Annotated in this window: 111 protein-coding genes, 1 tRNA gene and 1 pseudogene (1 of these 113 running past the window's edge); 55 read left to right on the top strand and 58 right to left on the bottom strand. The window is 63.7% G+C overall.

Annotated features, from left to right (window positions below; genetic code table 11):
• Positions 1-609 carry the 3' portion of a dipeptide ABC transporter ATP-binding protein gene (locus tag IVB05_RS11975; RefSeq protein WP_247784451.1) on the top strand. It extends 360 nt beyond the left edge of the window, so only the last 609 of its 969 coding nucleotides appear in the window; its start codon lies beyond the left edge, outside the window; the stop codon is at positions 607-609.
• 364 nt (positions 610-973) lie between these two features.
• On the opposite strand, the gene IVB05_RS11970 is transcribed toward IVB05_RS11975, so the two are convergent.
• Entirely contained in the window at positions 974-1,219 is a 246-nt protein-coding gene (locus IVB05_RS11970; RefSeq protein ID WP_247784449.1) for a hypothetical protein, read from the bottom strand.
• 936 nt (positions 1,220-2,155) lie between these two features.
• Entirely contained in the window at positions 2,156-2,356 is a 201-nt protein-coding gene (locus IVB05_RS11965; RefSeq protein ID WP_247784447.1) for a hypothetical protein, read from the bottom strand.
• A gap of 112 nt (positions 2,357-2,468) precedes the next feature.
• Here IVB05_RS11965 and IVB05_RS11960 point away from each other — a divergent pair, with 112 nt between their 5' ends.
• Positions 2,469-2,900: a hypothetical protein gene (locus tag IVB05_RS11960; RefSeq protein WP_247784445.1), complete on the top strand. Its 432-nt coding sequence runs from the start codon at positions 2,469-2,471 to the stop codon at positions 2,898-2,900.
• 64 nt (positions 2,901-2,964) lie between these two features.
• Here IVB05_RS11960 and IVB05_RS11955 read toward each other — a convergent pair whose 3' ends face one another.
• Together IVB05_RS11955 and IVB05_RS11950 are read right to left on the bottom strand one after the other, a co-directional pair.
• Positions 2,965-3,129, bottom strand: coding sequence for a hypothetical protein (locus tag IVB05_RS11955; protein ID WP_247787444.1), 165 nt, complete (start codon positions 3,127-3,129; stop codon positions 2,965-2,967).
• Positions 3,109-3,354: pseudogene (locus IVB05_RS11950) on the bottom strand (hypothetical protein); the annotation flags it as partial. The pseudogene IVB05_RS11950 and the gene IVB05_RS11955, both read right to left, overlap by 21 nt.
• Before the next feature lie 486 nt (positions 3,355-3,840).
• Between IVB05_RS11950 and IVB05_RS11945 the strand changes: the two are divergent.
• Together IVB05_RS11945 and IVB05_RS11940 are read left to right on the top strand one after the other, a co-directional pair.
• A complete protein-coding gene (locus IVB05_RS11945) occupies positions 3,841-4,929 on the top strand; it encodes a mandelate racemase/muconate lactonizing enzyme family protein (protein WP_247784443.1) in 1,089 nt (362 codons plus the stop codon).
• Between the two features lie 174 nt (positions 4,930-5,103).
• Positions 5,104-5,406 carry a hypothetical protein gene (locus IVB05_RS11940; RefSeq protein WP_247784441.1) on the top strand — a complete coding sequence of 101 codons (303 nt, stop codon included), beginning with the start codon at positions 5,104-5,106 and terminating at the stop codon, positions 5,404-5,406.
• Positions 5,407-5,496: 90 nt separating this feature from the next.
• Here the strand turns inward: IVB05_RS11940 and IVB05_RS11935 are convergent, their stop codons facing one another.
• Entirely contained in the window at positions 5,497-6,177 is a 681-nt protein-coding gene (locus IVB05_RS11935) for an ankyrin repeat domain-containing protein (RefSeq protein ID WP_247784439.1), read from the bottom strand.
• 781 nt (positions 6,178-6,958) lie between these two features.
• Positions 6,959-7,035, bottom strand: a tRNA-Pro gene (locus tag IVB05_RS11930).
• A 69-nt stretch (positions 7,036-7,104) separates the two neighbouring features.
• Here IVB05_RS11930 and IVB05_RS11925 point away from each other — a divergent pair.
• The 4 genes from IVB05_RS11925 to IVB05_RS11910 are packed head-to-tail and all read left to right on the top strand — an operon-like array spanning position 7,105 to position 10,620.
• On the top strand, positions 7,105-8,097 hold the full coding sequence (locus IVB05_RS11925; protein ID WP_247784437.1) for an L-threonylcarbamoyladenylate synthase: 993 nt from the start codon (positions 7,105-7,107) through the stop codon (positions 8,095-8,097).
• Between the two features lie 34 nt (positions 8,098-8,131).
• A complete protein-coding gene (locus IVB05_RS11920) occupies positions 8,132-9,559 on the top strand; it encodes an FAD-binding oxidoreductase (protein ID WP_247784427.1) in 1,428 nt (475 codons plus the stop codon).
• Between the two features lie 2 nt (positions 9,560-9,561).
• Positions 9,562-10,017, top strand: a complete 456-nt coding sequence (locus tag IVB05_RS11915; RefSeq protein ID WP_247786666.1) for a GNAT family acetyltransferase — start codon at positions 9,562-9,564, stop codon at positions 10,015-10,017.
• Between the two features lie 21 nt (positions 10,018-10,038).
• Positions 10,039-10,620, top strand: coding sequence for a GDP-mannose pyrophosphatase (locus IVB05_RS11910; RefSeq protein WP_247784425.1), 582 nt, complete (start codon positions 10,039-10,041; stop codon positions 10,618-10,620).
• Positions 10,621-10,720: 100 nt separating this feature from the next.
• On the opposite strand, the gene IVB05_RS11905 is transcribed toward IVB05_RS11910, so the two are convergent.
• Entirely contained in the window at positions 10,721-11,485 is a 765-nt protein-coding gene (locus IVB05_RS11905; RefSeq protein ID WP_247784423.1) for an SOS response-associated peptidase, read from the bottom strand.
• A 119-nt stretch (positions 11,486-11,604) separates the two neighbouring features.
• Between IVB05_RS11905 and IVB05_RS11900 the strand changes: the two genes are divergently transcribed.
• The 5 genes from IVB05_RS11900 to IVB05_RS11880 all read left to right on the top strand — a co-directional run bounded on the left by IVB05_RS11900 (position 11,605) and on the right by IVB05_RS11880 (position 14,080).
• On the top strand, positions 11,605-12,063 hold the full coding sequence (locus IVB05_RS11900; RefSeq protein ID WP_247786665.1) for a hypothetical protein: 459 nt from the start codon (positions 11,605-11,607) through the stop codon (positions 12,061-12,063).
• A 92-nt stretch (positions 12,064-12,155) separates the two neighbouring features.
• Positions 12,156-12,575: an NUDIX hydrolase gene (locus tag IVB05_RS11895; protein ID WP_247784421.1), complete on the top strand. Its 420-nt coding sequence runs from the start codon at positions 12,156-12,158 to the stop codon at positions 12,573-12,575.
• Between the two features lie 63 nt (positions 12,576-12,638).
• Positions 12,639-13,016 (top strand): TIGR02301 family protein, encoded by a 378-nt coding sequence (locus tag IVB05_RS11890; protein ID WP_247784420.1) that lies wholly within the window; start codon positions 12,639-12,641, stop codon positions 13,014-13,016.
• A gap of 6 nt (positions 13,017-13,022) precedes the next feature.
• Positions 13,023-13,661 (top strand): HAD family hydrolase, encoded by a 639-nt coding sequence (locus tag IVB05_RS11885; protein ID WP_247784418.1) that lies wholly within the window; start codon positions 13,023-13,025, stop codon positions 13,659-13,661.
• Positions 13,662-13,813: 152 nt separating this feature from the next.
• Positions 13,814-14,080 (top strand): hypothetical protein, encoded by a 267-nt coding sequence (locus tag IVB05_RS11880; RefSeq protein ID WP_247784416.1) that lies wholly within the window; start codon positions 13,814-13,816, stop codon positions 14,078-14,080.
• 176 nt (positions 14,081-14,256) lie between these two features.
• Here the strand turns inward: IVB05_RS11880 and IVB05_RS11875 are convergent, their stop codons facing one another.
• Entirely contained in the window at positions 14,257-15,591 is a 1,335-nt protein-coding gene (locus tag IVB05_RS11875) for a dihydroorotase (RefSeq protein ID WP_247784414.1), read from the bottom strand.
• A 123-nt stretch (positions 15,592-15,714) separates the two neighbouring features.
• On the opposite strand from IVB05_RS11875, the gene IVB05_RS11870 reads away from it, so the two are divergent.
• From IVB05_RS11870 to IVB05_RS11850, 5 genes are all read left to right on the top strand, one after another.
• On the top strand, positions 15,715-16,596 hold the full coding sequence (locus IVB05_RS11870) for a folate-binding protein (RefSeq protein WP_247784412.1): 882 nt from the start codon (positions 15,715-15,717) through the stop codon (positions 16,594-16,596).
• A gap of 10 nt (positions 16,597-16,606) precedes the next feature.
• Positions 16,607-17,233: a DNA-3-methyladenine glycosylase I gene (locus tag IVB05_RS11865; RefSeq protein WP_247784410.1), complete on the top strand. Its 627-nt coding sequence runs from the start codon at positions 16,607-16,609 to the stop codon at positions 17,231-17,233.
• Positions 17,230-17,841, top strand: a complete 612-nt coding sequence (locus tag IVB05_RS11860) for an HD family hydrolase (RefSeq protein WP_247784408.1) — start codon at positions 17,230-17,232, stop codon at positions 17,839-17,841. Before IVB05_RS11865 ends, IVB05_RS11860 begins: the two co-directional genes overlap by 4 nt.
• Before the next feature lie 91 nt (positions 17,842-17,932).
• Positions 17,933-18,439 (top strand): protein-tyrosine phosphatase family protein, encoded by a 507-nt coding sequence (locus IVB05_RS11855; protein WP_247786664.1) that lies wholly within the window; start codon positions 17,933-17,935, stop codon positions 18,437-18,439.
• A gap of 100 nt (positions 18,440-18,539) precedes the next feature.
• On the top strand, positions 18,540-21,260 hold the full coding sequence (locus IVB05_RS11850; protein ID WP_247784406.1) for a DUF2339 domain-containing protein: 2,721 nt from the start codon (positions 18,540-18,542) through the stop codon (positions 21,258-21,260).
• Here the strand turns inward: IVB05_RS11850 and IVB05_RS11845 are convergent, their stop codons facing one another.
• The 8 genes from IVB05_RS11845 to IVB05_RS11810 form a co-directional block, all read right to left on the bottom strand.
• A complete protein-coding gene (locus IVB05_RS11845; protein WP_247784398.1) occupies positions 21,261-22,949 on the bottom strand; it encodes a methyl-accepting chemotaxis protein in 1,689 nt (562 codons plus the stop codon). It abuts the gene before it with no gap.
• 169 nt (positions 22,950-23,118) lie between these two features.
• Positions 23,119-23,352, bottom strand: coding sequence for a hypothetical protein (locus IVB05_RS11840; protein ID WP_247784396.1), 234 nt, complete (start codon positions 23,350-23,352; stop codon positions 23,119-23,121).
• Between the two features lie 190 nt (positions 23,353-23,542).
• Positions 23,543-24,175: a hypothetical protein gene (locus IVB05_RS11835; RefSeq protein WP_247784394.1), complete on the bottom strand. Its 633-nt coding sequence runs from the start codon at positions 24,173-24,175 to the stop codon at positions 23,543-23,545.
• Between the two features lie 107 nt (positions 24,176-24,282).
• Complete coding sequence (locus IVB05_RS11830; protein ID WP_247784393.1) at positions 24,283-25,269, bottom strand: MDR family oxidoreductase; 987 nt, start codon at positions 25,267-25,269, stop codon at positions 24,283-24,285.
• Between the two features lie 43 nt (positions 25,270-25,312).
• Entirely contained in the window at positions 25,313-26,563 is a 1,251-nt protein-coding gene (locus IVB05_RS11825; protein WP_247784392.1) for an MFS transporter, read from the bottom strand.
• A gap of 315 nt (positions 26,564-26,878) precedes the next feature.
• A complete protein-coding gene (locus tag IVB05_RS11820) occupies positions 26,879-28,330 on the bottom strand; it encodes a cell wall hydrolase (protein ID WP_247784391.1) in 1,452 nt (483 codons plus the stop codon).
• Positions 28,331-28,842: 512 nt separating this feature from the next.
• On the bottom strand, positions 28,843-31,713 hold the full coding sequence (gene ppdK, locus IVB05_RS11815) for a pyruvate, phosphate dikinase (protein ID WP_247784387.1): 2,871 nt from the start codon (positions 31,711-31,713) through the stop codon (positions 28,843-28,845).
• 91 nt (positions 31,714-31,804) lie between these two features.
• Positions 31,805-31,960, bottom strand: a complete 156-nt coding sequence (locus tag IVB05_RS11810; protein ID WP_083519361.1) for a DUF3096 domain-containing protein — start codon at positions 31,958-31,960, stop codon at positions 31,805-31,807.
• 232 nt (positions 31,961-32,192) lie between these two features.
• Between IVB05_RS11810 and IVB05_RS11805 the strand changes: the two genes are divergently transcribed.
• Positions 32,193-32,555, top strand: a complete 363-nt coding sequence (locus IVB05_RS11805) for a DUF1236 domain-containing protein (RefSeq protein WP_247784386.1) — start codon at positions 32,193-32,195, stop codon at positions 32,553-32,555.
• Positions 32,556-32,784: 229 nt separating this feature from the next.
• Here the strand turns inward: IVB05_RS11805 and IVB05_RS11800 are convergent, their stop codons facing one another.
• The 7 genes from IVB05_RS11800 to IVB05_RS11770 all read right to left on the bottom strand — a co-directional run bounded on the left by IVB05_RS11800 (position 32,785) and on the right by IVB05_RS11770 (position 39,015).
• A complete protein-coding gene (locus IVB05_RS11800) occupies positions 32,785-33,387 on the bottom strand; it encodes a class I SAM-dependent methyltransferase (RefSeq protein ID WP_247784384.1) in 603 nt (200 codons plus the stop codon).
• 3 nt (positions 33,388-33,390) lie between these two features.
• Positions 33,391-35,490: a glycine--tRNA ligase subunit beta gene (gene glyS / locus IVB05_RS11795; RefSeq protein WP_247784383.1), complete on the bottom strand. Its 2,100-nt coding sequence runs from the start codon at positions 35,488-35,490 to the stop codon at positions 33,391-33,393.
• Positions 35,490-36,425 (bottom strand): glycine--tRNA ligase subunit alpha, encoded by a 936-nt coding sequence (locus IVB05_RS11790; protein WP_247520048.1) that lies wholly within the window; start codon positions 36,423-36,425, stop codon positions 35,490-35,492. Before IVB05_RS11790 ends, glyS begins: the two co-directional genes overlap by 1 nt.
• 118 nt (positions 36,426-36,543) lie before the next feature.
• Positions 36,544-36,735 carry a hypothetical protein gene (locus IVB05_RS11785; RefSeq protein WP_057849531.1) on the bottom strand — a complete coding sequence of 64 codons (192 nt, stop codon included), beginning with the start codon at positions 36,733-36,735 and terminating at the stop codon, positions 36,544-36,546.
• A 120-nt stretch (positions 36,736-36,855) separates the two neighbouring features.
• A complete protein-coding gene (locus IVB05_RS11780) occupies positions 36,856-37,767 on the bottom strand; it encodes a S49 family peptidase (protein WP_247784379.1) in 912 nt (303 codons plus the stop codon).
• A 260-nt stretch (positions 37,768-38,027) separates the two neighbouring features.
• The gene (locus IVB05_RS11775) at positions 38,028-38,795 is read right to left on the bottom strand and encodes a methyltransferase (protein WP_247784377.1); all 768 of its coding nucleotides are present in this window, start codon (positions 38,793-38,795) and stop codon (positions 38,028-38,030) included.
• On the bottom strand, positions 38,788-39,015 hold the full coding sequence (locus IVB05_RS11770; RefSeq protein WP_247784375.1) for a DUF2007 domain-containing protein: 228 nt from the start codon (positions 39,013-39,015) through the stop codon (positions 38,788-38,790). The genes IVB05_RS11775 and IVB05_RS11770 overlap by 8 nt, the downstream gene beginning before the upstream one ends.
• A 133-nt stretch (positions 39,016-39,148) precedes the next feature.
• On the opposite strand from IVB05_RS11770, the gene IVB05_RS11765 reads away from it, so the two are divergent.
• Both IVB05_RS11765 and IVB05_RS11760 read left to right on the top strand, forming a co-directional pair.
• A complete protein-coding gene (locus IVB05_RS11765; RefSeq protein WP_108518510.1) occupies positions 39,149-40,156 on the top strand; it encodes a polyprenyl synthetase family protein in 1,008 nt (335 codons plus the stop codon).
• A 112-nt stretch (positions 40,157-40,268) separates the two neighbouring features.
• Complete coding sequence (locus IVB05_RS11760) at positions 40,269-40,898, top strand: LysE family translocator (protein WP_247784373.1); 630 nt, start codon at positions 40,269-40,271, stop codon at positions 40,896-40,898.
• A 99-nt stretch (positions 40,899-40,997) separates the two neighbouring features.
• On the opposite strand, the gene IVB05_RS11755 is transcribed toward IVB05_RS11760, so the two are convergent.
• From IVB05_RS11755 to IVB05_RS11745, 3 genes are all read right to left on the bottom strand, one after another.
• Positions 40,998-41,882, bottom strand: coding sequence for a 4-(cytidine 5'-diphospho)-2-C-methyl-D-erythritol kinase (locus IVB05_RS11755; protein ID WP_247784372.1), 885 nt, complete (start codon positions 41,880-41,882; stop codon positions 40,998-41,000).
• 27 nt (positions 41,883-41,909) lie between these two features.
• A complete protein-coding gene (locus IVB05_RS11750) occupies positions 41,910-43,691 on the bottom strand; it encodes a tetratricopeptide repeat protein (RefSeq protein WP_247784370.1) in 1,782 nt (593 codons plus the stop codon).
• 262 nt (positions 43,692-43,953) lie between these two features.
• Complete coding sequence (locus IVB05_RS11745) at positions 43,954-45,612, bottom strand: electron transfer flavoprotein-ubiquinone oxidoreductase (RefSeq protein WP_247784368.1); 1,659 nt, start codon at positions 45,610-45,612, stop codon at positions 43,954-43,956.
• A 133-nt stretch (positions 45,613-45,745) separates the two neighbouring features.
• On the opposite strand from IVB05_RS11745, the gene IVB05_RS11740 reads away from it, so the two are divergent.
• Entirely contained in the window at positions 45,746-46,582 is an 837-nt protein-coding gene (locus IVB05_RS11740; RefSeq protein ID WP_247786663.1) for a uracil-DNA glycosylase, read from the top strand.
• A 48-nt stretch (positions 46,583-46,630) separates the two neighbouring features.
• Here the strand turns inward: IVB05_RS11740 and IVB05_RS11735 are convergent, their stop codons facing one another.
• From IVB05_RS11735 to IVB05_RS11715, 5 genes are all read right to left on the bottom strand, one after another.
• Positions 46,631-48,139, bottom strand: a complete 1,509-nt coding sequence (locus tag IVB05_RS11735; RefSeq protein ID WP_247784367.1) for a glycosyltransferase family 39 protein — start codon at positions 48,137-48,139, stop codon at positions 46,631-46,633.
• 80 nt (positions 48,140-48,219) lie between these two features.
• On the bottom strand, positions 48,220-48,954 hold the full coding sequence (locus IVB05_RS11730) for a ribonuclease HII (RefSeq protein ID WP_247786662.1): 735 nt from the start codon (positions 48,952-48,954) through the stop codon (positions 48,220-48,222).
• A gap of 115 nt (positions 48,955-49,069) precedes the next feature.
• Positions 49,070-49,741: a GNAT family N-acetyltransferase gene (locus IVB05_RS11725; RefSeq protein ID WP_247784365.1), complete on the bottom strand. Its 672-nt coding sequence runs from the start codon at positions 49,739-49,741 to the stop codon at positions 49,070-49,072.
• The gene (locus IVB05_RS11720; protein WP_247784364.1) at positions 49,707-50,162 is read right to left on the bottom strand and encodes a VOC family protein; all 456 of its coding nucleotides are present in this window, start codon (positions 50,160-50,162) and stop codon (positions 49,707-49,709) included. The genes IVB05_RS11725 and IVB05_RS11720 overlap by 35 nt, the downstream gene beginning before the upstream one ends.
• Before the next feature lie 99 nt (positions 50,163-50,261).
• The gene (locus tag IVB05_RS11715; protein WP_247784363.1) at positions 50,262-51,422 is read right to left on the bottom strand and encodes a PA0069 family radical SAM protein; all 1,161 of its coding nucleotides are present in this window, start codon (positions 51,420-51,422) and stop codon (positions 50,262-50,264) included.
• A 190-nt stretch (positions 51,423-51,612) separates the two neighbouring features.
• On the opposite strand from IVB05_RS11715, the gene IVB05_RS11710 reads away from it, so the two are divergent.
• Together IVB05_RS11710 and IVB05_RS11705 are read left to right on the top strand one after the other, a co-directional pair.
• Positions 51,613-52,185, top strand: coding sequence for a glycosyl transferase (locus IVB05_RS11710; protein WP_247784361.1), 573 nt, complete (start codon positions 51,613-51,615; stop codon positions 52,183-52,185).
• Between the two features lie 152 nt (positions 52,186-52,337).
• Positions 52,338-53,267 (top strand): helix-turn-helix domain-containing GNAT family N-acetyltransferase, encoded by a 930-nt coding sequence (locus IVB05_RS11705; protein ID WP_247784360.1) that lies wholly within the window; start codon positions 52,338-52,340, stop codon positions 53,265-53,267.
• A 147-nt stretch (positions 53,268-53,414) separates the two neighbouring features.
• On the opposite strand, the gene moaB is transcribed toward IVB05_RS11705, so the two are convergent.
• Together moaB and IVB05_RS11695 are read right to left on the bottom strand one after the other, a co-directional pair.
• Positions 53,415-53,978 (bottom strand): molybdenum cofactor biosynthesis protein B, encoded by a 564-nt coding sequence (gene moaB, locus IVB05_RS11700; protein WP_247784358.1) that lies wholly within the window; start codon positions 53,976-53,978, stop codon positions 53,415-53,417.
• A gap of 185 nt (positions 53,979-54,163) precedes the next feature.
• Positions 54,164-55,102 carry a neutral zinc metallopeptidase gene (locus tag IVB05_RS11695; protein ID WP_247784352.1) on the bottom strand — a complete coding sequence of 313 codons (939 nt, stop codon included), beginning with the start codon at positions 55,100-55,102 and terminating at the stop codon, positions 54,164-54,166.
• Between the two features lie 278 nt (positions 55,103-55,380).
• Between IVB05_RS11695 and IVB05_RS11690 the strand changes: the two genes are divergently transcribed.
• The 3 genes from IVB05_RS11690 to IVB05_RS11680 all read left to right on the top strand — a co-directional run bounded on the left by IVB05_RS11690 (position 55,381) and on the right by IVB05_RS11680 (position 57,880).
• A complete protein-coding gene (locus tag IVB05_RS11690; protein WP_247784350.1) occupies positions 55,381-56,514 on the top strand; it encodes a site-specific DNA-methyltransferase in 1,134 nt (377 codons plus the stop codon).
• Between the two features lie 225 nt (positions 56,515-56,739).
• Entirely contained in the window at positions 56,740-57,066 is a 327-nt protein-coding gene (locus IVB05_RS11685; RefSeq protein WP_247784348.1) for a hypothetical protein, read from the top strand.
• Between the two features lie 127 nt (positions 57,067-57,193).
• A complete protein-coding gene (locus IVB05_RS11680; protein WP_247784346.1) occupies positions 57,194-57,880 on the top strand; it encodes a glutathione S-transferase N-terminal domain-containing protein in 687 nt (228 codons plus the stop codon).
• A 146-nt stretch (positions 57,881-58,026) separates the two neighbouring features.
• Here the strand turns inward: IVB05_RS11680 and IVB05_RS11675 are convergent, their stop codons facing one another.
• The gene (locus IVB05_RS11675; RefSeq protein WP_247784344.1) at positions 58,027-58,458 is read right to left on the bottom strand and encodes a nuclear transport factor 2 family protein; all 432 of its coding nucleotides are present in this window, start codon (positions 58,456-58,458) and stop codon (positions 58,027-58,029) included.
• An 89-nt stretch (positions 58,459-58,547) separates the two neighbouring features.
• On the opposite strand from IVB05_RS11675, the gene IVB05_RS11670 reads away from it, so the two are divergent.
• The gene (locus tag IVB05_RS11670) at positions 58,548-59,471 is read left to right on the top strand and encodes a LysR family transcriptional regulator (protein ID WP_247784342.1); all 924 of its coding nucleotides are present in this window, start codon (positions 58,548-58,550) and stop codon (positions 59,469-59,471) included.
• Positions 59,472-59,554: 83 nt separating this feature from the next.
• On the opposite strand, the gene IVB05_RS11665 is transcribed toward IVB05_RS11670, so the two are convergent.
• The 3 genes from IVB05_RS11665 to IVB05_RS11655 form a co-directional block, all read right to left on the bottom strand.
• Positions 59,555-60,172 carry a glutathione S-transferase N-terminal domain-containing protein gene (locus IVB05_RS11665; RefSeq protein ID WP_247784341.1) on the bottom strand — a complete coding sequence of 206 codons (618 nt, stop codon included), beginning with the start codon at positions 60,170-60,172 and terminating at the stop codon, positions 59,555-59,557.
• Between the two features lie 126 nt (positions 60,173-60,298).
• Positions 60,299-60,775: a nuclear transport factor 2 family protein gene (locus IVB05_RS11660; protein ID WP_247784340.1), complete on the bottom strand. Its 477-nt coding sequence runs from the start codon at positions 60,773-60,775 to the stop codon at positions 60,299-60,301.
• A 20-nt stretch (positions 60,776-60,795) separates the two neighbouring features.
• Positions 60,796-61,620, bottom strand: a complete 825-nt coding sequence (locus IVB05_RS11655; RefSeq protein ID WP_247784338.1) for a helix-turn-helix transcriptional regulator — start codon at positions 61,618-61,620, stop codon at positions 60,796-60,798.
• A gap of 143 nt (positions 61,621-61,763) precedes the next feature.
• Here IVB05_RS11655 and IVB05_RS11650 point away from each other — a divergent pair, with 143 nt between their 5' ends.
• Positions 61,764-62,156 (top strand): nuclear transport factor 2 family protein, encoded by a 393-nt coding sequence (locus IVB05_RS11650; RefSeq protein ID WP_247784336.1) that lies wholly within the window; start codon positions 61,764-61,766, stop codon positions 62,154-62,156.
• Between the two features lie 77 nt (positions 62,157-62,233).
• On the top strand, positions 62,234-63,520 hold the full coding sequence (locus IVB05_RS11645) for a flavin-dependent oxidoreductase (RefSeq protein ID WP_247784334.1): 1,287 nt from the start codon (positions 62,234-62,236) through the stop codon (positions 63,518-63,520).
• Here the strand turns inward: IVB05_RS11645 and IVB05_RS11640 are convergent.
• A complete protein-coding gene (locus IVB05_RS11640; protein ID WP_247784332.1) occupies positions 63,489-63,944 on the bottom strand; it encodes a PaaI family thioesterase in 456 nt (151 codons plus the stop codon). The genes IVB05_RS11645 and IVB05_RS11640 overlap by 32 nt on opposite strands.
• 76 nt (positions 63,945-64,020) lie before the next feature.
• Entirely contained in the window at positions 64,021-65,145 is a 1,125-nt protein-coding gene (locus IVB05_RS11635; RefSeq protein WP_247784330.1) for an A/G-specific adenine glycosylase, read from the bottom strand.
• A 204-nt stretch (positions 65,146-65,349) separates the two neighbouring features.
• On the opposite strand from IVB05_RS11635, the gene IVB05_RS11630 reads away from it, so the two are divergent.
• From IVB05_RS11630 to IVB05_RS11590, 9 genes are all read left to right on the top strand, one after another.
• Positions 65,350-65,829, top strand: coding sequence for a DciA family protein (locus IVB05_RS11630; RefSeq protein ID WP_247784329.1), 480 nt, complete (start codon positions 65,350-65,352; stop codon positions 65,827-65,829).
• A gap of 116 nt (positions 65,830-65,945) precedes the next feature.
• Positions 65,946-66,599 carry a DsbA family protein gene (locus IVB05_RS11625; RefSeq protein ID WP_247784328.1) on the top strand — a complete coding sequence of 218 codons (654 nt, stop codon included), beginning with the start codon at positions 65,946-65,948 and terminating at the stop codon, positions 66,597-66,599.
• A 226-nt stretch (positions 66,600-66,825) separates the two neighbouring features.
• Positions 66,826-70,290, top strand: coding sequence for a chromosome segregation protein SMC (gene smc / locus IVB05_RS11620; protein ID WP_247784327.1), 3,465 nt, complete (start codon positions 66,826-66,828; stop codon positions 70,288-70,290).
• Positions 70,291-70,422: 132 nt separating this feature from the next.
• The gene (locus tag IVB05_RS11615) at positions 70,423-71,400 is read left to right on the top strand and encodes a small ribosomal subunit Rsm22 family protein (RefSeq protein ID WP_247784325.1); all 978 of its coding nucleotides are present in this window, start codon (positions 70,423-70,425) and stop codon (positions 71,398-71,400) included.
• 289 nt (positions 71,401-71,689) lie between these two features.
• A complete protein-coding gene (locus IVB05_RS11610) occupies positions 71,690-72,250 on the top strand; it encodes a LemA family protein (RefSeq protein WP_247784324.1) in 561 nt (186 codons plus the stop codon).
• A 30-nt stretch (positions 72,251-72,280) separates the two neighbouring features.
• Positions 72,281-73,465 carry a M48 family metalloprotease gene (locus IVB05_RS11605; RefSeq protein WP_247784323.1) on the top strand — a complete coding sequence of 395 codons (1,185 nt, stop codon included), beginning with the start codon at positions 72,281-72,283 and terminating at the stop codon, positions 73,463-73,465.
• A 166-nt stretch (positions 73,466-73,631) separates the two neighbouring features.
• A complete protein-coding gene (locus IVB05_RS11600) occupies positions 73,632-74,384 on the top strand; it encodes a hypothetical protein (protein WP_212420282.1) in 753 nt (250 codons plus the stop codon).
• Positions 74,385-74,444: 60 nt separating this feature from the next.
• Entirely contained in the window at positions 74,445-75,113 is a 669-nt protein-coding gene (locus IVB05_RS11595) for a hypothetical protein (RefSeq protein ID WP_247784322.1), read from the top strand.
• Positions 75,114-75,216: 103 nt separating this feature from the next.
• Positions 75,217-75,549, top strand: coding sequence for a GIY-YIG nuclease family protein (locus tag IVB05_RS11590; protein WP_247784321.1), 333 nt, complete (start codon positions 75,217-75,219; stop codon positions 75,547-75,549).
• 154 nt (positions 75,550-75,703) lie between these two features.
• On the opposite strand, the gene IVB05_RS11585 is transcribed toward IVB05_RS11590, so the two are convergent.
• Positions 75,704-76,243, bottom strand: a complete 540-nt coding sequence (locus tag IVB05_RS11585) for an adenine phosphoribosyltransferase (protein WP_247784319.1) — start codon at positions 76,241-76,243, stop codon at positions 75,704-75,706.
• Between the two features lie 16 nt (positions 76,244-76,259).
• On the bottom strand, positions 76,260-78,422 hold the full coding sequence (locus IVB05_RS11580; RefSeq protein ID WP_247784317.1) for an anthranilate synthase component I: 2,163 nt from the start codon (positions 78,420-78,422) through the stop codon (positions 76,260-76,262).
• Between the two features lie 329 nt (positions 78,423-78,751).
• Between IVB05_RS11580 and IVB05_RS11575 the strand changes: the two genes are divergently transcribed.
• Entirely contained in the window at positions 78,752-79,759 is a 1,008-nt protein-coding gene (locus IVB05_RS11575; RefSeq protein ID WP_247784310.1) for a VOC family protein, read from the top strand.
• Positions 79,760-80,051: 292 nt separating this feature from the next.
• Here IVB05_RS11575 and IVB05_RS11570 read toward each other — a convergent pair whose 3' ends face one another.
• The 5 genes from IVB05_RS11570 to petA all read right to left on the bottom strand — a co-directional run bounded on the left by IVB05_RS11570 (position 80,052) and on the right by petA (position 84,843).
• Entirely contained in the window at positions 80,052-80,279 is a 228-nt protein-coding gene (locus tag IVB05_RS11570; RefSeq protein ID WP_108522509.1) for a hypothetical protein, read from the bottom strand.
• A 69-nt stretch (positions 80,280-80,348) separates the two neighbouring features.
• On the bottom strand, positions 80,349-81,263 hold the full coding sequence (locus IVB05_RS11565) for an NAD-dependent epimerase/dehydratase family protein (protein WP_247784305.1): 915 nt from the start codon (positions 81,261-81,263) through the stop codon (positions 80,349-80,351).
• Positions 81,264-81,328: 65 nt separating this feature from the next.
• A complete protein-coding gene (locus tag IVB05_RS11560) occupies positions 81,329-82,003 on the bottom strand; it encodes a dienelactone hydrolase family protein (protein ID WP_247784303.1) in 675 nt (224 codons plus the stop codon).
• A 170-nt stretch (positions 82,004-82,173) separates the two neighbouring features.
• Positions 82,174-84,246, bottom strand: coding sequence for a cytochrome c1 (locus tag IVB05_RS11555; RefSeq protein ID WP_247784302.1), 2,073 nt, complete (start codon positions 84,244-84,246; stop codon positions 82,174-82,176).
• Positions 84,247-84,312: 66 nt separating this feature from the next.
• A complete protein-coding gene (petA, locus tag IVB05_RS11550; protein WP_247784300.1) occupies positions 84,313-84,843 on the bottom strand; it encodes a ubiquinol-cytochrome c reductase iron-sulfur subunit in 531 nt (176 codons plus the stop codon).
• 277 nt (positions 84,844-85,120) lie between these two features.
• Between petA and IVB05_RS11545 the strand changes: the two genes are divergently transcribed.
• From IVB05_RS11545 to IVB05_RS11520, 6 genes are all read left to right on the top strand, one after another.
• Complete coding sequence (locus tag IVB05_RS11545; protein ID WP_247784299.1) at positions 85,121-85,606, top strand: tRNA (cytidine(34)-2'-O)-methyltransferase; 486 nt, start codon at positions 85,121-85,123, stop codon at positions 85,604-85,606.
• Entirely contained in the window at positions 85,603-86,235 is a 633-nt protein-coding gene (gene queE / locus IVB05_RS11540; protein ID WP_247784297.1) for a 7-carboxy-7-deazaguanine synthase, read from the top strand. Before IVB05_RS11545 ends, queE begins: the two co-directional genes overlap by 4 nt.
• A gap of 16 nt (positions 86,236-86,251) precedes the next feature.
• Positions 86,252-86,617, top strand: coding sequence for a 6-carboxytetrahydropterin synthase (locus IVB05_RS11535; protein WP_247784296.1), 366 nt, complete (start codon positions 86,252-86,254; stop codon positions 86,615-86,617).
• A 5-nt stretch (positions 86,618-86,622) separates the two neighbouring features.
• Positions 86,623-87,510, top strand: a complete 888-nt coding sequence (gene hemF, locus IVB05_RS11530) for an oxygen-dependent coproporphyrinogen oxidase (protein ID WP_247784295.1) — start codon at positions 86,623-86,625, stop codon at positions 87,508-87,510.
• A 75-nt stretch (positions 87,511-87,585) separates the two neighbouring features.
• A complete protein-coding gene (locus tag IVB05_RS11525) occupies positions 87,586-87,834 on the top strand; it encodes a DUF2158 domain-containing protein (RefSeq protein ID WP_247784293.1) in 249 nt (82 codons plus the stop codon).
• A 144-nt stretch (positions 87,835-87,978) separates the two neighbouring features.
• Positions 87,979-88,707: an HAD family hydrolase gene (locus IVB05_RS11520; RefSeq protein ID WP_247784292.1), complete on the top strand. Its 729-nt coding sequence runs from the start codon at positions 87,979-87,981 to the stop codon at positions 88,705-88,707.
• Between the two features lie 102 nt (positions 88,708-88,809).
• On the opposite strand, the gene IVB05_RS11515 is transcribed toward IVB05_RS11520, so the two are convergent.
• Genes IVB05_RS11515 through IVB05_RS11495 form a run of 5 tightly spaced genes read right to left on the bottom strand, consistent with a single transcriptional unit; the run spans position 88,810 to position 92,366 of the window.
• Positions 88,810-89,571, bottom strand: a complete 762-nt coding sequence (locus IVB05_RS11515; RefSeq protein WP_247784291.1) for a TSUP family transporter — start codon at positions 89,569-89,571, stop codon at positions 88,810-88,812.
• Positions 89,568-90,827 (bottom strand): CCA tRNA nucleotidyltransferase, encoded by a 1,260-nt coding sequence (locus tag IVB05_RS11510; RefSeq protein ID WP_247784290.1) that lies wholly within the window; start codon positions 90,825-90,827, stop codon positions 89,568-89,570. Before IVB05_RS11510 ends, IVB05_RS11515 begins: the two co-directional genes overlap by 4 nt.
• Complete coding sequence (locus tag IVB05_RS11505) at positions 90,824-91,087, bottom strand: DUF6111 family protein (RefSeq protein ID WP_247784289.1); 264 nt, start codon at positions 91,085-91,087, stop codon at positions 90,824-90,826. Before IVB05_RS11505 ends, IVB05_RS11510 begins: the two co-directional genes overlap by 4 nt.
• On the bottom strand, positions 91,084-91,758 hold the full coding sequence (locus IVB05_RS11500) for a CoA pyrophosphatase (RefSeq protein WP_247784287.1): 675 nt from the start codon (positions 91,756-91,758) through the stop codon (positions 91,084-91,086). Before IVB05_RS11500 ends, IVB05_RS11505 begins: the two co-directional genes overlap by 4 nt.
• Positions 91,755-92,366 carry a DUF1285 domain-containing protein gene (locus IVB05_RS11495; RefSeq protein ID WP_247784286.1) on the bottom strand — a complete coding sequence of 204 codons (612 nt, stop codon included), beginning with the start codon at positions 92,364-92,366 and terminating at the stop codon, positions 91,755-91,757. Before IVB05_RS11495 ends, IVB05_RS11500 begins: the two co-directional genes overlap by 4 nt.
• Positions 92,367-92,625: 259 nt before the next feature.
• Between IVB05_RS11495 and IVB05_RS11490 the strand changes: the two genes are divergently transcribed.
• From IVB05_RS11490 to IVB05_RS11470, 5 genes are all read left to right on the top strand, one after another.
• The gene (locus IVB05_RS11490; protein WP_108522523.1) at positions 92,626-93,627 is read left to right on the top strand and encodes a MoxR family ATPase; all 1,002 of its coding nucleotides are present in this window, start codon (positions 92,626-92,628) and stop codon (positions 93,625-93,627) included.
• Positions 93,627-94,571: a DUF58 domain-containing protein gene (locus IVB05_RS11485; protein ID WP_247784284.1), complete on the top strand. Its 945-nt coding sequence runs from the start codon at positions 93,627-93,629 to the stop codon at positions 94,569-94,571. Before IVB05_RS11490 ends, IVB05_RS11485 begins: the two co-directional genes overlap by 1 nt.
• Entirely contained in the window at positions 94,571-97,381 is a 2,811-nt protein-coding gene (locus IVB05_RS11480; RefSeq protein ID WP_247786661.1) for a DUF4159 domain-containing protein, read from the top strand. Before IVB05_RS11485 ends, IVB05_RS11480 begins: the two co-directional genes overlap by 1 nt.
• A gap of 3 nt (positions 97,382-97,384) precedes the next feature.
• The gene (locus IVB05_RS11475; protein ID WP_247784282.1) at positions 97,385-99,448 is read left to right on the top strand and encodes a hypothetical protein; all 2,064 of its coding nucleotides are present in this window, start codon (positions 97,385-97,387) and stop codon (positions 99,446-99,448) included.
• Positions 99,449-99,536: 88 nt separating this feature from the next.
• Positions 99,537-100,187, top strand: a complete 651-nt coding sequence (locus IVB05_RS11470) for a hypothetical protein (protein ID WP_247784281.1) — start codon at positions 99,537-99,539, stop codon at positions 100,185-100,187.
• Positions 100,188-100,336: 149 nt separating this feature from the next.
• Here IVB05_RS11470 and zigA read toward each other — a convergent pair whose 3' ends face one another.
• On the bottom strand, positions 100,337-101,542 hold the full coding sequence (zigA, locus tag IVB05_RS11465) for a zinc metallochaperone GTPase ZigA (RefSeq protein WP_247784280.1): 1,206 nt from the start codon (positions 101,540-101,542) through the stop codon (positions 100,337-100,339).
• Between the two features lie 477 nt (positions 101,543-102,019).
• Here zigA and IVB05_RS11460 point away from each other — a divergent pair, with 477 nt between their 5' ends.
• The 3 genes from IVB05_RS11460 to IVB05_RS11450 all read left to right on the top strand — a co-directional run bounded on the left by IVB05_RS11460 (position 102,020) and on the right by IVB05_RS11450 (position 106,836).
• Positions 102,020-102,424 (top strand): DUF2946 family protein, encoded by a 405-nt coding sequence (locus IVB05_RS11460; RefSeq protein ID WP_247784279.1) that lies wholly within the window; start codon positions 102,020-102,022, stop codon positions 102,422-102,424.
• Positions 102,425-102,523: 99 nt separating this feature from the next.
• Positions 102,524-104,914, top strand: a complete 2,391-nt coding sequence (locus IVB05_RS11455; RefSeq protein WP_247784278.1) for a TonB-dependent receptor — start codon at positions 102,524-102,526, stop codon at positions 104,912-104,914.
• Positions 104,915-105,045: 131 nt separating this feature from the next.
• Entirely contained in the window at positions 105,046-106,836 is a 1,791-nt protein-coding gene (locus IVB05_RS11450) for a cation:proton antiporter (protein WP_247784277.1), read from the top strand.
• A gap of 43 nt (positions 106,837-106,879) precedes the next feature.
• Here IVB05_RS11450 and IVB05_RS11445 read toward each other — a convergent pair whose 3' ends face one another.
• The 4 genes from IVB05_RS11445 to IVB05_RS11430 all read right to left on the bottom strand — a co-directional run bounded on the left by IVB05_RS11445 (position 106,880) and on the right by IVB05_RS11430 (position 110,244).
• Positions 106,880-107,392: an N-acetyltransferase gene (locus tag IVB05_RS11445; RefSeq protein WP_247784276.1), complete on the bottom strand. Its 513-nt coding sequence runs from the start codon at positions 107,390-107,392 to the stop codon at positions 106,880-106,882.
• Between the two features lie 67 nt (positions 107,393-107,459).
• Positions 107,460-108,395, bottom strand: coding sequence for a glycosyltransferase family 2 protein (locus tag IVB05_RS11440; RefSeq protein WP_247784274.1), 936 nt, complete (start codon positions 108,393-108,395; stop codon positions 107,460-107,462).
• A 46-nt stretch (positions 108,396-108,441) separates the two neighbouring features.
• A complete protein-coding gene (locus IVB05_RS11435; RefSeq protein ID WP_247784273.1) occupies positions 108,442-109,584 on the bottom strand; it encodes a hypothetical protein in 1,143 nt (380 codons plus the stop codon).
• A gap of 171 nt (positions 109,585-109,755) precedes the next feature.
• Positions 109,756-110,244, bottom strand: coding sequence for an NUDIX domain-containing protein (locus IVB05_RS11430; protein ID WP_247784272.1), 489 nt, complete (start codon positions 110,242-110,244; stop codon positions 109,756-109,758).
• Between the two features lie 95 nt (positions 110,245-110,339).
• Here IVB05_RS11430 and IVB05_RS11425 point away from each other — a divergent pair, with 95 nt between their 5' ends.
• A complete protein-coding gene (locus tag IVB05_RS11425; RefSeq protein WP_247784271.1) occupies positions 110,340-111,230 on the top strand; it encodes a metallophosphoesterase in 891 nt (296 codons plus the stop codon).
• Between the two features lie 23 nt (positions 111,231-111,253).
• On the opposite strand, the gene IVB05_RS11420 is transcribed toward IVB05_RS11425, so the two are convergent.
• Together IVB05_RS11420 and IVB05_RS11415 are read right to left on the bottom strand one after the other, a co-directional pair.
• Positions 111,254-111,961 carry a hypothetical protein gene (locus tag IVB05_RS11420; RefSeq protein WP_247784270.1) on the bottom strand — a complete coding sequence of 236 codons (708 nt, stop codon included), beginning with the start codon at positions 111,959-111,961 and terminating at the stop codon, positions 111,254-111,256.
• Between the two features lie 26 nt (positions 111,962-111,987).
• Positions 111,988-112,542, bottom strand: coding sequence for a hypothetical protein (locus tag IVB05_RS11415; RefSeq protein WP_247784269.1), 555 nt, complete (start codon positions 112,540-112,542; stop codon positions 111,988-111,990).
• Positions 112,543-112,594: the final 52 nt, after the last annotated feature.

Raw genomic sequence — 112,594 nt, 5'->3', positions numbered from 1 at the left:
ACCATCCACGAGCTCGCCTCCTCGGCCAGCGAGCGGGACGACCGCGTGGCGAGCCTGCTCGTCAAGGTGGGACTGAAGGCCGAGCACATGCGCCGCTACCCGCACGAATTCTCCGGCGGCCAGCGCCAGCGCATCGGGATTGCGCGCGCGCTCGCGGTGGAGCCGAAGTTCATCGTGTGCGACGAGCCGGTTTCCGCGCTCGACGTCTCCATTCAGGCGCAGGTGATCAACCTGCTGGAGGACCTGCAGGCCGAACTCAACCTGACCTATCTGTTCGTCGCCCACGATCTCTCGGTGGTGGAGCATATTTCCGACCGCGTGGCGGTGATGTATCTCGGGCGCATCGTCGAACTGGCTGACGCGCGCGACCTCTACCGCCATCCCCGGCATCCCTATACCCAGGCGCTGCTCTCCGCCGTGCCGGTGCCGGACCCGAAGGTGAAGCGCAAGCGGATCCGCCTGCAGGGCGACGTGCCGAGCCCGATGAACCCGCCGCGCGGCTGTCATTTTCACACCCGCTGCCCGATCGCCGAGCCGCGCTGCCGGGAAAGCGCGCCCGAACTGAAGCAAGGCAGCGACGGGCATTTCGTGGCCTGCCATCTGGCCTGACGGTACGGGTCGAAAATAGACATACCGTTTTTTGAGATCACGTCACTGTCGGGTTCCCTACAGACAGCGGCTGCGGTCCGATTTTAGTTTGCGCACATGCCGGGACGGCATGGGGATCGGCGCGCCCCGGCATAGAACGACCCCAGTGGACCTCAGCCCCCGAAGCTGGGGTCGTTCTTTTGACCGGCGGCTTTTTGAAACAGGCCACTGTTAGCTGCTGACGGCGGCGCGTGTTCTGTCCGACTATTCGTCGCTTTCCGTGCGGGCGGCGTTGGCGTGAAATCAATCGTCGAAAATGAAGCGGCCCCGCCCCGGCGTGGTTGAACCACTCTTGCCGGGGCGGGGCCGAGATCTGGTTGTCGCGTTACCTCGGGTGAACGCCGTTCTTGCGAATGATGTCCGACAGCTGAGCCAAAAGCTCTCGAAGCCGGGCGTTCTCCTCGATCAGCGAGTGAGCTTCGTCGGCCTGTTCGTCGCGACGACGGGCGGACTCGTCCCCGCGCAGGGCATTCTCAAGCAATGAAAGAGCGTCGTCGGTCGGTTCCTCAACCCAAAATGAGGGTTCTGCGCGTCGGTCTCGCTTATTAAGCTGCGGATGGTCTACTCGCATGATTGATACTCCAATTTTAAAATGCGGAACGAGCCCCCAGTCTCTTTGTCGCGCGCGGAGAATGAGGTGAGTCGGCGGGCAATTTTGCGACTAAAATTGGAATCGCGCGGAGGCGACCCCGGCGCTAAAGCGGCGTGATTGCGGCGAATCTTTCAAGCGCGCGCGGCCCGGCACTGCAGCCTGCGCGTGCGATGTGTGGCGCCTTCGAGCAGAGCATGTCCTCGGAGGAGAACCCGGCTCGCGTCAGGAAAACGCGTCAAAACAACAATCTAGAACGGGTTCTGATTCAATCAGAATCGAAAAGTTCTCTCAAAGAAACGTGGCCAACTGATAGAGCGCATAAAGAACTTCCAGCCCCATGAGAACGAGCGCTGCGATCATCAGATAATAATTAAAATGCATGCGAAATTTGAAACCAATGCCTTTCGCGGCCCGTGCGGATCTCGCGCCAGGCCGTAAACCAAACTCGATACGCGTCGGAAGGGACAAGCCTCCAACGAACTATGCGTCGGCAACTAAAAAAGAAAGGCCTCCGCCGCCGCGGAAGTGACGCCTTTGACGCCTTTGTCGCGAGCCTCTTCTTGACCGGAGGTCTCTAGTTCGACGCCAGCTCGCCCTGCTCATACACCGTGGAAAATCTTGATTCCCCACAGCACGATGACGATGGCCAGTACCAGCGTAGCCGCCGTCAGTACACTTTCTAAGGAAGCGACTCTCATACTCACTCTCCGCTTCCCAGCCCCGCTACCGGTCTAGGTGATTCGTTGATTCGACTGCAATCGCATGATCACAATGCTTTGAACGTTGCCCCGCGGTTGTGTTTTACGGGTCACACATCTGGGTAATGGCGGCACGCCTCTCCGCCGCGACCGCATCGCAATGCGCCAACTGAAGCGGAAATGCCGCCTCTCCCGACGTTTCTCGATTGAAGAGGATTTACTCGGGCTGGCTTGCCGGAGCGTAGGAGCCGGCCGGGACCGGAGCGCTTCGCCGCCGTTCGGCGTGAGCCGCCAACCGGTCGTACTCCTCCGCCACCTTGAGCAGGCGACCCTGGTCCTTGACCGCATTCGCGGCTAACGCCCGTGTCAGTTCCGCGCGCCTGCGCCAGTGATCCGCATTGGTCAGGAAATCCGTCATCGATACGTTCCTAAATAAGATGCTTTGCTCCCCAGCCACGCAGATGTCAGAATGGTTCGCGATACGTCAAAAATTTGGCCTAATTCGATCTGCCGTGTGAATCAAAGGACGTGTGACCGATCTGCCGAGCCACTTCGCCGTTGCCTTTCCGACGCAAATTTGCCTCCGACTCAATGGAAAGCTCATCGCGGAACCGACGACTGGGCCACCTTGTGATCAGGAATGTGTCATGAGTATCGAACATCCGCCGCACGACAGACAGGCCCGCCGCAATGCATTTCGAAATGTCGGACAAGCCGACAATGTCGTGCCGCTGCGTGAAGACAATGGCGTGCGCCAGGCAAGTGAAGCGCCGCCTCAGGACGACGAACTTCTGACCGCCTTGTCGCCGCTGCTCGAGGAAGTCGACGGACTTCGGGGAGATGAAGCGCGGCATCAGGACACCGATAACCTTCCGGTGCTGCTCGAAGAGAATGCCCGGCTTCGAAAGCTTGCGGTCAAGCTGTCAAACCTTCTTGGCGATCTTCCCGAACCGGGCAAGTGAGATCGAGGTTGCCGCGATCAGCACGGCGCGGCCAAAGCAAAGGTAAGCGCGTCGTTTCGGCTGTTTACGCGTAGGTCGCGGTAACGCTCCCGAACGGACCGAAATCCGCGACATAGGTCTCGCCGGGCTTCGGCCGCAGCATGCCCGTCAGCGTCCCCGTGCTGACCGTCTGTCCCGCCTTCATTCCGATACCGGTGCGCGAGAGACCGGCGCGGCGGCTGTTGCGCAAAATGGCCGCGATCCGTTTGTTCGTCAGCTCGCGATATAATCGTGTGCCGACGTAAGGAGGGAAATGCGCTGGCAGCGCCGCGCCACCCAATAGCCGAACAACATTTCGCGTTTCGGCCGGAAGCTCTTTGAGTTTCGATCGTCTGGAAACGCTCTTCTCCCAACAAACGAAAGCCACGGAGCCAAGTCGACCGTACTCTGCCCCGAGCGAATCCAGCTTCGTATGGAGCCAATTCACGGGCTCGTCCCAAGACCCGTCGGAGTCGTCGCGGATTATTCTGCTGGATTCCTCCGCATCCGCCTCCGCGTTTAATGCCGGACTTCGCTGCACGAACGCGGCGCCTGATCTATCGCGCGCAAGAGCCCGTCATCTGCTTCCGACCAGCAGGCAGTTCGAAATAGAGGGGTAGACGTCATCGTCGCCTCTGAGGCCAATGAGGCAGGACTGACGTTACATCCAAAAGGACCCAGCTCGCCTTTCTGAGCACGGCTGCTGGGTGTCAGTTGAAGGGCAGGTTTTAACGCTCCCGCCTATCATTTAGATGGTTCCGACGTTCCTAGCTGCAATGAGATTACGCAAACTTAAGGTCCGCAGTGCCGGACGTGGTGCGTTAAACGGGACCTCGGTAAAGTGGACAAAAGAGGAAGGGGTCAAACCAACCTATCGGCGCGCCCAATTGAATATGCACGAAGAAAACTCGGGTGGAAATCAATGACAACAATCAAAACGGTCGAGACTGGACTCTATCGGATCCCGCTGACGGTTACCCTCTCCGACAGCACGCACGGCGAAATCGCAGCCTTTGAATTGGTGACATGCCGTGTTCGCGATTCGGATGGGGCTGAAGGCGTCGGTTATACCTACACCGTTGGCCGCAATGGCGGCGCGATCGCCGATATCCTCAAGCGAGAGATCCCTGAGCTGATCGAGGGCCGGCAAGCCGACGACACCGAAGCCATCTGGCATCACGTCTGGTGGGGCCTGCATTATGACGGGCGCGGCGGACCGCCCGTGCTTGCGCTCTCGGCGCTCGATATCGCCCTGTGGGACCTGAAGGCGCGCCGCGCCGATCTGCCGCTGTTCCGTCTGCTCGGTGGCTTCGACGCCCGCGTGCCCTGTTACGCGGGCGGCATCGACCTCGATCTTTCCGTCGAAGCGCTTCTCAAGCAAACCGACGATAATCTTGCCAAGGGCTTTCGCGCCATCAAGATGAAGGTCGGCCGCCCGGATCTCGCGTCCGACGTCGCTCGCGTGCAGGCGATGCGCCAACATCTCGGTAACGGCTTCCCCCTGATGGCGGATGCCAACATGAAATGGACGGTCGAGGAAGCCATCCGTGCCGCGCGCGCCCTGCAGCCCTGCGACCTCACCTGGCTCGAGGAGCCGATCATTCCCGATGACATTGCCGGTCATGCCCGCATCATGGCTACTGGCGGCGTGCCGATCGCGGCCGGCGAGAACCTGCGCTCGCTTTGGGAGTTCAAGAACTATATCGCGGCCGGCGCTGTGTCCTATCCCGAGCCCGACGTCACCAATTGCGGCGGCGTCACGGCCTTCATGAAGATCGCGCGGCTCGCAGAAGCGTTCAATCTTCCGGTCACCAGCCACGGCGCGCACGATGTCACGGTCCACCTTCTCGCGGCCTGCCCAAATCGTTCCTATCTCGAAGCACACGGATTTGGGCTCGATCGGTATATCGAGCACCCGCTCCTCCTCGACCAGGGCATGGCATTGGCGCCAACCCGGCCCGGCCACGGAATCAGCTTCGACTGGAACGGATTGGCGCAACTCGCACAATGATCGCAGAAGCTGCGTGGGCGCTCAGAAGGACAGCCAAGAGCAATAAAAGGGTCGGCGAACTTCGTTGGCGGCAAGGCGGGATCGCTGTTCCTGCCCTCTCCTTCTTCAAAACTCTCTTGGGAAACGATCGCTGCCTCGCGCGTTGTGGGAGAGGAAAAAATAGGAGGATAGCTCATGCGAACCTCGATTCTCGCCACGACGGCCGCTTTTGGCATTGCCATCGCCGCGCCAGCACAGGCTCAGCAGTCGACGGCGCCTGGCCAGCAACAGATGCAATCCGACAAGCAGATGCAGGAGGAAGCGGATAAAGGCATCAAGACCCGCGACTCCGGAGAATCCGGATTTGTGGGGCAACAGGAAAAGCCGGGTGCTTCCGCGCATCCGCCTGGGCGTCCCGAGCCGAGCAGCAGCCAGATGACGACAGGTTCGGGCGCTGGTACGGGTAGCGGTTCCGAGACCAGCCGCACGCCACGCTAGCGGTAAATTCAGCACGGTGCCCTGCGCAAAGCGGTCCTAAGCAAATATTGCGGGCTTGGTGGATAGCCGGCGCGCTCTCGCCGCTACGCGTCACTTCGCGCCGGATTTTTCCAGGATCGCAACCATGTCGCGATAGCCGCGGCTCCGCGCGAGCGTGAGCGGCGTCGATCCGCTGCCGTCGGGAATATTGACGTTGGCGCCGGCGTCTACCAGAGCGCGCAAGGTCTCGGTGTGGTTCTTGCCGCCATCGCCGAGCACGATCGATTCGATCAGCGCGGTCCATTGCAGATTGTTGACGTGATCGAGCGGCGCCTTTGCGGCAATCAGTGTCCGCACGACCTCGGCGTGACCGAGATGAGCGGCCGCAATCAGGGCTGTGCCATCATAGCGGCTGGTAACCGCCTTCGCGTTGCCGCCGCCTTCAAGCGCGATCCTGAGCATCGGCACGTCGTTGGCGACCGCTGCAATGGTGATGATGTCATAGCGGTCGATGTCCAGCTTGTTCGGATCGGCGCCGAGCCGGATCAGGGCGCGCGCGGCATCGTGCTGCTTTTGATAGACCGCGACGTGCAGCGGCGTGCGATGCCGCGCGTCGAGCGCTTCCTTGTTTTCGGCAGAAGCGACGCGCGCTTCGATATCGGCGACGTCGCCACGAGCGGCGGCGGCGTGCAGTCCGCTATAGGCGCGTAATTCAATTTCGGTTGGGGCGACCTGCGCCGACGCCGGCAGCACGGCCAGCAGCGCGACGAGAAGGGCGACGAGGAATTGCATCAGAAAGCTCCGGCCAACGGCCATCAGAAAACATAGCAGCGGTGGTACGGCGCACAATCGAGTTTGCTGTCGGGTATCGGCCCGCCCCATCGCGCCGGAAAAGCGATGCGCGAAAAATCTAATTTGCTGAATGGATTCAATCTGATTTGGGTCGTCCAGCTTCCTCGGCAAAAATAATTCGCTTCCCCCTCACCCCAAATCAGTGGCTATTTCCGCGCGTCCCGCCTCGACAAGAGGGGCGTATCGCGATCGTCACGAACGCGAGGCGGGATGTGGTGGACGCAGCAGCGTCGGCGCGAGAAGGTTCGCAGGGCGGTTATCCGTGAGCGAGCACGGCGCGCACGACGTACGGCGCTGATGCGTACGGCAAAACCGTGTGGTCCCGACACCCGTGGCTGGTGCCAAGCTGTCGGTGGCGACTTCGATCCGACCGGATCGATTTAGCCATCAAGCCGGCAGCGATGGAGGCAAGACGAATTCGTCTCCAGGGAGAGCGCGGCATAAGCCGTCAAACCATTGCGCAGGGAATGCCGGAGTGCTCCGGCTGTACCTGTATGCTCGTGTGCGCCTCTATCTCCACATTGCACACGAGACCGCGGGTGCAGCAAGCACCCGGCATTCCCTGCTCCCTCTCAGGAGGGACAAGGTCCATGCAAGCCTCGGACGCCGATTGCGCCGCGAGAACGCATGTTTATGTTTCGTTTCAGGCAGGGAATCCGCGGTTGACTCGGGAACCGCCAGCAATCAGAAAAAGCCCTGAAAAATGAATGGCAAAGATAAATGGTCGGAGTGGCAGGATTCGAACCTGCGACCCCTGCGTCCCGAACGCAGTGCTCTACCGGGCTGAGCCACACTCCGACTTGGAACGCGGCTTATAGCCTTGGGTTTCGGCGACCGCAAGCAGCCGGATTAAGGAAATTAATCACAGTGAATGTTGGCCTGAAAACCCAGATTTTGCCCGCCGGCGAGGCTGCCGTGGCAGCGGCTGCGCGTATCCTGGCCGAAGGCGGGCTGGTCGCGTTCCCGACCGAGACCGTCTATGGCCTCGGCGCCGATGCCACCAATCCGGCCGCGATCGCCCACCTCTACCAGGCCAAAGGCCGGCCGGCGTTCAACCCGCTGATTGCCCATGTCGGCGATATCGCCGCTGCGCGGCAGATCGCGCGGTTTGATGCCCCGGCAATAGCGCTCGCCGAAGCGTTCTGGCCCGGCCCGCTGACGCTGGTGCTGCCGAAAACGGAAAACTGCGCGGTGGCCGACCTCGCCACCGCCGGCCTCGATACAGTCGCGATCCGGATACCGGCCCACCCTGTGGCGCGCGACATCCTGCGAGCCTTCGGCGGTCCCGTGGTGGCGCCATCGGCCAATCTCTCGGGTCACGTCTCCCCGACCATGGCCGCGCATGTGCAGAGCGACCTTGCGGGGCGGATCGACCTGATCGTCGACGGCGGTGCGGTCGAGGTTGGCGTGGAATCGACCATCGTCGGCTGCTTCGATGCGCCGATGCTGTTGCGGCCCGGCGGCCTGCCGCGCGCGGAGATCGAGCGCGTGCTGGGCCGCCCGCTGAGGCAAGCGCTCGCTGATGCCGAGAGCGACAGCGGGCAACCGCTGGCGCCGGGCATGCTGGCGTCCCATTACGCGCCGCGCGCGCGCGTGCGCCTCAACGCGCAAGTGCTGGAGCCCGACGAGGCATTGCTGGCGTTCGGCCTCGGAGCAATTTCGGGAATTGACGCCGCCTCCACAGTGATGAATCTGTCGGAGCGCGGCGACCTCGACGAGGCTGCCACCAATCTGTTCGGCCATCTTCGCGCGCTCGACGGCAAGGGCGTGCGCACCATTGCGGTGATGCCCATCCCGAACGAGGGATTGGGCGAAGCCATCAACGACCGGCTGCGCCGCGCAGCCGTGGGGCGAGAATGAACGGGCGGGCATGAAAGAAAAAGAGAAGACGACAATGAATATCGTTCAAGGCGCCGTGCCACCCCTTCCCGCCGAGTTGATCGCGAAATTTCGTGCTGTTGTCGGCGACAAATATGCGGTGACCGATGCCGCCGATATCGCGCCCTACGTCACCGAGGAACGCGACCTGTTTCATGGCCGCTCGCCATTGGTGTTGCGGCCCGGCTCGACGGCGGAAGTGTCCGCGATCTGCAAGCTCGCCAGCGAGCACAAAATCGCGCTGGTGCCGCAGGGCGGCAATACCGGCCTGGTCGGCGGACAGACCCCGCACAATGGCGAAGTCGTCGTCTCGATGCGGCGGCTGGACAAGATCCGCGAGATCGATCCCGCTTCCAACACCATGACGTGCGAGGCCGGCGTGGTGCTGCAGATCGCGCAGCAGCGCGCGGCCGAAGTCGACCGTCTGTTCCCGCTGTCGCTCGGCGCGGAAGGAAGCTGCACCATCGGCGGCAATCTCTCCACCAATGCCGGCGGCACCGCTGCATTGGCGTACGGCGTGGCGCGCGAGATGGCGCTCGGGCTGGAGGTGGTGCTGGCCGACGGACGGATCCTGAACGGATTGTCAAAACTGAAGAAGGACAACACCGGCTACGACCTGCGCAACCTCTTCATCGGCGCCGAGGGCACGCTCGGCATCATCACCGCGGCGACGTTAAAACTGTTTCCGAAGCCGCACGCGGTGGAAACCGCCTATGTCGGCCTCAAGTCGCCGGCGCAGGCACTGAAACTGTTGTCGATCTCGCAGAACGAGGCGGCTGGCAGCCTCACCAGCTTCGAACTGCTGGCCGACATCGCGGTCGATTTCAGCTTGCGTCACGGCATCGACATCCGCGATCCCCTGACGACCAAGCATCCCTGGTACGTGCTGATGGAATTGTCGTCCTCGCGCGACGACGCCAGCGCGGCGCTGGAATCCATCCTCGCCAAGGGCATGGAAGAAGGCATCGTCGACGACGCCGTGATCGCGGCCAATCTCTCCCAGCGCGCCGGGTTCTGGAAACTCCGCGACGAAATGTCGGCCGCGCAGAAGCCGGAAGGCGGCTCGATCAAGCACGACATCTCGGTGCCGGTAGCCGCCGTTCCTGATTTCATCGAAGAGGCCAATGCCGCGGTGGTAAAACTCATTCCGGGCTCGCGGCCGGTGCCGTTCGGCCATCTCGGCGACGGCAACATCCACTACAATGTCAGCCAGCCGGTCGGCGGCAACACCGCCGACTTCATGTCGCGCTGGCACGAGGTGAACGAGGTGGTGTTCGCGATCGTGCTGCGGATGGGCGGATCGATTTCCGCCGAGCACGGCATCGGCGTGCTCAAGCGCGACGAACTGCCCGACGTCAAGGACAAGGTCGCGATCGAGTTGATGCGCGGCATCAAGGCGATGCTCGACCCGCTCGGCATCATGAATCCCGGGAAAGTGCTGTGACCGTGACTGCTGCGAAGACAATTCCCGCGCTCGCTATCGCCGACATTGCGGACGCCGATGTCGCCACCGTTATCGCGCTGTGGCAGGCCTGCGGCCTGACGCGGCCGTGGAACGATCCCGCCGCCGACATAGCGCTCGCCCGCCGCGAGCCGAATTCAACGATCCTGATCGGCCGCGACGGTGACGCGATCGTGGCGACCGCGATGGTCGGCTATGACGGCCATCGCGGCTGGGTCTATTACGTCGCCTCCGATCCACAGCGCCGCGCCAAGGGCTATGGCCGCGCCATCATGAACGCGGCCGAGGACTGGCTGCGCGCGGCCGGTATCCTGAAACTTCAACTTATGGTTCGCAAAGACAATGCGCAGGTCCACGCGTTCTACCAGTCGCTCGGCTATTACAACCAGCAGACCGTGACCTTCGCCAAATGGCTCGACGGCCGCGAGCCGACGCCGTAGTTTCCAAACGAACAGGCAGCCATGACCATCTCCGATCGCGTCCGCGTTAAGAACGTCGAGATCCTCTCCGACGATTACTACCTGCTGAACAAAACCACGTTCGAATATCGCCGCGCCAGTGGCGAGTGGCAGACGCAATTCCGAGAGACCTATGACCGCGGCAACTGCGCCACGGTGTTGCCGTACAATCTTGCGCAGCGCACCGTGATACTGGTGCGCCAGTTTCGCTATCCGGTCTATGTCAACGGCTACGACGACCTCCTGATCGAGGCTGCGGCCGGCGTGTTGGACGGCGAAGCGCCCGAGGTGCGGATCCGCGCTGAAGCGGAGGAGGAGACCGGGTATCGGTTAGGGGCGATCAGAAAGATCTTCGAAGCCTTCTCGAGCCCGGGCTCGGTGACCGAGAAGCTGCACTTCTTCGTCGCCGAGTACGATCCCTCGATGCGGGTCGGCAGCGGCGGCGGCCTCACCGACGAAGGCGAGGACATCGAGGTGCTGGAACTGCCGATCAATTCTGCGCTCGCGATGATATCAGATGGCCGCATCGTCGATGCGAAAACCATCATGCTGCTGCAGTACGCCGCGCTGCATATTTTCAAGTGAGAACCGTAGGGTGGGCAAAGCGCAGCGTGCCCACCATGCGTCCCAAAATCGTAAGAATGGTGGGCACGCTTCGCTTTGCCCACCCTACAAATGCTACGCCTCAAAACAACGAGCCCTGCCCGTCATCCTCCGGCGCCGCCGCGGCCTTGCGCGGCGCGGCCTTCTTCGCGGGCTTCGGCTCCTCCGCCGCCCGCTCCTCGTCGGTGATCGGCAGCAGCAATTGCGCGTCGTCATTGACGACGCGGTTGACGCGGGTGGAAATCTCATGCCAGGCGAACTCGCCCTCAGTCGGCCCGCGCAGCAGCGGCATGACATCCTCGGCGTCGTACGCGCGGCCGTCGAGCCACCGTTCGAATTCCTCGGGCGCGATCGTGACGGGCACGCGGTGATGCAGCGCGGCGAGGTCGCGGCTGGCCGGCGCGGTGACGATGGCGACGCTGTCGGTCTCCTCGCCGTTCGGCCCCATCCAGGTTTCCGCAAGCGCGGCAAAGCCAACGGGACGGCCGTCGCGGCGATGGATGAAGAACGGCCGCTTGCGGCCGCTCGCATCCTGCCATTCGTAATAGCCGTCGGCCGGAATCAGGCACCGCCGCCGCTTGATGGCGTTCTTGAAAGCAGGCTTATCGAGAACCGTCTCGGAGCGCGCATTGATCAGCAGCGCAAATTTACGGGGATCCTTCACCCACGACGGAATCAGTCCCCAGCGCATCAGCCGGAAGTGGCGGCCGCCATTTTCCAGGATGACAACCGGAACTGGCTGCGTAGGCGCGATATTATACCGCGGCGGGAAATTGGGCTGCTCGAGATAGCCGAAAATCTGCCGGAGTGCCTCGGGCGGTGATGTAATGACGAAACGTCCGCACATTATCTGACCAAGATAAGCCCCTGTTTAACGAGTGTTAACCCCAGATGTTAACAGTGGAACAGATGACCTCCATGGCTGCCACAGAAGTGCGATCCGATCGCCCGATACCGCCACCGACGATGGCTCGTATAGACGAGGCGCGCGCGGAGCAATTGCGGGCGGCCAACATCAATCCCCGCACCGGGCTCGCCACCGACTACCTGAATCATTTCAACGAAGCCATCATGCTGCTCGAAATGGTCCCGGACATGCCGGAATGCGCGGAGGATTTCCTCACCTGGACCCCGCTGTCCTACGCCGAGCACTTCTGGGCCTCCAACTTCAAGGCCCGCGACCTCGCGATCGAGGCCTATGAATGCGCCGACCCCAAGGTCCGTGCCAATTTCGACAATCTCACCGCTACCATGACCTCGATCCTGACCGCGGTGGGCCAGGCGATGCGCGAGGCCCAGCAGGACAAGACCCGCTCCACGCTGGCCGAGCAGGCCACCGCCTGGGTCAAGCCGCTGGTGGCGCTGGCCGGCGGCGTCATCAACGGCAACGCCGACAACGACGTCGAAGCGGTCATGTCGAACTAGCCTCCCCACCCTTCGCTGCTATCAGCCGCATTAGACCTTCGCGGACCGATCGGGCATGATCACAGCAAGTTCCCTGCGTACCGGATCACCCCTTGGCTTCCCCTGACCAGCCGACCCGCCCCCAGCTCGCCGTCAGCGGCGCGATCTTCCGTGACGGCAAGGTCCTGCTGGTCCGCCGCGCCCGCTCGCCCGGCAAGGGTTTTTACTCGTTCCCCGGCGGCCGGGTCGAATTCGGCGAATCCCTGCACACCGCGCTCCACCGCGAGGTGGACGAGGAAACCGGCTTAAGAATCGAGATCCTGGGCCTAGCTGGCTGGCGCGAGGTGCTGCCCGGGGCCGGCGGCGGCGGGCACTACCTGGTCATGTCGTTCGCGGCGCGCTGGACGGCCAGGGAGCCGGTCCTGAACGACGAGCACGACGATTTCAAATGGTTGGCGCCGGATGGGCTCGGCGACCTCAAGGTGACCGGCGGCCTCCGGGAGGTGATCGAGGCCGCCCGGAAGCTGGTCTAGGCGGTCATTCCAGGGGCCTCACACCTTGCCTCGGGCGTATTGAGGGGGCATATCGGCCCTCAAATGCTCAAGCACGCCCTCGCCGCCCTCATCCTTATTTCGGCCTGCCATCTGGCCCCCGCACGGGCCCAGGATGCCGCCGCGCCGTTTGACGGCGACCTGCAGCGGCTGGCCGAGATTCTCGGCACCCTGCATTATCTGCGGGGCATTTGCGGCTCCAATGAAGGGGCGAAATGGCGCAATGAAATGCAGGCGCTGATCGACGCCGAAACCCCCTCCGGCGACCGCCGCGCCCGCATGATCGCGGGCTTCAACCGCGGCTATAATGGCTTCCAGCAGACCTACCGGACCTGCACGCCCGCGGCCTCGGTCGCGATCCGCAGGTATATCGAGGAAGGCTCAAAGATCTCGCGCGATCTGACCGCGCGCTACGCGAACTAGGCAACCATGGACGCGATATTCTTCGACCTCGACGGAACGCTGACCGACCCCAAGCCGGGCATCACCCGTTCGATCCAGTACGCGCTGCAAAGGCTCGATCATCCCACGATCCCGACCGAAGACGAGCTGACCTGGTGCATCGGTCCGCCGCTGCGCACAAGCATGGTGAGATTGCTCGGCGGCGATCACCGGGCCGACCACGCCGTGTCGCTCTATCGCGAGCGATTTTCCGACATCGGCCTCTATGAGAACCGCGTTTACGACGGCATCGACGAGGTGCTGACGTCGCTATGCGCATCGGGCCACCGGCTGTTCGTCGCCACCAGCAAGGCGCACGTATTCGCCGACCGCATCATCGACCATTTCGGCCTGCGCGGCCATTTCGAGTGCGTGTTCGGCGCCGAGCTCGACGGCACGCGCGCGGACAAGTCGCACCTGCTGGAGTATGCGCTGAAGGAAACGTCGGTCGATCCGTCGAAAACGCTGATGATCGGCGACCGCAGCCACGATATGGTCGGCGCGAAAAACAACGGCATGAAAGGCATCGGCGTGTTGTACGGCTACGGCAGCCGGGACGAGTTGCTGAAAGCCGGCGCGCATCGTGTTTGCGCGACCCCGGGAGCGATCCTCGGCTGCATTGCGTGAAACGCGCGGGAACTTTTGTTGCCGCCTGAAATTCGAGGAGCGCCGTTAACCTTTCCTAAAGATGTGGCCTAGGCGAGCCTGCCGCGCGTGCTACAGCTTGTCGCGTTAGGATGCGTTCCGCCCTGGTTCGCGCGCAGATTTCGTTGAGCTTCATGAGCCGCCCAGCCTCTTTCCCGATCGCCCACGACCCGCTTCCCGACCTCGAGCAGAAGCAGACTGCCCTGAGCTACCTGAACGAAGCCTGGGCGGAAGCGCGGCACGAGGGCGTCGATGGCGACTGCCTTGCACAGGCAAGCCTGTTCACGGCACTGGCCGAACTGGTCTCGACCTACGGCGAAGATGCGGTGGCAAAGTTCGTGGAGGGCGTTCCTGCCCGCGTCCGCAATGGCGAGTTTTCGCTGAAGCTTGCGAAGCAGTAAATCCGCTACACCGTCATCGCCCGCGAAGGCGGGCGATCCAGTACGCCGCGGCCCATCGATTCAATCACTGCCGTCTCTGGAATACTGGATCACCCGCCCCAGTGCGCAATTGCGCACAAGGCGGGTGACGACGACTGTGATTGGCGCGGCGTCTTGCCCTTGCTCGACAAAGAAATCTACGCCTTCAGCGTCTCCAGAAACTGCACCGGCTCGCCGGTGGAAGGCGTCGTCACCTCACCCTGCCACATCACGCGTCTGCCGCGCACGAATGTGCCGACCGGCCAGCCGGTGACGCGCACGCCGTCATAAGGCGTCCAGCCGGCGCGCGAGGCCACCCATTTGTTGGTGATGGTCTCGCTTCGCTTCAGATCGACGATGGTGAAGTCGGCGTCATAGCCCGCCGCGATGCGGCCCTTGCAGGCGATGTTGTAGAGCCGCGCGGGACCTGCGCTCGTCAGATCGACGAAACGCGCCAGTGACAGCCGCCCGGCATTGACGTGATCGAGCATCAGCGGCACCAGCGTCTGCACGCCGGTCATGCCAGAGGGCGAAGCCGGATAGGTCTTCGCCTTTTCCTCCAGCGTGTGCGGCGCGTGGTCGGAGCCGAGCACGTCGATGATGCCCTGCTCGATGCCGCGCCAGATCCCCTCGCGGTGATCGGCCGAGCGCACCGGCGGGTTCATCTGCGCGCGGGTGCCGAGCCGCTCGTAGCATTCGGGCGCGGCCATGGTGAGGTGATGCGGCGTCGCCTCGCAGGATGCGACGTCCTTGTGATCCCTCAAATATTCGATTTCCTGCTTGGTCGAGATGTGCAGCACATGGATGCGTTTTCCCGTTTCGCGCGCGAGATTGACCAGCCGCTGCGTCGCCATCAGCGCCGCAGTCTCGTCGCGCCATACCGGATGCGAGCGCGGGTCGCCCTCGATGCGAAGCGGCTTGCGCTCGTTGAGGCGATATTCGTCCTCGGCGTGGAAGGCAGCGCGGCGGCGGATCACCTGGAAGATGCGCCGCAGGCTTTCGTCGTCCTCGACCAATAGCGCGCCGGTGGAGGAACCGATGAACACCTTCACGCCGGCGCAGCCCGGCGCGCGCTCCATTTCCGGCAGATCCTGTACGTTCTCGCGGGTGCCGCCGATGAAGAAAGCGAAGTCGCAATGCATGCGGTGATGGCCGCGCTTCACCTTATCGGTGAAGTTGGCTTCCGTGACGGTCAGAGGATCGGTGTTCGGCATTTCGAATACCGCCGTCACCCCGCCCAGCACGGCGCTGCGCGATCCCGTCTCCAGGTCTTCCTTGTGGGTCTGGCCCGGCTCGCGGAAATGGACCTGCGTGTCCATCACACCGGGCAGGATGTGCAGGCCCCTGCAGTCGATCGTCTCGCCGGCGGAAGCCTGTCCCAGCCCGCCGATCGCGGCGATCCGGCCATTGGAAATGCCGATGTCGCGGATGCCCTCGCCGTCCTGATTGACCACGGTGCCGGATTTTAGAATGGTGTCAAATCGTTGATTCATCGGAGCTTCAATCGCGCGGGCCTTGTTGGCGGCACCTTAGCGCCTTAACTTCGCATGGGATATCCGCCACCTGCGTTTCCCCAGGAACTTCAAAAAGCACGTCAAAAGAGGCTGATTTAGCTTATGAAAGCAGCGTTTCTTCCGGACCGGGGCGTGGTCAAGGTCAGCGGCGAGGATGCCCGCAACTTCCTCAACGGCCTCGTCACCACAGACGTCACGCTGCTGCAGCCCGGCCTTGGCCGGTTCGGCGCGCTGCTGACGCCGCAGGGCAAGATCACGGCCGATTTCCTGATCACCGAAGCCCCGGCCGGCCATGGCGGCGGCTTCCTGATCGATGCACCCCGCGCGCTGGCGCAGAACCTCGCCGACAAGCTCGGCTTCTACAAGCTGCGCGCCAAGGTCGCGGTCGAGAACATCTCCGACAGCCTGGGCGTGCTGGCGGTGTGGGACGGCGAGCCGGCCGTGAAGCCCGATCTGGCTTTCGCCGATCCGCGGCATGAAGCGCTGGGCTGGCGCGTTCTCGTGCCCCAAGATCTCAAGCAGAAGGTGGCCGATCTGATCGGCGCCGATCTCGTCGACAGCGACGCCTATGAGGCCCATCGCATCGCTTCGGGCGTGCCGCGCGGCGGGCTCGATTTCATGTACAGCGACGCGTTTCCGCACGAGACCAACATGGATCGCCTGCACGGCGTCGACTTCGACAAGGGCTGCTATGTCGGCCAGGAAGTGGTGTCGCGGATGCAGCATCGCGGCACCGCGCGCACGCGGATCGTGCGGGTCACGCTCGAAGACTTTTCGCCGGAGACCGGCGTCGCCGTTCTCGGCGGCGACAAGCAGGTCGGCACCATGGGATCGACCGCCGGCGGCCACGGCCTCGCGCTGGTCCGGATCGACCGCGTTGCGGACGCGCTCGATGCGGGACTGACGTTGACGGCCGGCGGCCTTGCGATCCGGCTGACCGACCCGAACGACGTCCGCACCCCGCCGAAGCAGACCGTCGCATGAGCAAATTCCCATGAGCCGGTCCGCACGCCTGCACGCCGACGGCAAAACACGGTGCCCGTGGCCCGGCGAAGACCCGTTCTACATGGCCTATCACGACACCGAATGGGGCGTGCCTGAGTATGACGACCGGGCGCTCTATGAAAAGCTGATCCTCGACGGCTTCCAGGCCGGACTGTCGTGGATCACGATTTTGCGCAAGCGCGAAAACTTCCGCAAAGCGTTCGACGATTTCCAGCCAGAAAAGATCGCGCGCTACAGCGACAAGAAGATCCACGCGCTGATGAACGATGCCGGCATCGTGCGCAACCGCGCCAAGATCGAAGGCGCCGTCAACAGCGCCAAAGCCTATCTGAAAATCATGGAGGAAGGCGCGGGCTTCTCCAAGTTTCTGTGGGACTTCGTCGACGGTAAGCCCGTCGTCAACCAGTTCAAGACCACCGCCAGCGTGCCGGCCTCGACGCCGGTCTCGGTCAAGGTTTCAAAGGAGCTCGGCGCACGCGGCTTCAAATTCGTCGGCCCGACCATCGTCTACGCCTTCATGCAGGCCACCGGCATGGTCAACGACCATCTGGTCACCTGCTTCTGCCACGAGAACTGCAGCGGTAAACTTCGCAAGCCCCGCCTCAAGGCCAAATGACGACGCGCAAATCGTACCATGTCGCCAACCGCGCCTGGCAGCGGATGCTGTCGGGGCGTCGGCTCGACCTGCTCGACCCCTCCCCGCTCGATATCGAGATCGCCGACATTGCTCATGGCCTGGCGCGCGTCGCGCGCTGGAACGGGCAGACCAGCGGCGCGCATATTTTCTCGGTGGCGCAGCACACCCTGTTGGTCGAAACCGTGATGCGCGAGCAGATGCCGCGCGTCGACGTCCGCTTCCGGATTGCAGCGCTGCTGCACGACGCGCCGGAATATGTCATCGGCGACATGATCTCGCCGTTCAAGGCAGTGCTGGGCGGCGACTACAAGGTGGTGGAGAAGCGCCTGCTCGCGGCGATCCATATCCGCTTCGGCCTGCCGCCGGTTCTCGCGGACGAAATCACCAAGGCCATCAAGGCGGCCGATCGCGGTGCGGCCTATCTCGAAGCCACCCATCTGGCCGGATTTTCGGAAGGAGAGGCCAAGCGCCTGTTCGGCAGGGATCCCGGCCTGCCCGAGACCACGGTGCGCGATTATCTGACGCCGTGGACCGCAGCCCGGGCCGAGAAGCAGTTTTTGGCTCGATTCAAGCTGCTGCTTGGTTGATCGCCCCGCCAATCCTGCTTTCACCGCCCAGCCTGCGGGCCTATAATTGCGACAAAACAGGACCTTCCAGGGAATGCTTCGCAGGATCGCCATGCTTCACATCTGTTCGCTTGCCGCCCTTCCCGAGACCGTCAGAGCCACCGGCGCCAGCCACATCCTCACCGTGATGGCCAATGTCGATCAGGTGCTGCGGCCGGCTTCAGTGCTCGAGGCCAATCATCTGAAAGTGTCGATGGACGACATCACCGAGCAGATGGACGGTTTTGTCGCGCCATCGGACCAGCATATCGAGAGGGTGCTGAACTTCGTCCGCAATTGGGACCGCAGCGCGCCGATGGTGGTGCATTGCTATGCCGGCATCAGCCGCTCGACCGCGAGCGCCTTTGCCGCCGCCTGCGCGCTCAATCCGCACCGCAACGAGATCGAGATTGCCCGGCAAATTCGCGCTCGCTCTCCGATCGCTTCCCCGAACCGGCTGATCGTCAGCCTCGCCGACAGAGCGCTCGGGCGAGAGGGCCGGATGCTGCGCGCCCTCGATGAAATGGGCCCCGGCAGCATGACGGTCGAAGGCCGGCCGTTCCGCCTCGATCTGGATTAGCGGCCGATTTGAACTTTTAACGGACAACGGCACACACAGGATTGCAACCAGGCTGCGGACGTGGCCGGTTAACGCTCTCACGCGCCCGCCTGGAGGCCCGATGTTCGACGAACCCTTCGTTTTCTTCTTCGCGCCGCTCGTAATCGCGATCGTCGCTTTGATTTTCGCGCGGAAGGCCATGAACCAGGTGGCGGAGTTGCGCCAGCGCCTGGATGCAATCCAGGCGACGCCGGCGGCCGCCGCTGCGCCCGTGCCTCCGCCGCTCACGCCATGGGAAGCGTTCGAGCAGAGCCTGCCGTCGGCTTCAGCCGGCGCTACGCCGACACCACCGCCCATCGTTCCCGACACAGAATCCGTCGCTCCCGTTGCGCCTTCCGAGACATCAGAGCAGGCCGCAGGCGGCGCGGCGCCACCGCCACCCCCGCTGCCGCAATCCGATCGTGGCTTCGAGGAAACCGTCGGCACTCGCTGGGTCGTGTGGATCGGCGGGCTGACGCTGGCGCTCGGCGGGTTCTTCATGGTCCGCTATTCGATCGAGGCCGGCCTGCTCGGCCCGGGCGTCCGCACGATGCTGGGCGGCCTGTTTGCGCTGGCCCTGCTGCTGGCCGGCGAATGGACGCGCCGCAAGGAGAGCGTGTCTTCGATAGTAGCACTGCCGATCGCCAATATCCCGGCCATCCTGACGGCCGCCGGAACGGCGGTCGCGTTCGCCACGGTGTATGCGGCCTATGCGCTTTACGGCTTCCTGGTGCCGGCCACCGCCTTCATCCTGCTCGGGCTGGTCGCGATGGGCACGCTGGCCGCGGCGCTGCTGCATGGGCCGGCGCTTGCCGGTCTCGGCGTCGTCGGCGCTTTCGTGACGCCGGTCCTGGTCTCGTCCGGCAAGCCGGACTTCTGGGCGCTCTACATCTATCTCGCGATCGTCACCGCAGCCGCTTTCGGCCTTGCACGCGTGAGGTTGTGGCGCTGGCTCGCGGTCACCACGATCGCGTTCGCGCTGTTGTGGACGTTCCCCTGCCTGCAATGCGGTCCGTCGATGGTCGGCCCGCATGCGTTCCACGTGCTCGCCGGTTTCATTCTCGCCGCATTGCTCGTGGTGTGCGGTTTCATGTTCGGTCCGCCCGCCGACGAGGGCCAGGTCGAGCCGATCTCATCCGGCTCGCTCGCGGCCTATTTGCTGGGCGCAACCTTGATCGTGCTGAACGGCTTCCATGCTGACGCTGCGATGATCGTGTTCGGCCTGCTGGTGGCCGGCAGTCTCCTGGTCGCCTGGCGCAGCGACGCCGCCGCCGGCGCCGTCGGGGCCGCGGCCGCGTTGGTCTTTGTCGTATTCGCCGAGTGGGCCGTTCGCGCCAATCCCGACATGCTGGTGCTGCCCGGCGGCCCGTTGTCGGGCATCGGGCCGAACGCCACGGACGGATCGGTGTCGCTGCACCTGATCTCGGCCGCGATCTTCGCGGCAGGTTTTGGCGTGGCGGGATTCCTCGCGCAGGGGCGTTCAACAGGACCGATCATACCGGTGATCTGGTCGGCGGCGGCGGTCTTCACGCCGCTGGCGCTGCTGGTCGCGCTCTACGCCCGCATCGCGCATCTCGACCGCTCGATCCCGTTTGCCATACTCGCGGTGCTGCTGGCTGTGGCCAATGCCGCCGCGACCGAGATCCTCAGCAAGCGCGATGACCGTCCGGGACTGCAGGCTTCGATCGCGCTGTTTGCGACCGGCACGCTTGCAGCGCTGGCGCTCGCGCTGACCTTTGCGCTGGAAAAAGGCTGGCTGACGATCGCGCTGGCGCTGATGTCGGCAGGCACCGCCTGGATTTCGACGCAACGGCCGATCGCGTTCCTGCGCACGCTTGCGGCCATCCTCGCCGGCATCGTGGTGCTGCGGATCGGTTACGAGCCGCGCATCGTAGGTGAGGCCGTCGGCACCACGCCGATTTTCAACTGGCTGTTGTGGGGCTATGGCATTCCCGCCGCATCATTCTGGGCCGGCAGCATCTTGCTGCGCCGCGGCGGCGATGACGCGCCGTTGCGGACGGTAGAGGCGGCGGCGATCCTGTTCACGGTGCTGCTGGCATTCATGGAAATCCGCCATGCCGTCAACAATGGCGACGTCTATCGCCAGAGCGCCGGACTCACCGAGGTCGCGCTGCAGGTCTGCGTTGCGCTCGCAATGGCGATCGGGCTGGAACGCCTCCGCATCCGTACCGGCAGCGTCATTCACAATGCCGGTGCTATCCTGCTCACTGCGTTTGCCGGCCTTGCCGCGCTGTTCGGGCTGATGTTGCTGGAGAACCCGATTCTCTGGTCGATCGATGTCGGCGGCATCGTGATCAACCTTTTGCTGCTCGGCTACGCCCTGCCTGCGGTGCTCGCGCTGCTGTTGTCCTATGCCGTGGCGGGCAGACGCCCGACCGGCTACGCCAACACGATCGCGGCAGGAGCGCTCATTCTCGCACTCGCCTATGTGACATTTGAGATCCGGCGGATCTACCACGGCCCGGTCACAGCGCATGGTCCGACCACCGGCGCCGAGCAATACACCTACTCGATTGCCTACCTCGCGTTCGGCGTCGTCCTGCTCGGCATCGGTATTCTCGTCAACTCGCAGCGCGCGCGGCTGGCGTCAGCGGTTGTCATCGCGCTGACGATCCTGAAAGCCTTCCTGATCGACATGTCGACACTGACGGGCGTCTATCGCGCGCTGTCCTTCATGTGTCTGGGCCTGGTGCTGGTGGCGATCGGCTGGCTGTACCAGCGGATCCTGTTCCGCAGGCAGGCGGCGGCACCGGTTGCCCCGGCAACGCCGACAGGGAGTTGATCAGGCAGCGCGCACCGAATCGAGGAATTTGGCGACCTCGAGCTTGAGACGGTTGCTGTCTCCCGACAGCGACTGCGCCGCGGAGAGAACGTGCGACGAGGCGGTCTCCGTCTCGGTCGCGCCGCGCTGCACGTCGGTGATGTTGGCGGAGACCATCTGCGTCCCCTGCGCGGCCTGCTGCACGTTGCGGGAGATTTCCTGCGTCGCCGCGCCCTGCTCTTCCACGGCGGCTGCGATCGCGGAGGAAATTTCGGAAAGCTTTCCGATGGTGCCCGAGATCTCCTGGATGGCGCCGACCGAATCCTGGGTTGCAGCCTGAATACCGGTGATCTGTTGCCCAATCTCGCCGGTGGCCTTGGCGGTCTGTTCGGCCAGCGCCTTCACTTCGGACGCAACGACCGCGAAGCCACGGCCGGCTTCACCGGCGCGTGCCGCCTCGATGGTGGCGTTGAGCGCAAGCAGGTTGGTCTGGCCCGCGATGTTGTTGATCAATTCGATCACGTCGCCGATGCGGGCGGCGGCCTTCGACAATTCGCCGACCCGATCGTTGGTCCTTGAGGCCTGATCCACGGCTTCGCTGGCCATCCGCGCCGATTCCTGCACCTGCCGGCTGATCTCATTGACCGAGGACGCCATTTCCTCGGTGGCGGATGCGACCGACTGCACGTTGGTGGAAGCCTCTTCCGAGGCTGCCGAGACGGTGGTGGCGAGTTCCTGCGCGCGCTCCGCGGTCGAGCTCAGCGTGCCTGCGGATGCCTCGAGTTCGGTGGAGGCCGACGACACGGTTTCGACGATCTCGCCAATCATGGCCTCGAAGTTGCGGGTGATGCCGTCGACACGGCGGCCGCGCTCGATCTTGGCTTCAGCATCGCGGGCGGCGGCTTCATCGGCAACCTTCTTGGCGATCAGCGCATCCTTGAACACCTGCAAGGCGTCCGCCATGACGCCGATTTCGGTCTTCTCACCGCGGCGCGTCACTGCGGCGGTCAGGTCGCCGCTTCCCAGCGCCTGCATCGGCTTCACGATGGAGGCGATCCCGCGCGAGAGGTCGCGGACCAGATAGACCCCCACGCCGACGCCGCAGATGACGACGGCAGCGACTATGCTCAACACGAGCCAGAATGCAAAATTGTAACCTTCGGCGGCCTGCCGGGTTGCGGTGTCCGCACCCGTATTGTTGAGATTGATGCCCTTCTCGAGAAACGCATCGGATTCGGCGGCGATGACCGCAACCTTCTTGGAGATGGCTTCGCCCGCCTCATGGGGAATCCGGCCGATGCTCTGGCGCGACAGGTCGATCACCTCCTGGACGCCTGTGATGTACTTGTCCCAGGCGCGCGCCCAGTTCTCGTAGATCGAGCGCTCTTCGGGAGAGGTAATCATCGGCTCGTAAGCCTTGCGATCTTTCGCGATCCTTTCGAGGATGCCGGCCAGTCGCTTGTCGTTGGCGGCCTTCGCCTCCAGCGTTTCCGCCATGACATGGGCACGGAGCGCAACGCGGAACAGGTTGATATCCGCGCGCAGTTCACCGAGCACCCGAACGCTCGGAAGCCAGCTCGAGGCGATTTCCACCGTATGGGCGTTGATCACCTGCATGCTGCGGATTGCCAAGAGGCCCGTGCCGGACATCGCAATCAGCATTAATGCGATCACGGCGATGACTTTGGCGCGGATGGAAAGTGCGGACATGGCTGGCTCTCTCAAGCGTTGGAGATGGGCGACGCGGAATTATGAGGAACTGCCGTCAAATTTCGATGCGCCGGGAATATTCGGCAACCGTACGCATCAGGTCGCAAGCGATGGTTAATTCGGGGGTCCGTAAAATTACCCGGGTGTGGGATGGACGCTGGATCGAGCGCTAACCAACGGATTCGGCGACAAGGCGAATCCTGAACACGGGCTTCTTGGCTTCGTCCAGAAGCTCCATCTGCCACTCGGCGTCCTGTTTCAGGCTGCGCGAAAGGCTGCCGAGGAGATTACCGCAGACGTTCGTCATCTCGGTCCAGGCCGCCTCGCGGCTTTCGAATTCGGAGCCCTGATCGGATGCGCCCGCGTAGCGGCCGTGGCTGATCCGGAAAAAATACAGCGGCATGATTGATCTCATGTGTTGGGCCGCCTCCCGGCCTTCTCTGCCGGTCACCAGTTGGGATGAGATTCGCTACCAGGACATGAATCCGCCAGCCCGTATGACTACGGGTTGGCGTGCGCCGGATGAGGCTGGATGCCGGATGTTCACCGTCGCGCGACCGCTCTCGGACCGGCTGCAGGCGGTGTTTCCGCGATCAGTCGGTCGAGCGGCGCAGCTCCGAGGCGCCCTCGGCCTTGGCTGCTTCGGCCTTGGCCGGCTCAGACTTGACCTGCTCCACCTTCGGCTCGGATTTCACCGGCTCGAGCTTGGCGCTCTCGACCGCCGGCGTCTCGACCCGTCCCGTTACCTCGGCACGTGCATCAGCCGCCGCGCGCGACGGCTCCTCCCGACGATGCAGCGAACGCGGTCGCGCCACGGAGCGCGCCATGAGCATCTGCGAGGCGCCCTGATGGCGGAAATCGCAATAGGCGAAGCCCATGCCCGAGACGGAGCCGCGGAACGAGCGATCGTCGCGCTTGTCGAGATTGAAGCACGGCTCGAACGGAAGCCCCTTGATCGAAGCGCAGACAGCCTGGCCGCGAATCTGCAGCGTGTTGCCGGGCAGGCGTACATGGCGGATCGGGCCCGAGCCCGCGAATTGGACCGAGCCGGCAGCGCCGAGATCTTCGAGAATGCGGCCGGCGCCGCGGGTGCCGTCGAAACAGGTAAAGGCGAAAACCTTGCCGCTCACAAACCTGCGCGCCTCGTCGGCATTCATGCTCCCGGCCAGCGCAGGAACAATCATCGCACTGGCCGTGACGGCCCCCAGAACCAAACGCGCAAGCATGCAGCTACTCCAACTTAACAATAGCGCGGGCGCCCGCCTTTACCCCGTGCTTACCATACCAACCGTGGCAACATTGGAGCAGGTTGGTTGGTAAAGTCTGAACGCCGTTAGAGAATTTTTACCACGATTCGACCGCGGACCTGGCCAGCGAGGATTTGCGCGCCGGTTCCGACGACTTGGTCGAGGGTGATTTCCTGAGTAATTTCAGCCAGTTTACCCTTGTCCAAATCGCTGGCAAGACGGTTCCAGGCGAGCCTGCGCTGGGGCAACGGACACATCACGGAATCGATGCCGAGAAGGCACACCCCGCGTAAAATGAAAGGCGCGACCGATGACGGCAGGTCCATGCCGGCGGCAAGCCCGCAAGCGGCGATGGCGCCGCCATATTTCGTCATCGAAAGCAGGTTGGCGAGCGTCGTCGAGCCAACGCTGTCGACGCCGCCAGCCCAGCGCTCCTTCGCCAGCGGCTTGGCGGGCCCTGCGAGTTCGGCACGGTCGATCACCTCGGCGGCGCCGAGCTTCTTGAGATAGTCGGCTTCCGACATCCGCCCGGTGGACGCGATGACGTGGTAGCCGAGCCTGGAGAGCACGGCGGTGGCGACCGAACCGACGCCGCCGGCGGCGCCGGTCACCACGACAGGGCCGCTCGCAGGCGTCAGGCCATGCTTCTCCAGCGCCAGCACCGACAGCATCGCGGTATAGCCGGCGGTCCCGATCGCCATCGCTTCGCGCGTCGAGATGTTTTCCGGCAGCCTTACCAGCCAGTCACCCTTGACGCGGGCCTTTTCGGCATAGGCGCCGAGATGGGTCTCGCCCATGCCCCAGCCGTTGCAGACGACCTTGTCGCCGGCCTTCCACGCTGGATGTGAGGATTGTTCGACAGTGCCGGCGAAGTCGATGCCGGCGATCATCGGGAAACGCCGCACCACAGGGGCCTTGCCGGTGACGGCGAGACCATCCTTGTAGTTCAGCGTCGACCATTCGACGGCGACCGTGACGTCGCCTTCCATCAATTCGGCTTCGTCGAACTGCGTCAGCGCGACGGTGGTGCCCTTTTCCGCCTTGTCGATCCTGATGGCCTTGAACGTTCCCATGGCAAACTCCCCGGACTGTTCTGTGTCGGGAGTGTTTACCGCATCAGGCGGGTTGTGCAACCGGGCGCGCGACCGGCTGTTCGACGATCGGCAGGTTGATCAGCGCCGACAGCACGCCGAACACGATCGAGAGCCACCAGATCGCCGTGTAGGAGCCGAACTGCTCGAACACCACGCCACCGAGCCAGACACCGAGGAAGCCGCCGACCTGATGGCTGACGAAGGCGAATCCATACAACGTGGCGAACCAGCGGGTGCCGAACATCAGCGCCACCAGCGCCGAGGTCGGCGGCACCGTCGAGAGCCAGGTCAGGCCGGTAGTGGCGCCGAATACGATCGCCGAGAAGGTGGTGATCGGAAACGAGATGAACGCCATGATCGACAGCGCGCGGGCAAAGTAGATGAGCGAGAGGATATAACGCTTGGGATATTTGTTCTGCAGCCAGCCGACGCTGAGCGAGCCGATGATGTTGAAGAGACCGATGGCCGCGACCACCCAGCCGCCGGTCTGCGCCGAGACTCCACGATCGGCGAGATAGGCCGGTAGATGCACGGTGATGAACGCGAGCTGGAAGCCGCAAGTGAAGAAGCCGAGCACCAATAGAACATAGGAGCGATGGCCGAACGCCTCCGCCAGCGCGGTCTTGAACGATTGCTGGTCGGCGACAGGGACGTTCGACGACGCCGCAGGCGGCGTCGCGATCGCGAGCGACAGCGGGACGATCAGCAGCATCAGCAACGCGAACACCGTCAGCGCCGCCTCCCAGCCGAAATTGTCGATCATCGCCACGCCGAACGGCGCGAACAAAAATTGTCCGAACGAGCCGGCCGCGGTGCCGGCGCCGAGTGCCATGCCGCGCTTCTCGGGCGGCAAGAGCTTGCTGAACGCCGACAACACGAGATTGAACGAACAGCCGGAAAGACCGAAGCCGATCAGGACGCCGGCGCCAAGATCGAGCGACATGGGCGTCGTGGAATAGCGCATCAAGAGCAGGCCGCCGGCATAGAGCAGCGCGCCTATAATCATCACGCGCAAGATGCCGAACCGGTCGGCGATGGCGCCCGCGATCGGCTGGCCCAGTCCCCACAACAGGTTCTGCAGCGCCAGCGCGAGGCCGAAGACATCGCGGCCCCAGGTGAATTCCCGGCTCATCGGCTGGACGAAAAAGCCGAGGCTCGAGCGCGGGCCGAAGCTCAACAGTGCGATCGCGCAGCCGCAGATGATGATGACGAGCGGCGTCCGCCAGGCGCCAAGGCCGGAAGTTGGACGAAGGTCGCCGGTCGTTGCAGCCATTTATTTCCCCTGATCGATCGGCGCCCGGAACCGCCAGGCGAAATGTTACGATGAGTTAATGCATCTGCATGAAAAGCCCAAGGGGTCCGCAGTAAAAATTCTCACTGCAGGGCAGCCCTGCAAAATCGGCGAGTGCAATGAGACTGTCAGGGAGAACAATTTTGGCCCGGGATTTCTCCCCACGTCGTCCCTGCGAACGCAGGGATCCATACGCCGCGGCCGCGCAGTTTAAGGAAGTGCCCGTCGTTCGATTTCGTTTCGACAACCACCGCCAGTGGTTATGGGTCCCTGCGTTCGCAGGGACGACGTCGAGCGCTATCGTTTCGCGCTCGTCTGCTCGGCGGAGCTCTGTGCGGCTTCGGCGAGCCTGGCGGAGATCGCCGCGGTTTCGGCCTGGCTTCCCCAGCTCGGCGCGTCGCTGCCGTTGCCCCAGGCGCGCGGCCGGTAGAAGGTGTGTACGCCGGTCTTGTACATCTTCTTCATTTCATTGACCCAGGACGGCCGCACCCAATAGGCGTGGTAGTGCGTCGACTTGTCGACTTCCGGCAACCAGAGCTGACCATCGAGCATCGCTTTTGCGATTTTCTGCGCGCGCTCCCACATGTCGGGTTCGCGAATGACGTCCTTGTTGTTGTCGCAGGCGAAGGTGAACTGGCAGGCCAAATGGCGGTGCTTGTTCTGGTAGACCACGCCGCACACGGTTTCCGGATATTTGCCGGAAAACGCGCGGTTCAGCACCACCTGCGCCACCGCGATCTGGCCCCGCACCGCTTCGCCGCGGGCTTCGAAATAGACGGCTTCCGCCAGGCATTTCTCCGACTTGGCGCGCGACTTTTCGTCGAACAGGCCGAGACGTTCGGCGGGCATCTTGGCGCGCTGGTTGTCGGAATTGACCTCGCCCTTTGGCGCAACGCTCTCGCCCATCTCGCCGGCCCGCACCGGACCGTCGGCATCGACCGGCAGCGAGGCCATCACCTTCATGTCGGGATCGGGGATCGCGCCCGGCATCACGATGACAGGCTCTTCGCCGGGCCGCCAGCGCTCGATGCTTTCCGGCGATCCGAGCGACGAACCAAAAAACAGGCTCGAGGTCTTGAAGGAGAAACCATCGCGCGGCGGCGAAGGGGTGCGCGCGGCCTCGCGCGTTTCCGGAATAATCTTGAGTTCGTCCTGAGGTTTGGTTTCGAGCGACAGCGACATGTCGTATTGCGCCAGCGGCGGCGCGCTCAGTGCGGCCTGCAGCTCCGGATCGAGCGGCGCGCGCTCGACGGACGGCGCCGTCTCGGCGGTCTTGGCGCCCTTGACCGATGTATTCGAGGTCGCGGGATCCTCGGCCGCCGGCGCGCGCTCAGCGGGGCTTGCGGTTTCCGCGGGCGGCGGCGTCACGACGAGGCGATCGCCTTTCAGCGTGCGATCGACCTTGGGAAAATCAGCGGCGTGATAGCGCGGCGGCGGAGCGACGAGCGGATTGCGCGTCACGGATCCCGTGATGTCGATGCCTTGATTGTCGAGGCTCGCCAGCCGGTAGGTCGCGGTTTGCGGCGAGGAGGTTCCGATCGGACGGCCGAAAGAGAATGTTGCGACCTGGATGGTGCCGGCGGAGGAGAACACCCGCTTCTGCCAACGCTCGGCGACGCCGGGCTGGCGCGCCAGCAGCGAAGCAATATCCTGATATCCGATCTCGGTCGGCATCAAAGCGAAGACGCAGAGACCGAGGCCGAAGGACGCGAACCGCGCGCCCTTCGGCTGGCTACGCAACACAAACATTGTACGCTCACGCAACGCTTACACGATCGAACGTCAGTACATCCGTGCAATTCGACCTTTTTTGTTGGTATCGAATTTAGGTTGCCGGGGAGTTAATCGGCGTGGCCCGCGTGCTACACGCAAGACATCACGGGATTTCGCGGATCGCATGAGAAGTGTTGGTAAACAGGCGCGCGATGAAAGTGGTAAATATCCCGTCAACGAAGATGATGAAGAAATTGATGCGTCGTGCGAATACGGGAACCCGTGATTGCGCCGAGTGAATGTTGTTAGGAGCTTGCGCACCGAACTCCCCGCGTCATTGCGAGCGAAGCGAAGCAATCCATGGCGCAGCATAACGGATAGATGGATTGCTTCGCTTCGCTCGCAATGCGGCCTTATGCATCTTAGCGGGCGCAAGCACATCATCGTGCTCGATCACGTGACCATCCGCATCACGTACGCAAAAACGCAAATGCCCGGGACAAGCCCGGGCATGACGTCACCTTCGTGATTGTCGGTATAAAGAAAGCTTACGCCTGGCTTGCGACCGTCTTGCCGAGCGCGGCCTGCGCGGCGGCGAGGCGGGCGATCGGCACGCGATAGGGCGAGCACGACACGTAGTCGAGCCCGATCTCGTGGCAGAACGCGACCGATGCGGGGTCGCCACCATGCTCGCCGCAAATGCCGACCTTCAGATTCGGGCGGACCTTGCGGCCGCGGGTGACGCCGATCTTCACCAGTTCGCCGACGCCATCGCGATCGACCGAGATGAACGGATCGATTTCCAGAATCCCCTTGCTGACATAGGTGCCGAGGAAGCTCGCGGCATCGTCGCGGCTGATGCCGTAGGTGGTCTGGGTCAGGTCGTTGGTGCCGAACGAGAAGAACTCCGCGGTCTGCGCGATGTCGCCGGCCATCAGGCACGCGCGCGGCAACTCGATCATGGTGCCGACCTGATAGGCCAGCTTCTTGCCGGTCTCCTTCATCACCGACTGCGCGGTGGCATCGATCCGCCCCTTGATCAGATCGAACTCGGCCTTGGTCGCGATCAGCGGCACCATCACCTCGAGGCCGACCGCCTTGCTGGTGCGCTTTTCGGCTTCGACCGCCGCTTCGAAGATCGCGCGCGCCTGCATCTCGGCGATCTCAGGATAGGCAATGGCGAGGCGGCAGCCGCGGAAACCCAGCATCGGGTTGAACTCGGCAAGATCGCGGGCGCGATCGGCGAGCCGGCGCGGGTCGGTGTTCATCGCGCGCGCGACTTCCTCGATCTCGGCCTGGGTGTGCGGCAGGAACTCGTGCAGCGGCGGATCGAGCAGGCGGATCGTGACCGGCAGTCCCTTCATGATCTCGAACAGCTCGACGAAGTCCGCGCGCTGCATCGGCAACAGCTTCGACAGCGCGGCACGGCGCGACTGCTCGTCCTCGGAAAGGATCATCTCGCGCACGGTGCGGATGCGGGTTTCCTCGAAGAACATGTGCTCGGTGCGGCACAGCCCGATGCCCTCGCCGCCAAACTTGATGGCGGTGCGCGCATCTTCCGGCGTGTCGGCGTTGACGCGAACGCCGAGCTTGCGAACCTGATCGGCCCAGCCCATCAGCGTGCCGAATTCGCCCGACAGTTTCGGCTCGATCATCGGCATCCGGCCGGCCAGCACCTGGCCCAGCGAACCGTCGATGGTGATGACGTCGCCGGTCTTGAAGGTGCGCGAGCCGATGCTCATGGTGCCGCGGCCGTAGTCGACGCGAATGGCGCCGCAGCCGGAGACGCAGGGCTTGCCCATGCCGCGCGCGACCACGGCAGCGTGCGAGGTCATGCCGCCGCGGGTGGTCAGGATGCCTTCAGCCGCGTGCATGCCGTGAATGTCTTCCGGGCTGGTCTCGACCCGCACCAGAATGACGTTGCGACCGTCGGCCTGCAGCTTGGCGGCTTCGTCGGACGAGAACACGATCTCGCCCGATGCGGCGCCCGGCGAGGCCGGCAGGCCGGTCGCGATCACGTCGCGCTTGGCGGAGGGATCGATGGTCGGATGCAGCAATTGATCCAGCGAAGCCGGATCGATCCGCATCACCGCATCCTTTTTCGAGATCAGGCCTTCATTGGCGAGTTCGACCGCGATCCGCAGCGCGGCTTTCGCCGTGCGCTTGCCGCCGCGGGTCTGCAGCATCCACAACTTGCCCTGCTCGACCGTGAACTCCATGTCCTGCATGTCGCGGTAGTGCTTTTCGAGCAGCGTGTAGAACCGCGTCAGTTCCTTGAACGCCTCCGGCATCGCGCTTTCCATCGACGGCTTGTCGGAACCGGATTCCTGGCGCGCTTCCTCGGTGATGTCCTGCGGCGTGCGAATGCCCGCCACCACGTCCTCACCCTGTGCGTTGATCAGGAATTCGCCGTAGAGCTTGCTCTCGCCGGTGGAGGGATTGCGCGTGAACGCAACACCGGTCGCGGACGTCTCGCCCATGTTGCCGAACACCATGGCCTGCACGTTGACGGCGGTGCCCCAGGATTCCGGGATGTCGTGCAGGCGGCGGTAGGTCACCGCACGCGCATTCATCCAGGATGAGAACACCGCGCCGATCGCGCCCCACAATTGCTGGTGCGGATCCTGCGGAAAATCCTTGCCGGTCTCGCGCGCCACGGCTTCCTTGTACTTGCCGACCAGTTCGACCCAGTCGTCGCCGGAGAGATCGGTGTCGAGCGTATAGCCCTGGCCGTCCTTGAAGGTGTCGAGGATGTCCTCGAAGTGATGATGCTCGAAGCCGAGCACCACGTCCGAATACATCGTGATGAAGCGGCGATAGCTGTCATAGGCGAAGCGGCGATCGCCGGAGAGCTCGGCGAGCGCTTCGACCGTCTTGTCGTTGAGGCCGAGATTGAGCACGGTGTCCATCATGCCCGGCATCGAGGCGCGGCCGCCGGAGCGGACCGACACCAGAAGCGGATTCTTCGAATCGCCGAACGCCTTGCCGGTCAGCTTGCCGACATGATCGAGCGCCTTCTCGACCTGCGCCTTCAGTGCGGCGGGATAGGATTTGTCGTGGGCATAGAAATAGGTGCAGACCGAAGTCGGGATGGTGAAGCCCGGAGGCACCGGCAGGCCGAGATTGGCCATTTCGGCCAGGTTGGCGCCCTTGCCGCCCAGGAGGTCGCGCAGGCCCGCTTTGCCCTCCGCCTTGCCGTCCCCGAAGGTATAGACCCACTTGCCGGATTTTACCGCCTCGGCGGCCGGCTTGCGAACCGCAGCCTTCTTGGCCGCGGTCTTGGCGACCGGCTTGGCCGGGCCCTTCAGCGCCTTGCGGGCGGAAGGGGCCGCGGCGGCGGCCTTGGGCCGGGCCGATGGCTTTGATTTCGCTACAGATTTCACTGCAGCCTTCTTGGACTTCGCGACGGCTTTGGCCATGGATTCCAACTATCCGAAAAGATGAGAAGATTGCGCGCCTTACAACATTTTGAGGGGTTCCGCGCAAGCCGCGAAACCCTGCTTTCCCGGGCTAGAACCGAAACATCTTGAGCACGCCGAGACCGACCAGGCCTACGAAGATCAGGTATATGGCGACGATGTAGTTGAGCAGCCGCGGCATGATCAGGATAAAAATCCCCGCGAGAAGAGCGACGATCGCGGGAACGTGCGCAGCGGTGATGGTCATTGAAATCTCCGGCTGATGAGGGGGATCGAATCGAGGGTGGCAACTTAGCCGCTGGCGCGGTTTCGGAATAGCAAGACGCCCACCACTTCAATGGGTTCCAGCCTCCGCAACAATTCCCCAGAAATGCCGCGTATGAGGCCGCTTTTTTGCCGGAACAATGCCGTACGGGATGAATTGGCCCGCATCGTATGCGCTGGGGAAAGCCGGCGCTCTTCTCGCAAAGGAGTTGACCATGCGGAACAGACTATTTGCCATTGCGGCGATCGCCGGCGCGATGGCGGCCCCGATCGCGGCACAGGCGCAGACCACGATCACCACCGGCACCGCCGGCGGCAGCACGGTCGTCATCGGTGAACACGAAGGCATCGCGGCCGATCAGCGGCCGGCCTTCCGCGAATACATCGTGCGTGAACGCGTGCCGAACTACACGATTCCCGAGCGGGTGATCGTCGGCGGGGTGCTGCCGGAAGCCGGCGTCACCTACTACGACGTGCCGCAATCGTTCGGCATGACGCCCTATCGCTACACCGTGGTGAACGGCCAGACGATATTGGTCGAACCGCGTTCGCGTCGCATCGTTCAGGTGGTCGATTGACCTCAAGCCTGAACGATTGGTCCGGGCGCCGCGCAAGCGGATGTGCGCGAGACACGACCGGACACGAAGCCCCGCCCGGCGTCCCCTCCGGGCGGGGTTTTCTTTGTGTGATGCTTATCGCGAACGCGGTGCCGTAGGGTGGGCAAAGGCGCACTTGCGCCGTGCCCACCATCTTCATGCGTGGACGTAGTTGGAAGGTGGGCACGCTTCGCTTTGCCCACCCTACAATTTATTCCCTGATCTCTAATCCCGGCTTCTTCACCACGAGCCGGTGAATCTTCTTGCCCGATGAGGCGCTGACCGCCTCTTCATCGAGCAACACCGTCGTCGCCTTCAGTTCCGCAAGCACCAGGGCGGCGTCGAAGGCTACGTAGAGCCGCCCCTGCGCGTCGCGTTGATCGGCGCCCTCGGTGACGCGCCAGCTCAGATAGAGAATGCCGCTGGGCTTGACGATATCGAGCAGACGGCGAACCGCTGCCGCAATCTGCTTGCGGTCGAGATGCATGATCACGGTTTCGCACAGCACGTTATCGAACGTCCCGACGCCGCGCAGATCGGGCAATTCGGCCTGCGCGAACTTGAACGAGGGATATCGCCGGCGCGCCTCGTTGAGCAGGCCTTCGGAAGGATCGAAGCCCACGGCCGAAAAACCGTTCGCGTGGAGCCAAGCGACCTCGCGGCCGCAGCCGCAACCGATATCGGCCGAATTGCCGCCGCGCACGAAAAACCGCTCGACGACTTCCTGCAGGTCGACGGGGGACGGCTGATCGTGCCAGTCCTTCGCGAACGCCGCCGCATCCAGTTCGTAAGCGGCGAGCGTCTGACGATCCATGATCTAGCCTTCGATCTTCGAAAAATCCGCAACCGCGCGGGTCGCCGCGCGGATCTCGTTCAGAAGCTTTAGTCGGTTCTCGCGCACCTTGGGTTCATCGTCATTGACCTTGACCTTGTCGAAGAACGCATCGACTGCCGGACGCAGCTTGGCCATCGCGCTCATTGCGGTGGCGAAATCTTCCTTCTGTACCGCGGCTCTGGCCTCGCTCTTGACCTGATCGATCGCGCTGGCGAGAGCCTTTTCCTCAGGCAAGTTGTAAAGCCCGGCATCCGGGGCGCCGTCAAACGTGCGCTTGTCCTTTTTCTCCTCGATCGCAAGGATGTTACTCGCCCGCTTGGTCCCTGCAAGCAGGTTCTTGCCGTCGTCGGTGTCAAGGAACTTTCCGAGCGCCTCGACGCGGCGCACCACCAGCAGCAGATCGTCCTGGCCGCCGAGCGAGAACACGGCATCGACGAGGTCGTGACGCGCGCCCTGGTCGCGAAGCTGGACTTTCAGGCGGTCGGCGAAGAAGGAGAGGAGATCGCCCGGAAGTTTCTGAGCGTCGCCCGTTGCCGGCAAACCAACCATGGACGACTTCGCCACGTTCAAGATCGGCAGCCGAAGCGTATTCTCGACGATCAGCCTGATGACGCCCAGCGCCGCTCGCCGCAGCGCATAGGGATCCTTGCTTCCGGTCGGCTTCTCGTCGATCGCCCAGAATCCGGCCAGCGTATCGATCTTGTCGGCCAGCGCGACCGCCACGCTCACGGGATCAGTGGGAACACGATCAGCGGGCCCTTGCGGCTTGTAATGCTCCTCGCTTGCGGCGGCGACGGAGGCATCTTCGCCCTGGGCTTGCGCGTAGTACTTCCCCATCAAGCCTTGCAGCTCTGGGAACTCGCCGACGACTTCGGTGAGCAAATCAGCTTTCGCCAGATGCGCGGCGCGCTTGGCCTTTTCGACGTCAGCGCCGACCAGCGGCGCGATCTCGGCGGCCAGCCGTTCGATGCGCTTGATCCGTTCGGCCTGCGTGCCCAGCTGTTCGTGAAACACGATCTGCTCGAACTTCGGCAGGCGGGCTTCGAGCTTCGTCTTCAGGTCGGTTTCGTAGAAGAATTTCGCGTCCGACAGCCGCGCGCGGATCACGCGTTCGTTGCCGCCGATGATGGTCTTGCCGCCGTCCGTGGCTTCGATGTTGGCGGTGAGGATGAACTTGTTGATCAGTTTGCCCGTCTTGGGATCGCTGACGACAAAGCATTTCTGGTTGTTTCGGATGGTGGCGCGGATCACCTCGCCCGGGATCGTGAGATACTCCTCGTCGAACGATCCCATCAGCGCGACCGGCCACTCGACGAGACCGGCGACCTCGTCCAGCAGCACCTGGTCCTCGACCAGCTCAAAGCCTTGCGCGAATGCCAATTGCTTGGCGTCCGCGAGGATGATGTCCTTGCGCGCCTGCGGATCGAGCACGACTTTTGCGGCCTTCAGCTTGGCTTCGTAATCCTCGAAGCGGCGCACGGAGATCGCAGCCGGCGCCATGAATCTGTGGCCGAACGTGGTCTGCCCGGCCTCGATGCCATCGACGGAAAACTTCACCACGTCGGGCTCTTCGGTCTCCGGCCCAAAAGTCGCGATGATCGAATGCAGCGGCCGCACCCAGGAGAGCGAGCCTGATTTGGCCGAACGTTCGCCCCAGCGCATCGATTTCGGCCATGGGAAAGTCCTGATGATGACCGGCAGAATCTCGGCGAGCACGTCGAGGGTGGCACGTCCCGGCTTTTCGATCAGCGCGATGTAGAAGTCGCCCTTCTTCGGGTCGGTCTGGATCTTGGCGTCTTCGATCCGGGCGAGACCCGTAGCCTTCAAGAATCCCTGGATCGCCGCATCGGCGCCGCCGACGCGCGGGCCGCGGCGTTCTTCCTTCAGGTCGGATTGCCGCGCCGGGATGCCGTGCACGGTCAGCGCCAGCCGCCGCGGCGTCGCGAACGCTTTTGCGCCTTCGTAAACCAGGCCCTCGGCGACGAGCTTGTCGGTGACCATGCGGCGCAAATCGTCCGCCGCCTTCGCCTGCATGCGCGCGGGGATTTCTTCGGAAAACAGCTCCAGCAGAAGATCAGGCATCAGACCGCCCTGCCCGCTTCGGTGTGAACCCAGGCGTCGCCGCAGGCCTTTGCCAGTTCGCGCACGCGCATGATGTAGCTCTGCCGCTCGGTCACCGAGATCACGCCGCGGGCGTCGAGCAGGTTGAAGACGTGGCTCGCCTTGATGCACTGGTCATAGGCCGGCAGCGCCATCAGATGTTCTTTCTGGTTGCCGCCCTCGCGCCACCCGGCGGCGAGATACTTTTTGCACGCGTCCTCGGCCATTTTGAATTGCTCGAACAGCATCGTGGTGTCGGCATATTCGAAATTGTGCCGCGAATATTCCTGCTCGGCCTGCAGGAAGACGTCGCCATAGGTGACCTTGTCGGCACCGTCGCGGCCGTTGAAGTTGAGATCGTAGACGCGATCGACACCCTGCACATACATCGCAAGACGCTCGAGCCCATAGGTGAGTTCGCCGGCAACGGGCGCGCATTCGACGCCCGCGACCTGCTGAAAATAAGTGAACTGGCTGACTTCCATGCCGTCGCACCAGCACTCCCAGCCCAGCCCCCATGCGCCGAGCGTCGGGCTCTCCCAATCGTCCTCGACAAAGCGGATGTCGTGCAGGCTGGAATCGATGCCGATGGCCGCGAGCGACTTCAGGTACAGGTCCTGAAGGTTCGGCGGCGACGGCTTCATGATCACCTGAAACTGATAATAGTGCTGCATCCGGTTGGGATTTTCGCCGTAACGACCGTCCTTGGGCCGCCGCGAGGGCTGCACATAGGCCGCGTTCCAGCGCTTCGGACCGAGCGCGCGCAGCGTCGTCGCGGGATGGAAGGTGCCCGCGCCCATTTCCATGTCGTAGGGCTGCAGGATCACGCAGCCCTGCTCCGCCCAAAACCGTTGCAGGGCGAGGATGAAGCCCTGGAACGAACGTTCCGGGCGCATATGGGCAGGAAGTGCGTCCATCGGCAGAATCGGTCTCGCGAAGGGGGATTAAGAAGCGCGGGACCGTATCGACGCGGCGGCAGGGAATCAAGGCGGTGCCGGTGGTATGGCACCGCCCAGTGGGCGCTAAGCGCCTGTTCTAGCCCGGCCGATAAGCTCCGGTGACGGGGTCGCGGCGCAGGGTCGGAATATCGGCCGTCTGGGCGGCCTCGGTGACGCGCGCCAGGCGCGCCTCTTCCAGCTCCCTGTTGATGCGGACGGCGGTCTTGTAGGCCCATCGGACCACGGCGAGCCCACCCAGGGCACCCGCGAATGCGATCAGCGGCGGCATCGGTCGATCCTTGTCGTTCACGTGTCAGCCCCCAATGGGTGCATTGTCGCCCAAGCCGGCCTGCGCCGCAATTCCGCTTTTGGGACTAAATGGCGCGGCTCGATGACCTGCAGTTGATTTCTAGAACCCGAATTTGGCCCAAATCGCCCGAGTTTCGAGCGCCGAAATCAGGTCATCCGGCAGCCCTCCGATACCGTCGAAGGCGGCCAGCGAACCCGCCCCCGGCGACTTCCGGCCCAACAGCCCGGCCAGCATCCCGCTTGCGGGCGCGATGACGGGCGTCAGCACTTTCTCGCCAAAGCGCTCGCGCAGCGTCGACCTGATATCGCCGATCTTGTCCGCAAGGCCCAGCGACACGGCCTTCTCGCCCGCCCAGTACTCGCCGGTGAACAGGACATCCTCGGCTCCCTTGAGCCGCGCACCGCGGCTGCCTTTGACCAGCGCGATGAAGATGGCGTGGATCTCGCGCTGAAGCGCCTTCAGGCGCGCCACGTCATCGGGGTCTTCCGGCAGGAACGGGTCGAGCATCGCCTTGTGCTCGCCCGCCGTATAAAGCCGCCGCTCGACGCCAATTTTCTTGATCAAGTTCTGAAAACCGAAACTGCCGCCGACCACGCCGATTGAGCCGAGGATCGAGGACGGATCGCAGAATATCTCGTCGCCCGCGCAGGCGATCATGTAGCCGCCGGATGCCGCGACGTCCTCGACGAACACCAGCACCGGCAGCTTCTTTTCCGCGGCAAGCTGCCTGATCCGCAAATAGATCTGGCGCGATTGCACCGGCGAGCCGCCGGGCGAATTGATCACCAGCGCCACCGCCTTGGCGTGCTTGGTGGCGAAGGCGCGTTCGAGCGTCTTGGCGATGCCCGCCAGCGTCAGGCCCGGCCGTAACGGCGTCACCGCACCGATGACGCCCGACAGTCGCACCACCGGAACGACAGCGGCATCGCGCCGGAATTTTGCCGGAATGAGTTGCTTCACCCTGTCAATGAGGTTCGGCAATCCCGCGCGATCACTTATTTGTTCACTCATGCCGTTACCTCGAATTAACCATTTTTTATCGCGCCACTGTCATTGCAAAGGCCGAAACGCCTTTTTGGGCCGGAACGCCTTTTGCATTGCAGACGTTAAAGCTGCAATGGCGCAGCGGAGACTGACATGAAAATCTACCTGCTGATAATGCTCATCGGCAGCCTTCTGGCCGCGATCCACTTTACATCGGCGCCCAAACAACAGTCAGAGACGCTTCCGCAATAGCGTCCTGTTCCGGGAATTCGGCGTACGAGCCACCTTTACGGGTTGGCGAGCGGCAAGCTCCCCTTCCCGGCCAGAATCTCCTGCACCCTTTTATTGGGTACGCCTGGCTCTTCACTGAGCATCAGGGCGGGAAGGATTTGCGTCGGCGCCCGCCCACCCTTGGTGGCGCGAACCAGGATGCGATTGGCAGGCGCCTGCGGCTCGCCATGAATCGGCTGGACCTGCAAGCTCCCGAAACCGTGATCGAGCGCCGAGAGCACCTCGGCAATTCCATCAGCGCGCCAGATCAGCGTCAGCGCTCCCCTCGACTTGAGAATGCGCCGCGCCGCGTGAACCCATTTCGAGAGCGTCGTTGCGGTCGCCATATGCGCGATCCCGCGCGCCGTGTCCGGCGAGACGCGATGCCGCGCGGGATCGTTGAAGGGCGGGTTCATCAGCACCGCATCGATGCTGTCCGGAACGAGTCCGGCAGCGGCAAAGGTTGTGGCATCGGCTTCCACGTCGAGCACGATCACGTCAGCGTGAATCGCATTCGCATCCGCATTGGCGCGCGCAAGCCCCGCCAGCGCCGCATCGATCTCGACCAGGACCAGATCGATGCCGGTCACGCGCCTGGCAACCGCCAGGCCCGCGACCCCGACGCCGGCGCCGAGATCGGCCACGCGGTCGCCCGAACGGGCTGGCGTTGCTGCCGCCAGCAGCACGGCGTCGTGACCGGCGCGATGTCCCGATTTCAGTTGCTTCAGACGCAATTGCCCGCCGAGAAACGCGTCCTCGGTAAATTCGAGGACGGGGTCAGTCATCGGGGCGCAATTCGTGAGCCAGGCCCGCCTCGGCCAGCAACTCGCGGGCCGCGCGATTGTCGTCCTCGTGAACCAGGATGCGGCGGGGCAGGATGCCGAGCGATCCCTCGATGACGCTCATGTTCTGGTCCAGCACCAGATGATGGATATTGGCGCCGTCGAGCAGCGCGCCGACTGCGGAAACCAGCACGATATCGTTGGTCCTGACCAATTCCCGCACGTGACGCACTCCTTTTCGCCCGGGTGCGGCGATGGCATCGGGCCTGTCAACCGCTTCGTGCCCTTGCCGCCTTAGCCGGCACTTTCTATTGTAGAACAAGGATAGTGCGAATTGGCCAAAATTGGAGACCCGCGTGGCGGTTATTGTACCCTTCGAAAGCCCGAACGCTTCGATCGACGCGCTGGTCGGGCTCGTCGCCGCCGACATGGAGCGGGTCAACGCCACGATCCTGTCGCGGACGGGGTCGGAAGTCACCATGATTCCGGAAGTCGCCAACCACCTGATCTCGTCGGGCGGCAAACGTCTCCGCCCGATGCTGACGCTGGCGATGGCAAACCTCACCGGCTATTCCGGCGACGGCCATATCAAGCTCGCGGCTTCTGTCGAATTCATGCACACCGCGACGCTGCTGCATGACGACGTGGTCGACGAGAGCGAACTGCGCCGCGGCAAGCTGTCGGCGCGGATGCTGTGGGGCAATGAAGCCAGCGTGCTGGTCGGCGACTTCCTGCTCGGCCAGGCTTTTCGCATGATGGTCGAGGTCGGCTCGCTGCGCGCGCTCGACATCCTCTCCTCCGCCGCGGCCACCATCGCCGAAGGCGAAGTGATGCAGCTTGCGGCGGCCAAGAACACCGCGACCACCGAGGACGAATACCTCGCGGTCATCCGGGGCAAGACGGCCGAACTGTTCGCCGCAGCCTGCGAAGTCGGGCCCGTGATCGCCAACCGGCCGAAGGCCGAGCAGACCGCCTGTCGCTCGGTCGGCATGAATCTCGGCATCGCGTTCCAGCTCGTCGACGACGTGCTGGACTATGGCGGCAAGGCCGCGAAACTCGGCAAGAATATCGGCGACGATTTCCGCGAGGGCAAAATCACGCTGCCGGTGGTGCTGGCGTTCCGCCGCGGCAATGACAGCGAACGCAAGTTCTGGGTCAAGGCGCTGGAGCGCGGCGAGATCGGCGACAGCGACCTCGATCACGCCATCGGGTTGATGACCAAACATCGCGCGCTGGAAGACACGATCAGCCGCGCCCAGCATTACGGCGCGATGGCCGTCGACGCGCTGGCGCTGTTTCCGGCCTCGCCGATGAAGACCGCGCTCGAGCAGGTCGTGGCGTTTTGTCTGGCGCGGTCGCATTGAGCGGAAGTCAGTGCGTAGGATGGGGTGGAGCGAAGCGATACCCATCATTCATGCCGTTGACGACAATTGATGGGTTTCGCTTCGCTCTACCCATCCTACGAAAGACGTCGCATTGAACGGCACCAATTTCACATTGTTTCTCCTGGCCGCGCTTGTCATTGCTGCGGTCCCCGGTCCGGGAATCTTTTACGTTGCCGCGAGGACGCTGTCGGGCGGCAAGCGAGCCGGCATCGCGTCGACATTTGGGACTGCACTCGGCGGGCTCGTGCATGTGATCGCGGGCGGGCTTGGCGTCTCGGCGATCATCCTCGCCAGCGCCGAGCTGTTCACCGTGCTCAAATTCGCCGGCGCGCTCTATCTGGTCTGGCTTGGCCTCAAGACGTTTCGCGAGGCGCGCGATCTCTTGCCGCCACAGGCTATCGCTGTCGGTACGCAACGGGTGTTCCGGGAAGGCGTGCTCGTCGAAGCGCTGAATCCAAAGACCGCGGCGTTCTTTCTTGCCTTCATTCCGCAATTCCTCGACCCGGCCGGCGGCTACATCGCACTCCAGTTCATGGCGCTCGGCCTGATCTCGGTGGCGCTAAACACACTGGTCGATGTCGTCGTGGTGATGATGGCCGCCACGGCGCGCGCCGGCCTCACGCGCAATCCGAATTTGCTTCAACGATTGCGGCAGGGCTCGGGGCTGTTCATCGCAGGCCTCGGTATTTCGCTTGCGCTGGCGCGGCGGCCGGCGAGCTAGGCCGTAGGGTGGGCAAAGGCGCGCTTGCGCCGTGCCCACCATCAACACTCCGCCAGGAATGGTGGGCACGCTTCGCTTTGCCCACCCTACGAAATCGGCCTAGCTCAGCGTTCCCGAATGCACCCACCATCCGGGGTGATCGCGCCGGATTTGCTCCGCCGCGCGGCCGGCTTCGGCGGTGTTCTCGTAGATCGCAAAGCAGGTGGCGCCAGATCCGGACATCCGCGCCAGCCAGGCGCCGTTGGTCGCATTGAGCGCCGAGATCACTTGTCCGATCACGGGCTGGACGCGCATGGCCGGCGCTTCCAGATCGTTGGAACTGGCGGCGAGCGCTTCAACCCAGTCTTCGAGCGATGCCGCCCCGTCGGGCCAGCGGTCCTGCAGCAGCACGTCGGTGGCGCCGACCAGCAATTCGCCATTGCGCAAGCCGAGTGCGTTGAAGACGTCTTTGGTCGCGACGGGAACGCCCGGATTGACCATCACGCAGGGCATTTTCGGCAAGTTCAGCGGCTGCAGGGTTTCACCGACGCCGGTCATGACACAGCCGCGTGAGTTGACGCAGACCGGCACGTCGGCGCCGGTCAGTTCCGCGACCTCGATGATGCGGGGATCGTCGAGCGCGAGCCCGTTCAATTGCGAAAGCAGCCGCAACGCCGCCGCGGCATCGGCCGAACCACCACCGATTCCGGCCGCCACCGGCAAGACCTTGTCGAGCGAGAAGCTGCCGGTCTTCATATTTGTTACGCGCTCGGCCAGCAGGCGCGCGGCCTTGAGCACCAGATTGTCCGACGTCTCGCCGCAAGCCTGCGCCAACGGTCCTGACATCTTCAAATCCATATCCGGGCCCGGCGTCAGCGTCAGCCGGTCGGCGCAATCGGCAAACGCCACCACGCTTTCGAGATCGTGAAACCCGTCTGCACGGCGGCCATTCACCCGCAAGGTCAGGTTGACCTTGGCGCGAGCCTCGTCACTCAATACCGGCATTGCCGAACAGCCCCCAAAGTCCTTGCCTCAACCGCCCTTGCCGTCTTCTTTCTTCTTGTCGGCGGAAGCCGCAGAAGAAGTGTCGTCGGGCAGACCGTTGGCAATCTTGGCCTCGATCTTCGGCAATTCTTCCGCCTCGGGCTTGAGGTCGCGGGCATGGGCCCACTGGAATTTGGCTTCCAGCGTCCGCCCGACGCGCCAATAGGCATCGCCGAGATGGTCGTTGATGGTCGGATCCTCGGGCTTGAGATCGATCGCGCGCTCGAGATTCTTCACCGCGTCTTCAAAATTACCGATCCGGTAAAACGCCCAGCCCAGCGAATCCACGATGTAGCCGTCGTCGGGGCGCTGATCGACGGCGCGCCTGATCATCTTCATGCCTTCGTCGAGGTTGATGCCCTGATCGATCCAGGAATAGCCGAGATAGTTCAGCACATGCGGCTGCTCGGGCTGCAGCTCCAGCGCCTTGCGCATGTCGACCTCGGCCTTGTTCCACTGCTTGGAACGTTCCTCGCAAATGCCACGATAATAATAGGTGACCCAGGTGTTCTTATCGGTCACCCCGGGCATCGCATCGATCGCCAGCGAATAGGTGTTGGCGCAATCGTTGAATTTCTTTCGGCCGCGCTCGATGTTGCCGAGCGCCATGATGGCCTCGATATCTTTCGGCGCTTCCCCAGTGACGCCTTTCAGGATCTTGATCGCCTCTTCGCTGCGGTCGGCGGCGTCGAGATTGGTGGCAAGCTGGATCTGCGCATTGCGCTTGAGCGGCGAACTGGCCGGCATGCGCTCGTAGACCTTGATCGCCATCTGAGGCTTCTTCACGGACTCATAGAGATCGGCGAGCGACAGCAGCGCCAGCGGATGATTGGGCTGCAGGTAGAGCGCAAGCTGCAGATAGACCAGCGCCAGATCCTCGCCGCCGCGGCGGGTCAGCGTGGCGCCGATGCCGTACAGCGCCTCGGCTGCGCCGGCCTGCGCCGAATCGACCAGCGGCGACATCTTTTTGCCGGCCCGGGTGTCACGCAGCCCTTCCTGCACCAGCGGATGCCGCGGCAGCTTCTTGTCGAACGCCTCGTAAATGCCGGCCGCCGCCGCGCCGTCCTTGTTGCGCGACAACCAGCGCGCATAGGCGTCGGACACGCGCAGCATCGAATCGTCGAGCTTGTAGGCGCGCTCGAACCGCGTGCCGGCATCCTTGTCCTTGCCCGATATTTCCAGGATCATCCCGGTGTGGAGATCCTTGAAGATCGGATACCATTCGGGGCCGGTCAGCTTGTCGATACCTGCAACCGCCGCCTTGGCATCGCCCGCGCCGTAGCTCGCCCATCCCGACAGCAGCGTCGCCACCAGGTCGGTAATCGGTCCGCGGATCGACTGGTTGATGTTGAGCTGCGCGGCGGGATATTTCTTCTGCTTGAGGTCGCGGACGCCGACCACCAGCCGCGCGACGCGGTTCGCCTTGTCCATCGTCAGGATGCGATCAGCGAGCTTGACCGCTTCGTCGATGTCGCCATCGGCCAGCGAGGAGATGAAGGCGCGGTCCAAAAGTTCGTTGTTCTTCGGATCGGTGCGCAGCGCGGAGCGATAGAACGCCGCGGCTGAAGCCGCGTCGCGCTCGACGCTGGCGTGGCGCGCGGCCAGATAGCTGCCGGACGTCGTCAGCGATTTCAGATCGGCCTTGCTCGGGAATTGCGCGGCGTTATCGCCCGTGTGTTCGGGCGTCTGGGCCAAAACCGCAGCCGGTGCGGCCAGTGCGGCGAGAGTAATTGCGGCGAAGGTCCAACGATTCATACGAGTGGAAAGCATCACGTTCGCCTTGCTCCAGGATGTATGGCGGGATCGTTACGATCGGTCTCGAATGCAAACCCAAGCGGCGGCATCTCGGGCAGCGACAATGCCGCTTTTGGCCCTCAACCGCAAGGATACGGGTTGGCGAATCGATTGGCAGATTAGGCCCTTGAGGCTTCGATTTAGCCAGCCCAACCCGGAAACGCTTTTACTATGGCGGTATCGTGGCCGGAGGCGGTATCACCCTCCTCCAGCTCACGCAATCGTGGTCTACGCCTCGCTACATACCCTGGTAGTTGGGCCCGCCGCCGCCCTCGGGCGGAACCCAGGTGATATTGCCGTTCGGGTCCTTCACGTCGCAGGTTTTGCAGTGGACGCAGTTCTGGGCGTTGATCTGGAAGCGCGGACCCGAGGTTTCCTCGACCCATTCATAGACGCCGGCCGGGCAATAGCGGTTCGACGGACCGGCATAGACATCGTGCTCGGACGCCTTCTGCAGGTTCATGTCGGCGACCTTGAGGTGAACCGGCTGGTCCTCTTCATGGTTGGTGTTGGAGAGGAACACCGACGACAACTTGTCGAAAGTCAACTTGCCGTCCGGCTTGGGATAGGCGATCGGGGTGTGCGCCTTCGCCGCATCCAGCGTCGAGCGGTCGAGCTTGGCATGCGACTGGGTTCCGAACAGCGAGAAGCCCAGCGTGTTGCACCACATGTCGAAGCCGCCTAGCGCGACGCCGATGATGGTGCCGAACTTCGACCACAGCGGCTTGACGTTGCGGACCCGGTGCAGATCCTTGCCGACGGCGGAATCACGCCAGGCGTTCTCGTATTCGACCAGTTCGTCATTGGCGCGGCCGGCGCCGAGCGCCGCGGCGACATGTTCGGCGGCGAGCATGCCGCTGCCCATTGCATTGTGCACGCCCTTGATGCGCGGCACGTTGACGAAGCCAGCCGCGCAGCCGATCAGCGCGCCGCCCGGGAAACTCAGGCGTGGCACCGACTGATAGCCGCCCTCGGTTATGGCGCGCGCGCCATAGGAAATCCGCTTGCCGCCTTCGAACACGGTACGAATCGAAGGATGCGTCTTGAAGCGCTGGAATTCGTCGAACGGCGACAGATATGGGTCGTCGTAGTTGAGATGCACGACGAAGCCGACCGCCACCTTGTTGTCGTCGTAGTGGTAGAGGAACGAGCCGCCGCCGGTCGAATTGTTGAGCGGCCAACCGAACGAATGCTGGATCAGGCCTTTCTGGTGCTTGGCGGGATCGATCTCCCAGACTTCCTTTAACCCGATGCCGAATTTCGACGGCTCACTCTTGGCGTCGAGCGAGTATTTCGCGATCAACTGCTTGCTCAGGCTGCCCCGCGCACCTTCGGCGAACAGCGTGTATTTGCCGAGCAGCTCCATGCCGCGCGTGAAAGAATCCTTCAGGCTGCCATCCCTGGCGATGCCCATGTCGCCGGTCGCGATACCCCGAACCGCTCCGTTGTCGTCATAAAGTACCTCGGCGGCGGCAAAGCCCGGATAGATTTCGACGCCGAGCGCCTCCGCCTTCGGCCCCAGCCAGCGGCATACATCGCCGAGCGAGCCGATATAGCAGTGATGGTTGTTCATCAGCGGCGGCATGGCGAAGTTCGGCAGCCGGATCGCGCTGGTTGCGGTGGTCCAGTAGAAACGATCGTCCTTGACCTGCGTCTTCAGCGGACAATCCGCGTCCTCACGCCAGTCCGGGATCAGTTTGTCGAGGGACACCGGATCGATCACGGCGCCTGAGAGGATATGCGCGCCGACTTCGGAACCCTTCTCCACCACGACGATGCTGAGATCGGCATTGAGCTGCTTCAGCCGGATCGCCGCGGCAAGGCCCGACGGCCCGGCGCCGACGATCACGACGTCGAATTCCATGGATTCGCGGGGAGGAAGTTCTTCTGCACTCATGATCTGATCTCAGCCCGATTGAGAACGGCTCTAAAGGCTCGTTGTTTCCGATTTTTGCGGGGAGGACAACCATGGAAATGCAATGCGAGGCGTTTCACGCCGGCTCGATCCATATTAGATTGGCATAATGGATTTGATCCCCGAACCCGCGCCTAATCTTCGGCAATTGCTGGCCTTTTATCTGGAGGCCGGGGTCGATTGCGCGTTGACGGAAGAGCCGGTCGATCGGCTGAGCGAGCCCGACACCCCGATAGCCCCCGTCCCGGTCCGCGAGACGGCGCCACCGCGCCCGTTGCGGGAAATGCCCGCCGCGACGCCGGCAGTTCCGCGCAGCGAAATAGCGCCCCCGCCGGAAGCGGCCATCGTGATGGCGCGCGAGGCGGCGCGCACGGCGCCGACGCTGGAAGCGCTGCGGGCGCTCCTGGAAAATTTCGAGGGCTGCGCGCTCCGAAACACCGCGACGCGGCTGGTGTTCGCCGACGGCAACCCGCAAGCCCGCATCATGTTCGTCGGCGAGGCGCCCGGGCGCGATGAAGACATCGAGGGCCTGCCCTTTGTCGGACGCTCCGGCAAGTTGCTCGATCGGATGATCGCCGCGATCGGGCTCGACCGCAGCAAGGCCTACATCGCCAACGTGATCCCCTGGCGGCCGCCCGGCAACCGGACGCCCACGCCGCAGGAGACGCAAATCTGCCTGCCCTTCATCCAGCGGCAGATCGAGTTGGTCAATCCGGACGTGCTGGTAACGCTCGGCAATCCCTCGACACAAACGCTGCTGTCGACCCGCGAGGGCATCATGAGGACCCGCGGCAAATGGTTCGACTACGACACCGGCACCCGCACCATCCGCGCCATGGCGACGTTCCATCCGGCCTATCTGTTGCGCTCGCCATCCTACAAGCGGATGTCGTGGCAGGATCTGCGCGCCATTGCGAAGGCACTTGAGCAGACTGCGTCTCCCTCATCCTGAGGAGCCCGCAAAAGCGGGCGCGTCTCGAAGGATGGGCCGAGGGACCGACTACGGCGCTTTCGGCCGCACGATGGCCCAGCCGACGCGCAACAGCGGCTGGCGGCCGTTCACCATCCATTCGAAGGCGCGCGGCACTTCCGGCACCAGGCCCGGAAAGCGTTGCGCGATCTCGGGAGGCGGCGTGCCTGACGTGTCGGAGGCGCGCCAGACCACGACGCCGCCGGTCTGGCTGAATTTCGCGGCCGACAGCCATGGCGTTCGTTCCGGCGTGGCGTCGAGCAACAGATGCGGGCGCCCGGCGCTCATCGCGATGAAACTCGCCAGTTGCGGATCGCCGGCTACCGCACGCAGCCGCTGATTGGTTCGCCGTTCGAAATTGTCGCCGAAGAACGCGGCAATCGCTTTCGCCGGCAGCGCGGTCGGCACTTCGGCAGCGCCGGTCCACGGCAGAACGAACGTGGTCGCGATCACCGCGACGGCGGGAGCGGCGAGCGCCGCGGCCCAGACCGTGCGCAACACGCGCTGACGCCGCAGGTGAATCAGATCGCCGGTCGCCACGATCACGGCAAGGCCCGACATCAGCAAGGCAACGCCCGCGCCGCCCACGACGTGGTCGAAATTGAACAGCCCGGCCAGGAAACTTCCGAGCAGCGCTGGGGCGATGGCGAAGAAATAGACGAAGTCACGCGCCAGCGGATCGACCGGTGGCCGGTAGATAATCGGCGCTTCCCCGGCATTGCGGGCGAACCAGCCGGAATTGAGGATTGCCAGCACCACGATGGCGGACATCGCCAGCGCCAGGCCGATGAGCAGCCCACCCCATTGCAGGACGCGCGCGCCGAAATCGGAGATCGCGGGCCATGGCGGCATGGCGAGTGCGTCGGCGCGGAGCAGCCAGATCAGATAGGGCAACACCAGGACGGCGATCACGAGCAGCGCATAGAGCGGATCGAGCGACATCAGCACGCGCCGCCCCCGCGCCGTGGCAACGGCAAATCCGGCGAGCAGCAGCAATATTCCGGGCGCGGCTGACGTCGTCAGCAGCAAAAGCCCGGCCTCGATCGACCAGGCGAACCACGCATTGCGCCGGTTCTGGCCGATCAATTGCCAGGAATGCAGCAACAGCAGCGCCCATAGCGGGCGCGCCAGCACCAGCGGGCCGAACTCGACACCGGGCGAGCTGAACGCCACCACCGTCAGCGAGAGCAGTACCGCGAGCACCGCCTGCTGCCCGCCGACGATCGCGCGGGCCAGTTGATAATAGATCCAGAAGGTGACGACGGCGCAGGCCTGCGCCAGCAGATAGACGCCGAACATGTTGTTGCCGGCAGCTCGGAAAGCAATGTCAGCGAGCCAGAACGCCAGCGGCGGACCGAGCCAGGTTCCGACCTGGTATTCCCGTCCGAAGGCCAGCGCGGTCGCAAGGTCGCCGGGCGGGCTGCGGTAGAGCAGCGTCGGCAGGATCAGCCAAAGCCCGGCCTGGGCCAGCACCACGATCCAGACCACCAGGCGCGGCCGGGCGCGGATCAGTTCGACAACGAGCGAGGTGAAGCGCATGAAACGTCCGAATGCCGGGCCGGGCAGCCCTGTCCCCAGGGACGTTTGATAGAGCGCAGGAGCCGCCGAGGCAACCGGCCTCAGATCGTGACTGAAATCTCGGAAGTAATCTCTCCGTCCACGGTAAAGAGATCGGGTTCGACCGTCTCTTGGGCCGTCTCGGGGTAATGTTTCAGCCGCGCGGCGATCACCGGCGCGAAAAACCGGCGGTGGTGGATGCTCGGGCCTAACCGGTCCAGCGCCTCGCGATGTTCCGGCACGGCGTAGCCCTTGTGGTTTTCGAAGCCGTAGCCCGGGCAATCCAGCGCCAATGCGCTCATCAGGCGGTCGCGCGTCACCTTGGCGATGATCGAGGCGGCTGCAATCGACATGACAATGCCGTCGCCGCCGATTACTGCATCGCAGTCGCAGGGCACGTCGATCTTGTCGCGGCCGTCGACAAACGCATGTTGCGGCATCTCCGGCAGCGCACGCACGGCCCGCGCCAGCGCCCAGAGCGAGGCGCGCAGGATATTGTCGCGATCGATCCGCGCCGGCGAGGCAAAGGCGACCGCAAACGACGACGTCGCGCAGATCTCCTCGAACAATTCCTCGCGGCGCTCGGCCGTCAGCCGCTTGGAATCGTCGATACCCTTGGGGATTCGCTTGGGATCGAGCACGACGGCGGCCGCCACCACCGGACCCGCCAGCGGACCGCGCCCGGCCTCGTCGCAGCCGGCCACCGGCCAGACGCCGCGCTTGATCAGCGCCCGCTCGCGGCGAAAGCTCGGCGGCGCGACCGCGATGACGCCCTTGAGCGGCTCGGCTTGTTCCATGCCGGCCTTCTTATCGGTTTTTTTGGCGTTTTTCTTGGCGGACTTGTCCCGAATCATGCCGGGATCGTGCGGAAGTGCGCGCCCGGGCGCAACCGGGAATCCGGCGCAATTCCCGTTATTCAGCGCGCCGCCGTCGCCACTCCCCAGCCTCAATCACATAAACGCTCCGGCTTCCGCGCTTGGGGTCCGCAATCGCCTCCAGATAGCGCATTCCGAGCTTCTCGAGCGCGTGAATGGACGGCCCATTTCGCGGATCGACCAGCCCGAGCAACCTGCCGCATTTGAGTTGCTCGAACCCGAAGACGAGCTGCGCCTCGCCGATTTCGGTTGCGACCCCCTTGCCCCATACCCGGCGTGCCAGGACAAATCCGATCTCAAAATCGTCGGCCTCCAGCGCTTGGCATGGAGACAAGCCTGCGAAGCCGATGACTTCGCCCGTGGGCTTTTCAGTCAGGACCGCCATCCCCGTGAGGCTTTCGCCGAAGGTGAATGATCTCCGGATGAAATCTTCGGCAGCGTCCCTTGCCATCGGCGCTCCGGAAAATGCAAAGCGCATCACATCGCTGTCGCCAAGGATCAGGTTCTGCAGAGTAGATATATCCTCTTCGACCGCAGCGCGCAGAATCAGGCGCGGCGTCGTCAAGATGACGAGCGGCTGCTTTTCCGATACCGGCGCGGGCTTCTGGTCCATCACGCCTGAATACGGCAATTCACCAGCAGATAGAAGTGGCACCGCCCCACTATCAAGGGTTCTATTCCGGCAGATGAACCCGCCGGTCGTTGCCAACCTCGATGCCGGGCGCGACCACGACTTCCCAGGGATGGTTGTCGGGATCGCCGAAATAGCCGGAGTAACCGCCGTAGTCGGTCTGGTGCGCGGGCTTCAATAGCGACGCGCCGCAGGCAATTGCGAAATCCAGCACGGTGTCGACCTCCTCGACGGAGCTGCAATTCCAGGCGAGTGTCGTTCCGCGAAAGGTTTTCGGCCGCGGCTCATCCGGCAGCGTGACGTCGCGGGCGAGTTGATCCCACGGGAATAGCGCGATCAGCGTGCCGCCAGTGTCGAAGAAAGCGACCGCCTCGCCGGTTGCCTGCATTTTTCGGGCAAAGCCGAGCGCTTCGTAAAACGCGATACTGGCGCGCATGTCGGTTACGCCGAGCGTGATGACCGTGAACCGGGGGGTTGGCGGTGATGATTTTCCACTCATGCGACTTACTCCTTCGTCATAGCGAAGCGAAGCAATCCATTGTCACCTCGTGCACGGAAAGATGGATTGCTTCGCTTCGCTCGCAATGACATCAACGGCCTAAAACAAACTCAGTTGCTGTCCGCTTCCCTTCGGCTTGACGAAATGATCGGTCGTCAATTTCAAGCGGCGCTTGTTGAGGCCGAGCTTTTCGCAGGCGATCTCGAACCGCCGCCCGATCATCCACGCCATCGGGCCGGTGCCCTTCATCCGCGTTCCCCACTGCGAGTCGTAATCGCGGCCGCCGCGCATGTCGCGGATCAGGGTGAAGACGTGACGGTAACGGTCGGGATAGTTCGCCATCAGCCATTCGCGAAACAGGTCGCGCACTTCCAGCGGCAGCCGCAGCAGCACGTAGCTTGCTTCCTTGACGCCGGCATGGGCTGCGGCATCGAGAATACGTTCGATCTCGGAATCGTTCAGCGCGGGAATCACCGGCGCGACCATGACGGTCGCGGGAATGCCGGCCTCCGACAATTGCCGGAGCGCCTCCAGCCGCTTCGACGGTGTCGAAGCGCGCGGCTCCATGGTGCGTGCCAGCTTGGGATCGAGCGTGGTCACGGAAATGGCGACCTTGGCCAAATTGCGCTTCGCCATCCGCTGCAGAATATCGATGTCGCGCGTCACCAGCGCCGACTTGGTGACGATGCCGACGGGATGGCCGGCCCTATCAAGCACTTCGAGAATGCCGCGCATGATTTTGTATTCGCGCTCGATCGGCTGATAGGGATCGGTGTTGGTGCCGATCGCGATCATGCGCGGCTCGTAACCCGAGGCGGCCAGTTCCTTCTCGAGCAGTTCGGGCGCGTCCGGCTTGGCCAGCAACTTGGATTCGAAATCGAGCCCGGGCGACAGACCGAGAAAGGCGTGGGTCGGCCGCGCGAAGCAGTAGACGCAGCCATGCTCACAGCCGCGATAGGGATTGATCGAACGGTCGAAGCCGATGTCGGGCGAGTCGTTGCGGGTGATGACCTTGCGCGAGGTATCGAGCGATACCGTCGTCTTGAACGGCGGCAGTTCGTCCAGGCTCTGCCAGCCATCGTCGAAGGCGACCCGCGCCTCGGCCTCGAACCGGCCGCTGGCGTTGGACTGCGCGCCGCGGCCACGCCGCCGCTGGCTTTCGATCGCGACCGTAAGCTCCGGAAAAGGTGTCGCACCCGCCGGTTCGGAGGGCGCCGTGACCGGCGGGTGCTTGAGGGCATGAGAGGATGCTCGGCTCATGAAGCGAACATAGCACGTAGAAAGAACAAATCAAGAACATCAACAAGAACAATTCACAACGAAGCGCAAACGTCGGAAAAGGCATTGGCGCCAGGTGCCGCAAAAAACTGCACGCAAACGGCTGCTTTGATTATGACAAGATGATAACAGTGCAGCGTTTTTCCCCGTGTGAGCCACCGAAGCCTCATTCATGCTGAGCGTGATCATCCCGACCGAAGGAATAGAACAGCCCGCCGTCGCAACATTGGCGGCGCTGGTGCCGGGAGCCGCAGCCGGCGTCATCCGCGAGGTGTTGCTGGTCGACAGGGCTGGCAACGGCGTGATCGAACGGGTGGCCGACGTGGCCGGCTGCCGCTTTCTGGCGTTTGAAGGAACACACGCCGCGGCGCTGGCCGCTGGCGCGCGGGCGGCGCGCTCGCCATGGCTGATGTTCCTGCATGCCGGCGCGGTGCTCGACAGCGGCTGGATCGACGAGACCGCGCAATTCATCCAGAATGTATCGAGCAGCGACCGACCGCGCGCGGGGGTGTTTCGCTATGCCCGCTCGCCCTATGCCGACACGCGGCTGCGCGACGGCTTCAAATTCGTCGCCCGCATGATTGCCGGGCCGTCGGCGGAACAGGGACTTCTGATCGCGCGCGACCATTATGAGCGGCTTGGCGGCTACCGGCCGGATTCGCGCCGTTCCGAGTCGCGGCTGTTGCGCCAGCTCGGCCGCGCCTCACGCACCCAGTTGCGCAGCCGGATCATGGTCGTCGCCTAGGGCGGTACATCGCCGGGCCCAAACACAAAATATCGAAAACAACCCCATGCAAAGTAGAACGGGCCTCGCGCGTCTCGCAGGATGCCTGCTGTCAATATATACTTGCCAAAAGCAACTATATATTTGACAATGGCAATCATTGAGGTGATGCCATGTCCCAACTGGATTCCGAACAAGAAGTCGCTGCGGTTCGCGCCTTCAACCGCTTCTACACCCGCAAGCTCGGCGTGCTGGACCAGCAGCTCCTGAAAAGCCCCTTCTCGCTGAGCGAGGCGCGGGTGCTGTACGAACTCGCCCACCGCGAAGATCTCTCGGCAAAGGAGATCGGAGCCGAACTGGGCCTTGATGCCGGCTACCTCAGCCGCATCGTGCAGAATTTCGATGAAGCCGGATTGATCACCCGCGAACCGCTGCCGTCCGATCGCCGGCAATACCGGCTCGCATTGACCGCCAAGGGCCGTCAGACATTCGCAAAACTCGAGCGCAGCATGCAGGACGAAGTTGCAGCGATGCTGGCGACGTTGCCGCACGACGGCAAAGCGCGCTTGATCGGGGCGATGGCCGTGATCGAACGGCTGCTCGGTGAATCCGGCGGCCTGCCTTCGCCTGCGGTGCTGCGCGAGCCGCGTCCCGGCGACATGGGGTGGGTGGTGCAGAGCCACGGCGCGTTTTACGCCCGCGAATACGGTTTCGATTCCTCGTTCGAGGGCCTCGTCGCGGAAATCGCGGCAAAGTTCCTCGCCTCATTCGATGCGTCACGCGAGCGTTGCTGGATCGCCGATATCAATGGAGCGCAGGTCGGCTCGATATTTCTGGTGCGCCATACAGATGACGTAGCGAAGCTGCGCCTGCTGCTGGTCGACCCGGCCGGGCGCGGACAGGGGTTGGGCCAGCGGCTGGTCGGCGAATGCATCGCATTCGCGAAGGCCTGCGGCTATCGCAGGATCACGCTGTGGACCCAGAGCATTCTGGTTGCCGCGCGCAGGATCTATCAGGAGGCCGGGTTCAAGCTGGTCGCCACCGAGCCGCACCGCAGTTTCGGCCAAGACCTGATCGGCGAAACCTGGGAACTCGAACTGTGAAGCCGGGGCGTCGCGATACCCCGCGGCGCGTCACGCCGGACCTCCTGGATTTTTACATCAAGCGTGCACATGGGTTGCGCGAAGAATGGTATCGCAACATGTGGCATGCGATCTGGTCGTGGCTGGTTAGGCCACGCTGAATCTTCGTCAGGCCGAAGCGCCCTGGGCTTTAGGCCGTCGCAGGTGTTCGTCGAGCCGCGGCATGATCTCGACGAAATTGCAGGGACGCGTGCGGTAATCGAGCTGGGCAGCGAGGATGCCGTCCCACGCATCGCGGCAGGCGCCCGGCGATCCCGGCAGGCAGAAGATGAAAGTCGCCCCCGCAACACCGGCGGTGGCGCGGCTCTGCACCGTCGAGGTGCCGATCTTGGCATGGCTCAGCATGTGGAAGGCGATGGAAAAGCCATCCATCCGCTTCTCGAACAGCGGCTCGACCGCCTCCGGCGTCACATCGCGGCCGGTGAAGCCGGTGCCGCCGGTGGTGATGATCGCATCGACACCTGCGTCGGCGATCCATCGCTTGATGATGACGCGGATCGCATCGACGTCGTCGACGATGATCTCGCGCGCGGCAAGAAGATGACCGGCCGCGGTCAGTCGCTCCGCCAGAGTGGCGCCGGATTTGTCATCGGCCAGCGAGCGGGTGTCCGAGACCGTCAGCACCGCGATGTTGAGCGGCACGAATTCTTTTGATTCATCGATGGAGGACATTTCACTGGATCCCTCGTGTCCCGGACGCGGTGCAGCGTCCTATACGCTGCTCCGCAGAGCCGGGACCTATACTCAAAGAAGCGTCGCGCAACATGGGCCCCGGATCAGCAGCGCATCACCATAGCGCGTCGAAGACGCGCGTGAACGCGCTTTCGGTGCTGCGCAGCATCCGGGGCACGAGACCGTCACAACGCACCCTGAGCAAACGTATTGCAGGCCTGCACCGTGCCCTGCTGATAGCCGGTCATGAACCATTGCTTGCGCTGCGCCGCGGAGCCGTGGGTGAAGCTGTCCGGCACCACCCTGCCCGTCGACTGCCGCTGCAGCGTGTCGTCGCCGATCGCGGTTGCCGTCTTCAATGCCGCGTCGATGTCGCCGGCTTCGATGAAGCCTGGACGCTTCTTTTCCTCGCGGTTGACCCAGACGCCGGACAGGCAGTCCGCCTGCAGCTCGACCTTGACCTGTAGCGCGTTGGCTTCCGCCTTGCTGCCGGCCTGCTGCTGGAGCCGCTGCACGCGCGGCAGGATGCCGAGCAGGTTCTGGATGTGATGTCCCGCTTCATGCGCGATGATATAGGCCGTCGTGAATTTGCAGGCATTGCCCGAACAGCCGCGAAAGCGCGTTTCGACTTCGCGGAAGAAACTGGTGTCGAGGAAGATCTGCTTGTCCGGCGGGCAGTAGAACGGTCCCATCGCCGACTGCGCCATGCCGCAGCGGCCACCATTGGTGGCGTTGCGAAACAGCACGATGCGCGGTCCGGTATAATTCTGTCCGCTGGACTGGAAGATCTCGCTCCAGCGGTCATCGATCTCGCCAAGAATGCCAGCGATCATGCTGCCGACTTCATCCTTCGGCGCACCGGTCTTGGCCGGTCCGGACCTGCGATCGGTCTGGTAGGTCGGCGCCTGGTTGCCGCCGGTCAGGATTTCGGCGCCGCCGATCAGGATGCGCGGATCGATGCCGAAGGCGTAACCGACCAGGCCGAGCACGATGATGGTGCCTATGCCAAGCCCGCCACCGCCCATCGGCAGGCCAAAGCCGCCGCCACCGCCACCCATTCCACCGCCGCCGTCGTCGCGACGGTCCTCGATGTCGTCGCTGCGGCGGAAATCATCGTAGCGCATGGCGGTATTTCCTCATCCCCGGCTGTCTGCTCGAATACCCAACGCTGCAATCACGTAAAATTTCCATTCCATTAATCAATAACCCGCCCGGCAAAAATTGCCTAGTGCGCAAGCCGCCGCAATCTCTGCTGGTATTTCTCTCGGCCATCTCTTTTCGCAATCTTTGCCCGCAGCATTCTTGGTTAAGTCGATTTTTACTTTGCCGGGTCAATGTATCGCCAGTCGGTTGTTTAGTCCCGCGTCGCCGACAGCGTCGCCTGAGTCAGAGTAATTGAGTCATGGTAGAGTCGCGTCGCGGGGCGTCTGCAAGGGCGCCCCGCACTAAATTTGAGTCCGAGTCCAGCGCTCGCATCGTCGTCGGCGATTGCGTCGCCGAGATGTCGAAGCTTCCGGCTGGTTCCGTCGATCTGGTGTTCGCAGATCCGCCGTATAACCTGCAGCTGAAGGGCGACCTCAAGCGCCCCGACGAATCCCATGTCGATGCCGTCAACGACGACTGGGACAAGTTCTCATCCTTTGGCGCCTATGACGATTTCACCCGCGCCTGGCTGCTTGCCTGCCGCCGGGTCATGAAACCGTCGGCGACGCTGTGGGTGATCGGCTCCTACCACAACATTTTCCGCGTCGGTTCGATCATGCAGGACCTCGGCTTCTGGGTCCTCAACGATATCGTCTGGCGCAAGACCAATCCGATGCCGAATTTCCGCGGCCGCCGCTTCACCAATGCCCATGAGACCATGATCTGGGCGGCGCGCGACGAGAAGGCCAAGGGCTATACGTTCAATTACGAAGCGCTGAAGGCCGCCAACGAGGACGTGCAGGCGCGTTCCGACTGGCTGATCCCGCTCTGCACCGGCGAAGAGCGCCTCAAGGGCGCCGATGGCAAGAAGGTACACCCGACCCAGAAGCCCGAGGGCCTCCTGGCGCGCGTGCTGCTGTCGTCGTCAAAACCCGGCGATCTCGTGATCGATCCCTTCAACGGCACCGGCACCACCGGCGCCGTGGCAAAACGTCTCGGCCGCCGCTACATCGGCTTCGAGCGCGACAAGACTTATGCGACTGCGGCTGAAGCGCGCATCGCGGCGGTCGAACCGCTGCCCGAGGCGACGCTGGCGCCGTTCATGACCGCGCGCGACGCCCCCCGTGTGGCATTCTCCGAACTGATCGAGCGCGGCATGATTCCGCCCGGCACCAAGCTGGTCGACTCCAAGAAGCGCCATGGCGCGCTCGTTCGCGCCGACGGCGCCATCATGCTCGGCGACAAGGTCGGCTCGATCCACCGCATCGGCGCGGTGGCCCAAGGCTCCGGCGCCTGCAATGGCTGGACCTTCTGGCATGTCGAGACCAAGAACGGCCTCAGGCTGATCGACGAGCTGCGCGCCGAAATCCGCTCCGGGATGGCGGCGGGGTAACTCCTTCACCGCCGCCACAAGCTTGGTAACGCACTCCGGCGTGCACATGCCCCTCCATGCTGCCACGGCGGCCATGGCGCGAAATGCACCTCCGCCTACCCCCTGCGCAGCTTCCACGATCAACCGGCATGGCAGCCGTGTCAGGCGCGCAGGTGGCCATGCGCCTTTTCGTCCCTATTTCAGGGGATACCTGCTACATTCATTATCCCAAATGAGATTACTGCCATGCGCACGCGAGGCTCCGAGTCGTTCATTGTGCTGCCGCTGCTGCCGATCTTCCTGATCGGCGTGTTTCCAATGCTGCTGTTGAGCTTGCTGGGCCCCGCCGGACTGATCATCCTCGGCATCCTGGTCGCCAGCGCCGGCCTGACCGACATTCTGGACGCCAACAGCACCTTCACCGAGCAAATCATCGTCCACGGTTATGCGCGAGGATCGGAACGCAGAGGGCAACGCACCGCTTTGCGTTCGGAAATTCGCTTTGCGTTGGTGATGATTGCTTCCGGCGCCGCCCTTGCGGTCGCCGGCATAGCTGGCCTGGTCGTATCGTAACACCTGGGCCTTTCACAAACTCGTCGCTTGCGCTTCCCGCCAAAGTTTGAGCATGGACATCCCTGCCCGCGGCAGTGTCGCCGCGCCCCGATTTTTATCGGCAACGAGAGCCAGGGAGACTTTCTGAATGCTCAAATTCTATTTCAACGGATCGCCCAACCCGACCAAGGTCGCCCTCTTCCTCGAGGAAGCCGGCATCGCCTACCAGCCGGTCGCCGTCGACACCCGCAAGGGCGACCAGTTCAAGCCGGAATATCTCGCCATCAATCCGAACGCCAAGGTGCCCGCGATCGACGACGACGGCGTCAAGGTGTTCGACAGCAACGCCATCCTGCTCTATCTCGCCGAAAAGACCGGCAAGTTTCTCCCCGCGAACACGCCGGCCAACCGGGCCGAATTGCTGTCATGGCTGATGTTCGTCGCCACCGGCGTCGGCCCATATTCCGGCCAGGCCGTCCACTTCAAGCATTTTGCGCCGGAAAAAATCGACTACGCCCATAACCGCTACCAGTTCGAGGCGCAGCGGCATTTTGGCGTTCTCAACGACCACCTCGCCAACCGCCGCTATATGGTCGGCGACACCTATACCATCGTCGACATGGACGTGTGGGGCTGGGCCCGCATGCTCCCCTTCGTTCTCGGTGAGGATGCGGTCGCGAAATATCCGAACGTCAAGCGGCTGGTCGACGAGATCATGGCAAGGCCCGCGGCGGCCAAGGCGATCGCGCTGAAGGATAGCTTCAAGTTCAAGGCCGAGATGGACGACGAGGCGCGCGGCAACATGTTCAAGCACATGTCGGTGAAGGCGGCCTGATCAGGCACAGAAATCTTGTAGGGTGGGCAAAGGCGCAGTTGCACCGTGCCCACCTTTTCTTTTCGAAGCATCTCTGAGGCTTGAGGAATGGTGGGCACGCTTCGCTTTGCCCACCCTACAAGCAAGCTCAGCAGCGACTCCCTGGCTCAAACCTCCACAGCGAGCTTTCGCTCTGCCGGAAATGGCCCAAGCACCCGCTCGACCAGCGCAGAATCGCAGTACTCTTTGATCTCCTTGATCTTGCCGTCCTCGATGCGCCAGACCATGCAATATTGATTGTCGTAGCGAAGGCCTGCCTTGGTCACGTTGTCGCCGCGGGCTTCGACCACGACATAATCGCCCTCCGCGATGAAGTTGAATGCGACCGTGCGCGGCCGCACGGCGAAGAACGAGCGGAAGTGGCCCATCAGGCCATTCTGGATGGCGTCTCGCCCTTTGAATGCGTGCGACCAGGAATATTGGCCGGTCACGATCCAGGTCGCGTCCTCGGCGAGATTGTCGACGAAGGTGGTCCCGCTCCGGTTGGCGGAATCCGTGTAGACCTGCTGCACTAGTTTCTTGTTCGCGGCTGCGCTCATGGCGGCTCTCCTTGGGATTTATGCTGCAGATCATCGCGCGCAGAACGTCATTCTTCCAATCGATAATGAGTATGATATATATTCACTCCATGAATTTGAATTCGCTTGACCTCAATCTGCTGGTGGCGCTCGACGCGCTGCTCAGGGAAGCCAGTGTGAGCCGCGCCGCGATGCGGATCGGGCTGTCGCAGCCGGCGGCGAGCCACGCGCTGCAGCGGCTGCGCGATCTGATCGGCGATCCGCTGCTGGTGCGGACCGGGGCGCGTATGGAACTGACGCCGCGGGCCCAGGCGCTGCGCGCGCCTTTGGCGCAGGCGCTCGACCAGGTGCGCTCCCTGTTCATCGCCGACGAGTTCGACGCCGCGAGGAGTGAGCGTCAGTTTCGCCTGATGATGCCGGATCTGGCGGTCGAGCTTCTGATGCCGCCGCTGATGGAGAAGATCACCAAACAAGCCCCGAACGTCCGGATCGACGTGGTGCCGTGGCGGGGCCCCGCGATCTTCACCGCGGAATTCGCCCGCACCATCGACATGGTGATCTCGATCGGCAACGCCTTTACCGGATTTCACCGGCAACGGCTTTACATCGACAGCGACGCCCTCGCCGTTCGGCGCGGTCACCCCGCCGGCGCGCGGCTGAAACGCCACGAAGTCTTTCTCGACGCGCGGCATGTCGCGGTCGTGATCCGCGGCCAGAGCGAGGACCTGATCGACGGCTGGTTACGCTCCAGGGGCATCGAGCGGCGGATCGCGCTGGTCGTGCCCGGCTATATCGAAGCGTTGCACGTCACGGCGCGCACCGACCTCGTCGCCTTCGTGCCGCGCCGCCTGATCGGCGCACTGTCCCGGCAATTGTCGCTTTCAACCATCACGCCGCCGCTCGATCCAGGGATCGACGAGCAGTTCATGTTTTATCCGACCCGCGCCCAGATGGATCCCGGCTCGATCTGGCTGCGCAACATCATGCTCGGCATCGGCCGCGAAATGGAGCGCGCCACAAGGAGGGCTGCGTAGGGTGGGCAAAGCGAAGCGTGCCCACCGTCACGAGCGCGAATGGAGAGATGGTGGGCACGCTACGCTCTGCCCACCCTACAAGCTCACGCTTTCTCCTCGGCGAGCACCTTCTGCACGGCCGGCCGCTCCGACATCAGCTTGCGGTGAGCTGCCACCTTCGGCAGCGTCGCAAGATCGACGCCGTCGCCCTCCAGCCAACCGGCAATCGTAAACAGATAGGGATCGCAGATCGTATACTGCTCGCCCATCACCCACGGCCCCTTCAGCATGTCGCGCTCGATCAGCGCGAACCCTGAGGCCATGGTTTCCGGCACCTTGCGCTTCATGTCGGCGAACGAGGACTCCTCCACGGCCCAGCGATAGCCGCGCATCTTGTGGGCGTGGGAAACATGCACCGTCGAGCAGAGATAGCTGTTGAAGGACTGCGCCTGCGCGAACGCGAAGGGATCGTCGGGCATCAGCCTGGCCTGCGGGAAGCTCTGCGCGATGTAGGCGAGGATTGCCGGCGTTTCGGTCAAGGTGCCACGGTCGGTCACCAGTGCCGGCACCCGCCCCTTCGGATTGATCGCAAGATATTGCGGGGTGGTCTGCTGGCTGTTCTTGAAGTCGAGCCGCTCCGCCGCATAGGAGGCGCCGGCCTCCTCCAGAGCGATATGCGAAGCCAGCGCGCAAGTGCCTGGGGCGTAGTAGAGCTTGAACATGTTGATCCTCTCGGTGGGAACCGGAGGTTAACCGCGCGTCTGTCCGCCGTCCATCCCCGGAACGTTGCAGCGCTCTGCGCCAACACATACCCTGGCGTGCGGTCAGCCTGCGCGCCACGAAGGCGTTCACGCCGCGCGCTGCTGAAGCTTTCCCTTGATGTAGACGCTGACGATCGTGTCATCGGCGGGATAATGCTCAGGCGCAACCGCCGTGATCTGGGCCTGAATGCACTTCCACGTGCCGTTCTCGAACAGGTAGGTATCGGTATAAGTGGTCATGCCGGTCACTTCATTTCCGTCGCGGCGGCGAGTGCATTTGTTGGTGGAGCGCACCAGCGCAACGTCGCCGATGACGGTAATGAGTTCATCACGGACGTCCCAGTAGACGATGACATCAGGATCGAACGCGGTCGCCCAATACTTTAGATAGGTCGCACGATCCCATCGCTGGCCCGTGGACAAGATGGTGATGAAGGCTGGATGAAGTATCGCGTCGTGCGAGGGCACGTCGTTGGTCACGAAATTATGGATGAAGCGGGCGTTCAACGCGCGCAATTCGTCCATGGTGTCAGCCGATTGATGATCACGCACAGCAGGTTGCATCTCTGTCTCCTTGGCCTTTGTCAAAGTGCCAGTTGGCGCGCCTTCTCGGCGGTTGCACTGTCCGCCGGAAAGAAACATTCGATCTTGATCTGTTGCAGCGCCGCGTCCGTCGGCATTGCCAGCGTCGTAAAGGTGGAAAAGAAGGCAAGGCGATAGTCGCCCTTCGCGAGTTGCATCGTCATGACAGGCGAGGACGCCTGCGAATGGCGTGGAAGCCGCCATTCGGCCGACAGCCCGGGATAGGTCATGATTTCATCGAGCAGTTGCGCCGCCGCCCGGCTGCCTTGCGCGACATCGCGATGCAGGATCTGGATCAACTGCCGGGCGAACTCGTCCCAGTTCAACATGAACTGCCGCAGGCCCTTTGGATGAAAAACGACGTGCATGGCGTTGTCTGCAAGCCCGTTTTCCATCTCGTATGAATCACGAAACGGCTTGAGCAGGCGCGCCGACGCCTGATTGCGGATGCGAACATCCCAGTGCCCGTCGATCACGATCCCCGGATAGGGCTCCTGCTGCCGGAGAATAAAATCCAGCGCCTGCCGCACCGGCTGCAAATTTTCGGCCGCCAATCCCTTGTCGCCATAGGGCGGCACAAAGCCCGCCGCGACGTGCAGGGCATTCCTCTCCTCGAGCGGCAGATCGAGCGCGCTGCCGAGCAACTGCACCATCTCGCGGCTCGGCTGCGACCGGCCGGTCTCCAGAAAGCAAAGATGCCTGGCGGACACATTTGCGTCGGCCGCCAGTTCGATCTGCGTAAGGCGGCGCACATTTCGCCAATGCTTCAGCAGGCTGCTGAAATGCCCGGCTGGAATAACCTGCGAATTCTGGTTTGGCGCATCCATGCCGGGCAATCTAGACCATCGCTTCAGAAGGGCAATTACCTCGGATGTAAGTGACCGCCCGACGATTCCCTGCAAGAGTTGCATGCGAACCGCGCGATGAGTTGTCTCGTCGTGCGGGAACACGGGGAATGGCAGGAGCGGTGATGGACGACAACGCAATCACAGAGATCGTGACACAGTATATGGCGGCCTGGAACGAGCCGGACGATACGGCCAGACGCGCCTTGCTCGACCAATGCTGGAGCGACGGCGGCGTCTATCTCGATCCCAACGTCTCGCTGGCCGGGCGTGACGCGCTGGCGACGAAGATCGGCGAGGTGCTGGCCGGGCGGCCCGGGGCACGGCTCGAATTCATGAGCGGCATCGACGTGCATCACAACATGGTCCGCTTTCTCTGGCGCCTGGTGCGCGCGGATGGAACCTGCGGCGACACGTCGATCGATTTTGGCGAAGTCGGTCCCGACGGCCGGCTGGTCAAAATCGTCGGCTTCTTCGGTCCAGCTCCCGGGCTCCCCGTGAATCGTCCGGGTGCATGAGGATTTCCGGTGGGCTTTCGCAGTTGCCCCCTGCCGCCTCTCATGTCATGACGCCCAAGCAGCAAGAGGGGCGTAACATGACTGTTCTCATCGCGGGCGGCGGCATCGGCGGGCTGACGCTGGCACTCAGCCTGCACCAGATCGGCGTTCCCGCCAAAGTTTTCGAAAGCGTGTCCGAGCTGCGGCCGCTCGGCGTCGGTATCAACGTGCTGCCGCATGCGGTGCGCGAATTGATCGAGCTCGGCCTGCACGACAAGCTCGATGTGTCAGCCGTACGCACCAAGGAGCTCGCGTATTTCTCCAAGCACGGCAAGCCGATCTGGAGCGAGCCGCGCGGCATCGAGGCCGGGTACAAATGGCCGCAGTTTTCGGTCCATCGCGGCACGCTGCAGCAGATCCTGCTCGATGCCGCGATCGAGCGGCTGGGAAAAGAGAACATTCTCACCAGCCATCATCTCGCCGGCTGGACCGAGACGGAGAACGGCGTGCGTGCCGAGTTCATCGACAAGGCGACCGGAAAGTCAAAAGGCCATCACGACGGCGCGCTATTGATCGCAGCCGACGGCATCCATTCGGCTGTACGCGAAAAGCTCTATCCCGGCGAAGGCCCGCCGATCTGGAACGGGCGCATCCTGTGGCGCGGCATTACCGACAGCGACGCCTTCCTGTCCGGCCGCACCATGATCATGGCCGGCCACGAGATCCTGAAATTCGTCTGCTACCCGATTTCGAAACAGGCGGACAGCGCGGGCAAATTCAAAATCAACTGGGTGGCCGAGCGGCATATGCCGCCGACCTATCAGTGGCGGCGCGAGGACTATAACCGGACTGCAAAACTCGAAGAGTTTCTGCCCTGGTTCAAGGACTGGAAATTCGACTGGCTCGACGTACCCGGCCTGATCGAGAACTGCCCGCACGCCTACGAATATCCCCTCGTCGACCGCGATCCCGTTGCGCAATGGACATTCGGCCGAGTCACGCTGATGGGCGATGCCGCACATCCGATGTACCCGATCGGCTCCAACGGCGCGTCGCAGGCGATTTTGGACGCCCGCGTCATCACCCGCGAGATCCTGGCGAAGGGCACAACCAACGCCGCGTTGGTCGCGTATGAAGCCGAGCGCCGGCCGGCGACCACCGACCTCGTGATGCTCAACCGCCGCAACGGTCCCGAGCAGGTCATGCAGATGGTCGAAGAGCGCGCGCCCAAGGGCTACAATGTCGTCACCGATGTGCTCTCGCTGAAAGAGCTGGAAGACATCGCCGCCAACTACAAGCGCGTCGCCGGCTTCCAGGTCGAAGGCCTCAACGCCAAGCCGCCGATCGTCCAGTTCAAGCCGGAAGCGCCTCGGGCTGCGAGCTAGCACGCAGGCCTATAGCCTTCGCGGTTTCAACCAGCCGCGCACTGGTCGTGGCGGTAGCCAGCACGGTGCCATCCTCGGCCATCAGCCTTCCCTCCACGAACGCGACGGTCTTGCCGAGCTGGGTGACATTGGCCTCGCCGACGATCGGCCCCGGCTTGGCGGGGCTGAGAAAATTCACGGTCATGGTGATGGTGGCCGTGTAGAGTTTCCCGTCCGTCATGGCGAACACCGCCGGGCCCATGGTGTCATCGAGCATCGCCGAGAGAATGCCGCCCTGCACGAAGCCGGCCGGGTTGCAAAAATCCCGCTTGCCGTCGAAGCCGATGCGGATCCAGCCGTCCTTCGGCCGCGCGTCGAGAAGATGCCAGCCGAGCAGTTTTGATGACGGCGGGGCAGTGAGATTATCGAGGGCGGTGCTGATCATGGGAACCTCCGTTAGGCTCCCGGTCTAACGCAAGCCTGCTGCCAGCATGGTGTCAGCAGGCTTCGGCGCGCCGCGCCTATAGGTCCAGCCCGTGCGCGATCGCTTTGCGCATCACGTTGGGCAGCGCCTCGTCGGCCAGTGTTGCGATCGGCACCCAGCGCATGCCCTCCGGCGCCCGCGTGCCCGCAGCGACATCAGCGGTGTACACCACAAGCTCGAGCGGAAAATGCGTGAAGACGTGGGTGACGACGCCCGCCTTGCGGTGCCAGCGCGCCACGCCCTTGAGCGCAGGCGCCTGCTTCAGCGCAACCTTGTCATCCTGTCCGGCGAGCCAGTCCGATCCCGGTATTTCCGTCATGCCGCCGAGCAGGCCTTTTTCCGCCCGTGTACGGACCAGGAGTTCATCGCTCCGCGTGACGATGAAGGCAGCGCCACGGCGCAGCGTTCCCGTCTTCTTCGGCGCCTTGCGCGGAAACGTCTCCTGATCGCCCCGCACGCGTGCCGCGCAATCCTCGTTCAACGGGCACAACGCGCAGGCCGGCTTCTTTGGCGTGCAGATCGAGGAGCCCAGATCCATCAGCGCCTGAGCGCTATCGCCGGCGCGAGACTTCTCGTCGCCGGCGGGAGACGGACCCAGCAACGTCGCCGCCAATTGCTGAATAAGCGGCTTCGCCTGCGGCAGCGGCTCTTCGACCGCGTAAAGCCGCGACACCACGCGCTCGATATTGCCGTCCACCGGCATGGTTCTGATGTCGAAGGCGATCGCGCCGATTGCCGCCGCCGTATAGGGGCCGATCCCCGGCAATTTGCGCAGGCCTTCCTCGCTGTCGGGAAACACCCCACCATGGTCGCGCAGCACCGCCACTGCGCAGGCATGCAAATTGCGCGCGCGCGAATAATAGCCCAGCCCGGCCCACATCCGCAGCACGTCATCCTGCGAGGCGCGGCCGAGCGAGGCGACATCGGGCCAGCGCGCCAGAAACTTCTCGAAATACGGCCCAACCGTTTTGACGCCGGTCTGCTGCAGCATGATTTCAGACATCCAGACCCGGTACGGATCAGCCCGCTCGCCCGCCGGCGGCCGCCACGGCAACTGGCGGCGATGACGGTCGTACCAGTCGAGCAGCAGCGCGGGGCGCGAGGCGCTGTCGTCGTCCGATTCTGCTCGTCGTTTGGTTTTGGCGACCGCGGAAGAAGTCATCCGTGTACTCTAGTGTCGGAACGCAAAACTCTCCACGTCATGCCCGGGCTTGTCCCGGGCATCCACGTCTTTCTTCTTCGCGGCAGTCCAAGACGTGGATGGCCGGGCATAGGCGAGCGAAGGCACGCCGTCCTTCAGACGGCTATGCCCGGACATGACGGCGGAGATAGCGCTTGCGACGGGCGAGGTGATATAGAAGCCCCCATGGCAAAACCCGGCCCGATCTCGGCAAAACCCCTCTCCGTCCTGCTCAGCGACGTGTTTTCGGACGCCTACGCCAAGCAGGGATTTGCCGCGCGCGAACTGGTGACGCGCTGGGCCGACATCGCAGGACCCGAAATATCAGCCCATTCCGAGCCGCTGAAGATGCAATGGCCGCGGCCGGTGGAGGGGCAGCCGCAGGAACCGGCCACGCTGATATTGCGGGTCGAAGGCCCGATGGCGCTGGAGATCCAGCATTCCTCTGATGTCATCCTGCAACGGGTCAACCGCTTCTTCGGCTGGAGCGCGGTCGGCCGGCTGGCGCTGCGGCAAGCGCCGCTGTCGCGCCGCAAAGGCCCCGCGCCCAGCCGCGCGCCGGATCCGAAATCGGTGGCAAAAGTCGCCGAAACCCTGTCCGCGGTAGAGGACGAGGAACTGCGCGCCGCACTGGCGCGGCTCGGCGCCGCGATCAAGAGAAATTGAGCCCTGGGCGCAGCGCCGCCGCTGCAACCCGCCATTGCCACAACTGGCGTTTCAAGCTAGCGAAGGCTTCTTTTCGTACTTCTTTCGGGCGTGAACGCGCCATTCGGGAGCAGACTTTGATGATCACCCGCCGCGCCTTCACCGCCGCCCTGTCGTTGACCGGGCTGACCGCCCTCGCCGGCTTCTCGCCGCTGCGGCTGATCACGGACGCGATGGCACAGGGCGCTGACGTCGCCAAGCCGCAGTCCCTGCCCGACATGGCGCTTGGACCGGCCAACGCTACGGTCACCATCACCGAATACGCCTCGATGACCTGCCCGCACTGCGCGGCTTTCACCGAAAAAGTGTTTCCGAAGATCAAGTCGGAATTCATCGACAGCGGCAAGATCCGTTTCGTGTTCCGCGAATTCCCGCTCGACATCAAGGCGGCTGCGGGATCGATGCTGGCGCGCTGCATCGCCAAGGACGACGCGCCGAAATTTTTTGCCGTGATCGACCTTCTGTTCAAGCAGCAGAACGACTGGATGGTGAAGAACACCACGGAGACGCTGAGCCGGATCGGCAAGCAGGCCGGCCTCACCCAGGCGCAGGTCGAGGACTGCCTGAAGGATCAGGCGCTGCTCGACAAGATCGCAGCCGACCAGAAGTTCGCGGCCGAGGTGCTGAAGGTGCAGTCGACGCCGACCTTCTTCATCAACGGCGAGATGCTCAAGGGCGAGCAGAGCTTCGAGGAATTCTCGAAGCGCATCAATTCGCTGTTGAAGAGCTGATTCGCGCCGCCGGATTCATATGCGGCCATAAGTCCAGCAAAAGGCTCGACAAAAGCCCTTCAAATCCCTTGGGAAAAGCCCTGCGGGGCCGTTGCCCTCCGGCCTCAGCCTCGCCATTGTCGCGCTCCAGAAGAGCCGCAATGGGCTATCCATCCACACCGACATTGCCTTCTATGGTATTGTCACGGCAGGGAGATTCGCGCCCGGCCAACAGAGATTTGTGTTCATGAAACTCACGCGCCTCCGCCTCCACGGTTTCAAGTCGTTCGTCGAAGCCACTGATTTCATGATCGAACCCGGCCTCACCGGCGTGGTCGGTCCGAATGGTTGCGGCAAGTCGAACCTGGTCGAGGCGCTGCGCTGGGCGATGGGCGAGACCTCGCACAAATCGCTGCGCGCCGCCGACATGGATGCCGTGATCTTCGCCGGTTCCGGCAACCGACCGGCGCGGAACCACGCCGAAGTTGTCATGACGATCGACAATTCCGATCGCACGGCGCCGGCCGCAGTCAATGATAGCCAGCTTCTTGAGATCTCTCGCCGCATCGAGCGCGAGGCGGGCTCGGCCTATCGCATCAACGGCCGCGACGTCCGCGCCCGCGATGTGCAGATCCTGTTTGCCGATGCCGCCACCGGTGCGCGTTCGCCGGCGCTGGTTCACCAGGGCAAGATCGGCGAGATCATTCAGGCGAAACCCGAACAACGCCGCCGCGTGCTGGAAGACGCCGCCGGCGTTGCCGGCCTGCACGCCCGCCGCCACGAAGCCGAGCTGCGGCTGAGGGCGGCCGAAACCAACCTCACCCGCGTCGAGGACGTGATCGGGCAATTGTCCGGCCAGATCGACGGGTTGAAGAAGCAGGCGCGCCAGGCGATTCGCTTCCGCGAAGTCGCCGCCAAGGTGCGCAAGGCCGAGGCCACGCTGTTCCATCTGCGCTGGCTGGAGGCCAACGCCGACGTTGCGGAGGCCGGGCATACCCACGACATCAACGTACGCGAAATGGCCGAGCGCACCCGCGAGCAGGCCGAGGCCGCACGCATCCAGGCGATCCGCGCCTCCGAACTCCCTGCCCTGCGCGAGGGCGAAGCCCGCGCCGCAGCGGGGCTGCAGCGCCTCACCAATGCGCGCGAACTGCTCGATCGCGAGGAAGAGCGCGCCAAGGAGCGCGTCGCCGAGCTCGACCGGCGGCTGACGCAGTTCGCCGCCGACATCGCGCGCGAACAGCAGCAGACGTCCGACGCCGAGATCGCGCTGCAGCGGCTCGACACCGAAGACGCCGAGTTGAAGGAAGAGATCAAGTCGCGCGTCGAAAAGCGCTCCGGCGTCGATGATCGCGTCTCGGAAGCGGAAGCGACGCTGGCCGCCGCCGAGCGCATGTTCGGCGAACTGACCACCGCACTCGCCGACCTCACCGCGAAGCGCAAACAGCTCGAAGCCGGCGTACGCACCCATCGCGACCGGTTGGCCCGACTCGATCAGGAAATCGCCAGCGTCCAGGCCGACGAGCAGAAGCTCAGCGACGAGACCGGCAATCTCGGTGACCTCGACGCGCTCGCCGCGGCCATGGAAACTGCGCAGGAAACGCTGGCCGCGTCCGAAGCCACAGCCCAAGCCAGCGAGACCGGTCACATCGCCGCGCGGCAGAAGCTCGAAGCCTCACGCGCGCCGCTCACCGAGGCCGACAAGCGCGTGCAGCGGCTGGAGACCGAAGCGCGCACGATTTCAAAACTCGTCAACGGCGAGACCAAGAATTTGTGGCCGCCGATCATCGACGGCGTCACTGTCACCAAGGGTTATGAAAAGGCGATCGGCGCCGTCCTCGGCGACGATCTTGACGCCCCCGTCGACCCCTCCGCGCCGATGCGCTGGACCAATGCGGGTGCGAGCTTCGACGATCCGTCGCTGCCGGCCGGCGTCGACCCGCTCGCCGCCCATGTCGAGGCGCCGTCCGAGCTGGCGCGTCGTCTCGCCCAGATCGGCGTCGTGCCGAAGGAGCGCGGCGCCGAACTGGTTTCGCAATTGAAGACCGGCCAGCGGCTGGTGTCGCTGGAAGGCGATGTCTGGCGCTGGGACGGATTTGTCGCGGCTGCGCATGCGCCGACCGGCGCCGCACGGCGTCTCGCCGAACGCGCGCGCCTCGTCGATATCGAACACGAGCTGGAGCAGGCCCGCACCGACGCCGCCAACAAGCGGCAGGCGCTCGAAGACGCCGAGGCCGAACTGAAGCAGGCCTCCGCCGCCGAGTCCGCCGCCCGCGAGGCCTGGCGTGCCGCGCAGCGCGAAGCCGATGCGACGCGCGAGCGCCATGCCACGACCGAGCGTGAGATCAATCGCCACGCCGCGCGCAAATCCGCGCTGACCGAAGCGCATACCCGTCTCGCCGCCGATCGCAGCGAGGCCGAGGCGGCGCATGAGAGCGCCAGCGCCGCGCTGGACGAGTTGCCGCCGACCGATGAGACCGAAGCCAGGCTCACCGCCGTTCGCACCGAGATTGACGGGCACCGTCGCTTTGCCGCGCAGGTGCGGGCCGAAGCCCAGGCGCTGGCGCGCGAGGCCGAACTGGCCGACAAGCGCGTGCAGGCGATAACGGCCGAACGCACCGAATGGCAGAACCGCAGGCAAAGCTCGGCCTCCCAGGTCGCCACCGTCGAGGCGCGTATCACCGAAGTGACGGCCGAGCGCGCCGAGCTTGAAGATGCACCGGCTCTGTTTGCCGAAAAGCGCCGCGCGCTGATCAACGAAATCGAATCCGCCGAAAGCGCCCGCCGCGTCGCCGCCGACGCGCTCGCCGCCGCCGAGAGCGTGATGGCGCAGACCGACCGCGAAGCCAAGGCATCGCTCGAAGCGCTCTCCTCTGCCCGCGAAGCCTGCGCCCGCGCCGAAGAACGCATGGAAGGCACCAAGCGCCGGCTTTCCGACATCGAGCGCGAAATCCACGACATGCTCGAAGTCGAGCCGCATGCGGTGGCGGCGCTCGCCGAGATCGAACCGGGGGCGGAACTGCCGCCGCTCAACGAGATCGAGGAAAACCTCGAAAAGCTGCGCCGCGACCGCGAACGCCTTGGCGCCGTCAATCTGCGCGCCGAGGAAGAGCTGCGCGAGGTCGAGACCCAGCACACCGCGCTGACCACCGAGCGTGACGATCTGGTCGAAGCCATCAAGCGGCTGCGCCAGGGCATCCAGAGCCTCAACAAGGAAGCCCGCGAGCGGCTGCTGACCTCGTTCGAAACCGTCAACGAGCATTTCAAGCGGCTGTTCACCGAACTGTTCGGCGGCGGCGAAGCCGCGCTTCATCTGATCGAGAGCGACGATCCCTTGGAAGCCGGTCTGGAAATCATCGCAAAACCGCCCGGCAAGAAGCCGCAGACGCTGTCGCTGCTTTCAGGCGGCGAGCAGGCACTGACCGCGCTGGCGCTGATTTTCGCGGTGTTCCTCACCAACCCGTCGCCGATCTGCGTGCTGGACGAAGTCGACGCACCGCTCGACGACCACAACGTCGAGCGTTTCTGCAACCTGCTGCACGAGATGACGTCGTCGACGGAAACCCGCTTCATCATCATCACGCATAACCCGATCACGATGGCGCGGATGAACCGGCTGTTCGGCGTCACCATGGCCGAACGCGGCGTCTCGCAACTGGTCTCGGTCGGCCTCGACGACGCGGTGAAGATCCTCGACCAGAACGTGGCGTGAGGCGCGCTGCCTCACCCAGTTGACGTCATCATCCGCGAAGGCGGATGATCCAGTACGCCGCGCTCTCTGTTGAAGCGCTCAACCGTCACGGCTTACTGGATGCCCCGCCTCCGCGGGGCATGACAACGATAGATGACCTCGCCCGACCTCCCCGCCGAACTGAAAGCCGCGCTCGACGGCAAGCTGCGCGGCTTTTCGCGCAGCGACGCTGCCGGCCGCGCAGCTTCGATCTCGAAAACCTATCGTGACGGCGGCGGCTCCGGCGGCATCCGGTCGGAAACCGATGCGCTCGCCTATGCGCTGGCGCGGATGCCCGCGACCTATGCCGCGGTCACGGCCAGCCTGAACGCGCTGGTCGAGATCAGGCCGGACTTCGCCCCGAATAGCCTGCTCGATGTCGGCGCCGGGCCGGGAACGGCGACTTGGGCGGCGACCGAAGCCTTTCCGTCGCTGAGGGACTTCACGCTGCTGGATGCCAACGACGCGTTGCGTGCGCTGGCGCTCGACCTCGTCAGCGACAGCTTTCGCCTGCGTGACATCAGCTACGAACGCGGCGAAGCCCGCGCGGCGCTGGCAAAGGCGGATGCCGCCGACCTCGTCATGGCGAGCTACCTGATAGGCGAGATCGGCGACGCCGAACAACGCGCACTCGCCGAACTGATGTGGGCAAAGACCCGCGACACGCTGCTCGTCGTCGAACCCGGCACGCCGGCGGGCTATGCCCGGATCATCGCACTGCGCGAGCATTTGATCGCACAGGGCGCGCACGTCGTGGCTCCCTGCCCGCATGACGGCAAATGCCCGCTGCAGCCACCGGACTGGTGCCATTTCACCCAGCGCCTGCAGCGCTCCCGCGCGCACAAGCAGGTCAAGGGTGCGGAGCTGCCGTTCGAGGACGAGCGATTCGCCTATGTTGCGCTGACGCGTGCGCCGGTCGCACGGCGGCCATCCCGCGTGCTGGCACAACCGGCCGCGAACAAGGTCGAAATAACAGCGAAGCTTTGCACCCCGGAAGGTCTCGTCCTCACAAAAGTGCCTCGCCGCGCCAAAGCGGATTACGCCGCCGCCCGCCGTTGGCGGTGGGGCGATGCCGTGACGGCGGAGAGCTGATTCAGACAGCGGTTTCCGTGCCCCGGATGCTGCGCAGCGCGCCGCTCTTGCGGCGTGGTGCGCTGCTGGTCTGGGACCCAGCTCTCCGAGCGGCGATGGGTCCCGGCTCTGCGGTGCATCGTCAAGAGACGCTGCACCGCAGAGCCGGGACACGACCGAATTGAACTTATCCCGCCCCACTTCCGACTAAAGCCATGCCCCAAGGTGTCCTTCAAGCCGCGGCGGGCTGCCGCACGCCCGGTTTTTCGTCTAGTTTCCCTGTCTTTTCGTCCCACAGGAGTTGTCCGTCATGTCGACCGGCTGGATCGTTCTCGGCGTCATCGTCATCATCGTGCTGTTTGCCTTCGGCGCGTATAACCGCCTGGTCGCGCTCAGCCAGCGCGTCAGTCAGGCCTTTGCCGACATCGACGTCCAGCTCAAGCAGCGCCACGACCTGATCCCGAACCTGGTCGAGACCGTCAAGGGCTACGCCTCGCACGAGCGCGGCACGCTCGACGACGTCATCAAGGCGCGCAATTCCGCGATGTCGGCGCAGGGGCCGGCGCAGGTGTCCGCCGCCGAGAACCAGTTGAGCGGCGCGCTCGGGCGCCTGATCGCGCTGTCGGAGGCCTATCCGGACCTCAAGGCCAACGCCAACTTCCAGCAGCTTGCGAGCGAACTGTCCGACCTCGAAAACAAGATCGCGGCCAGCCGCCGCTTCTTCAACAACGCGGTCCAGGAATACAACACCGGCATTCAGCAGCTTCCCGCGGCGCTGTTTGCCGGCATGTTCGGCTTCACCCGCAAGGAATTCTTCGACCTCGGCGCCAGCCGCACCGAAGTCGAGACGGTGCCGACTGTGAAGTTCTAGGCCCGAAGCGATCCGGCAGAGCAATCCATCATGGCCGCCTACGGTCTCTACACGCATATCGCATCGAACAAGTTTCGTTCGATGCTGATGCTCGCGGGCCTGTTTCTGCTGATCTACGTGCTGGTGTTTGCCGGCGCGCTGGTCGCCGAAGCGCTGATGTACAGCGGCCAATCGGTCGGCTTTTACCTGATGCGCGCCTCGCGCGATCTGATCGCGGCCTCCCCCTACGCCACGATCGCCGCCGTGCTGTGGATCGTGATCGCCTACTTCTTCCACCAGAACATGATCGACGCCGTGACCGGCGGCGAGAGCGTGACGCGGCAGCAGCAGCCGCGGCTCTATAATCTCCTGGAAAATCTCTGCATCTCGCGCGGCATCCCGATGCCGAAGCTGAAGGTGATGGACAGCCCGGCGCTGAACGCATTCGCAAGCGGCCTCAACCAGCGGCAATACGCCGTTACGGTCACATCGGGGCTTCTGGAGGCACTCAACGACCAGGAAATCGAGGCCGTGCTCGGCCACGAGCTGACACATATCCGCAATGGTGACGTTCAGTTGATGGTGATCGCGGTCATCATCGCCGGCGTGGTCGGCTTCTTCGGCGAGCTGTTCTTTCGCATGTTCACCAACCTGTCGTGGAATTCCAGCGGCAGCGGCGGATCGTCGTCATCTTCGGCCTCGTCATCATCGTCCGACCGTGACAGCAAGGGGGGCGGCGGCGCGATCATCGCGATCATCATCGCGGTGGCGCTGATCCTGCTGGCCTGGCTGTTGTCGCAGGTCGTCAAGCTGGCGCTATCGCGGTCACGCGAATTGCTGGCCGACGCCGGTTCGGTCGAACTGACCAAAAATCCCGATGCCATGATCACGGCGCTGCGCAAGATCGAGAACCGCGGCGAGCTTCCCGGCGCAACCTCGGCGGTCATGGAGCTCTGCGTCGACAATCCGCGCGAGGGATTTGCCGACCTGTTCGCGACCCATCCGTCGGTGGACAGGCGCGTCAAGGCGCTGGTGCAGTTCGCCGGCGGCCATGATCCCGGACCGCTGGCCTTGCCCTCGGAGACGGCGGACGAATCCGATGAGCCGGAGGAATCGGCCGCCGGGCAACTCCAACCGCCGGTTCCCCGCGGCCCCTGGAACGATGCCAGCCAGCCCGCCGGCGCTCCGGGCGCTCGTCCCGGCCCCTCAGAGGGCCCTTGGGGCCCCCACCGCTGAGCAGCCGCCCTGTCGCCGGTCCCGGATTAACGAATTCGGTATGAATAACGGCGATGGCCGTCCAAGGAATTGAATTATCCCTTGTTTCTGCCATGTTCGCGCCCAAAGCAGGGAATGGGGCCTACCGATCGCTCCCGCGATCGGGGACGTTGTTCAAGGGAATTCCATGGCAAAGCCAGTCGTGATTGTGGTGGGCGCGGACAAGGGCGGGGTCGGCAAGACGACCGTGTCGCGGACGCTCCTGGATTATTTCAGCGCCAACAACGTGCCGACCCGGGCGTTCGACACCGAATCGCCGCGCGGCACCTTGATGCGCTTCCACCCCGACATCACCGAGATCGTCGACATGACGACGACCTCGGACCAGATGAAGATCTTCGATACGCTGAACGCGGCCAGCCCCTCCGTCACCGTGATCGACGTCCGCGCCGGACTGCTGTCGCCGGCGCTGGCCTCGCTGCGCGACATCGGCTTTCTCGATGCGGCCAAGGCCGGACAGATCACCTTCGCCGTGTTCCATATACTGGGACCCTCGATCGCCTCGCTGGATGAAATCGCCGAGACCGCGAATTTCATGCAGGGCGCCAAATACTTCCTGGTGAAGAACTTCATCAACGACACCCAGTTCTTCCAGTGGGACCAGGCGACCTACAATTCCTATTTCCACCGCATCAAGGACGCCACCGAACTCACGATCCCCAAGCTCAATGAAATGGCCTATGAGCAGGTCGAGGTTTCCTCGGTGCCGTTCCTCAAATTCGTCGCCAACAAGGGCAAGGAGGACGAAGCCGCGAACTACTCGTTCGTGCTGCGCGGCTATGTCCGGCACTGGCTCGCCAACGTCTGGAGCGAGTTCGACCGTATCAAGCTGACCGATCTGGTCGGCGCCAAGCCTGGCGTGCGCGGCGGTGAAAAATAGTCGCGCACCCGCCGCGATGGGGGCTGGATTAGGCGAAAATTTCCTTTGATATAGCGGGTGATGAACCCCACGCCTGTCTACATCATCTGCTCGCCCCGGCCGCTGGTCGGCAAGACGCTGCTCGCGCGGCTCTTGAGCGAATTCCTGCTGCTGAAAGACGGCACGGTGTCCTCCTTCGACATCAACCTGAAGGAACCGTCGCTGCTCGAATATCTGCCGCGCCTGACCGAGACAGCCGAGGTCATGGACACCTTTGGCAAGATGCAGCTCATGGACCGCCTGATCGTCAATGACGGTGTCGCCAAGGTGATCGACCTCGGCTTTCATGCGTTCGACGAGTTCTTCAAGATGACCAACGAGATCGGCTTCCTGAAAGAGGCCGCGCGGCGCAGCGTCGCGCCGATCATCCTGTTCGTGGCCGATACCGACCGCGTTTCCGCGCGCGCCTATCCGACGTTACGGGAGCAGATCCCGCTGAAAGCGCTGATTACGATCGACAACGAGTATGTGGTGCGTGGCGAACTGCCCGAGGCGATGGGCTTGGGGCGGGTGCTGCGAATAACGGCCCTGCCCTCGTTCCTGAAAACCTATGTCGACCGGCTGACCTTTTCCTTCACCGACTATTTGCGCAACGAACGTGATTCATCGACCGAGTTGCACCAGTGGATCCGCAGGAACTACACCAGCTTTCGGGAGCTTGAGTTCAGCCTGCTCGCGCAGCGGTCGTGAACCACTGCGACGGGTGCCAAATCATAATATTACCCGGGTAATATTGACGTAACCCGCCTTGTCTGGTATCGCCTTCGCCTGACCAACTGGCGAGGCCGACCCTATGACATCAGACAGAAAGGCCGCCATCGCCGCCTACAAGGAGCGGAAAACCTTCGCAGGGGTTTTCGTCATCCGCTGCAAGGCCTCGGTGCAGGTATGGGTCGGCAGGACGCCCAATCTGGAGAAGATCCAGAACCGGATCTGGTTCACGCTGCGCCAGGGCAGCCACCCCTGCCGCACCCTGCAGGCGGCGTGGACCGCGCATGGGCCTGACAGCCTGACGTTCGAGGAATGCGAACGGCTGGAAGAGGAAGAGACGTCCTACATCCGCGATACGTTGCTGAAGGAACGCGCGCTGCATTGGCGGTCGCAGCTCAATGCAGAAGCGGTGTGACGTTGTTGTCGTCCCTGCGAACGTAGGGACCCATACCGCGTTGCTCTCGCGATGAAGACGAGACGGCTGACATCTTCCCCACCAACTACCGACGGTGGCTATGGGTCCCCGCGTTCGCAGGGACGACGTGGGGAGAGTTTGGAGCGAAGAAAACTCAATGCCCCTCGAACGCCATCAGCGTCCGCACCGGCACTTCCATCGCGCGCAGCTTGGCGGAGCCGCCCAAATCCGGCAGGTCGATGATGAAACAGGCGGCGACCACGTTCGCGCCAATCTGACGCAGCAGTTTCACCGCGCCCTCGGCGGTGCCGCCGGTGGCGATGAGATCGTCGACCAGAATCACGCGCTCGCCGGGCTGGATTGCATCGACGTGCATCTCCATTTCATCAAGGCCGTATTCCAGCGAATACGCAATCCGCACGGTGGTGTGCGGCAGCTTGCCTTTCTTGCGGATCGGCACGAAGCCGGCGGAGACCTGATGCGCCACCGCGCCGCCCAGGATGAATCCCCTCGCCTCGATGCCGGCGACCTTGTCGATCTTCAATCCCGCCCAGGGCTGCACCAGTTCGTCCACCGCCCGGCGGAAAGCGCGCGCATCCGCCAGCAGGGTGGTGATGTCGCGAAACAGGATGCCCTTCTTCGGGTAATCCGGAATGGTGCGGACGGTGGCTTTCAGATCATGATCGAATGTCATCGGTATCTCGCAATCCTCAATTGACGGGTACGCTCAGACGAAACGCGTTCTCGACGATCCGCAGTCCCACCTCGCCGCCGAGCGACATCAGCGATTCCGGGTGAAACTGCACGCCGCCGACCGGCAGGGTCTTGTGTTCGATCGCCATCGCGACGCCGTCCTCGGTGGTCGCGGTGACCTCAAGAACTTCCGGCACGCTGTCGCGCTCGACATAGAGCGAATGGTAGCGGCCGATCACGATTTCATTGGGCAGGTTGTGCATCAGCCGTCCGCCGCGCACCTGAACCCGCGACGGCCGTCCATGCGCGGGGTGGGTGAGCTGGCCGAGCTGGCCGCCGAAATATTCGCCGATCGCCTGCACGCCGAGACAGACGCCGAAGATCGGCAGTTTTCGGTCGAGCGCCGTCCCGATGGTTTTCGAAATCCCGAAATCCTCAGGGCGACCCGGGCCTGGTGAGAGCACCAGCAAATCCCAGTTCTTCTTCAGCATTTCCTGGGCATGCACATGCCGGACCACGGTGACGGTTGCGCCGACTTGGCGGAAATAATCCGCCAGCATGTGCACGAAACTGTCGTCGTGATCGATCAGCAGCACCTTGCGGCCCGAGCCGGTGGCATCGGGCGCAAACGCCGATAGCGGTTTTGGCGCGTCGCCGCGCAGCGCCTGGAACAGCGCCGCCGCCTTGACCTGGCACTCGCGGTCTTCGGCGGCAGGATCTGAATCGAACAGACAGGTGGCGCCGACGCGCACTTCAGCCAGGCCGTCCTTCATACGGATGGTGCGGATGGTCAGCCCGGTATTAATGCTGCCGTCGAAATTCACCGCACCGATCGCGCCGGCGTACCAGCGCCGCGACGAACGCTCATTGTCCTCGACGAACTGCATGGCCCATAATTTCGGCGCACCGGTCACGGTGACTGCCCAGGCATGAGTCAGGAAGGCGTCGAGCGCATCGAATCCCGGGCGCAGCATGCCTTCGACATGATCGACGGTATGGAACAGCTTTGAATAGGTCTCGATCTGCCGCCGTGCCAGAACCTTGATCGTCCCCGGCACGCACACCCGCGCCTTGTCGTTGCGGTCGACGTCGGTGCACATGTTGAGTTCGAACTCGTCCTTCTCCGAGTTCAAGAGCTGCCTGATCTGCTCGGCATCGCCGATCGCGTCGACGCCGCGCGCGATGGTGCCCGAGATCGGGCAGGTCTCGACCCGGCGACCGTCTGAGCGCACGAACATTTCCGGCGAGGCCGACACCAGAAATTCGCCGTCGCCGAGATTCATCAGCGCGCCATAAGGCGACGGGTTGATACGACAAAGCCGCTGAAACACTTCGGCCGGCGAGCGCTCGCAGGACTCGGCGAAGAGCTGCCCGGGCACCGCCTCGAACAGATCGCCGCGCGCGAATGCCGCGCGCGCGACCTCGACGGTGGCCTGATATTCGCCGGGCGCGTGGTCGGCAAAGCCCTGCCGCGGCGTCCTGGCGTAAACGCTCTCGGCGGTGTCGCGCGGCAGACCCTTGGTGGATTTTCCTTTCCAGGTGAAATCATAGCTCAGCACCACGCCGCGGCCGGTGGCGCGGTCGTAGGCCAAGAGGCGATCCGGCACATACAGCACGATGTCGCGCTGGTCGCTCTCCCGCGCCCGCTTCTGCACGAGGTCTTCGATCTGGAAGACGAGATCATAGGCGAAGGCGCCGAACAGGCCGAGCAGCGGATCGTCATTGGCTGACAAGGCGGCGACGAGATCGCGCACCAGCGACATCACGCTGGCGCGGCGGGTGCGCTGGTCTTCCTCGACCGGCGCCGCGCCGCGGATGATGTGACCGGCCAGCCGCGTTGGGCTTCGCTCCGAAATGACCACGCAGGGCTCGCGCAGCACGTCGCCGAGAAATGCGATCAGCACTTCGCCGCGCGCATTCAGCGCAGAAAGCGAAAAGTCAGAGCCAGCGGTTTCCAGCACCAGCGGCGGATCGGCAAAGCCGAGGTCGAAACTCTCGTAGCGGCCCGGCACCGTGGTGCCGGAGGACAGCACCACGCCGCGGCGGCGGTCGAGCAACTCGATCAGGTTATCGAGGCGCCTGGCGTTGCCGGCGAACTGCTCGACGGCGCGCGAAATCGCGAGGCCACCGCTGGTCCGGTAGTCGCTGTGCTCGGGCATGGAGAAGGCTGTCCTGTTCATGTGATCCTCTTACGAAACTTCGGGAGGGAGCGCCACACAGGACAAACGAAGGGACCGTCGCACTGCGATGGCGACCTTCGACGATTAAAAAAATGAAATCGCACCGGCCACCTCTTTAAGAGGTGCGCCACCAAAGACGGGATGGGCTGATAACGGTGTTCATGGGAGCCTAATCACATCCGCCGCTGACGATGTCAAGGGAGGGGCCGGCCGGGACGCCCCGTCCCGAGCCCCACCCCGGGGTGTCGGAAAGCGGAAAACTTGCGTAGGATTTGAGCAAGCAGCGGCGCTTTCCGGCGCGCAAAGATTGCAAACAAGGGAGACAGGCGATGGCATTGCTGGGTCTGGGATATGCCGGTTTCGGATCTGATAACCTCGAGGACTGGCGGCAGTTCGGGACCGGCCTAGTCGGGCTGCAGGCGGTCGAGCGCGGCAATTCGCTGCTGGCGTTCCGGATGGACGACCGCAAGCAGCGCATCGTCATCGACCGCGCGATGGGCGAAGGCGCGCGTTTCTTCGGCTGGGAGGTCGCCGACGCGGCGGCGCTGGATGCGCTGGCGGCGCGGCTGGAGAAAGCCGGCGTGTCTGTCACCGCCGAACCGCAGACGCTGGCCGATGCCAGGCGCGTCCGCAGCCTGATTTCGTTTCGCGATCCCGCCGGTAATCGCCTGGAAGCCTTTCACGGCGCCGAGATCGACGATACGCCCTTCATGCCGGGACGATCGATTTCGGGATTCCGCACCGGCCCGCTCGGGCTCGGGCATGCCGTGCTGACGGTCGAGAATATCGAGCCGGTCATGGCATTCTATGTCGACGTGCTCGGCTTCGGCCTCTCCGACTACATCTCAAAACCGTTCCGCGCCTATTTCTTCCATATCAACGCGCGGCATCACAGCCTCGCGCTGATCGAGACCGGCAGGAACGGCATGCACCATCTGATGGTGGAGCTGTTCTCGCTCGACGATGTCGGCCAGTGCTACGATATCGCACTGACGCAGGAAGATCGCGTCGGCGTCACGCTCGGCCGGCACACCAACGATTTCATGACCTCGTTCTACGCCAAAACGCCCTCGTCCTTCATGATCGAATGCGGCTGGGGCGGCCGCGAGATCGATCCCGCGAGGTGGCAGCCGGTCGAGATGCATGACGGGCCCAGCCTGTGGGGACACGAGCGCGTCTGGCTGCCGCCGGAAGACCGCGCGGTCGCGCGCGAGATGCGCCTGCGAGCGGCGGCGTCAGGACTGCGGGCGCCGGTGCAGGTGATGGAAGGCAATTACAAGCTGATGTCGGGGACGTGCGCGTGGTGGGATGGGGTGCGCGAAAGCGGTTCTCGCTAGCGGACCGATCCCTGTATTTCTGTCGGCGCATCGCGGCGCGCATGTCGAACGTGAACGATGACTAGGTCGTCCCCTCGAACGCTGTGGTAGACGAGGTAAGGATAGTGGGCCGTCGGGAACACCCGAACACCGGAGATGTCCGTCTCTCGCCCCAAACCAGGATATTCCGCCAACAGGCGGCTCGTGGCGCGTATTTGAGCCGAAACGGCAGTTGCCGCGCGCGGGCTGTGTTGCGCAATATACTGGTAGATTTCCGCGATATCAGTGCGGGCACGCGGAGCGTACCGCAGTCTCACAGGCCACACTTTTTCCAGAGGTCAGCCATTTCCTTATCGCTCGCGAACTCCCCGCGCGTGGCCTGTCCGAGACCTTCAAGTACCGCGGCGCGATGGGCCTCGGGCACAATAAACGGATCGCTCCCGGCCGCAGCAATCTGCTCCAGCACTTCAGCGACATAGGCTTGCCGATCCTCAGGGAGCTTGCGCACCTTTTCGATGGCGTCTTCGAGAACCTTGGTCATTGGGGCAATCTATATCAACTCGAGATGAATTGCGAGATGGGGTACTCTCGCCGCATGCGAATGCGGTTGCTATGGTCTGCCCGCCTGCTCCCGGTAACACCCCTGCTCGATCTCTTCGATCAGCTCGCGCGCGTTCGGCTTCCAGCCCAGCTGTCGCGCGCGCTTCGCCTGCACCCGGCTGTTGGACGCCATCGTATCCTCCGTGGTGCCTTCACCCCATTCGGCAGCCGCTTCTGCCATCGACATCGCCGTGGGCGGTCCCGAAAAACCCAGCATGCGGTTGATGGCCTCGCAGGCTTCGCGCATCGAATTCTCGCCGTTCTCGGCGAAATAGAACGCTCCCGCCGGCGCCTTTTCGATCGCAAGCGCGTAGAGCGCCACGAGGTCGCCGATATGCACGTTCGACCAGATGTTCTCGCCAGGTCCGGCGTGCGCCGCGTTGCCGCGCTTTTTTGCCAGCCCGATCAGCAACGGCACCTGCACGCTGTCAGGTCCGGCGCCAAGGCCAACGCCGTAGATCAGGCTCGGGCAGATGATGACCGGCCGGCAGCCCTTGTCGCGATGGGAGAGAATGAATTCGTTCAGCGCGACCCGCGCCGCGCGCGCTGGCGACGGCGTGACTGGCGTGTCTTCGTCGAAGATTGCATCCGACTGCTCGCCCTTGGTGCGCGTGCCGACAATGCTCGATCCCGATGTATGGATGAACGGCTTGCCGCTACCGGCGAGTGCGCCAAGCAGGCTTTCGACCGCGCCCTTGTGATCGGCGCTCGCCGCATTGATGACGACGTCGGCAGCCCGCGCCGCTTGCGCCAGAGTTTCGCCGTCATCCAGCATCCCCAGCAAGGGCTGGATGCCTCGGGCGCGAACGGCGTCGGCCTTTTCAGGCGACCGAACCAATCCGGTCACCTGATGTCCGGCGGCGATGAGATGCGCCGCGACCGATCCGCCGATATAGCCCGACGCGCCCGTGCAGAAGATTTTCATTCCTGAACCTCAAGCGGGCCGTGCTGAGCTCGGCGATGGCTGGCGCATCCGACGCGCATCGCAGCTCACCCGAGATGCTTGTTGAAAAATTCCGTCGCCCTGCCCCAAGCGAGCTCCGCGGCCTGGCGATCATGCACCGACTGCCGCTGCTCGTTGACGAAGGCGTGCTCGGCGTCATAGCGGAACAATTCGAGCGACTTGCCGGCGGCCTTCATGCCCTGCTCGAAGGCATCCACCACCTGCGGCGTGCACCAGTCGTCCTTGTTGGCGAAATGGGCCTGCAATGGAATCGTCACATCCGCGGGCTTTGCCGCCTGCTCCGGCGGAATGCCGTAGAACACCACGCCGGCCGCAAGCTCCGGAATCTTGGTGGCGCCGATGATGGTCACCGCACCGCCGAGGCAGAAACCGGTCAACCCGACCTTGGCGCCGTTGCGCGACAGGTATTGCGCGGCGCCGCGCACGGTCTGCGTGGTGGCGTCCATGAAATCCAGCGAGTTCATCTCTTTGCCGGCCGCGTCCGTGTCGTGATACGGCACCACCGTGCCCTTGTAGAGATCGGGCGCCAGCGCATCGAAGCCCGCCGCCGCGAACCGGTCACACAGGCCCTTGATCTGGTCCTGCAGGCCCCACCATTCCTGGATCACGACCACGCCCGGCGCATTGCCGCGCGCAGCGTTGGCGAGGTAGCCGCTGGCATCCTTGCCGTCCGGCCGCTTGAAAGTGATGCTGGTACCCATGGGTTCCTCCGCGCTGATTTCTGGATGATTGACCGGCATTTTGTCCGCAGTGCGTTCCGGAAGCAATCGCTCGATCCGCTCGCCCGCGTCAGTTCAGGCCAACAAAGTCGGATCAGGGCAACAAAAAAGCCCCCGCAGGGGCTTTTCCGAAATTCGCGATGACGAGCTGATCAGTGGGCGTTGGCCCAGACCTTCTTCTTGGTGAAGTACAGAAGCACGGTGAGCAGGATCAGGAACACGAACACCTGCAGGCCGAGCGCCTTGCGCGCTTCCATGTGCGGCTCCGCGGCCCACATCAGGAACGTGGTGACGTCCTTGGCGTATTGCGCGACCGTCGCCGGCGAGCCGTCGTCGTAAGTAACCTGGCCGTCGTTCAACGGCTTCGGCATCTTGATGGCATGGCCCGGGAAATACTTGTTGTAGCTGGACCCTTCCGGCAGCGTGACGCCGGCCGGGGCCTTGTCCTCATAGCCCTGCAGCAGCGCGGCAACGTAGTCCGGGCCCTGCTCCTGGTACTGTGTGAAGAAGTCGATCAGGAACATCGGGAAGCCGCGGCCGTAGGAACGCGCCTTGGTGATCAGCGACAGGTCCGGGGGATATGCGCCGCCATTAGCCGCGCGGGCTGCCTGCTCGTTCGGGAACGGCGACGGGAAATAGTCCGCCGGCCGGCCCGGCCGCTCGAACATATCGCCCTGGTCGTTCGGGCCGTCCTTGACCTTGTATTCGGAGGCGAACGCCTGGGCCTGCGCCACCGAGTAGCCGGGACCGCCGGCTTCGGCGAGGTTGCGGAACGCGACAAACGAGAGGCCATGGCAGGACGCGCAGACTTCCTTGTAGACCTTCAGGCCGCGCTGCAATGCGCCGCGATCGAACTTGCCGAAGGGGCCGGCGAACGACCACTTCTCCGCCGGCGGTTTGGTGCCACCTTCGGCAGCGCGGGCGCTCTCGGCGCCGCCCAACAGCAAGCCGCCGGCGACCAGAAGGGCAATCACGCTCGACACCATCGGCGCAGCCTTGCGGCCGGTCTTCGCCAGCACGTCATCGGCGATCGAGTTCGGCACCGGACGCGGCTTCTCGATCCGGCTCAAGAGCGGCAGCAGGATGAGGAAGTAGGCAAAGTAGAGGAAGGTCAGAATGCGGCCGACGATGACATAGATGCCTTCCGGCGGCTGGGCGCCGAGATAGCCGAGCCCGATGCAGACCACGACGAACATCCAGAAGAACTGCTTGGCCAGCGGGCGGTACTTCGACGAGCGCGTTTTGGCGCTGTCGAGCCAGGGTAGGAACGCCAGGATGAGGATCGCCCCGAACATTGCAACGACGCCGGCGAGCTTGTTCGGGATCGAGCGCAGGATCGCGTAGAACGGCAGGTAGTACCATTCCGGCACGATATGCGCGGGCGTCACGGCCGGATTGGCCGGAATGTAGTTCTCGGCGTCGCCGAGATAGTTCGGCATGTAGAAGATGAACCAGGCGAAGAACAGCAGGAAGCAGGAGACGCCGAACATGTCCTTCATGGTCGCGTAGGGCGTGAACGCCACCGTGTCCTTTTCGGTCTTCGGCTCGACGCCGGCCGGATTGTTCTGGCCCGCCACGTGCAGCGCCCAGATGTGCAGGACGACGACGCCCGCGATCACGAACGGCAGCAGATAGTGCAGCGAGAAGAAGCGGTTCAGCGTGGGATTGCCGACCGAGTAGCCGCCCCACAGCAGCGTCACGATGCTCTCGCCGAAATAGGGCACGGCCGAGAACAGGTTGGTGATGACGGTGGCGCCCCAGAAGCTCATCTGGCCCCACGGCAGCACGTAGCCCATGAACCCGGTCGCCATCATCAGGAGATAGATGATGACACCGAGGATCCACAGCACTTCACGCGGCTCCTTGTACGACCCGTAATAGAGGCCGCGGAACATGTGGATGTAGACGGCGAAGAAGAACATCGAGGCGCCGGAGGCGTGGATGTTGCGCAGCAGCCAGCCGTAGTTGACGTCGCGGACGATCAGTTCGACCGATTTGAAAGCGAGGTCGGCATGCGGCGTGTAGTGCATCGCCAGGATCACGCCGGTCAGGATCTGCACGCCCAGCATCAACGAAAGGATGGCGCCGAACGTCCACCAGTAGTTCAGGTTACGCGGCGTCGGATACGCCACGAACGAGGAGTGCATGAGTCCCATGATCGGGAGGCGCCGTTCGATCCACTTCAAGGCGGGATTGGTCGGCTGGAAATCGGATGGTCCGCTCATTGATGCGATCCTGAGGAAGTAAAACGACGCGACGGGTTAAGGGGTCTCGGACAAAGGTCCGAGCCCTTAGCCGATCTGGATTTTGGTGTCGGAAACGAAGGTGTAGGGCGGCACCGGCAGATTGGTCGGCGCGGGTCCCTGACGGATGCGGCCCGAGGTGTCGTAGACCGAACCGTGGCAGGGGCAGAAGAAGCCGTCGTAAGCGCCCTCATGGGCGATCGGGATACAGCCGAGATGCGTGCAGATGCCGACCACGACCAGCCATTGGTCATGGCCCGGCTTGACGCGCGCCTCGTCGCTCTGCGGATCGGGCAAACTTGCGACAGGCACCTTGCGGGCCTCGTCGATCTGCTTCTTGGTCCGGTGGCTGATGTAGATCGGTTTGCCGCGCCAGAACACCTTGATGTCCTGTCCTTCGGCGATCGGGGTCAGGTCGACCTCAATCGGCGCACCGGCCGCGATCGTCGAGGCATCCGGGTTCATCTGGGAAACCAGCGGCCACACCGTGGCAGCGGCGCCTACGGCGGCGACGGCTCCCGTTGCAACGTAAAGGAAATCACGGCGTGTCGGATGGTCCGCCGAAGACGCTGTCGTCACGATTCCAAGCCCTTTCTTGTCTGCAGCCAGCGGAACCGCCCCGGACGCGCTGAAGCGCAACCGGAAGAGGCTGCCGGCGCCCGCGGCCCCCGCGGCGGCAGAAAAACCGCTTTTTCCTCCCCAATCCGGCGGAACAAGCAGTCCAGAATCGTTCTATTGGCACCCTTGCCGTGAGAGCGCAAGCCCGCTATCGGCTCGCAAGCGTGCAATGCACTAAATCCGCGCCCGACCGTGATTTATTCAATACATTCACCCACGCTGCCGAAGCCTCGACACCATGCAGATTGCGCTTTTCCAGCCCGATATTCCCCAGAACACGGGAACGATTCTGCGCCTGTGCGCGTGCCTCGGCGCGGCTGCCCATATCATCGAGCCGGCCGGCTTTCCGATCTCGGACCGGCATTTCCGTCGGGCGGGAATGGACTACCTCGACCACGTCGCCCTTACCCGCCATGACTCATGGCAAAAATTCCAGCAATGGCGTAACGAAGCCGGGTCCCGGCTGGTGCTGTTTACGACCAAGGGAGCCGGTTCCTATCTGGATTTCAGCTACCGGCGGGACGATGTGTTGCTGTTCGGGCGGGAATCCGCAGGGGTAACCGCCGAAGTCGCCTCCGCTGCCGATGCGCGGCTGGTGATCCCGATCAGGCCCAGCTTGCGCTCGCTCAATGTGGCCATGGCGGCGGCCCTGGCATTGGGTGAGGCGCTGCGGCAGACGGATCACCCGATGGCGGGTGAGATCGGTTCCAAGGAGAAGGTGTGAGCTACGCGGTCAAAGAGATATTTCTGACCTTGCAGGGCGAAGGCGCGCATGCCGGCCGCGCGGCGGTATTTTGCCGTTTTTCCGGCTGCAACCTCTGGAGCGGCCGCGAACAGGACCGCGCCAGCGCCACCTGCAAGTTCTGCGATACCGACTTTGTCGGCACCGACGGCACGCTGGGCGGCCGCTACGCCACCGCGGACGAACTCGCCGAAATCATCGCCGGGCAATGGATCGGTGAGAATACCAACCGCTATGTCGTCCTGACCGGCGGCGAGCCGCTGCTGCAGGTCGATCCCCCCTTCATCGATGCGCTGCATGCGCGCGGTTTTGCCATCGGCATCGAGACCAACGGGACGATCGAACCGCCCGCCGGGATGGACTGGGTCTGCGTCAGCCCGAAAGCCGGCGCCGGGCTCGTGGTGCGCCGCGGCCACGAATTGAAGCTGGTCTATCCGCAGGCCGGAGCGGCGCCGGAAGATTTTGCGGGGCTCGATTTCGAACGTTTTTCGCTGCAGCCGATGGACGGCCCCGACGTGATCGAAAACACCGCGCGCACGGTCGACTACTGCCTGCGCCATCCGCAATGGCGGCTCAGCCTGCAAACACACAAGACACTCGGCATCAGATAGGAACCAGATTTTCAAGATGTGGGAACTGACCAAATCATTTCGCTTCGAAGCCGCGCATTCGCTGAAGGGAACGACCTTCGGCGCGGCGAGCGAGGAAATTCACGGCCACTCGTTTCGCGCCGAGGTGAGCGTGCGCGGCACGCCCGATCCGGCCACCGGCATGGTGCTGGATCTCGGCCTGCTCGAACGCAGCATGGAAGAAGTCCGCAAGACGCTCGACCATAAACTGCTCAATAAAGTCGAAGCGCTGGGGACGCCGACGCTGGAAAACATTTCGCGCTACATCTTTGAGCGGCTCCAGCACGCCGGCAAGATCACCCGCGTCAGCGTTCATCGCGACAGTTGCAACGAGAGCTGCACCTATTTCGGACCACAGGGCTAAGCCGCATGGACATGTCGCTGATCGAGGATCGCAAGACGCGCGCGCGAGCCTGGTTCGAAGTCTTGCGCAACGACATCTGCGCAGCCTTCGAGCGGCTGGAAGACGATGCGCCGGCCTCGCTCTATCCCGGCGACGCCGGACGCTTCGTGCGCACGCCCTGGAACCGCACCGACCACACCGGCAAGCCCGGCGGCGGCGGCATGATGTCGATGATGCGCGGGCGGCTGTTCGAGAAGGTCGGCGTGCACTGCTCCACCGTGCACGGCGAGTTCGCGCCCGAATTCCGGGCACAGATTCCGGGCGCGGCCGACGATCCCCGGTTCTGGGCATCAGGCATTTCGCTGATCGCGCACCTGCGCAATCCACACGTGCCCGCGGTGCATATGAACACCCGTTTCGTCGTCACGACCAAGGCGTGGTTCGGCGGCGGGGCTGACCTGACGCCGGTGCTGGACCGGCGGCGCACCCAGGAGGACCCGGACACGCTGGCCTTCCATCAGGCGATGAAGCAAGCCTGCGGGGGATCGAACCATGTGGCCGACTACGACAAATACAAAAAATGGTGCGACGAATATTTCTATTTGCCGCATCGCAAGGAAGCGCGCGGCATCGGCGGCATATTCTACGACTGGCATGATTCCGGCGACTGGGACGCCGACCTCGTCTTCACGCAGGACGTCGGCCGCGCCTTCCTGAAAATCTATCCCGAACTCGTCCGGCGCAATTTCGCCCAGCCCTGGAACGCCGCCGATCGCGAGGAGCAGTTGATCCGGCGCGGGCGCTACGTCGAATTCAACCTGCTCTACGATCGCGGCACCATCTTCGGGCTGAAAACCGGCGGCAATGTGGATTCTATTCTCTCGTCGATGCCGCCGGAGGTAAAGTGGCCATGATTGGACTGTCATGATCGGCTTGTCATGACCGATCGCTAGACTGCGAGTCGCGTCATGCATTACAAGGAGCAGATCATGGATTTGAAACCAGGCGATGTCGTCATGCTGAAGTCGGGCGGCCATCCGCTTAGCGTGGTGGAAGTCAACGACGGCAATGTCGCGTGCGTGTGGATGGGCAATGAAGGCGATCTCTTTCGCGAGACGCTGCCATTGGCCGTGCTTGAACTCGCCGAGCACGATACGTCCGATGACGAAGAGGAAGACGACGAAGAAGACGATGACGACGAAGACGAAGAGGGCGAGCACGGCAGCAAGGTCGCTTAAGCGAATTTCGACGTCGCCCGGCATCCACGGCCCGGCGACGTCATTTTCTGGAATTGGACCGCGTGCGGGGGATCTGATATTCGCGGCAAGTCGACCGCAGCTTCCCGCGGTCGACAGCGCTGGAAGCGAAATGGCCGTGAAACGATGACCCACCTGCCCCGCGCCATGCTGATCGACATGGACGACACCATCTTGTCGGCCTATGGCCGCCCCGAGATCGCCTGGCACAACGTCGCCGCGGAATTCGCCGCCGAGTTCGGGCCGTTGACCTCGCAGCAGGTTGCCACCGCAGTTCTGGATTCCGCGCGCAAATTCTGGGCGGTCGCAGGCGCCGAATGGCGGCTGAAGCTGGACGAGGCGCGGCGCGTCACCGTCACAGGCGGATTTGCCGCCCTTGCCGCAGGCGGCCACACGCTATCAGAGGATCTTGCGGTACGGCTCGCCAACCGCTTCACCGCCTACCGCGAAGAGGAAATGTTCGTCTTCCCCGGCGCGCACGACGCCATCGACGAACTGAAGGTGCGCGGCGTCAAGCTAGCGCTGGTGACCAACGGCGCCGCCGGCGCCCAACGCGCCAAGGTCGAACGTTTTGCGCTGTCGCACCGTTTCGATCACATCCAGATCGAGGGCGAGCACGGTTTCGGCAAGCCGGACGAGCGCGCCTATCTGCACGCCATGCAGACACTCGGCGTCACCGCATCCGAGACCTGGATGATCGGCGACAATCTGGAATGGGAAGTCGTAGCACCGCAGCGGCTCGGCATCTACGCCATCTGGATCGACGTGCACGGCGACGGCCTGCCTCCGGACTCCACCGTGAAGCCCGATCGCATCATCCGCTCGCTGACGGAACTGCTGCCCCCCGAGCTCTGATAGAGCGATTATAGCGAAGTGGGTACCGGTTCGCGTGAAGAAAACGCGTCAAAACAAAGAATCTAGAGCTTCGGTTCTGATTTAATCAGAACCGATAATGCTCTAGTGCCGCAGCGCCGCCGCGATCATCATCGTGCCGCCGGCCATCACGGCGGCGTCGAGGATCGCGGTGTGGATGTGCACCGGCATGCGCTCGACGAAGGCTTTTGCGAGGAACGCGCCGGGAATCGCGATGGCGCCGATCAAGAGGGCAAAGGCCAGCACCTGCGCGGTAACGACGCCGGCGAGGCCGAATACCGAAATCTTGATGAGGCTGGTCACCACCGAAATCATGGCGTCGGTGGCAATCACCGCCGCTCCCTCGAGCCCCGACGCCATCAACAGCGACAGCAGGATCACGCCGGAGCCTGATGTGCCGCCGACCAGCACGCCATAGCCCACCGCGCTCGCACCGAGACCGGTATCGCCAATCCTGATCTCGCGCTTCTTGGCCAACCGGCGCAGCGGGACGCTCAGGATCAGCATGCTGCCGATCACCAGCGCCGCGCCCGCGCTGCTAAGCCGCGTGTAACCGTAGGCGCCGAGCGCGGTGGTCAGCGCGGCAGCCCCGATCACGATCAGGGCGCGGCGCCGGTCGGCGTAACGGAAATAGGCCACGAAGCGGCTGATATCGGTGATGATCGCTGATATCGCGATGATCGGCACCACGGGCTCGGCCCCGATCAGCGGCACCAGAACCAGCGGCATCAAGGCGCCGGTGCCATAGCCGGCAAGGCCGCCGACGATGGAGGCCAGCAGCGCCATGCCGCCAACCAGCACGAGTTGGCCGAGCGAAATGTCTGCGAAGCCGGCCAGAACATTCACAGCCGGTGATCGCGGGTGAAACGGGCGGCGGTCTGGTCGGCGATCGCGGCAAGCGCGGATGCATCCAGCGGAAAATCCGCGGCCAGCCAGGCGTCTTCCGCAAGCGTCAGCACGTGACCGAGCGCGGGGCCCTCGGCAATGCCGCGGGAGATGAAATCGGCCGCCTTCAGCGGAAATTTCGGCGCGCTCCAGCGCTGCGGCAAAGTCGCGAGATCGTGCCAGCGCGCGGCGCCATTCTCGACGCCGCCTTCCCGCGCCCATGCCAGCATCAGCCGGTCGCGGTAGGGATCCTCGCCGAGCCGATAGAGCAACTGCCGCGCCCGGGCGTCATCCTTGCTGGCGAGCCGCCACCAGCGATGGCCCATCGAGTCCAGCGCCTTGGTTTCCGCGTTGGAAAGGCGAAGCCGCGCCGAGACGCGCCTGGCGTCCTCGGTGACGGCCACCGTGAGCGCGGCGAGCCGGCGCACGGCGTTCGGCGGCAGCCCCAGCGCGCGTTCAACCGCGATCATCGCCGCGAACGCTCCGGTATAGGCGACGCCGCCGAAGATCGGCAGCAGCAGGCCGGCATCCGACATCGCCTGCACCGCAACCGCGGCGCCTTCCGCGATCAGCAGCTTCATCATTTCCATGCGCACGCGTTCGGCGGAAAGGCTCGAAAGTCCCGCGCGCCCGTCGATGCAGGCGAGATATCCGGCGCGGTCGGGCTCACCCGCCCCGTAGGCGGCATGCATGCGGAAGAAGCGCAGGATGCGCAAATAATCCTCGGCGATGCGCTGGCTGGCATCGCCGATGAAGCGCACGCGCTTGGCCTCGATATCGGCAAGCCCGCCGACATGGTCGTGCACGATGCCGCCGGCATCGACGGAAAGCCCGTTGATGGTGAAGTCGCGCCGTTCCGCATCGCGAACCCAGTCGCGCCCGAATGCAACCCTGGCCTTGCGGCCAAAGGTCTCGGTATCCTCGCGCAAGCTCGTAACCTCGAACGGATGCGATTCGACCACCAGCGTGACCGTGCCGTGGTCGATGCCGGTCGGCACGCATTTGATGCCCGCTACCTTGGCGCGGCGGACGACCTCGTCGGGCAGCGCCGTCGTCGCGATATCGATGTCGCCCAGGGGAATATTCAGCAACGCATTGCGCACGGCGCCGCCGACCACGCGGGCTTCCTCGCCATCGCCATTGAGCAACGCGAGCACGCGCGCGGCCGGACCGGATCTGAGCCACGGCGCGTCCGACAGCACGCGGGCCTCGCTCATTTCTCGACTCCCGGAACCAGCTTGCCGTCTTCGAGATGCGCGGGAACGTAGGTCGAATCCGGCGGCGCGCCGGAGAATTGCGCGAGCAGGACGAAGCTGATCACGACCAGCAGCAGCGATCCCAGCACCAGTTTGGCGACAAGATGCGCAGGCCACGAGGACAACACCAATACTTGGGAACGGGTAGCAATGAGAAACAGCGCATAGGCCACGAACGGGATCAGGAAAATCGCGACCTCGGTCAGAACCGGACGGATCATGCGAGATAAATCCGCTCATACAGTACGCGCAGGATTCCTGCGGTCGCGCCCCAGATGTAACGCTCGGCGAACGGCATGGCGTAATAGGAGCGCTCCATGCCGCGGAATTCCTTGGAATGGATCTGATGGTTCTCGGGATTCATCAGGAACGCCAGCGGCACCTCGAAGGCGTCGACCACCTCGCCTTCGTTGATCGTCAGCTTGAAGCCGGGCTTGACACGCGCCACCGTCGGCAGGATGCGAAACCCGAATGCGGTTCCATAGAGATCGAGATAGCCGATCGGCTCGATGAAGTCGCGCTTGAGGCCGACTTCCTCCTCCGCCTCGCGAAGTGCGGCGTCGAGCGGGGAAGCATCGGTCGCGTCGATCTTGCCGCCCGGAAAGGAAATCTGGCCGGCATGGCTGGAGAGATGCGGCGAGCGCTGCGTCAGCAATACGGTCGGCTCGCGGTGATCGACCACCGGGATCAGCACCGCCGCCGGGCGTACCGGCTGCTCGCGCGCCACGATCTCGAGCATGCGGTCGTTACCCGCGTCGCCGGTTTTAGGAACGATATCGGGATCGACCAGGCCGGGCGGCACGTCGAAGCTCAACCGCGCCTGGCTCCGCGCGAAAAATTCCGCCGAGTTGATCGGAGCCGCTTCCATCTTTTTCAGCATCGGCTCGTTCAAACCGCGTCCCTCACCTGCTTCGCATCCGCCATCGCAAAGAACTCGCCGCCGGACTCGATTCCGAACATCGGCTGACCATCGACCACCCGCTCTTCCCCCATGTCAACCAGATCGTAATAGAGCGCACGGGTTACTTTCGCCCACAGATCGGCGCGGACGTGAAGGTAGGGCGTCAACCCGCCGTCGGCGGCCATCTCGAACCGCAGGCGATGGGCAGAATCGCATGGCACCCAGTCGTCAACGTTGGTGCGAAAGCGCAATAGCCGACCGCGATCGCCGGCCTCGTTCTGCATCTCAACCGCCATGAACGGCGCATCGTCGACGCGAATGCCGACCTTCTCGACCGGGGTCACGAGAAAGTGCTTGCCGTCCTCGCGCTTGAGGATGGTCGAAAACAGCCGCACCAGCGCCGGCCGCCCGATCGGCGTGCCCATGTAGAACCACGTACCATCGCTGGCGATTCGCATGTCGAGATCGCCGCAGAACGGCGGATTCCACAGATGTACCGGAGGCAGCCCCTTGCCGGCAGGGGCCGCGTTGGCGGCTTCCCTCGCAGCGACAGTTAGTCCTTCGAGGCCCTGAGTGCCGGTTTGCCCTTGCTTCGCCATTGTTTGCCCTGAGTCTCGGCGCCTCATCTGGCACGATTGGTGCACGTATACCGAGATATGTGTTCCCGACGATTGGTGTCCGTACTAATGCGGATGGGTCGCCATATCGTGATGCCGTTCATACCCCGAAATACCGATAATGTGGGGATACTTTAATTCAGCGAATACATGGCCTTTGCACAGGTTTAGCATGAGGTTCGTGGCATGACGACGCAACCAGCGGTGTCATGAAGCGGTTATACGGTCGAAGGAGACAGACATGGCGAATGCAGACGGTGTCGAGAAACTCGAGGACGCGATCGTCCGGTCGGCGGAGCAGGTCGCCGGCCAGATTCGCGCCGCGAAGGAAGCCATCTCCACCGTCATCTTCGGCCAGGACCGGGTGATTGAAAACACCCTGGTGACGATCCTGTCCGGCGGCCATGCGCTCTTGATCGGCGTTCCCGGCCTCGCCAAGACCAAGCTCGTCGAAACACTGGGCATCACGCTCGGGCTGGACGCCAAGCGCATCCAGTTCACACCGGACCTGATGCCCTCGGATATTCTGGGCGCCGAAGTGCTGGACGAGAGCAACTCCGGCAAGCGGTCGTTCCGCTTCATCTCCGGACCGGTGTTCGCGCAGCTCCTGATGGCCGACGAAATCAACCGCGCCAGCCCGCGTACGCAATCGGCGCTGCTGCAAGCCATGCAGGAACAGCACATCACCGTTGCAGGCGCGCGGCATGACCTCCCAAAACCGTTCCACGTGCTCGCCACGCAAAACCCGCTGGAGCAGGAAGGCACCTACCCGCTGCCCGAGGCGCAGCTCGACCGCTTCCTGATGGAGATCGACGTCGATTATCCCGATCGCGATGCCGAACGCCGCATCCTGTTCGAAACGACCGGCGCGGAACAGACGCTCGCCAAGGCCTCGATGGATGCGGAAATCCTGATCGCGGCACAGCGGCTGGTGCGGCGCCTGCCGGTCGGCGACAGCGTCGTCGAGGCGATCCTGTCGCTGGTGCGCGCCGCACGTCCGAGTTCCGAAGACGGCGGCGACAAGCTGATCGCCTGGGGGCCGGGCCCGCGCGCCAGCCAGTCGCTGATGCTGGCGGTTCGCGCCCGCGCGCTGCTCGACGGCCGCCTCGCGCCCTCGATCGACGACGTGCTCGATCTCGCCGAACCCATTCTCAAGCACCGCATGGCGCTGACGTTCTCGGCGCGCGCGGAAGGCCGCACCATTCCCGACGTAATCAGACAATTGAAGACGCGGATCGGTTGATGGCCGCAGAGACCAGCCACGAGACCAGGGAGATTTTAGCAATCCGACGTGCCGATGGCGAAAGCCGAACGCTCGCCGCATCGCTGCCTCGTCTCGTGCTTGAAGCGCGCCGCATCGCTGCCAACGTCATCCATGGCCTGCATGGCAGGCGCCGCGCCGGCGCGGGCGAGAGCTTTTGGCAGTATCGCCGCTTCGTCTCCGGCGAGCCATCGCAGAACGTCGACTGGCGGCGCTCGGCGCGCGACGATCATCTCTATGTCCGCGAGCAGGAATGGGAGGCCGCCCATACCGTTTGGCTGTGGCCCGACCGTTCGCCGTCGATGGCGTTTGCTTCCAAGGGCGCGCGCGACAGCAAGCTGGAGCGTGGGCTGATCGTTACGTTTGCACTCGCCGAACTCCTGGTTTCGGGCGGCGAACGCGTCGGCATTCCAGGCCTGATGAACCCGACCGCAAGCCGCAACGTGATCGACAAGATGGCGCAGGCGATGCTGCACGACGATGCGGTGCGCGCGAGCCTGCCGCCGTCCTTTGTCCCGTCGGCGCTGGCCGAAATTGTCGTGCTGTCCGATTTGTGGTCGCCGATGAGCGAGATCAGGGTGATGCTCGCAGGGCTTTCGGCCTCCGGCGCCCATGGCTCGCTGATCCAGGTCGTCGATCCCGCCGAAGAAACCTTTCCCTATGCCGGCCGGGTCGAATTCGTCGAGCCGGAAGGTTTTGGCGTCATCACCGCCGGCCGCGCCGAGAGCTGGGCCAGCGACTATGTCGCGCGCGTCGCACTGCATCGCGACGAGATCCGCAGCGAGACCAACAAGCTCGACTGGTTGTTCTCGACCCACACCACCAGCCGTTCCGCTGCCGAACTCCTGCTGTTCCTGCATTCGGGCATGATGGCAGCCAAGGGAACCGCGCGCGGCTCAACCGTCAAAGCGGGACGCAGCGCATGATCGCGGGGCTCCCCCTCACCTTTGCGCAACCGCTGCTGCTGCTGGGCCTGTTGAGCCTGCCGGTGCTGTGGTGGCTGCTGCGCGTCATGCCGCCCCGGCCGAGGCGGATCGAGTTTCCGCCGACGCGGCTCTTGTTCGACATCAGGCCGAAGGAAGAAACCCCGTCGCGGACGCCGTGGTGGCTGACCCTGCTGCGGCTCGCCGCCGCCGCGCTGGTCATCCTTGCCGCCGCCGGCCCGATCTGGAATCCGCAGACCGGGGTCGGTGGCAGCAACGCGCCATTGGTGATCCTGCTCGACGACGGCTGGAGCGCGGCTGCAAGCTGGGACACGCGGGTCAAGGCCGCTGACGAGTTGATCGCCAACGCGGACAACGACCGCCGCGGCGTCGCACTGGTTCCGCTCTCCGAGACCGCGCGCGACATCACGCTGATGCCCGCCGGCACCGCGCGGGTCGCGCTGCGCCAGATTGCGCCAAAGCCCTATTCGATCGACCGCGTCGATACGCTCGGCGCGCTCGACCGCTTCCTGAAGGCGACCGGAGATGCCGAGATTGCATGGCTGTCCGACGGCGTCGACACCGGACGCGGCAGCGACTTTGTCGAAAATCTCGGCAAGACCATCGGCGACCGCAAGCTGACGGTGTTCGAGGGCGGCGCGGCCCCGGCGCAGGCGCTGGTCGCCGCTGAAAACGCCGCGGCGAAGATGACGGTCAAGGTGCTGCGCACCACCGGCGGCGTCGCAGCCGGCGTGGTCCGCGCGATCGACGCCAAGGGCTCGCCGATCGGCGAGGCGCGCTACGCATTTGGCATGCAGGATCGCGAGAGCGAAGCGGCGTTCGATCTGCCCGTCGAACTGCGCAACGACATTTCGCGGCTGGAAATAACGGGCGAACGATCGGCCGGCGCGGTGCAACTTCTCGACAAGCGATGGCGGCGGCGCGCCGTCGGCGTCGTCACCGGCGCAACCAGCGATACCGCCCAGCCGCTATTGGCATCGACCTTCTATCTGACCCGCGCATTGTCGCCATTCGCCGACGTGCGGCTGGGCGACCGCGGCGCGGCGCAACAGGTGATCGCGCAGTTCCTCGATCAGCGGTTGCCGATGATCGTGCTCGCCGATGTCGGCACGCTGTCGCCGGAAATCCGCGAGCGGCTGAACGCATGGATCGATCAGGGCGGCGTGCTGGTGCGTTTCGCAGGCCCCCGTCTGGCGCAGGCCGATGACGATTTGGTGCCGGTGAGACTGCGTCGCGGCGGCCGCATCCTCGGCGGCAGCCTGACCTGGGAAAAGCCGCAGCATCTGGCTTCCTTCGCCGCCGACGGTCCGTTCGCGGGCCTCACCGTGCCCAAGGACGTCACCGTGAACCGGCAGGTGCTGGCCGAGCCGGATGCGGTGCTCGCAACCAAGACCTGGGCGTCGCTGGAAGACGGCACGCCGCTGGTGACCGGCGAGCATCGCGGCAGGGGCATTATCAGCCTGTTCCATATCGGCGCCGACTCGCGCTGGTCGGACCTGCCGATGTCCGGCAGCTTCGTCGAGATGCTGCGGCGGATGGTCGACATGTCCGGCTATACCGCAAAGCCCGGTGCGGGCGTTGCAAGCGAGGCGACCAATGTCGAGACCGTGGCGCCGCTGCGCACCCTCGACGGTTTCGGCGCATTCGGACCGCCGCCCTCGGCCGCCAAGCCGATGCCGGCGGATTATCGCGACCGCGCCACGTCGGATCATCCGCCGGGCTTCTACGGCCCGGCCGATGGGCCGATCGCGGTCAATACGCTGGCCTCGGCCGATCGCATCGCGCCGCTCGATACAACTTCCCTGCGCGCGCAGCGCGCCAGCTACACCAACGCCGAACCGCGCGATTTGCGCGGCATTCTGCTCTCGTCGTCGCTGGCGCTGTTCCTGATCGATGCGGTCGTGGTCGCGATGTTGGGCGCGGGCCTTGCCGCGTTGTGGCGGCGACGCACGGCGGCTGCCAGCGTTCTGTTGGCCCTGATCCTGTCCGCGACCTCGATCGCGCCTTCGCCGACGCGCGCCCAGAGCAACGACGAATTCGCCATCAAGGCGGTGTCGCAGACGCGCCTTGCCTATGTCGTCACGGGAAATGCCGACGTCGATTCCATCGTCAAGGCCGGCATGGCCGGACTGACGCTGTTCCTGGCGCAGCGCACGGCGCTGGAGGCCGGCGATCCCGTCGGCGTCGATCCCGCGCGCGATGAACTGGCGTTCTTTCCGCTGATCTACTGGCCGGTGGTGCCGGGCGCGCCGAAGCCGCCGCAGGATGCCATCAACCGCATCGACGCTTACATGAAGCAGGGCGGCACGGTGCTGTTCGATACCCGCGACGCCGTCGAGGCGCCGCCCGGCGAGAACGGCGCATCGCAGACGCCGGGCATGCGTACCTTGCGCGAAATTCTCTCCTCCCTCGACGTGCCTGAGCTGGAGCCGGTGCCGCGCGAGCACGTGCTGACCAAGACGTTTTACCTGCTGCGCGATTTCCCCGGCCGCTTCAACACAGGCCAGACCTGGGTCGAGACCCTGCCGCGCGAGGATGACGACGACGCAGCCTCACGGCCTGCGCGCGGCGGCGACGGCGTCTCGCCCATCATCATCACCTCGAACGATCTGGCCGGCGCCTGGGCGCACCGTCCGGACGGGCAGCCGATGCTGCCGCTGACGCCCGGCGAACCGCGCCAGCGCGAATTCGCCTTCCGCTCCGGCGTCAACATCGTGATGTACACCCTGACCGGCAACTACAAGGCCGATCAGGTCCACGCGCCCGCCCTCATCGAACGGTTGGGGCAATAGGCCATGAGTTACGGCATCGCGTTCACTCCCCTCGTTCCGACGCTCGTGCTGTGGATCGCGCTCGCCGCGATCGTCGCCATCTCGGTGCTGCTGCTGCTCGGGCGGTCGCGCGGTGCTGCCGTGCGCGTCGCGGCGCTGGCGCTGATCCTGCTGGCGCTGGCCAACCCCTCCTTCACGCGCGAAGACCGCGAGCCGTTGTCCTCGGTCGCCGCCGTCGTGATCGACAAGAGCCCGAGCCAGAACTTTGGCACGCGCAACCAGGAGACGGCGAAGGCGCAAGAGGCCCTCGTCGACACGCTGAAGAAGATCAAGGGGCTGGAAGTGCGCGTCGTCGAGGCCGGACAGGCCGACGGCGAAACCGACGGCACAAAGCTGTTCGGCGCGCTGTCCTCGGCGCTGTCGGACGTTCCCGTCGACCGCGTCGCCGGCGCGTTCCTGATCACGGATGGCCGGGTGCATGACATTCCCGCCAATGCCGCCGCCCTCGGATTCCAGGCGCCGGTGCACGCGCTCGTCACCGGGCGCAAGGACGAGCGCGACCGCCGGATCGCGATTTCGGCCGCGCCGCGTTTCGGCATCGTCGGACAGCCCCAGACCATCACCTACCGGCTCGACGACCAGGGCGTTAGCGGCCAGCGCGCCAGGATCGTGGTGCGCCGCGACGGCGAGGTCATCAGCGAGCGCACGCTCTCGAGCGGCCAGACCGCCAATGTCGAGGTCGACATCAAGCATGCCGGTTCGAACATCGTTGAGATCGAAGCCTCGCCGCTCGAGAACGAGCTGACGCTGGTGAACAATCGCGCCGTGGTCGCGATCGAAGGCGTGCGCGACAAGCTGCGTGTGCTGCTGGTATCCGGCGAGCCGCATTCCGGCGAGCGCACCTGGCGCAATCTGTTGAAGTCCGACGCCAGCATCGATCTCGTGCACTTTACGATTTTGCGCCCGCCGGAGAAGCAGGACGGCACGCCGATCAACGAATTATCGCTGATCGCGTTTCCGACGCGCGAATTGTTCCAGCAGAAGATCAACGAATTCCAGCTGATCATCTTCGACCGCTACGCCCGCCAGGGCGTGCTGCCGATCGCCTATTTCGACAATATCGCGCGCTACGTCCGCGCCGGCGGCGCGGTGCTGGTGTCGGCCGGCCCCGATTACGCCTCCACGACCAGCATCTGGCGCACGCCCTTGGATACGGTGCTGCCGGCCGAGCCCGTCGGCGTCACCGAAAAACCGTTCTATGCGCATCTGAGCGACGCCGGCAAACGCCACCCGGTGACGCGCGGCCTCGAGGGCTCGGCGAGCGAACCGCCGCGCTGGAGCCGCTTCTTCCGCACCGTGGATACGCGCAACGCGATCGGCGCACCTGTCATGACCGGCGCCGACGGCAAGCCGCTGCTGCTGCTGTCGCGCTTCGGCGAAGGCCGGGTCGCGCTGCTGTTGTCGGACCACATCTGGCTGTGGGCACGCGGCTTTGAAGGCGGCGGGCCGCATCTGGATCTGCTGCGGCGGACGTCGCACTGGCTGATGAAGCAGCCTGATCTCGACGAAGAGGCGCTGCGCCTGCAAATCCAGGGCAAGGACCTCGTGGTGCTGCGCCAGACCATGGCCGACAACGTGCCACCGGTGACCGTGACGTCGCCGAGCGGCGCCACGAAAGAGCTCACGCTGACCGCAAGCGAGCCCGGCACCTGGCGCTCCACCCTTCCCGCCAGCGAACTCGGCCTGTGGCAGGCAACCGACGGCGCGCTGAAAGCCCTGATCAATGTCGGGCCGACCAACCCGAAGGAGTTTTCGGAAGTCACGTCCACGACAGAAATGCTGAAGCCGCTGGCGCAGGCGACCGGCGGCGATGCCCGCCGTGTGGTCGACGGCACGAGCGTCGACCTGCCCCGCGTGGTCCCGGTGCGCGCCTCCGGTATCTTCCACGGCGACGGCTGGATGGGCGTGAAGATGCGCGATGCCAGCGTCGTCAAGGGCGTCGGCGTGCTGCCGATGTTCGCGGGGCTTGTCGGGCTGTTGCTGCTGCTCGGCGCGTTCGCGGCGACCTGGGTGCGCGAGGGGCGGTAAGCGCTACGGTACGATCTCTGGTTAGCCAGCTCCCGACCTTGATGATAGCCTACGCGGCGAATCATAGGGGCAGAGCGAAACACACCGCATGAAGCCGCTGGGAATAGCTGTTGCCGTGATCGCGATGGCAGTGGTCTTGTACAAGCTCTCGTACCCGACATACACCTGCCGATATCGCATGACCGTCAACGTCGAGGTGGACGGCAAGCTGCGCTCGGGTTCAAGCGTCATCGAATTCCAGATCAGCAAGCAGATGAGATTTCTGCCAGACGTCAATCCGATCAAGTTCGATGCTGTAGGAGAAGCGGTTTACGTCGATCTTGGCGGGCAACGCAGCCTTGTGGCGCTCCTAAAGTCGGGAGAGAATGCGACGGAAGGCAACTTTCCTCTTCGAGTAGTGCCGGCGCATTTTAAACTCGATATGGATCGTCAATTGGCTTCATTGCCATCCTTACGTGGCAGATGGGAATTGCCTGCCAAAGACCTTCCGACTCTCGTTACGTTCTCCGACGCCAATAATTCAGCGACCTTGAGGGTCATTCGCCCGGATCAACTTGAGCAAATCTTTGGCCCTGACGTTCACTGGCGGGGTATTGTCATTGAGATGACGACAGATCCAGTAACGCATGGCCTTGAAGTGCGGCTGCCTTTTCTCGTCTCTCAAAAAGATACTTTGCGCAGAGCCTATCAGAATCCGTTCAAGTTCATTCCGGAATATTTCGCCTTTATCAGAGACTAGCCGACGGAGCGATCGCCTAGCACCATGATGCCCGGACGGGGTCTATGAATTTCACGCCGAATGGATGAGGACGGGCGCGGCGGAAGATGCCGCGGCGGCGACCTGAGCGCGTAAGAGGCGCTGAGCGGTGTTAGTCCCGAAGACCATCGCTACGCAGCCTCGTCGGCGCGCCTCCATTTCGGGAATGGATCGACAAGCCCGGACCATTCCGCGACGCGCATTCCCGGTTTCCCCGAAACAAGGCACGCATCGAGGCGCGCCGTTATCGCTTCCTGATCCATATCCGTGCCGATGAAAACGATCTCCTGCCGACGATCGCCATACACCTCGCTCCAGTTCTTCTTGAGCGATTGCCGCCAGAACGGATCGTCTGGCCAGCGATCTGCAGGCACGTTCGCCCACCAGAAGCCCAGCCCCTCGGTTCTGACGATCGCGCCCGCCTGGCTCAACTCGCCGAGCCATTGCGGACGCGTTGCGATCCAGAAATGTCCCTTGGCGCGGATGACGCCAGGCCAGCTTTCTTTCAGGAATTGATGAAATTTCGCAGGCTCGAACGGCCTTCGCGCGCGATAGACGAAGTTCTTGACGCCGTATTCTTCGGTCTCCGGCTTGTGGTCTGCAAAACCATGGAGTTCCTTGAACCACACCGGATGCTGCTGCGCCCGTTCGAAGTCGAAGCGACCGGTATTGAGAATGCGATCCAACGGTGCATTGGCGAAACTCGTCTCGACGATATCGGCCCCGGGATTAAGGGACCGGATGATCATTCGGGCGGAGTCGCGCTGTCCTGGCGAGGCGGCATCGATCTTGTTGAGCACGATCACATCGGCAAATTCGATCTGCTCTACCAGCAGATCTACCAATGTGCGCCTGTCGTCTTCGAGCGACTCGCCGCGATCCTTCAGAAAGACGGTAGACGAATAGTTTCGCAGCAGGTTGACGGCGTCGACCACCGTAACCATCGTGTCGAGCTTGGAGACGTCGGACAGGCTTTCTCCGCCTTCGGACCGGAAATCGAAAGTCGCCGCGACCGGCAGCGGCTCCGAGATGCCGGTGGATTCAATCAGCAGGTAGTCGAACCGCCCGCTCTCGGCGAGTGCGCGCACCTCTTTCAACAAATCGTCGCGCAGCGTGCAGCAGATGCAGCCGTTGGTCATCTCGACCAGCTTTTCGTCAGTCCGCGAGAGGTTCGCACCGCCATCGCGGACCAGGTCGGCGTCGATGTTGACCTCGCTCATGTCGTTCACAATCACCGCAACCTTCAGGCCGTGACGGTTGTTCAGCACATGGTTCAGCAAAGTTGTCTTCCCAGCCCCGAGGAAGCCGGACAAGACGGTGACGGGGAGTTTTCGCATGGAGATCAAAGAGCCTGTTCAGTTGACGGAGTCCCACTCGGGAACGGCGAAGCATTTGGGGGACTCCAGGATATGTTATGTTATAACATAACATTCGAGATCGAGGGGCTGTCAACCGGGAAAATCGGAGCCCTACCCAACCGGGGGCGATGGATGAACTACTCTGTAAGTCGCACGCGCAGTGTTCGGCGGCGCATGCGTCAGATGCGTTCGGCCCTTATCGATTCCGCGCGGAGTGGTCGGCTCGCGAGTCGAGACGGTGTCCAGGCGCATTCGGTCATCCGACCGAGCTAGAGAGCGTTACGCGCGGCGCGCTCGCCAAGCTTGCCCACCGTTGCACTAATCACACAGGCCGTTCGGATTGTGCCGCCACGCGGACGGGCCAAGGTTGACCGGTCCGGTGATGACTGGTGTTATATTATAACATCGAAGGGGTCAGGAGTGCTCCTGGCCCTTCGATGCGGGGCGCCCGTCGGCATGAAGTGGTTTCGGTCGAACATCAAAACTGGCTCGCGGCTGGCGCTGTTCGCGCTCGCCATCCAGTTTGCGCTGTCGTTCGGGCATTTCCACGAGGCTGCCGCGCAGCCGCCGCGACCCGGCCTGACGAGCGCCGATCTTGCCCACGCGGCGCTTGATGCGGCCAGCGAATTAGAGCCGCAACAGCCTTCCGATCACGATACCGATCAGCATACGGCGCATGCCTGCGTCATCTGCGCCGTCAATTCGCTGGCCAACAATTTCCTGTTTGCCACATCGCCCTTGCTGGAACTGCCACAGGCGATCGAGCTTCTCCACCTGGCCACCGATGCCGAATTCGCGCATCTCGGCTCGCCCCATCCCGCGTTCCAGTCCCGCGCGCCTCCGTCTCCTGACCTCGATTGATTGATGCACTTTCCGAGGGAATCGCCGGCGCCTAGCGCGTTTCCCAAGGGGAAAATCGGAATCGGCCTGTCGCACATCGACGGGATCAGGATCGGGACAATGACATTCAAGAAGAAACGAGCGTTCCATTTCGGTGGAGCAAGCTGGCTATTGCTATGCGCGATGGCCGACGGCGCGCTGGCACAGGACGCAGCGCCATCCTCATCGACACAACTACCTGAAATCACCGTGACGGCGCCGAGCCCGATTGTGCGGCGGCGAGCCGTTGTGCCTTCGCGCACGCCGGTGCGCGTCGCCCGCACCGCGCCCGGCCAAAACCGGCAACGCGCGGCAGAACCGCAAGCCGCACCTGTCGCGGCCGCACCCCAGCAGGGCGTGCTCCCCATCGTCACGGATCAATTTGCGACCGTCACTGTGGTGCCCAACGAGGAGATCCGCCGCCAAGGCACCGCCCAGCTTGGCGATCTCCTCTTTTCCAAGCCCGGCATTACCGGCTCAACCTTCGCGCCCGGTGCCGCGAGCCGGCCGATCATCCGGGGCCTCGACGTCAATCGCGTCGGCATCCTCGAGAACGGCACCAACGCTGGCGGTGCGTCCGATCTCGGCGAAGACCATTTCGTGCCAGTCGATCCACTGGCGACAAACCAGGTGGAAGTTATCCGCGGTCCGGCGGCGATGCGCTACGGATCGACATCGATCGGCGGCGTCGTCAGCGCAACCAACAATCGCATCCCGGACGCCCTGCCTTCATGTGCGGCCACACCGTTTCAGACCTACGGACTGCCGGCGAAAGCGCCGCTCGCAAACGTAGGATCACCTTCCTGCGTCACGGTCGAAACCCGAACGGCCGTCAATTCCGTCGACCGCGGTGTCGATGGCGGCATCCTGATCGATGCCGGCGGTGGCAATTTCGCTGTTCATGCCGACGCCTATGGCCGCAAGGCCAGCGATTACAGCATTCCGGGCTATCCGTATTTGTTCGACCAGACCCGCCCGGTCAACGGCCGGCAGCCGAATTCGGCGATGCAGGCGGCTGGTGCATCGATTGGCGGCTCCTACATCTTCCATGGCGGATTTATCGGCGCGGCGATCACGCAGAACGAGACGCTCTACCGCATTCCCGGAATTGAGCCCTCCGATCACCAGTCCCGGATCGACGCGCGCCAAACCAAATTCACGGCCAAGGGCGAATACCGGCCGGATGCGGCGGCGATCGACGCCATCAGGTTCTGGGCGGGCGCCACCGATTACAAGCATAACGAGATCGCGCTCGCCGATCCCGCCGACTTCTCGTCCCTTGGCGTGCGGCAGACCTTTACCAACAAGGAGCAGGAAGGGCGCGTGGAGGTGCAGATGGCGCCGTTCAACGCGCGCTTTGCCGCAGTTACGACCGCCTTCGGCCTGCAGGCCGGGCATCAGGAACTAACGGCGCCGAGTCCGGACGATCCAACCAGCCCGCTCAACGGGTTGTTTGATCCCAACAAGAATAACAGGGTCGCCGGCTACGTCTTCAACGAGTTGAAGTTCACCGACTCAACCAAGGCGCAGATCGCGGGCCGTATCGAGCATGTCAGTCTCAGCGGAACGACGCCGGCATTTATTCCGGAGTTGTTCGACCTCAATGCCAATCCCGGCGATATCGGTCCGCCGACAGCCCGCAATCTCAGCTTCACGCCGAAGAGCGCGAGCATCGGCTTGATCCAGAACCTTCCAGGCGAACTGGTTGCGAGTATCACCGCTCAATACGTCGAGCGGGCGCCCAAACCGGCGGAACTGTTTTCGCGCGGGGTGCACGAAGCAACTGTCACCTTCGACATCGGCAATCCCAATCTGGGCATGGAGACCGCCAAGTCAGTCGAGATCGGACTACGACGCGCCACCGGCCCCTTCCGATTCGAAGCAACTGCGTACTACACCAAGTTCAATGGCTTCATTTACCGTCGTCTCACCGGCAACACCTGCGAGGATGTCGCTTGCGTCGGTCCCGCCGATCCGGCCTATCCCCTTGAGCTGAACCAGGCGGTCTATTCGCAACGCGACGCCACCTTCCGTGGCGGCGAATTCCAGAGCCAGTTGGACGTGGGGCCGCTCTACGGCGGCATCTGGGGCGTCGAGAACCAGTTCGATGTGGTGCGCGCGACCTTCAACGACGGCACCAATGTTCCGCGAATTCCGCCGGTGCGAGTCGGCGGCGGCCTGTTTTGGCGCGATGCCAATTGGCTGACGCGGATCAACCTGCTGCACGCCTTCGCTCAGAACGATATCGCCCCGATCGGCGAGACGCCAACCGCAGGCTACAACCTGTTGAAGGCGGAGGTCAGCTACAAGACCAAGCTTGATCCTTCCTGGTTCGGCGCACGCGAGATGATGGTCGGCCTCGTCGGCAACAACCTTTTGAACGAGAACATCCGCAATTCGGCGTCCTTCAACAAGGACCAGGTCTTGCTGCCGGGCATCGGCGTGCGCGCGTTTGCCAATCTGAAGTTCTAGGTCAGACGCTGATGGGTGGCGTTAGCTGGTGGTACCAGCTAACGTCGGCATGGATGACGGTGGATATCGGATTCGGATATCGCACCGTCCAGGACATGCCTTGCCCGATGCGAGCTGACGAACCCGGATAGATGCCCTCGGCGATCAACATTCCCGTCTACAGCGATGCCCTCGTCCTGCTCGGCACCGCGGGCATCGTCATTCCATTGGTGCGCCGGTTCGGCTTCAATCCCGTCCTCGGCTATCTTGGAGCGGGCGCGATCCTCGGTCCCCTGGGGCTTGGTTCGTTTATCGGCGAATTCCCATTCCTGTACTGGTTTACCGTGGTTGACGCAAAGAACGTCGCCGGTTTCGCAGACCTCGGCATCGTGTTCCTGCTGTTCCTGATCGGCATGGAGCTGTCCTATGAGCGGTTGAAGACGATGCGCCGCCTGGTTTTCGGACTGGGCAGCCTGCAGATCGTGTTCTCCGCAGCCGCGATCGGTGCAGCCGTAATCCTTGCCGGCGGCAAGCCGCCGGTGCCGCTCATCGTCGGTGCCTGCCTGGCGCTGTCGTCGACCGCCATCGTCGTCGACGTGCTTTCCCGGCAGGGACGGCTGAAGACAAGCGCGGGCCGCGCCAGTTTCGCGATCCTGCTGGCACAGGACCTGGCGGTGGCGCCGCTCCTGCTGTTCATCTCCATTCTCGGCGCCGGCGAATCTGGTTCTGTTGCCGGCACTCTCCTGCTGGCGCTCACCAACGCCGCCATCGCGCTCGGCGTGATCGTCATCGTCGGCCGCGTGGTGATGCGGCCGCTGTTCCGTCTGGTCGCATCCGTGGGCATGAGCGACCTGTTCGTGGCCACCACGCTGTTCGTGATCGTCGCAACCGGGGTGGCCGCCGCCGTGGCCGGCTTCTCGATGGCGCTCGGCGCCTTCGTCGCCGGCCTGCTGCTGGCCGAGACCGAATTCCGCAAGGCGATCGAAACCGCCATCGATCCTTTCAAGGGACTCCTGCTGGGCCTGTTCTTCTTCACGGTCGGCATGAACATCGATTTCCGCGAGCTTGCCCGCGATCCCGTTTGGTTGATTGGGGCCGCCATCGGGCTCGTTGCCGTGAAATCCATCATCCTCATCGCCCTCGCCCGGCTGTTTCGCCTTTCCTGGCAAGCGGCCATCGAAACGGGTCTCCTGCTCGGCCCGGGCGGCGAGTTCGCGTTCGTCGCGATCGGCATGGCGACAACGCTCGGTCTGGTCGATGCCAAGGTGTCGAGTTTCACGGTCGCTCTGACGTCGCTGACCATGGTGCTCATTCCAGCGCTCTCCCATGCCGCGCGGCGGCTTGCGCCGATGGTACGCGAAGACAAGCCTCTCGATCCCGAACTTGCCGTCGCACCGAGCGCGGGTGCCGGTCATGCCATCGTCGTCGGACACGGCCGGGTCGGACAGGTCGTCTGCGCGATGCTCGATCGGCACCAGTTCCAATACCTTGCCGTCGACAATGACGCCGCGGCCGTGCCGGAACAGCGCAGGCTGGGGCGCACCGTGTATTACGGTGACGCGACCAATCCGGAGTTTTTGAAGAGTTGCGGCCTCATGGAGGCCGCGGCAGTCATCGTCACCATCGGCGAAGCCAAGGGCATCGACGAAATCGTCGGGCAGGTCCGCGCGCTCAGGGAAGACATGCTGGTGGTGTCGCGCGCCCGCGACGCCGAGCATGCGCGGCATCTTTATCAGATTGGCGTCACCGACGCCGTGCCCGAGACCATCGAAGCAAGCCTGTTGTTATCAGAAGCGGCCCTGATCGGCCTCGGCGTGGCAATGGGGCTGGTCGTCGCCTCCATCCACGAAAAGCGCGAGGAATTCCGGCACGAACTGCAGCAAGCGGCGGGCGGGACCCGGTCTTCGGGAGAGACGAGCGGAGTAAGGAAACCGTCTCCTTGACCCGAGCACGACGCCGAGCGGCTCAACCGTCCTGGCCGATACGCTACCGCGCCTTGCTCCAGTCCGGCCGGATATCGCCGGAGACGCCTTCGAAGGCGCCATCGACCAGCTCTGCTACCAACAGGCGGCTGTAATCGACGGGACCCGGCATGATCACGCGTCCCTTCGGCACCACCTTGAAGCCGACGCGGCTGTAATAGGGTTCGTCGCCGACCAGAATGACCAGGCGATGGCCCTTGGCCTTGGCGTCCTGCAGCGAGCGATCGAGCAGCATACGGCCGACGCCGCGCTTTCGGAACGGCGGCTCGACCGTCAACGGCCCGAGCATCAGGGCCGGCGTGTCGCCGATGCAGATCGGCAATTGCCGTACGGAGCCGACCAGCAACGTGCCGATCCGCGCCGTGAACGACAGCTCGAGCAGATGATCGACATGCTCGCGCAGGCGGTAGGCGCTCAGCACGAAACGGCCGGGACCGAACGTGCGCTCGTGCAGGCGTTCGATCGCCTGCGCGTCCTTTGGTGTTTCAGCCAGTATGGTGACGTCAAGTTCGCTCATGATGGGCGCGAGATAGCATCTGGCGGCGGCGCGGTCCATTGCCGGAGGCGGCAATCCCCGTATTGCCTTAATCCCTTTTGATGGCCGGCTGGGACAGATAGGCCAAAAGCTTCATCTCTCGACGGCCGCGCGTCACCGTATCCAGCACCAGCCCCGAAGATACCGACAGCACCGCCACGATCATCAGGCCCATCGACAGCACCGCGGTCGGCAGCCGCGGAACGAGGCCTTCCTCGAGATAGGTGATGATCACGGGGATCGCGAGGCCGATCGAGACCAGCATCAGGAAGACGCCGATGACCGTGAAGAACCGCAGCGGCTTTTCCGACCGGTACAGCTTCAGGATGGTGCCGAGAATCCGGAAACCGTCGCGCCAGGTGTTAAGCTTGCTGAACGATCCTTCGGGGCGGGCATAATAAGGCGTCTCGATTTCCACCACCGGCAGCGCCAGTTCGAGCGCGTGCACGCTGAGCTCGGTTTCGATCTCGAAACCGTCTGACAGCACCGGAAAGGATTTGACGAAGCGGCGCGAGAACACGCGGTAGCCGGAAAGGATGTCCTTGAACGCCTGGCCGAACACCGTGGAAAGGAAGCTCGTCAGCATCCAGTTGCCGGTGCGGTGGCCGGGACGGTAGGCGGCGACCGACTGGTCGACGCGAAAGCCCACCACCATATCGAGGTGGTCGTTGACCAGCGCATCGATCATGCGCGGGGCGCTCGGCGCGTCATAGGTCGCGTCGCCATCGACCAGCACATAGACGTCGGCGTCGATATCGGCGAACATGCGCCGCACCACATGCCCCTTGCCCTGACGGCGCTCGCTGCGCACGATGGCGTCGGCAGCGCGCGCCACCTCGACAGTGCGATCCCCCGAATTATTGTCGTAGACGAAAATCTCAGCCGTCGGCAGCGCCTTGCGGAAGTCGGAGACCACGGTAGCGACCGCGGCTTCCTCATTGAAGCACGGCACCAGAACCGCAACCCGCAGCGCTGGTGTCGTCATCGCACGCTCACCGAATTAAATCCGTCCATGGCGCGTCATACCGCAATCAGGCGTTGGCCGCTTGAGGGAAGGCCGCACTTTCTGCGACCCGTTCGCCGCGCAGATCGAGCGTTGCGAACAGCAAAGTCCAGAGCGAGAGCATGTCGATCGGAATGATATAATATGGCGTAAATATCGGATGGGTCATGAAGAAAATCAGGTTTACCGCGAGGTTTACGGCGACCAGAATTGCAACATGCTTTGCGCGGCCTTGATTGGCACGCCATAGCCAGGCAGTCCAGATCGCCGATATAGCCAGCAAGGTGAACTGAACGTCAACGAGATAGCTTAACAGGACGCCGGTGTTCAGATCGGGCGGCAGCGCATCGACGCCTCCATAGGTGGTCGAGAACGGACTCCCCGCATTGATTGCATTGGCAATCAGCGTCGGCACTATCCCGATCAGGAACGAGACACCAAACCAGAGCCCGTGCAGGAACGCTTCCTTGCTGCGCGCCAGCAGGAACGCGCCGGCAAGATACAGGCAATAGCCCGCCGCCAGAAACAGGTTGGGCAGTCGGAAGTTGACGGAGACGCCGATCAGCAGGCCCACCAGCGCGATCAGAAGGAGCCCGCGTCGTGGCGGCCTTGCAAGGAATCTCGCGGTGAGAAAGCCTGCGACCGCGCACACCATCATGGTCGGCGGCACCGAATAGCTCGCCTTGCTCGGGTTGATCATCAGGTAGAGCGCCGCGAAGCCGAATACCGCAGCCAGCGCGAGCGAGGCCGGGTCGCGTGCACGAAACAACGCAAGCAGCGCAAAGGCAAGGATCGTCATGTTCGCCAGCACATAGAGCGGGATCACCTGAAACCCCTCGCGAAACAGCGCCAGCGCGAATCCGGTGCCCGGCGGGTATTGCATGACATATTTGTCGGCCGCCGGAATCCAGGTGTGGCAGGGAACGCGCTTCACGTCGTTCCATTCCGCATAGCCGATCGCCTTCAGCTTGTTCTTGAGATAGTCATCGTCGTCGAAAACGATGTTGGTATCGATGCCACTGAAGCCGTATTTCTGGAACAGATGCGCCTGTCGCAGATAGCAGACGTCGTCATAGACGCCGCGGCTTTCGCTCCAGCGCGACATCGTCCAGATATTGCTCGCCAACAGCGCGAGCAGGCCGAAGCCGCAGAGGAGCCTGAAAATTTTCATCCTGCCCATGTCGAACCCTGTTTGTCCGCTTCTAGAGCCTTTTCCGTTCCGATGGAATCGGAACGGGGCTCTAGGTTTTTTATTTGAAGCGTTTTCTTGACGCGAACCGGTCGCCACTTCGCTGGAAAACGCTCTATGCGCTGCAAAGGCGCGAAGCAATCGCACCACGCGTCAGCGCCAGGTCGCAATCGGCGCCGTACCGTCGAGCACTTCGGCGATCCGGAGCCGCGTGCCCCTGGTGGTCTCCGCCGGCAACTCGCCTGCCGCATAAAACCCGCACTCCACGATCTCGTGGTTGGGCTTCGGCAGGCGGTCCTGCCGGAACTGCCTCACGACATAAACCGCGACGTGGTCGCGGCGGGAGACGTGGCCGTTGAAGAACAGGCCGTGCAGGACCGGCTCCCCGGTCAGTTCGATCCGTCCCTCCTCCACCAGCTCCCGCCGCAAGGCTTCGAGAAAGGTTTCGCCGACCTCGACCCCGCCGCCCGGCAGGTGCCAGCCGGCGACATAGCTGTGCCTGACCAGGAACACCTTGTCGTCGCCATCGAGCACGACGCCGCGGACCCCGAGCGTCATGCCGCGGGCCATCCGCCAATACAGGTGGAAGGCCCGCCGCAATTGCGGTTCGAAACGTTTTCGCAAGTGCTGCAGCGCCGTCACGCAAACCTCGGATGGACAGCTATCACGTTTGATCCTTATATCGCCGACATGATCGTGCGACGGCTCTATATCACAGGGAATACGGCAGAGCGCCAATGAGCGATACTTTCACGCTGGCGCATCTGTCCGATCCGCATCTGCCGCCGCTACCCGCGGCGCGGCTTCGCGATCTCGCGGGCAAGCGTGCGCTGGGCTATCTCAACTGGACCCGCAACCGCCACAAATATCACCGCCGCGAGGTGCTGGACGCGCTGGTCGCCGACATGCAGGCGCAGCGGCCGGACCACATCGCGGTGACCGGCGATCTCGTCAACCTGGCGCTGGAGGCCGAATTCACCCCGGCCCAGGCCTGGCTCGAAAGCGTCGGCACGCCGGAGCATGTCACCATCGTGCCCGGCAATCACGACGCCTATGTGTGGGCGACGCGGCATCATTTCGCCGGCACGTTCGACAAATATGTGCGCGGCGATGCCGAGGCGGACGAGACGCGGTTTCCATTCGTGCGGCGACGCGGCCCGCTGGCGCTGATCGGGGTGTCCTCGGCGGTGCCGACGCTACCATTGATGGCAACCGGCCGGCTCGGCCGCGCGCAGCTCGATGCGCTCGATCGCCATCTGGCGCAGATGTCCGCCGATGAGGCATTCCGGGTGCTGCTGGTTCATCATCCCCTGCAGTCGAGTTCGCGAATGAAGCGGCTCACCGATTCGAAGGCGCTCCGCGCCGTGCTGAAGCGGCGCGGCGTCGAACTCGTCCTGCACGGCCACGACCACATCCATTCGACGATGTGGCTCGAAGGCGCCGACCGCCAGATCCCCGCGGTCGGCGTGCCGTCGGCGTCGGCGCTGGCGCACCGGCATTATCCGGCCGCGGCGTATAATCTGTTTTCGATCGCGCGCGACGGCGAAAAATGGCGCTGTGTGCAGACCGTGCGCGCCATCGACGCCGACTTCCGCGTCAAGCAGATCAAGCAGGCGACGCTGCTTTAGCGGCCCGCAACGCCGCGAAGTCCTCAATCCCCGCCGCCGCAGCCGCCGCCCCCGTCGCCACCACCACCGCCGTCGCCGCCACTATCACCGCCTGCTTCGCTGCCGGTATCGCCAAACCCGTCCGAACTGCCGTCGAACGACGTATCTGCGAAATCGCCGCCGCAATGCGCGGCGCCGCTGCCGTTCTTGCGCAGCTCTTCGCAGTCGGGATGATAGACGAACCCGTTTCCAATGTTGAGCTTGCTGTCGAGCGCAAACAACAGCGGCAGCCGCGTCGGGTTGACGGGATCGATGTTCTCGTATTTGCAGCAATACCACCAGACGCGGCGCAGGCCTTCGTTGCTCTTGCGATGCTCGCTGAGGACGACGGCGGGGGTATGGTGGAGGAAACCACCGAAGGCGCGGCGGCAGAACGCGTCGTAGTCGCGCGTGTACAGGATGAATTCGTGCCAGAGGTCGTCGGCGACTTGCGAGGGCATCGAGACGTGGCGCCTGCCGCTCATCAGATAGGCGAGGAAAAATTGCCGCAAGCCTCGCGAGACCAGCGCGCTGTCCTTGCGCTCAAAGCCGGGGTGATGCTTCTCCAGCCGCTCGAGCAGGCCGCGCGGCCAGCGAAAGGTACGGATGAATTCGGCGCGGCGCAGCGTGCGCCACTTGCCGTACAGCCAGGAAGTTCCGAACAGTGCGCCGACAAGCAGGGCGAACAACGGTATGGTTGAAGCGGCTGCCACGATGCCCCCGAATGCCCGAGCCGCCGTCAGATATTCTTCAAGCTCGCATACAGCGCCAATCCGAACAGCGCCACCGCGCCCAGCAGGAAGCCGAGCACGAACATGCCGAAGCCGCGGCGGCGCGGCTTTTTCTCCACGGCCGGCTCGGCCGCCTTCGTTACCATCATCGCATGTTCGCGCTCGATCATGCGGCGCGCGACATAGCCGGTGACGGCATCGACGATGACAGGCACGTCATGCGACTCGGCGATCACGATGCGGCCGAAGCGCGTATCCTGCACGAAGCGGTAGATGCGCTTGTCGCGCCCCATCACCACATGCGCCACCACATCGATCCACAGCCGCGGCGTCTCGCCCTGGCTGACGCCGCGATCGAACAGGTCGATCTGCCCGGGCACCTCGGCGAACAGCGGATCGAGCGCCTCGTTCAGGATCTCGAGCCGGGCGACCTCGGCATCGCGCAGTTCGACCACGACGCCGGTGCGGTCGGCGGCCTCGATGCGGGCCTGGCGGAGCGCGTCGCGCAACCGCGTCGGTCGCATGTCGCGGGCCTCGTTGCCGGTGTTTTGCGCGTTTGACATCGTAAGCCGCCTTTATCCTGGGAGGGTGGGCCCGGTTAACCTATCAGTAACT

It is taken from the genome of Bradyrhizobium sp. 170 (genome assembly GCF_023101085.1).
Lineage (GTDB): Bacteria > Pseudomonadota > Alphaproteobacteria > Rhizobiales > Xanthobacteraceae > Bradyrhizobium.
Note: the sequence above shows the minus strand (reverse complement) of the source record. Positions and strands in the feature narration are given on the sequence as shown.

Coding starts and splice junctions, on each gene's coding strand:
- IVB05_RS11970 (WP_247784449.1), bottom strand. CDS start 1,219: ATGCGAGTAGACCATCCGCAGCTTAATAAGCGAGACCGACGCGCAGAA.
- IVB05_RS11965 (WP_247784447.1), bottom strand. CDS start 2,356: ATGACGGATTTCCTGACCAATGCGGATCACTGGCGCAGGCGCGCGGAA.
- IVB05_RS11945 (WP_247784443.1), top strand. CDS start 3,841: ATGACAACAATCAAAACGGTCGAGACTGGACTCTATCGGATCCCGCTG.
- IVB05_RS11940 (WP_247784441.1), top strand. CDS start 5,104: ATGCGAACCTCGATTCTCGCCACGACGGCCGCTTTTGGCATTGCCATC.
- IVB05_RS11935 (WP_247784439.1), bottom strand. CDS start 6,177: ATGCAATTCCTCGTCGCCCTTCTCGTCGCGCTGCTGGCCGTGCTGCCG.
- IVB05_RS11920 (WP_247784427.1), top strand. CDS start 8,132: ATGAATATCGTTCAAGGCGCCGTGCCACCCCTTCCCGCCGAGTTGATC.
- IVB05_RS11910 (WP_247784425.1), top strand. CDS start 10,039: ATGACCATCTCCGATCGCGTCCGCGTTAAGAACGTCGAGATCCTCTCC.
- IVB05_RS11905 (WP_247784423.1), bottom strand. CDS start 11,485: ATGTGCGGACGTTTCGTCATTACATCACCGCCCGAGGCACTCCGGCAG.
- IVB05_RS11900 (WP_247786665.1), top strand. CDS start 11,605: ATGGCTCGTATAGACGAGGCGCGCGCGGAGCAATTGCGGGCGGCCAAC.
- IVB05_RS11890 (WP_247784420.1), top strand. CDS start 12,639: ATGCTCAAGCACGCCCTCGCCGCCCTCATCCTTATTTCGGCCTGCCAT.
- IVB05_RS11885 (WP_247784418.1), top strand. CDS start 13,023: ATGGACGCGATATTCTTCGACCTCGACGGAACGCTGACCGACCCCAAG.
- IVB05_RS11880 (WP_247784416.1), top strand. CDS start 13,814: ATGAGCCGCCCAGCCTCTTTCCCGATCGCCCACGACCCGCTTCCCGAC.
- IVB05_RS11875 (WP_247784414.1), bottom strand. CDS start 15,591: ATGAATCAACGATTTGACACCATTCTAAAATCCGGCACCGTGGTCAAT.
- IVB05_RS11870 (WP_247784412.1), top strand. CDS start 15,715: ATGAAAGCAGCGTTTCTTCCGGACCGGGGCGTGGTCAAGGTCAGCGGC.
- IVB05_RS11865 (WP_247784410.1), top strand. CDS start 16,607: ATGAGCCGGTCCGCACGCCTGCACGCCGACGGCAAAACACGGTGCCCG.
- IVB05_RS11860 (WP_247784408.1), top strand. CDS start 17,230: ATGACGACGCGCAAATCGTACCATGTCGCCAACCGCGCCTGGCAGCGG.
- IVB05_RS11855 (WP_247786664.1), top strand. CDS start 17,933: ATGCTTCACATCTGTTCGCTTGCCGCCCTTCCCGAGACCGTCAGAGCC.
- IVB05_RS11850 (WP_247784406.1), top strand. CDS start 18,540: ATGTTCGACGAACCCTTCGTTTTCTTCTTCGCGCCGCTCGTAATCGCG.
- IVB05_RS11845 (WP_247784398.1), bottom strand. CDS start 22,949: ATGTCCGCACTTTCCATCCGCGCCAAAGTCATCGCCGTGATCGCATTA.
- IVB05_RS11840 (WP_247784396.1), bottom strand. CDS start 23,352: ATGCCGCTGTATTTTTTCCGGATCAGCCACGGCCGCTACGCGGGCGCA.
- IVB05_RS11835 (WP_247784394.1), bottom strand. CDS start 24,175: ATGCTTGCGCGTTTGGTTCTGGGGGCCGTCACGGCCAGTGCGATGATT.
- IVB05_RS11830 (WP_247784393.1), bottom strand. CDS start 25,269: ATGGGAACGTTCAAGGCCATCAGGATCGACAAGGCGGAAAAGGGCACC.
- IVB05_RS11825 (WP_247784392.1), bottom strand. CDS start 26,563: ATGGCTGCAACGACCGGCGACCTTCGTCCAACTTCCGGCCTTGGCGCC.
- IVB05_RS11820 (WP_247784391.1), bottom strand. CDS start 28,330: ATGTTTGTGTTGCGTAGCCAGCCGAAGGGCGCGCGGTTCGCGTCCTTC.
- ppdK (WP_247784387.1), bottom strand. CDS start 31,713: ATGGCCAAAGCCGTCGCGAAGTCCAAGAAGGCTGCAGTGAAATCTGTA.
- IVB05_RS11810 (WP_083519361.1), bottom strand. CDS start 31,960: ATGACCATCACCGCTGCGCACGTTCCCGCGATCGTCGCTCTTCTCGCG.
- IVB05_RS11805 (WP_247784386.1), top strand. CDS start 32,193: ATGCGGAACAGACTATTTGCCATTGCGGCGATCGCCGGCGCGATGGCG.
- IVB05_RS11800 (WP_247784384.1), bottom strand. CDS start 33,387: ATGGATCGTCAGACGCTCGCCGCTTACGAACTGGATGCGGCGGCGTTC.
- glyS (WP_247784383.1), bottom strand. CDS start 35,490: ATGCCTGATCTTCTGCTGGAGCTGTTTTCCGAAGAAATCCCCGCGCGC.
- IVB05_RS11790 (WP_247520048.1), bottom strand. CDS start 36,425: ATGGACGCACTTCCTGCCCATATGCGCCCGGAACGTTCGTTCCAGGGC.
- IVB05_RS11785 (WP_057849531.1), bottom strand. CDS start 36,735: ATGCCGCCGCTGATCGCATTCGCGGGTGCCCTGGGTGGGCTCGCCGTG.
- IVB05_RS11780 (WP_247784379.1), bottom strand. CDS start 37,767: ATGAGTGAACAAATAAGTGATCGCGCGGGATTGCCGAACCTCATTGAC.
- IVB05_RS11775 (WP_247784377.1), bottom strand. CDS start 38,795: ATGACTGACCCCGTCCTCGAATTTACCGAGGACGCGTTTCTCGGCGGG.
- IVB05_RS11755 (WP_247784372.1), bottom strand. CDS start 41,882: ATGCCGGTATTGAGTGACGAGGCTCGCGCCAAGGTCAACCTGACCTTG.
- IVB05_RS11750 (WP_247784370.1), bottom strand. CDS start 43,691: ATGCTTTCCACTCGTATGAATCGTTGGACCTTCGCCGCAATTACTCTC.
- IVB05_RS11745 (WP_247784368.1), bottom strand. CDS start 45,612: ATGAGTGCAGAAGAACTTCCTCCCCGCGAATCCATGGAATTCGACGTC.
- IVB05_RS11735 (WP_247784367.1), bottom strand. CDS start 48,139: ATGCGCTTCACCTCGCTCGTTGTCGAACTGATCCGCGCCCGGCCGCGC.
- IVB05_RS11730 (WP_247786662.1), bottom strand. CDS start 48,954: ATGGAACAAGCCGAGCCGCTCAAGGGCGTCATCGCGGTCGCGCCGCCG.
- IVB05_RS11720 (WP_247784364.1), bottom strand. CDS start 50,162: ATGAGTGGAAAATCATCACCGCCAACCCCCCGGTTCACGGTCATCACG.
- IVB05_RS11715 (WP_247784363.1), bottom strand. CDS start 51,422: ATGAGCCGAGCATCCTCTCATGCCCTCAAGCACCCGCCGGTCACGGCG.
- IVB05_RS11710 (WP_247784361.1), top strand. CDS start 51,613: ATGCTGAGCGTGATCATCCCGACCGAAGGAATAGAACAGCCCGCCGTC.
- IVB05_RS11705 (WP_247784360.1), top strand. CDS start 52,338: ATGTCCCAACTGGATTCCGAACAAGAAGTCGCTGCGGTTCGCGCCTTC.
- moaB (WP_247784358.1), bottom strand. CDS start 53,978: ATGTCCTCCATCGATGAATCAAAAGAATTCGTGCCGCTCAACATCGCG.
- IVB05_RS11695 (WP_247784352.1), bottom strand. CDS start 55,102: ATGCGCTACGATGATTTCCGCCGCAGCGACGACATCGAGGACCGTCGC.
- IVB05_RS11690 (WP_247784350.1), top strand. CDS start 55,381: ATGGTAGAGTCGCGTCGCGGGGCGTCTGCAAGGGCGCCCCGCACTAAA.
- IVB05_RS11685 (WP_247784348.1), top strand. CDS start 56,740: ATGCGCACGCGAGGCTCCGAGTCGTTCATTGTGCTGCCGCTGCTGCCG.
- IVB05_RS11680 (WP_247784346.1), top strand. CDS start 57,194: ATGCTCAAATTCTATTTCAACGGATCGCCCAACCCGACCAAGGTCGCC.
- IVB05_RS11675 (WP_247784344.1), bottom strand. CDS start 58,458: ATGAGCGCAGCCGCGAACAAGAAACTAGTGCAGCAGGTCTACACGGAT.
- IVB05_RS11670 (WP_247784342.1), top strand. CDS start 58,548: ATGAATTTGAATTCGCTTGACCTCAATCTGCTGGTGGCGCTCGACGCG.
- IVB05_RS11665 (WP_247784341.1), bottom strand. CDS start 60,172: ATGTTCAAGCTCTACTACGCCCCAGGCACTTGCGCGCTGGCTTCGCAT.
- IVB05_RS11660 (WP_247784340.1), bottom strand. CDS start 60,775: ATGCAACCTGCTGTGCGTGATCATCAATCGGCTGACACCATGGACGAA.
- IVB05_RS11655 (WP_247784338.1), bottom strand. CDS start 61,620: ATGGATGCGCCAAACCAGAATTCGCAGGTTATTCCAGCCGGGCATTTC.
- IVB05_RS11650 (WP_247784336.1), top strand. CDS start 61,764: ATGGACGACAACGCAATCACAGAGATCGTGACACAGTATATGGCGGCC.
- IVB05_RS11645 (WP_247784334.1), top strand. CDS start 62,234: ATGACTGTTCTCATCGCGGGCGGCGGCATCGGCGGGCTGACGCTGGCA.
- IVB05_RS11640 (WP_247784332.1), bottom strand. CDS start 63,944: ATGATCAGCACCGCCCTCGATAATCTCACTGCCCCGCCGTCATCAAAA.
- IVB05_RS11635 (WP_247784330.1), bottom strand. CDS start 65,145: ATGACTTCTTCCGCGGTCGCCAAAACCAAACGACGAGCAGAATCGGAC.
- IVB05_RS11630 (WP_247784329.1), top strand. CDS start 65,350: ATGGCAAAACCCGGCCCGATCTCGGCAAAACCCCTCTCCGTCCTGCTC.
- smc (WP_247784327.1), top strand. CDS start 66,826: ATGAAACTCACGCGCCTCCGCCTCCACGGTTTCAAGTCGTTCGTCGAA.
- IVB05_RS11615 (WP_247784325.1), top strand. CDS start 70,423: ATGACCTCGCCCGACCTCCCCGCCGAACTGAAAGCCGCGCTCGACGGC.
- IVB05_RS11610 (WP_247784324.1), top strand. CDS start 71,690: ATGTCGACCGGCTGGATCGTTCTCGGCGTCATCGTCATCATCGTGCTG.
- IVB05_RS11605 (WP_247784323.1), top strand. CDS start 72,281: ATGGCCGCCTACGGTCTCTACACGCATATCGCATCGAACAAGTTTCGT.
- IVB05_RS11600 (WP_212420282.1), top strand. CDS start 73,632: ATGGCAAAGCCAGTCGTGATTGTGGTGGGCGCGGACAAGGGCGGGGTC.
- IVB05_RS11595 (WP_247784322.1), top strand. CDS start 74,445: ATGAACCCCACGCCTGTCTACATCATCTGCTCGCCCCGGCCGCTGGTC.
- IVB05_RS11590 (WP_247784321.1), top strand. CDS start 75,217: ATGACATCAGACAGAAAGGCCGCCATCGCCGCCTACAAGGAGCGGAAA.
- IVB05_RS11585 (WP_247784319.1), bottom strand. CDS start 76,243: ATGACATTCGATCATGATCTGAAAGCCACCGTCCGCACCATTCCGGAT.
- IVB05_RS11580 (WP_247784317.1), bottom strand. CDS start 78,422: ATGAACAGGACAGCCTTCTCCATGCCCGAGCACAGCGACTACCGGACC.
- IVB05_RS11575 (WP_247784310.1), top strand. CDS start 78,752: ATGGCATTGCTGGGTCTGGGATATGCCGGTTTCGGATCTGATAACCTC.
- IVB05_RS11570 (WP_108522509.1), bottom strand. CDS start 80,279: ATGACCAAGGTTCTCGAAGACGCCATCGAAAAGGTGCGCAAGCTCCCT.
- IVB05_RS11565 (WP_247784305.1), bottom strand. CDS start 81,263: ATGAAAATCTTCTGCACGGGCGCGTCGGGCTATATCGGCGGATCGGTC.
- IVB05_RS11560 (WP_247784303.1), bottom strand. CDS start 82,003: ATGGGTACCAGCATCACTTTCAAGCGGCCGGACGGCAAGGATGCCAGC.
- IVB05_RS11555 (WP_247784302.1), bottom strand. CDS start 84,246: ATGAGCGGACCATCCGATTTCCAGCCGACCAATCCCGCCTTGAAGTGG.
- IVB05_RS11545 (WP_247784299.1), top strand. CDS start 85,121: ATGCAGATTGCGCTTTTCCAGCCCGATATTCCCCAGAACACGGGAACG.
- IVB05_RS11535 (WP_247784296.1), top strand. CDS start 86,252: ATGTGGGAACTGACCAAATCATTTCGCTTCGAAGCCGCGCATTCGCTG.
- hemF (WP_247784295.1), top strand. CDS start 86,623: ATGGACATGTCGCTGATCGAGGATCGCAAGACGCGCGCGCGAGCCTGG.
- IVB05_RS11525 (WP_247784293.1), top strand. CDS start 87,586: ATGGATTTGAAACCAGGCGATGTCGTCATGCTGAAGTCGGGCGGCCAT.
- IVB05_RS11520 (WP_247784292.1), top strand. CDS start 87,979: ATGACCCACCTGCCCCGCGCCATGCTGATCGACATGGACGACACCATC.
- IVB05_RS11510 (WP_247784290.1), bottom strand. CDS start 90,827: ATGAGCGAGGCCCGCGTGCTGTCGGACGCGCCGTGGCTCAGATCCGGT.
- IVB05_RS11505 (WP_247784289.1), bottom strand. CDS start 91,087: ATGATCCGTCCGGTTCTGACCGAGGTCGCGATTTTCCTGATCCCGTTC.
- IVB05_RS11495 (WP_247784286.1), bottom strand. CDS start 92,366: ATGGCGAAGCAAGGGCAAACCGGCACTCAGGGCCTCGAAGGACTAACT.
- IVB05_RS11490 (WP_108522523.1), top strand. CDS start 92,626: ATGGCGAATGCAGACGGTGTCGAGAAACTCGAGGACGCGATCGTCCGG.
- IVB05_RS11485 (WP_247784284.1), top strand. CDS start 93,627: ATGGCCGCAGAGACCAGCCACGAGACCAGGGAGATTTTAGCAATCCGA.
- IVB05_RS11475 (WP_247784282.1), top strand. CDS start 97,385: ATGAGTTACGGCATCGCGTTCACTCCCCTCGTTCCGACGCTCGTGCTG.
- IVB05_RS11470 (WP_247784281.1), top strand. CDS start 99,537: ATGAAGCCGCTGGGAATAGCTGTTGCCGTGATCGCGATGGCAGTGGTC.
- zigA (WP_247784280.1), bottom strand. CDS start 101,542: ATGCGAAAACTCCCCGTCACCGTCTTGTCCGGCTTCCTCGGGGCTGGG.
- IVB05_RS11460 (WP_247784279.1), top strand. CDS start 102,020: ATGAAGTGGTTTCGGTCGAACATCAAAACTGGCTCGCGGCTGGCGCTG.
- IVB05_RS11455 (WP_247784278.1), top strand. CDS start 102,524: ATGACATTCAAGAAGAAACGAGCGTTCCATTTCGGTGGAGCAAGCTGG.
- IVB05_RS11450 (WP_247784277.1), top strand. CDS start 105,046: ATGCCCTCGGCGATCAACATTCCCGTCTACAGCGATGCCCTCGTCCTG.
- IVB05_RS11445 (WP_247784276.1), bottom strand. CDS start 107,392: ATGAGCGAACTTGACGTCACCATACTGGCTGAAACACCAAAGGACGCG.
- IVB05_RS11440 (WP_247784274.1), bottom strand. CDS start 108,395: ATGACGACACCAGCGCTGCGGGTTGCGGTTCTGGTGCCGTGCTTCAAT.
- IVB05_RS11435 (WP_247784273.1), bottom strand. CDS start 109,584: ATGAAAATTTTCAGGCTCCTCTGCGGCTTCGGCCTGCTCGCGCTGTTG.
- IVB05_RS11425 (WP_247784271.1), top strand. CDS start 110,340: ATGAGCGATACTTTCACGCTGGCGCATCTGTCCGATCCGCATCTGCCG.
- IVB05_RS11415 (WP_247784269.1), bottom strand. CDS start 112,542: ATGTCAAACGCGCAAAACACCGGCAACGAGGCCCGCGACATGCGACCG.